This window comes from Cellulomonas sp. P5_E12 (assembly GCF_054049315.1).
The window spans coordinates 1-113357 of record NZ_JBFUMP010000009.1 but is presented as its reverse complement, the minus strand read 5'-3'; the positions used below and the strand labels follow the sequence as shown (position 1 = coordinate 113357).

Here is a 113357-nt window from a genome sequence, read left to right as displayed (position 1 = left end):
CGGAGTCGCTCGACATCCCGGCGGCGGCCACGGCGTCGTGCACGACCTTGCGCTCGAACGGGTTCATCGCATCGAGTGCGACGGCCTTACCGGACTCACGGACGCGCGCGATCGCCTCGTTGGCGACCGTCACCAGCTCGGCCCGACGACCGGCGCGGTAACCGGCGACATCGAGCATCAGGCGGCTGCGCTCGCCGGTCTTGGCCTGGACGGCCAGGCGGGTCAGCTCCTGGAGCGCGTCCAGGACCTCCCCGTCGGGGCCGGCCAGCCGCGTCAGCGACCTGTCGGCCGGGTCCTCGGAGACGATCTCCACGGCGGCGCGTCCGTGGTCGATGTCGATGTCGATGTCGCCGTCGAGGTCGGCGATGTCGAGCAGCTCCTCGAGGTAGTCAGCGGCGATCTCGCCCTCTTCCTCGAGGCGCTTGGTGCTGACCGTCTCGACGGGGGCGTCAGGCTGGGTCGAAGTCATGGAGTCTCTCCTGATCAACGTCGCGCGTCTGCGCTACTTCTTTGGCTTGGTGGGGGCGCCAGGCGCCTTGGTGGTCGGCCCGTCGGGGTCGTCGTCGGTCGACCTCACGGGCTTGTCGGTGACGTCATCGGCGACGACACGGGGCTTGTTGCGGTCCTTACGCTTCGGCTGCTGCCGCTGGCCGCGCGGCTTCTCCTCGATGAGCAGAGTCGGCGTCGACGGTGCGTCTTCGATGGACGGAGCATGCGCGGACGCCTTGCGAGCCTTCCGCTCCTTCATGGCGAGCTCGGCCTGTGAGCCGGGCGCCGGCATCCGGCGGATCGTGTAGAACTGCTGGCCCATCGACCACAGGTTGGTGGTGGTCCAGTAGATGAGGACGCCGATGGGGAAGTTGACGCCGGAGAAGGCGAAGATCAGCGGCAGGACGTAGAGCAGCACCTTCTGCTGCTGAGCCATCGGGCCCTGGAGCGCCGCCGGCGGCATGTTCTTCATGGTGAGCTGGCGCTGCGTGAGGAACGTCGTCGCGGACATGGCAACGATCAGGACGGCACTGACCACGCGGATGTGCCAGTTGTCGCCGGCCTGCATGAACGTCCCGGACAGCGGGGCGCCGAAGATCGTGGCGTTCTCGGCCGATGCCGCGAGCTCGGCCGTCATCGGCCCGATCGGCGGGTAGGCACCGGACGCGACCTGGGGGAGCTCGATGAGCACCCGGAACAGCGCGAAGAAGATGGGGGACTGCAGCAGGATCGGGAGGCACGAGGCGAACGGGTTGGTGCCGTTCTCCCGGTAGAGCGCCATCGTCTCGCGCTGCAGGGCCTCCCGGGATGCCGGGTCGGTCTTCCCCTTGTACTTCTTCTGGATCGCCTGCATCTGCGGCGCGATGAGCTGCATACCGCGCGACGCCTTGATCTGGCGGAAGAACAACGGGATCAGCGCGATCCGGATGACGATCACGAGCCCCACGATGGAGAGCCCCCAGGCAGCGCCACTGTTGGGGTCGAGCCCGATCGCAGAGAGGAGCGCGTGGAACTGGACCATGATCCAGGCCACGACGACCATGATGGGTTTGAGCAGACCGTCGAACCACGACATGTGGCAGAACTCCTCGTTGGGGTCAGTGCGTGGCAGCAGCCACGTGGGAATGACGGTGAGCGGACCGCGCAGGTGGAACGTCGTCCACGCCACCCAGGTTCCACGGGTTGCAGCGAAGCAGCCGCCAGACCGCGAGCCTCGTGCCACGAATGGCTCCGTGGCGCTGCACGGCGATCACCGCGTACTGCGAGCAGGACGGGTAGAACTTGCAGGTGGGGGGCGTCATCGGGGAGATGAACCGCTGGTAGCCCCGGAGCAGCAGCAGGAGCAGCGTCGCCGGAGAACGCACCACGGCACGGACCACCGAAGGGAAACTCATGGGATGACTACGCCTCGGTCCGACGTCGTGCTCGACGCGCGGCCGTCTCGAGCGCCGCGTCCAGGTCGGCGCCCAGGAGCGCGAACGGTCGGTCGGCCGACGTCGGAAGAGCCCGGATCACGATGCCTGCATCGGACGGGAGACCCGAGATGCGAGCTCGCACGAGCTCCCGCAGCCGGCGCTTGACCAGGTTCCGTGTCACCGCGGTGCCTACCGCCTTGGACACGACAAGACCGACCACCGGCCCGGAGGGCGAGTGATCGGTCCGTGTCGTCAGATGCACCACGAGGGTGTCCCGTCCGCCGCGCGCACCTCTGCGCACCGCCTGCTCGAAGTCGGCAGCGCGGCGCATGCGATGCGCAGCGGACAGCACCGACGGTGGCGTCAGGCCGAGAGCTCCGAGCGGCCCTTGCGGCGACGTGCCGCCAGGATCGCCCGGCCGGCGCGCGTACGCATGCGCAGGCGGAAGCCGTGGGTCTTGGCCCGGCGCCGGTTGTTCGGCTGGAAGGTGCGCTTGGTCACGAGAGTCTCCAACTACATCGGGTGGGCCTCGCATGTGCCGCGCGACCAGGTTCAGGCTGCCGAGATCGACTACTCCGGGACACACAGTCATGCGTGCGGCGTCAGGGCGCGCCAGGAAGAGCCATCGATAAGGCTGCAATACCGTACTTCCCGCCGTAGTGGCCGGTCAAATGCGCGCGACTCGCCGCACCGATCGTGCCACAGCACACCCCGTCGGGCACCTAGGACGTCACCCGTCCGAGCCCTCGCCCGGCCAACGGTCTGCTACTAGCATCAAGGGTCGTCACGGGGGCCGACGGCCTGTGGACCACGACGTGGTGGACAGACCCAGGACACGACGAACCCGCCCCGAAGACGGACCGCGCGTACGCCGTCCTCACCGTGCCGTGGAAGCTCCTGACACCGATCTGGTCATCTGCTCACAGGTGTGGACAACTGTGTGGACAACACAGTCTCGTGCGAGACTCGACCACCCACGCGAACGAACAACCGAGGTAGCACGTGTCACAGGACGAAGAGCTCTCCCGGGTCTGGGGGCACGTGGTGTCGACCCTCGAGTCGAGCCCCGACATCACGCCACGGCAGATCGCGTTCGTCCGCCTGGCCCGTCCGCTCGGACTCCTCGACGGCACGCTCCTGCTGGCGGTCGGCAACGACCTCACCAAGGACTACCTGGAGTCTCGCGTCCGCGGCGAGGTGACCGTCGCCCTGAGTGCGGCCCTCGACCGGGAGGCCCGGTTCGCCATCACCGTCGACCCCGAGCTGGCCGAGGACGCGCCGCCGGCGCTGCGGGTGGTCGGCACGGAGCAGCGGCACGAGCCGTACAGCCCGTCGCGCGACGAGCGCGAGGCGGACGAGGCCGACGCCCGACGCGAGGCCCGCCCGGACCTGTCGCTGGTGTCCGACGACGACGAGACCGACCACGACTCCCGCCGGGGCGGTCGATACAACGGGCGTGGCGACGACCGCCCGTCGTCAGCGAGCACCAACCGACGCCAGCCGGCCGAGCCGGCGCGCCTCAACCCGAAGTACCTCTTCGAGACGTTCGTCATCGGGAGCTCGAACCGCTTCGCGCACGCCGCGGCCGTCGCGGTCGCCGAGGCGCCGGCCAAGGCCTACAACCCGTTGTTCATCTACGGCGACTCAGGCTTGGGCAAGACGCACCTGCTGCACGCGATCGGCCACTACGCGCAGAACCTCTACCCGAGCGTGCGTGTGCGCTACGTGAACTCCGAGGAGTTCACCAACGACTTCATCAACTCGATCAGCGAGGGCAAGGCGGGCGCGTTCCAGCGCCGCTACCGCGAGGTCGACGTGCTCCTCATCGACGACATCCAGTTCCTGCAGGGCAAGGAACAGACGATGGAGGAGTTCTTCCACACGTTCAACACCCTGCACAACGCGAACAAGCAGGTCGTGATCACGTCCGACCTGCCGCCCAAGCAGCTGAACGGCTTCGAGGACCGGATGCGCTCCCGCTTCGAGTGGGGCCTCATCACCGACGTCCAGCCGCCGGACCTCGAGACGCGCATCGCGATCCTGCGCAAGAAGGCCGGCAGCGAGCGGCTGCAGGCGCCGCCGGACGTGCTCGAGTACATCGCCTCGAAGATCTCGACGAACATCCGTGAGCTCGAGGGTGCACTCATCCGCGTGACGGCGTTCGCGAACCTCAACCGGCAGCAGGTCGACCTCTCCCTCGCGGAGATCGTGCTCAAGGACCTGATCACCGACGACCAGACCACCGAGATCACCGCGACCCAGGTGATCGGCCAGACGGCTGCCTACTTCGGTCTGAGCATCGACGACCTGTGCGGTTCGAGCCGCTCGCGGGTGCTGGTCACAGCTCGCCAGATCGCGATGTACCTCTGCCGCGAGCTCACCGACCTGTCGCTGCCGAAGATCGGCCAGGCGTTCGGTGGCCGCGACCACACGACGGTCATGCACGCGAACCGCAAGATCCGCGAGCTCATGGCCGAGCGCCGGTCGATCTACAACCAGGTCACCGAGCTCACCAACCGGATCAAGCAGCAGAACCGGGGCTGACGAACGCCCGGTTCTGCCTGGTTCGACCGACCGCTTCCCCATAGTTATCCACAGCTGTCCACAGGTACCTGGGGATGCTTGTGATGGGATTCACCCGTTCGGCGCATCAGGTGGCCCATGCACTCATCGCGCGGCTCTGACCTGCACCGATACCGGAAACGGGGCAGACCGGCGCGTTCTGCTCGTTCACAAACGGGCATTCGGGGCGTCCCGCCATGAGACAACTCTCACCGGCGAAACGATCCGAAGGCCTTGACCGCAACCTTCACCCTGCGGATGAGACATGCATGGGACGAATCTCCACACCTGTGCGTACACCTGTGGACGACGGTGGACGACCCCCACGTGTCATGTGGACGGCAGGACCGGTCGTGGTGGACGCGGAATCGACGAACCACAGCTCTCCACGCCCGTCCACGGGCTGTCCGATCTGGCCCACAGGCGGCGTGCACAGCAAGAACGTTTCCTGACCTGCACGGACGTTCACGATCCACACAGTGCACAGGACCGATGACGACGACGACACTTCTCTCTGTCATGGATCCACACACCGCCAAAGCACTGTGGCGCCTCACGAACGACACGGTTGTGGTTGTCATCCGCATGCCCGTACCGAGCGTCGGACCACTCGCGTAGTGTTCGCCTGACGCCTGTCCGACCGGACCTCCTCACAACCTGTGACGGCACGCCGGCAGGCCCGCACGACGAGAGGTTTGAGGCATGAGGTTCCGGGTCGACCGCGACGTTCTCGCGGACGCCGTCACATGGACGGCGCGCAGCCTGCCCACACGGCCGCCAGTCCCCGTCCTGGCGGGTGTGCGCCTCGAGGCCGACACCACGGGCACCGTGCAGCTCTCGAGCTTCGACTACGAGGTCTCCGCCCGGTCGCAGATCMCGGCGGACGTCAGCGAGGCCGGCTCCGTGCTCGTCTCGGGACGTCTGCTCGCCGAGATCTCCCGTGCGCTGCCGGACAAGCCCGTCGACGTGGTGCTCGAGGGCACCAAGGTCGTCGTCACCTGCGGGGCCAGCCGCTTCACGCTGCTGACCATGCCGGTCGAGGACTACCCGAACCTTCCGGTGATGCCGCCCACCACCGGCACCGTCGACGGTGACGAGCTCACGCACGCGGTCGCCCAGGTCTCCGTCGCCGCCAGCCGCGACGACACGTTGCCGCTGCTCACGGGCGTGCGGGTCGAGATCGAGGGCGAGAAGGTCACTCTCCTGGCCACGGACCGCTACCGGCTCGCGCTGCGCGAGCTCACGTGGAAGCCGTCGTCGCCGGACATCTCCACCGTCGCGCTGGTCCGGGCACGCACGCTGTCGGACGCCGCGAAGTCCCTCGGCAGCGCCGGGTCGGTCACCGTCGCGCTGTCCACGGGCTCCGGTGTCGACATGATCGGCTTCGAGGCCGCCGGCCGCCAGACCACCAGCCTGCTCGTCGACGGCGACTACCCGGCCGTCCGCCGTCTGTTCCCGGACGAGACGCCGATCCACGCCGTCGTCGGTACGCACGCCCTGGCGGACGCCGCCAAGCGCGTGGCGCTGGTCGCCGAGCGGAACACCCCCATCCGCCTGTCGTTCAGCGAGGGCCAGGTGGTTCTCGATGCCGGTCAGGGCGACGACGCGCAGGCCTCCGAGGCGCTCGAGGCGACGCTGGTCGGCGACGACATCTCGGTCGCGTTCAACCCACAGTTCCTCCTGGACGGCCTGGGCGCCCTGAGCACCACGTTCGTGCGCCTCTCGTTCACGCACCCCAACAAGCCCGTGGAGTTCACGGGCCAGGAGTCCCTGGACGGCGAGGACAACCCCGAGTACCGCTACCTGCTGGTGCCCATCCGTTTCGCCAGCTGACGGCTGACCGGCGCACGACGCTCTGCTGCGGCAGAGTGAGCGGGACACGCAGGACGCGAACTCAAGAAGAGGCAGACGGCATGCACATCGGTCTGGTGGGTCTGGGCAAGATGGGCGGGAACATGCGGCAGCGCATCCGCGCCGCCGGCATCGACGTCACGGGGTACGACCGCAGTCCCGACGTCACCGACGTGCCGTCGTTGGCCGCCATGGTCGAGGCGCTCCCGGCCGGCGAGCGCGTGGTCTGGGTGATGGTGCCGTCCGGCAAGATCACCGATGCCGTCATCACGGAGCTGTCCGACCTGCTCACGGCCGGCGACGTGGTTATCGACGGCGGGAACTCGTACTACCAGGACGACCTGCCGCACGCGGAGCTCTTGGCGTCGCGCGGCATCGGGTTCCTCGACGCCGGCGTCTCGGGCGGGGTGTGGGGCCTGGCCAACGGGTACGGGCTCATGGTCGGCGGCGACGCCGAGACCGTCGCCAAGGTCATGCCGGTGTTCGATGCGCTGCGGCCGGAGGGCCCGCGCAACGAGGGATTCGTGCACGCGGGGACCGTCGGCGCGGGGCACTTCGCGAAGATGGTGCACAACGGGATCGAGTACGGCCTGATGCAGGCGTACGCCGAGGGCTACGAGCTCCTCGCGGCGAAGGACCTGGTCACGGACGTGCACGGCACCATGCGCGCGTGGCAGCGCGGGACGGTCGTGCGCTCCTGGCTGCTCGAGCTGCTGGTCAAGGCCCTCGAGCAGGACCCGGGCCTGGGCGCGATCGACGACTGGGTGGAGGACTCCGGCGAGGGCAGGTGGACTGTCGACGAGGCGATCGACCTCTCGGTGCCGGCCCCGGTGATCTCGGCCTCGCTGTTCGCGCGCTTCGCCTCGCGCCAGGAGGAGTCGCCCGCCATGAAGGCCGTCGCCGCGCTCCGTCAGCAGTTCGGCGGCCACGCGGTCAAGCCCGCCGGGACCACGGGGCCCGTCACGGGTACGCCGCCGGCACAGTCGGTCTAGCCGGGACCCGATGTACGTCGCGCACCTCTCCCTGACCGACTTCCGCTCGTACGCCCAGGTCGAGCTCCCGCTCGAGCCGGGCATCACGGCGCTCGTCGGACCGAACGGGCAGGGCAAGACGAACCTCGTCGAGGCGCTCGGGTACGTCGCGACGCTGGGCAGCCACCGGGTGCCGACGGATGCCGCGCTCGTGCGCGCGGGGACGACGAGGGCGGTCGTCCGGGCGAAGGTCGTCCGTGAGCTCGAGCCGGGACAGCCGCGGTCGTCGCTGGTCGAGATCGAGGTCACCCCCGGCAAGGCGAACCGTGCGCGCGTGAACGGCGGTTCGCCGACGCGGGCGCGGGACGTCCTCGGCATCCTGCGGACCGTGCTGTTCGCGCCCGAGGACCTCTCGCTGGTCAAGGGAGATCCGGACGGGCGCCGGAGGTTCCTCGACGACCTGCTGGTCCAGCTCACCCCCCGGGTCTCCGGCGTGATCGCGGACTACGACCGGGTCCTGCGCCAGCGGTCGGCCCTGCTGAAGTCGGCCGGCGCCGCGCGGCGCGGGGGCGGAGCCGACCTGCGCACACTCGACGTCTGGGACACCAAGCTCGCGCAGACCGGGGCGCAGATCGTTGTCGCGCGTCGGAACCTGGTCAGGTCGCTCGCACCGCACGTCGATCGCGCGTATGAGCAGGTCAGCGCGGGGCAGGGCGCCGCGATCGTCACCTACAAGGCCTCCCTCGACGCGGTGCTGGAGACCGACGACGAGACGGCTTCGGTCGAGCTGGTGGAGGCGCAGCTCCTCGAGGCGATGGGGCGACTGCGCACCAAGGAGATCGAGCGCGGCGTCAGCCTGGTCGGTCCGCATCGGGACGACCTGGTGCTGACCCTCGGCGGGCTCCCGGCCAAGGGGTACGCGAGCCACGGCGAGTCGTGGTCGTTCGCGCTCGCGCTGCGCCTCGCGTCCTACGAGCTCCTCACGCACGGCGACGAGGGCGACGACGGGTGGGGTGGCGGCGACTGGGGACCCGACGGCGAGCCCGTGCTGATCCTCGACGACGTGTTCGCCGAGCTCGACGCCCGCCGCAGGGACCGGCTGGCCGAGCTGGTGGCCCCGGCGCGACAGGTCCTCATCACGGCGGCGGTCGCCGACGATGTGCCGGCACCCCTGGCCGGTGCGCGCGTCGACGTCATGGGTGGCGAGGTGGCTCGTGTCCTCTGAGGACGGCCTCTTCCCCCCGACCAAGGCACCGGACGGCACGCCGCTGCGGGACCTGGTCGAGCTGACGCCTCCGCGGCAGGTAGCGCTCGGCGCGCTGGGCCGGGCGAAGGTCGCAGCCGCGCAGCGGGGCTTCCGACCCGGAGACCCGGCGCGCCGCAAGCCGCTGCTCCAGGTCCAGATGGGCACGGCCGGCCCGGGCGCGCGCGACCCCCAGCTCATTGGGTCCACGGTCGGCGGGCTGCTCGACCAGCTGGGCGGTACCTCGGACCAGGTGGCCGGCGTGCTCAAGCACCGGTGGTCCGAGCTGGTCGGGCCGCAGGTGGCCGAGCACTGCGAGTACGTCTCGTTCGAGGGGGGCTCCCTGACGCTCCGGGCGAGCTCGACGTCGTGGGCGACACAGCTGAAGTTCCTCGCGCCGGCGATGCTGGGCCGGTTCGCGGCCGACCTGGGTGAGGGGATCGTGCTGGAGATCACCGTGCTCAACCCGGGCGGCCCGCGGTTCAAGACGGGCCCGAAGCGCGTCGCCGGGCGGGGCGAGCGCGACACGTTCCGCTGAGCGGGCGGAGCCGCACGAACACCCCGCGCCGACGCCTGTGTGAAAAGACGGTCCAGGCCGCTCCACCAGGTAGACTGTAAAGGTCATTCCTGGCGCATCTGTGCCTGGAACTCCAGCGTCATGGAGTGATCCGATCCGGTGAAGTTCGGTCGGGCCCCTCCGTCGCGTGTGAGAGCTTGAGGAGCACCACCGCCCGTGACCGAGCAGAGCACCCCCCCGTCCAGCACGTTGAAGAGCGGCAACGGCGGGTACGACGCCAGTGCGATCACGGTTCTCGAGGGGCTCGAGGCGGTGCGCAAGCGCCCCGGCATGTACATCGGCTCCACCGGCGAGCGCGGCCTGCACCACCTGGTGTCCGAGGTGGTCGACAACTCGGTGGACGAGGCCCTGGCCGGCTACTGCGACCACGTCGAGGTCACGCTGCTCGCGGACGGCGGCGTCCGCGTCGTCGACAACGGCCGCGGCATCCCGGTCGCCATCCACCCGACCGAGGGCCGACCGACCGTCGAGGTCGTCATGACGATCCTGCACGCGGGCGGCAAGTTCGGCGGCGCCGGCTACGCGGTCTCCGGCGGCCTGCACGGCGTCGGCATCTCCGTCGTGAACGCGCTGTCCACCCGGGTGGAGACCGTCGTCAAGCGCGACGGCTACACGTGGCAGCAGAACTTCTCCGACGGCGGCAAGCCGCTGGGCGAGCTGCAGAAGGGCGACCCGACGGACGAGACCGGCACGTCGCAGACGTTCTGGGCCGACCCCGCCATCTTCGAGACCACCGACTACGACTTCGAGACGCTGCGCGCGCGGTTCCAGCAGTACGCGTTCCTCAACAAGGGTCTGCAGATCTCGCTCACCGACGAGCGCCCGGCCCACCTCGACACCGGCGACGAGGTCGCCGGTGAGGAGGAGAAGGAGGAGGGCGCTCCGGCCCCCTCCCGGAACGTCACCTACAAGTACGACGACGGCCTGGTCGACTACGTGAAGCACCTCAACAGCGCCAAGAAGGTGGAGGTCGTCCACCCGGACATCATCGACTTCGAGTCCGAGGACACCGAGCGCCGGATCGCCGTCGAGATCGCCCTGCAGTGGACCAACGCGTACTCCGAGTCCGTGCACACGTACGCCAACACGATCTCCACCACCGAGGGCGGCACGCACGAGGAAGGCTTCCGTGCGGCGATGACCTCGCTGATCAACCGCTACGCGCGCGACAAGGGCATCCTCAAGGAGAAGGACGAGAACCTCACGGGCGACGACATCCGCGAGGGCCTCACGGCCGTCATCTCCATCAAGCTGGGCGAGCCGCAGTTCGAGGGCCAGACCAAGACGAAGCTCGGCAACACCGAGGCGAAGACCTTCGTGCAGCGCGTGGTCAACGACCAGCTCGGCGACTGGCTGGAGTCGCACCCGACCGAGGCGCGCGACGTGATCCGCAAGTCGATCCAGGCCGCCGCCGCGCGCATGGCGGCGCGCAAGGCCCGCGAGGCCACCCGTCGTAAGGGCCTGCTCGAGTCCGGCGGCATGCCCGGCAAGCTCCGCGACTGCCAGTCGAACCGCGCCGAGGAGTGCGAGGTCTTCATCGTCGAGGGCGACTCGGCCGGCGGTTCGGCGGTCCGTGGCCGCAACCCGCGGACGCAGGCGATCCTCCCGATCCGCGGGAAGATCCTCAACGTCGAGCGGGCGCGGCTGGACCGGGCGCTGGGCAACCAGGAGGTCCAGGCGCTGATCACGGCCTTCGGCACGGGCATCGGCGAGGACTTCGACCTGTCCAAGCTGCGGTACCACAAGATCGTGATCATGGCCGACGCCGACGTCGACGGTCAGCACATCCGGACCCTGCTGCTCACGCTCCTGTTCCGGTACATGCCGAACCTCATCACGCACGGGCACGTGTACCTCGCCCAGCCGCCGCTGTACCGCATCAAGTGGGCGAACGCGGAGCACGACTACGTGTACACCGACCGCGAGCGGGACGCCGTGATCGCCGACGGGCAGGCCGGCGGCAAGCGGCTGCCCAAGGAGAACTCGGTCCAGCGCTACAAGGGTCTGGGCGAGATGGACTACCAGGAGCTGTGGGAGACGACCATGTCGCCCGAGCACCGCACGCTGCTGCAGGTCACGCTCGACGAGGCCGCGGCGGCCGACGAGATCTTCTCGGTCCTCATGGGTGAGGACGTCGAGTCCCGTCGCTCGTTCATCCAGCGCAACGCGAAGGACGTGCGGTTCCTCGATATCTAGTCGGGAACGTCGCACGGGCCACTGCTAGCAACTGACGTAAGGAACCACGTTGAGCGAGACCACCGGCAACGAGATCGAGCACGGCCGCATCGACCAGATCGACCTGCAGCTCGAGATGCAGCGCTCGTACCTGGACTACGCCATGTCCGTCATCGTCGGCCGCGCCCTGCCGGACGTCCGCGACGGCCTCAAGCCGGTGCACCGCCGCGTGCTCTACGCGATGTACGACGGCGGCTACCGCCCGGACCGTCAGTTCTCGAAGTGCTCGCGCGTCGTCGGCGACGTCATGGGCAAGTACCACCCGCACGGTGACACCGCGATCTACGACGCCCTCGTGCGCCTCGTGCAGGACTGGTCGCTGCGGTACCCGTTGGTGGCCGGCCAGGGGAACTTCGGCTCCCCGGGCGACGACCCGGCGGCCGCCCCGCGGTACACCGAGTGCAAGATGGCGCCGCTGTCCATGGAGATGGTCCGGGACATCGACAAGGACACCGTCGACTTCCAGGACAACTACGACGGCCGCACGCAGGAGCCCACGGTCCTGCCCTCGAGGTTCCCGAACCTGCTGGTGAACGGCTCGTCCGGCATCGCCGTCGGCATGGCCACCAACATCCCGCCGCACAACCTGCGCGAGGTCGCCGAGGGCGTGCAGTGGCACCTCGACCACCCCGAGGCGTCGAGCGAGGAGCTGCTCGCGGCGCTCCTGGTGCGGATCAAGGGGCCCGACTTCCCCACGGGCGCCACGATCCTGGGCCACAAGGGCATCGAGGAGGCGTACCGGACCGGTCGCGGCTCGATCACGATGCGCGCGATCGTCGAGGTCGAAGAGATCCAGGGCCGCATCTGCCTGGTGGTCACCGAGCTCCCGTACCAGGTGAACCCCGACACCCTCGCCAAGAAGATCGCCGACCTGGTCAAGGAGAACAGGGTCACGGGCATCGCGGACATCCGCGACGAGACGAGCGGTCGCGCCGGACAGCGCCTGGTGATCGTGCTCAAGCGCGACGCCGTCGCCAAGGTCGTGCTCAACAACCTCTACAAGCACACGCAGCTGCAGGACACGTTCGGCGCGAACATGCTCGCGCTCGTCGACGACGTCCCCCGCACGCTGAGCATCGACGCGTTCGTGCGCCACTGGGTCACCCACCAGCTCGACGTCGTCGTCCGCCGGACCCGGTACAAGCTGCGCGAGGCCGAGGCGGAGATCCACATCTACCGCGGATACCTCAAGGCGCTCGACGCGCTCGACGAGGTCATCGCGCTCATCCGGCGCTCCCCCGACTCCGACGAGGCGCGCACGGGCCTCATGGAGATGCTCGACATCGACGAGGTCCAGGCCAACGCCATCCTCAACCTGCAGCTGCGCCGGCTCGCGGCCCTGCAGCGTCAGCAGATCCTCGAGAACTACGCCAAGCTCGAGGCCGAGATCCTCGAGTACCAGGCGATCCTCGACTCCGAGCAGCGCCAGCGGGACATCGTGTCCGACGAGCTCGGCGAGATCGTCGCGAAGTACGGCGACGAGCGACGCACGACGATCCTGCCGTTCGACGGCGAGGTCAGCGTCGAGGACCTCATCGCCGAGGAGGAGATGGTCGTCACCATCACCCGCGGCGGGTACGCCAAGCGGACGCGCTCGGACAACTACCGGGCGCAGCGCCGCGGCGGCAAGGGCGTGCGTGGCGCGCAGCTGCGCGAGGACGACCTGGTCGACCACTTCTTCGTGACGACGACCCACCACTGGCTGCTCTTCTTCACCAACCTCGGACGCGTCTACCGCGCCAAGGCGTACGAGCTGCCCGAGGGCGGGCGCGACGCCAAGGGTCAGCACGTGGCGAACCTGCTGGCCTTCCAGCCGGGCGAGAAGATCGCCCAGGTGCTCGACATCCGCGACTACACCAAGGCCGAGTACCTGGTCCTGGCCACGCAGCGCGGCCTGGTCAAGAAGACGCGCCTGACGGACTACGACTCCAACCGGTCGGGCGGCGTCATCGCGATCAACCTGCGCGAGGACGACGAGGGCCTGCCGGACGAGCTGGTCTCGGCGAGGCTCGTCGACTCCGACCAGGACCTCATCCTGGTGTCGCGCAAGGGGCAGTCGGTGCGGTTCACCGCCTCCGACGAGTCGCTGCGACCCATGGGGCGGGCCACGTCCGGCGTGACCGGCATGAAGTTCCGAGCCGACGACGAGCTGCTGGCCATGGACGTCGTGCGCGAGGACGCGTTCCTGTTCACCGTCACGGAGGGCGGCATCGCCAAGCGGACCGCGCTCACGGTGGAGAACTACCGCCAGCAGGGTCGCGGTGGTCTGGGTATCAAGGTGGCCAACCTGCCCGAGGCGAACGGCGACCTCGTCGGGGCGCTCGTTGTCGACCCCGACGACGAGGTCCTGGTCATCATGGAGCGCGGCAAGATCGTGCGTTCGGCCACGTCGGAGGTCAACGCGACCGGTCGCACGACGCAGGGCGTCATCTTCGCCAAGCCCGACAACGGGGACCGGATCATCGCGGTCGCGCGCAACACTGAGCGACACCTGGCCGACGAGGCAGGTACCGTGGGCGCTGAGAATGGCCAGGTTTCCGACGGATCGGACGCCACGGACGGCTCAGCGGACGTCGCCCGTGACGCCGAGGCGCCTGCCGACAACGCCGTGACCGACGACCTTCCCGCGGAGGACGCATGACCGATTCCACGCCCCCCTCGATCCCTCCACGCAAACGCCCGACGACGCCGACGACCGCAGGTCGCACCACGACGTCCACGCCACGCAAGGGATCTACCTCGGCGTGGAGCGAGCCCGACACCGACGACGCGGCGACCAAGGTGCCCGGCCTGAACGGCACCAACGGGACGACCGCTTTCACGGTGCCGGCCAGCGTCATGCCGCCGACGGTGAGCCCCACGCGGACGTCGACGCGGCCCGAGGCGCGCCCGGAATCGACCAGCCGGCCTGCGGCCGAGCGTCCGGCGAGCAACGGTTCTGCGGCGCCAGCAGCCGCCGGCGCGGCCGCCACCGCGATATCTCCACAGGATCGTGACACCACCACCGCCACGGTCGACGACGAGCAGGACCCGCCGTCCCCGATGATGGTCGCAGTGGACACCGCCACGGTCTGGCTCAAGAAGGCCGGTGTCGCCACGACCACCGCGTTCGCCGCGGCTACTCGACCCCGGCCACCCAAGGAACCGACCATGACGACCACTCCGGCAACCGCCCCGGCGGCGACGCCGAGCGCCCCGCCTCGGACGGCGACCTCGACCGAGAACCTCACCGGTGCGCGGCCGAGCACGGGTCGCATCCCGACGGTCGGCCAGCACGGCGCCCCGCGCCGCGTCAGGCTCGCGATCTCACGCGTCGACCCGTGGTCGGTCATGAAGCTGTCGTTCCTGCTGTCGGTCGCCATCGGCGTGATGCTCGTCGTCGCGGCGGCGGTGGTCTGGTTCACGCTCAACGGGCTCCAGGTGTTCACCAAAGCCGACAACCTCGTCACGCAGATCACGGGCACGGAGAGCGGGATCGACATCCTGCAGTACGTCGAGTTCTCCCGGATCATCTCCGGCGCGACGCTCATCGCGGTGATCGACGTCTTCCTGCTGACGGCCCTCTCGACCATCGGTGCGTTCCTCTACAACATCGTGGCGGCGCTCGTCGGCGGCGTGCACGTGACCATGACGGACGAGTGACGACTGCCACTCGGTAGCCGGTTTGGGTGCCACCCCTGCCCTGGGGTAGTCTCATCCGGCGCCACTGCGGCGCACGCAACGGCAGTGCACGGGCCTATAGCTCAGACGGTTAGAGCGCTTCCCTGATAAGGAAGAGGTCACAGGTTCAAGTCCTGTTAGGCCCACTCCCGACCCGTGGGGGAACCGATGAAGAAGCTCCTGCTCCTGGTGGCCCTGGCCGCCCTCGGATTCGTCGTGTGGCAGAAGTACGCGCAGGATCGCGACGAGCGAGACCTGTGGGCCGAGGTCACCGACACCTTCGAGTAAGACCACAGGTCCTGCTCACGGGGCCATGGCGCAATTGGTAGCGCACCTGCTTTGCAAGCAGGGGGTTAGGGGTTCGAGTCCCCTTGGCTCCACCACGCACACGACTGCCCCCGCCGAKGCMTCGGCGGGGGCAGTCGTGTTTCAGCGCGGTACCCACCCGATCGCCGTGGCGAGCGGCTCAGATGCCGAGCTGCTCCCGCACCGCCTCCACACCGACGAGGGTCACGGCTGGCCGAAGCTCCGCCGGGCGGGCGTCCCAGGCGGCCCGGTCGAGGACGTAGCGGTTGCTGAGCGCAGGCTTTCCCTCGCGCGCGACGACGTCGACGCCGTTGGGCACATAGCCGATGCGCCGGGTGACGCCCTTCGAGGGCCCGTTGTCGTCGAAGGCGGCCGTGGTTGCGCGCCGGCCATCGAAGCCATCGAACAGCAGGTGCAGGATCATCAGCCGCATCCGGGTACCGAGTCCCTGGCCGTGGTGTCGCAAGCCCAGCCAGGACCCCGTCTCGGCCTCGCGCGTGACGAGGAAGTCCTTCGCGATGAGCGCTTGCGTGCCGACGACCTCGCCGGCCCGGACGACCGCGAGCTCGAGCGACCAGCTGTCCGCGGCCACGGAGGCGCGCCGGGTCCACAGGTAGGTCAGGACGCTGCGCGCCACCTCCGTCGGGGTGCCACGCGTCCACGGGACGGTGAACGGCATGGCCTCCGGGGGGTGGATCCCGTCCGCGGCAAGGCGTGCCAGTGCGACCAGGTGCTCGTCGTCGAGGAACCGCAGCTCCAGGTCACCGCTGCGCACACGCAGCCCCGCCAGCGGCCAGAGGTCCACGAGGTCGGTGGTCATCGGTGCAGGTTGCCGTCGTGGGGCATGGCGGTCAACATCAATCCTGCCGCGCGTGTCGGCCCGGTCGTCTAGGTTGGTCCGCTGTGACCGCTCCTCCCGTCATCGCCGCCCAGGGCCTCACCAAGCGCTTCGGCGACTTCACCGCCGTCGACGGCATCGACTTCGAGGTGCCTCCGGGTGAGTCATTCGGGCTCCTGGGACCCAACGGCGCGGGCAAGTCCACGACCATGCGGATGATCGGCGCGGTCTCGTCACGGACGGCCGGCGAGCTGCGGGTCCTCGGCCTCGACCCGGACACGCACGGGCCCGAGATCCGGTCGCTGCTTGGTGTGGTGCCGCAGGAGGACAACCTCGACACCGAGCTGCGCGTGCGCGACAACCTCATCGTCTACGGCCGCTACTTCGGCATCCCCCGCTCGGTGTGCGCGTCGCGGGCGGACGAGCTGCTCGGGTTCGCGCAGCTCGAGGAGAAGCGCAACGCCAAGGTCGACGACCTGTCGGGCGGCATGAAGCGCCGGCTCACCATCGCCAGGGCGCTCATCAACGAGCCGCGCATCCTCATGCTCGACGAGCCGACGACGGGACTCGACCCGCAGGCGCGACACGTCCTGTGGGACCGGCTGTTCCGGCTCAAGGAGCGCGGCACCACGCTGGTGCTCACCACGCACTACATGGACGAGGCCGAGCAGCTGTGCGACCGACTGGTGGTCGTCGACAAGGGCCGGATCATGGCCGAGGGCAGCCCCTCGAGCCTGATCCGGCAGTACTCGACGCGCGAGGTGGTGGAGCTACGCTTCGGGTCCGACCGCAACGCCGACGCCGCCGTGCGCATGGCCGGCCTGGTGGAGCGGATCGAGGTGCTGCCGGACCGCGTGCTGCTGTACGCCGAGGACGGCGAGGCGGTGCTCGAGCGCGTCACCGACCTCGGCCTGCACCCCACGACCTCATTGGTCCGGCGCTCCAGCCTCGAGGACGTGTTCCTGCGGCTCACGGGGCGGAGCCTGATCGAATGACGACCACCCTGTCCGACGCCGCCGTCGCTGCGGCGGCCCGACCGCGCCGGTTCGGCGCCTGGTACGTCGCGGAGCACCAGCTGCGCGGCATGAAGGCGTACGGCTGGACGATCGTCGTGGGGTCCGTCGGCAACCCGCTGCTGTACCTGCTCGGCATCGGCCTGGGCCTGGCGACGTTCCTCGACCAGTCGGTGGCGTCCGGCGCCGACGGGCCCGTGAGCTACGTGTGGTTCGTCGCCCCCGCGCTCCTGGCGACCGCCGGTGTGACCGTCGCGATGGACGAGTTCACGTTCGTCATCATGGCCGGGTTCAAGTGGCGCCGGATCTTCTGGGGCATGAACGCCTCGCCGATCGCACCGCCGCAGATCATGGCCGGCCTCGTGCTGTCCGTGGTGCTGCGCATGCTCTTCACGACGACGATCTACTACCTGCTCATCGTCGCGTTCGGCGCCGTCGGCAACCCGGTCAGGGGCGCGCTGATGCCGCTGGTCGGCGTCCTGGCCGGGCTGGCGTTCGGGCTGCCCCTCATGGCGTTCTCCGCGAGCCTGACGGAGGACAAGGGCCAGTTCGCGCTGGTTCAGCGCTTCGTCTTCACGCCGCTGTTCCTGTTCTCCGGGACGTTCTACCCCCTGGCCACCCTGCCGGTCTGGCTGCAGTGGGTCGGGTGGATCTCCCCGTTGTGGCACGCGAGCGAGATCGGCCGGACCCTGTCGTACGGCTCGCCGCCCGGGGCGTGGCCCGTCGGCTGGCACCTCGCCATCCTGCTGGTCATGGCCGCCGTCGGGTGGGTGCTGGCGCGCCGCGCCTTCGTCAGGAGGCTGCGAGGATGACCGCCACCACCGCTGCTGCCCCCTCACGCAGCACCGCCGTGAGCGCCCTCTACGCCCGCAACGCGCGGTCGGTCGTGGCCCGCGGGCTCAAGGCGACCAAGAGCTCCAGCGGCATCGTGGTGCTGTCCGGGTTCTTCGAGCCGGTCTTCTTCCTGTTCGCCATGGGCGTCGGGCTCGGCTCGTACATCGGGGACGTCGAGCTGCCGACCGGGGGCTCCGTCTCGTACGCGGCGTTCATCGCGCCGGCGCTGCTCGCGGTGTCCGCCATGAACGGCGCGGTGTACGACTCCACGTGGAACGTGTTCTTCAAGATGCACTTCGGCAAGCTCTACGACGCGATGCTGGCGACGTCGCTCGGTCCGCTGGACGTGGCGTTCGGCGAGATCTCTTACGCGCTGCTCCGCGGCGGCGTCTACGCCCTCGGGTTCCTCACGGTCATGCAGGTCATGGGACTCAACCTCGCGTGGTCCGCGGCGCTCGCCATCCCCGCGGTGCTGCTCGTGGCGTTCGGGTTCGCCAGCGTCGGCATGGCCGTCACCAGCTACATGAAGACCTTCCAGCAGATGGACTGGATCAACTTCGTGATGCTCCCGATGTTCCTGTTCTCGGCCACCTTCTACCCCATCACCGTGTACCCGGGGTGGTTGCAGGGGGTCATCAAGGCGTTGCCGCTGTGGCACGCGGTGGAGCTGGTTCGCGGGCTGACCCTCGGGGTGCTCGACGGCTCGATGCTGGTGCACGTCGCCTACTTCGTCGTCATGATCGGGCTCGGTCTGACGTTCACCACGGTCAGGCTGCGTGCCCTGTTCCTCGACTGACTCCGACCACATATTGAGACACGCGTCCCGTGTAGGATTGGGCAAGTGATCGGGATCATCGACTATCGCACCGGGAATTCGCAGAGCATTTCCTATGCGCTCGAGCACCTCGGTGTCCCGCACGCGCTCGTGGCCAAGCCGAGCGAGTGCGACGAGGTCGACAGGTACATCCTTCCCGGCGTCGGGGCCGCCGGCGTGACCATGGAGTCGCTGGCCCAGGAGGGCTGGATCGACCACCTGAACGAGAAGGTCCGGGGCGATGGCCAGGCCTTTCTCGGTGTCTGCGTGGGTCTGCAGGTGCTGTTCGAGCACTCGGCCGAGGGGGACGTCGAGTGTCTCGGCTGGCTGCCCGGGAGCGTCCACGAGTTCGACCGCGCCGAGGTCCGCGTTCCGCACATGGGTTGGAACAATGTCGACGTGCGCGGTGACCACCCGTTCTCGAGGTCATTCACGCCGGGTGGGTTCTACTATTTCGTGAATTCCTTTTATGCCCGGCCGACGGACGATTCCACCCTGGTCGGCGTGACCACCTACGGCCAGGAGTTCGCCGCGGCGGTCGCGCACAAGAACATCATGGCGACGCAGTTCCACACCGAGAAGAGCGCGCGCGCCGGCCTGCAGGTGCTCAAGTCGTTCTGCGACCTCGACCTCACAGACCTGAAGGATCTCGATGCTCGCTAACCGGCTCATCGCCTGTTTCGACGTGAAGGACGGCCGGGTCACCAAGGCCCAGCAGTTCCAGGACAACATCGACGTGGGGGACCCGGCCGAGCTGGCCGACCGGCTGTACCACGAGGACGTCGACGAGATCGTCATCTACGACATCATGGCCAGCGCCCAGAAGCGCCAGATCGACCTCGACATGGTCCGCAGGGCCGCGCACCGGACCTTCGTGCCGCTGACGGTCGGGGGCGGCATCCGGCACCTCGAGGACATGCACGCCGTGCTGCGCGCCGGTGCGGAGAAGATCAGCATCGACTCCATGGCCGTGCGCAAGCCGGAGATCATCACGCAGGGTTCGGTCGAGTTCGGCCGGCAGTGCATCGTGCTGAGCATGCAGGTCAAGCGCGTGGACAAGACCGCGACGATCCCCAGCGGCTACGAGATCGCCATCGACGGCGCGCGGACCTACACCGGCATGGACGCGGTCGAGTGGGCGAAGCGCGGGCAGGACCTGGGCGCCGGCGAGATCGTCGTCAACAGCATCGACCGCGACGGCACGGGCGCGGGGTACGACCTGGACATCACCGGCATGATCACCGAGGCCGTTCAGCTGCCCGTCATCGCGTCCGGCGGCGCCGGTCTGGTCAGCCACGTGAGCCAGGCCTTCGCCATCGGGGCCACCGGCGCCATCGTCAGCTCGATGCTCTACTCGCCGCGCGTCGAGCACACGCTCTCCGTCGGGGAGATGAAGGCGCAGCTCGGGGAGCTGGGCGAGCGCGTCCGCCCGGTGCACAGCGCGGACTGAACACCCGTCGCCGGCAGCACCGGTCGGGCAGCATGAGCACGTGATCCTCGTCCCGAACGTCGGCCACCACGACTCACCCTCCCTTCGCCGCCAGTACGAGGGATCGTGGCTGGAGATCAGCCCCGAGCGCGTCCGCTGGGTCGCGCCGCCCGCGTCCCCCGATGCCCGAGGCGGTTTCGACATCCCCGTCGGAGGCGGGCCGGGGCAGGCGCGGGCGATCACCCACGTGCAGGCCGCGTTCCCGGCCCGCGGCACCGAGGGCGTCGTCGACCGGTACGCCGTGACGGACGCCGGCGGCGCCGTCCTCGGCTCGTTCCCGTCGGGGCAGGGGGTGAGCGGATCCGCGCTGCCCGAGCACCAGGCGGGCTGGTATCCGATGACGGCGGTGCGGGCCGCAGCCGGGGAGGCCGGTCTGACCTGGGCCGAGCGGGACTTCACCGGCGACACGGCCGGACTCGAGCACGAGTTCCCCGGGGTCCTGCCGCACGTGCGGGCGCTGACCATGGTCGCCTGGTCCCGGTCGCTCGCCTACGCCCTCGGCGGTGTCGTCCTGCTCGCCCTGCCATGGATCACGGCCTCCGGCGACGGGGGAACGTCGCCCGTGCTCCGCGTGGTCACCGCGGTGCTCGGCGTGATCACCCTCGCGGCCGGCATCGGGAACACGCCGCCGATGATGCGCCGGCTCGCGCGTCGGGCGGCCTCCCGGGGATGACGAGGGCGCCGCACCGGGTGGTGCGGCGCCCTCGTGGTCGCGATCAGGAGACCGTGCAGGCCACCCCGTTGACCGTGAAGGCCGTCGGGGCGGTGTTCGTGCCCGTGTGGGACCCGTTGAACCCGATGTCGGTGCTGGCGCCCGGGGCCAGCGTGGCGTTCCACCCCAGCCCCGTGGCCGTGACCGCGCTGCCGGTCTGCGACCACGTCGCGCTCCAGCCCTGGGTCACCTGCTGGCCCGGCGGGAACGTGAACCCGAGCGTCCAGGTCACGGGTGCCGTCGAGGTGTTGGTGATCTTGACGCTCCCCGTGAAGCCCACGTTCCAGCTGTTGGCGGAGTACGTCACCGCGCAGCTGCTCGTGGTCGACGTCGGGAGCGTCGTGAACGTCACCGGAGCGCTCGCCGTCGACACGTTGCCGGCAGCGTCCTTGGCTCGCACCGCGTAGGTGTACGCGGTGCCCGCCGTCAGGCCGGTGAGCGTGGTCGACGCCGATGTCGGCGAGGCCACCAGGGTCGAGGTGGTGCCCTGGACCCGGTACACGTCGTAGCCGGCCAGCCCGCTGCCGCCGGCGTCGGTGGACGCCGCCCAGGTGAGAGCGGCGCCCGTCTGCGTGACGGCCGTCGCGGCCGGGGTGCCGGGGACGGTCGGTGCGGTGGTGTCGGCCGCGGCCGTCGTGGTGAAGGCCACCGACGCCGACGTCGTCGACACGTCACCTGCCGAGTCCTTGGCCCGGACGGCGTAGGTGTAGGCGGTGCCGGCCGTGAGTCCGGTGAGCGCGTACGTCGTCCCGGTGGCCGTCCCGACGACCGTGGACGTCGGGCCGTTGATCCGCAGCACGTCGTACCCGGCCACCGCGTACGTGCCGGCGGTCGAGGCGGTCCACGTGAGCGTCGCGCCGGACGAGGTGATGGCGGAGGCGACGGGCGTCCCGGGCTTGCCCGGTGCCACGACGTCGACGGGCGGCGTCGAGGTGGTGAACGTCCCGGTGGCCGAGGCCGCCGACACGTTCCCCGCGACGTCCTTGGCCCTCACCGCGAACGAGTACGCGGTGCTCGGCGTGAGGCCGGAGAGCACCGTCGTCGCCGTGGTGGTCGAGGCGACGAGCGTCGAGGTGGTGCCCTGGACCCGGTAGACGTCGTAGCCCGCGAGGCCGCTGCCCGCGTCGGTGGACGCCGCCCAGCTCAGCGACGCGCCCGTCGAGGCGATCCCGGAGGCCGTCGGGGTGCCCGGGACGGTCGGCGCGGTCGTGTCGGTGACCGTGCCGGTGGGCTCGGTGCCCCAGATGAGCTTGCCGCCGTCGTAGAGCGTGATCGCCTTGGTCTTGGCGAGCGCGGTGGTGTTCAGGCCGGCGAACGAGGCGTCGTTGGCGGCGTTCCACGTGGAACCACCGGTGATCCGGAACTGGATCTCACGCCGGTGCTGGGACTGGCCACCCGGGTAGATGTTCTGCCCGATGCAGCTGATCTCGGCGTAGTAGAGCGACCCGCCCGCGCTGACCGGCTTGGTGGTCTGCGGGTCGCACTCGCTGTAGTTGGCGGACACCGCGAGGTTGGTCGCCGAGTCGCCGGCGTCGAGGGTGAACCAGTAGCGCAGGGTGCCGTTCTTGAGCGCGCGCGCCGGGAACGCTGACTGGTTGCGGATCATGGCCTTGATCTCGGTGAACGTGCCGCCGGCCGGCTGGTTGAGCATGGCCTCGACGAAGATCTCGTCGCCGTCGGGCTGCTCGGCCACGGGGAAGCTGGCCAGCGCGGTACCGCCGTACTCCTGCGTGAGACGCGCCAGCGCGCTGGAGAAGCCCGCGTTGTAGTCGGTGGCCACCTCGTTGGAGGTGTAGTCCGAGCGGCTGTCCGTGTAGGCGTCGTTGGCCGAGCTCGGCCCCCCGACGAGCGCGCCATAGAGCACGTGCCTCGTCGCGACGGGCGACGTGATCGAGTCGAGCCACGAGCCGTGCGCCGTCCGGTGGTGCGGGCTCTGCGGCGGGTTGACGCCGAAGCCGACGACGAAGCTGGACTTGCGGGGGTTGTCGCCGAGCGCGTAGTTGATCTGCCGGACGCCGAAGTCGTGGTACCTGGCCTTGCGTGTGGCGTCGGTGAGCCAGTCGGAGTAGACGAGCGCGACGAACGAGGTGTTGGCGGCGTACCGCAGCGACCCCCACGAGTCCAGGACGGCCTGGCCGCCCGGCGAGTACGGCACGCGCTGGCCGTTGACGCCCACCGTCCAGTAGTCCAGCCAGCGGTTGGCGTCGTCGACGTACTGCTGCTTGCCCGTCTCCATGGCGAGCAGCGCGTACATCGCGTACGTCTTGTCGTCCCACGCGACGGTCCACTTGTAGGAGTGGGTGGTCGTCTGGTTCTCGACGCTCAGCTTGAGGTACTCGGTCTCGGCCTTCGCCAGGTAGGTGGCGTCACCCGTCGCCTTGTAGAGCCAGTAGGCGCCCCAGACCAGCTCGTCCTGGTAGCCCGACCACGACTTGTAGTACGCCGAGGCGGCCGTGACGCAGTCGGAGTACGCGCCGCGGTAGGTGTCTGCGAACGAGTAGAGCTGCTTGGCGTGCGTGAGCAGCTTCGCCGAGTACGTCGGGTCGTCGGTCTTGAAGACGATCGACGACGACGCCAGCGCGGCAGCGGTCTCCCCGGCGACGTCGGACCCGGGGCAGCTCGCGCTGACCTTGTACGACGGTCGGGCCATCGTCATCACCTCGGCGGGACCCCACCACTTGTGGTCCGCCTCGCCGTCGCCCACCTGCACGTAGAGCTCGTTCGGTGCGGTGTGGGCCTTGACGAAGTAGTCGTCGACCCAGCGCAGGTTGTCCTTGACCTCGTCCAGCTGGCCGGCCTTGGTGTAGCCCTGCGGTGACGCGATGGCACCCCACGCGAGCATCGTCGTGCTGAACGCCATCGGCAGCCCGAACTTCACGTGGTCGCCCGCGTCGTACCAGCCGCCGGTGAGGTCCTTGCCGACGTCGGCGCCGTCGGTCATCGCGGAGTCGCCGCGCCACGAGACCGGGTTGTCCGCCGGCAGGTCGCCGGAGCGCTGGGCCTCGTAGAAGAACATCGACTTCTCCAGGGCCTCGGCGTAGTTGTACGTCGGGTCCGCGGCGCTCGCGGCGCCGGCCAGCGGAGCGACGAGCAGTCCGACGGCTGCGATGAGCACCGCGGGAACAGTGCTGCACGCGATCGCGACGCGACCGCGGGTTCTGGGGCGGTGCATGGGGTCCTCTTCCACGGCGCTGGAGGCGTTGGGGTCGGCGGACGGCCCCGGCGTCGCGTCGCTGCGGCCCCGGAACGACGCGCCTCGCGCATCGTGCAGAGCGTCTCCCGGGAGGGTCAACGGCCAAAACGTTTCGGACAGCGCGCGACCCCCGGCTCCGCGAGGGATCCGGGGGTCGCGCGGTGCGCAGAGCGCGGGCTGCTCGGGTCAGAAGGCGGGCGTGCCACCCTCGGCCGGCGGCTCGGTCGGCGGGACAGTCGGCGTCTCCGGCGCATCGTCCGCCGGCTTCGTCGTCCGACGCGCGGTCGCCTTCTTCGCTGCCTCGGTCGCCTCGCTGACCTTGTCCTTCGCGGCCTCGGTGGCGCCTGCGACCTTCTCGGTGAGGTCGTCCTTGACGTCCGACACCTTCTCGGTCAGCGACTCCGTGGCCGCACTGACCTTCTCGGCCGCCTTGCGCGTGGCGTCGCGACCCTTGGCGACGGCGCTGCCGGCGGCCTCCCCGACCGCGTCCGCGGCGTCGGCGACCCGGGTGTGGGTCGTCCCGGCATCCGTCGGCTCCCACGGCTCGGCCCACGGGTCGACGCTCGAGCGCGACCGCGTCCAGGCGGCTGCGGCCGCGCCGAGGCCGATGAGGGCCGCGAGCAGCCAGAAGACCTTGGCGCCCGTGTGCTTCTTCTTGCCCGAGGCCTCGGCGGCCGCCGCGGCGATCGACGCGGCGGAACCCTTGCCCTTGACGGCCGCGGCGTCGGCGGCCTTCTCGACGGCCGCCCCGGCCTTGACCGCCGCCTCGTTCATGGCGGCGACCAGCCTGGGCAGGAAGTCGTCGACGATCTTGTCGTGCGCGGTGTCGATGGCCGGCGAGACCTTGTCCGCGGCCGTCTCGACCTTGGGAGCGGCGGCCTTCACGCTCTCCTTGTACAGGTGCTCCACCCGCGGGAGGAGCCAGTCGATGAAGGCCTCGACCTTCGGGGTGGTCCAGTCCTTCGCGGTCGACGCCGCGTCCCCGGCCTTGGCGGCGGCGTCCTTCAGGGTCTCGGCCGCTGACCCCGCACCGTCCTTCGCCGTCTTGGCGGCGTCAGCGAGGGTGGCGCCCAGGTCGGCCGCCTGGTCCTTCAGCTTCTCCGTGTCGACGTCGATCTTCGGGCTCTTCGTGAACGGCATCTCGGCTCCCGGCTCGTTCGGCTGCACTTGCCTCCCACTCTGCCACCGCGAGAGCGGCAGCGCAGGATGGTCTTTGTGCAGAACAGAGCCCGTGGCCTGCACAACCGCACATTCACGGGTGTGCCCCAGGGTCGCGTGCGAGACTTCTCGCATGTTTGCGACCCTGCACACGACCGCCGGAGACATCCGGATCGAGCTCTACCCCAACCACGCGCCCCGCACGGTGCAGAACTTCACGGGACTGGCCACAGGAACGACGCCGTGGACCGACCCGACGACGGGCGAGGAGCGCACGGACCCGCTGTACAACGGCGTGGTCTTCCACCGCGTGATCTCCGGCTTCATGATCCAGGGCGGTGACCCCCTGGGCACCGGCCGCGGCGGCCCGGGCTACACGTTCGACGACGAGATCCACCCCGAGCTGTCGTTCAACGAGCCCTACCTGCTGGCCATGGCCAACGCCGGCAAGCGCCTCGACCCGACCACCGGCAAGGTGGGCGGCACCAACGGCTCGCAGTTCTTCATCTCGGTGGCACCCACCGAGTGGCTCAACGGCAAGCACACGATCTTCGGCAAGGTCGCCGACGACGAGAGCCGCGCCATCGTCGACGCCATCGAGAGCACGCGAGTCCGCCCGGGTGACCGCCCGGTCGAGGACATCGTCATCAACTCGATCACCATCGAGGACTGAGACCGACCATCAGCTCGCCAGTAGACGGAGTGCCGGGCGCGCCGGTCGCGCCGCCGGTCTGCCCTCGCCACCCCGACCGGGTGTCGTACGTGCGGTGCCAGCGGTGCGGCCGGCCCACCTGCCCCGAGTGCCAGCGCCAGGCCGCCGTCGGCATCCACTGCGTCGACTGCGTGGCGGAGGCTGCGCGGACGCTGCCGACCACGCGGACCGTTCTCGGCGGCGTTCGCCATGTCGGCCGGCCGGTGGTCACCCTCACGCTCATCGGCCTCTGCGTCGCCAGCTTCATCCTGCAGCTGGTGCTGCCCTCGTGGACCGCCCGGTGGCTCTTCTCCCCGGCGCTCGGGTTCTACGAGCCGTGGCGGTTCGTCACGGCCGCGTTCCTGCACTCGCCCGGCCAGTACCTGCACATCGTCTTCAACATGGTCGCCCTCTGGTACGTCGGGCCTACGCTCGAGAACACCCTCGGCCGCGCGCGGTACATCACCCTCTACCTGATGTCCGCGGTCGGCGGCTCGGTCGGCTCCGTGCTGCTCGCGGACGCGACCCACAGCTGGACCACCGGCAGCGTCGGCGCGTCCGGCGCGGTGTTCGGCCTGTTCGGCGCGATCCTCGTCGTCAGCATGCGGCTGGGCGGTGACGTCCGCGGCATCCTCGTGCTCATCGGCATCAACCTGGCGCTCGGCTTCGTCATGGCCAACATCGCGTGGCAGGCGCACGTCGGCGGTCTGGTCACCGGCGGGCTCCTCGCGGCGGCCTACGCCTACGCCCCGCCCGACCGCCGCCGACTCGTCGCGGTCGTCGCACCGGTCGTGCTCGGTGCGCTGCTGCTGGTCCCCACGGTGCTCGTCTACGCGTCGGCCGGCTTCGTCCGCTGACTGGGCTCTCAGGCCCTCCCACAGCACGATTGTCGGCCCCGCACGATCTCCACATGGTTACTCACACCTGTGGAACTACACCGCTGTAGTTATCCACAGACTTGTGCACCGCTGGGGACAACGCCGACGTTTCCGCAGGTCAGCTGCGGTGCTTGTGGATAGCCGGGGGCGGCCCCGGGTGGGGGTGACGGTGGGGACGGCGTCCGGACGAGCCGGACGGGGACAGACGAAGGCGCCGCCCGCGTGTGCGGACGGCGCCCAGGTCGGACAGCTGAAGGTCAGCGCCAGCGGGTCGTCATGCCGAAGCCGGCGATGATGAGGACGAACCCGATGAGCAGGTTCCACTGCTCGATGCCCGGGATCGGGTACTCCGAGCGCGTGAGGTACGTGACGACGATCCAGATCAGTCCGAGGATCATCAGCCCGAGCATCACGGGCAGGAACCAAGGCGGGTTGACCTTGGGCCCCGAAGACTTGGCGGGCGGCGGTGTGTACGTCGCCTTCTTGCGCGACTTCGACTCAGGCACGTCCGGTGCTCCTGTCCTGCGGCTGTGCGACCCGAGGGCCGCGGGGGACCACGCGGGTGACGTCGTGGCCGGGGGGCTGTCGATCGTGAGGCGTCGGGCCCGCTTCGTCACGGACGCGTCGCATCGTGACCTAGCGTAGTGCCCGCCCGTACTCAGGCATCCCACCCCGAGGAGCCGTTCGTGACCGACCACCCGCACCGCGTGCACCGTGCGCGTCGCGTGGTCGCCCGCGGCACGTTGTCGGTCGCGCTGGTGCTGGCCCTCTCCGGTGCGCTCTTCGCCGCCAACGCCAAGTTCGCGCGCGCGACCGGCGAGCGGCACCCGCAGGACCTGCGGGAGCTGGCGCAGGTCGAGACGAAGCGCGTCGCGCAGCTGTCCACCGAGGTGGACGCGCTGCGCTCGGACGTCGACGGGCTCACCGCGATCGAGAACGAGGCCGCGGGGACGCAGGTGGGCGAGCCGAGCGTGGGGTACCTGGTGGAGGGCGGGCTCGTCCCCGTCTCCGGCCCGGGCCTCACGGTCGAGCTCGACGACGCCCCGGCGGACTCCCCGCGGCGCGAGACAGTGAGCCCCGACGTGCTCGTGGTGCACCAGCAGGACATCCAGGCGGTGATGAACGCGCTGTGGGCGGGTGGGGCCGAGGCGATGGAGCTCATGGACCAGCGGGTGATCTCCACGAGCGCGGTCCGGTGCGTGGGGAACGTGCTGCGGCTGCACGGCCGGCTGTACTCGCCGCCGTACGTGGTCCGCGCGATCGGCAACCCCGCCGACCTCCGCAAGGCGCTCACGTCGTCGCCGCCCGTCCAGTCCTACCTGCGGGACGCCGCCGACGTCGGGCTCGGCTGGTCCGTGACCGACGCGCAGGAGCCGCTCGACCTGCCCGCGTACTCGGGGACCACCGAGCTGTCGTCCGCCACCGTGCCCGACGGTGTCGAGATCCTGCCCGGGCTGGAGGCGGCCGAGGCCGAGCAGCGCGAGCGTGCGGAGACCTCGTCCGACCCGACCCCCGGACGCACCCGGTGAGCGGCGAGACGACGACCGAGCCCGCGCCGACCGGCCGGCGAGCGGGCCGCCGGCAGCAGCGCAGCGGGCGGGTGCGCCACGTCGTCTACACGACCATCGGTGTGATCGGCGAGATCCTCATCACCCTCGGCGTGCTGCTCTTCGCGTTCCTCGTCTGGCAGCTGTGGTGGACGGATGTCGTCGGCAACCGCGCGCAGGCGGAGATCGTGCGCGAGCTGCCGTTCGAGCCGGTGCCCACCGCGACTGCCACGGCGTCCGCGGATGCGCCCGCGGGGCCGGTCATCGCGCCGCCGCGCCACGACGACCCCCCGGTGATGGCCGAGCCGCCGCACGCGACGACGTTCGCGACGATCCAGGTGCCGCGGTGGGACGGCGAGCCCGAGCGGCCCATCAGCCAGGGGACGGACCGGGCGACCGTGCTCGACGTGCTCGGAATCGGTCACTACGAGGGGACGGCGATGCCGGGCGGCGTCGGCAACTTCGCGATGGCCGGTCACCGGACCACGTTCGCCAAGCCGTTCAACCGCGTCGCCGAGCTCCAGGTGGGCGACCCGCTGGTGATCCGCACCACCGACAACATCTGGTACGTCTATCGCGTGACCTCGACGGAGATCGTCGCCCCGACCGACGTCGACGTCATCGCCCCCGTGCCGGGCGACCCGGGCGCGACCCCCACCGAGCGGATGATCACGCTCACCACGTGCCACCCGATGTTCTCGGCGAAGGAGCGGTTCATCGTCCACGGCGTGCTCGACTACTGGGCGCCGACGGCGGACGGCATTCCGGCCGAGCTGGTCGGTGGCGCATGATGGGCACCCTCGAACGACGCGGAGTGAGCTAGATGTACGGATGGTTGTGGCGCCACACCCCCGGCCCGGTCGCCGTGCGCGTGCTGATCCTCGCGGTCGCGGCGCTCGCGGTCCTGGCGGTCTGCTTCGTATGGGTGTTCCCGGCTGTCTCGCCGTACATGCCTTTCAACCAGACGACTGTGGGGGAATGACGTGACGAAGATCCTCGTGATCGACAACTACGACTCGTTCGTCTACACGATCGTCGGCTACCTCAACCAGCTGGGCGCGGAGACGGTCGTCGTGCGCAACGACGCCGTGCCGCCCGTCGAGGAGCGCACCGGGTTCGACGGCGTGCTCGTCTCGCCCGGCCCGGGCACGCCGGCCGACGCCGGCCAGAGCATGCAGGTCATCCGCGACTGCGCCGCCGCGGGGCTCCCGATGCTCGGCGTGTGCCTCGGTCACCAGGCGCTCGGTGAGGTGTTCGGCGGCACCGTCACCCACGCGCCCGAGCTCATGCACGGCAAGACCAGCCAGGTGGAGCACAAGGGCGAGGGCGTGCTGGCGGGGCTGCCGGACCCGTTCACAGCGACGCGGTACCACTCGCTGGCGGTGGTCAACGGGACGATCTCGGACGAGCTCGAGGTCACCGCAACCGCTCACGGCATCATCATGGGGCTGCAGCACGTGTCGCTCCCGCTGCACGGCGTGCAGTTCCACCCCGAGTCGGTGCTCACCGAGGGCGGCCACCGCCTGCTCGCCAACTGGCTCGAGATCTGCGGTGACGACCAGGCCGTCGCGCGCTCGGTGGGGCTGCACCCGCTCGTCCGGCTCTGAGCCAACGACGAAGGGGCCGTCCCGATCTCGGGACGGCCCCTTCGTCGTTCCTGCTACGGCGTCGGCGTCGGCGTCGGGTTCGCTGCCTTGCCGGGCGGGCCCTTCGAGACGTGGAGGTCGATCTGCTGGTCCAGCGGGACCTCGTCGCCGGCCGTCGGGTCCGTGCGGATCACGTTCCCGAGCGGCTGGTCGGACTGCTCGTCGATCCGGTTGAAGTTCTGCAGGCCCAGACCCTGCAGCTCGGCGACGGCCTGGTCATAGGGCTTGCCCACCAGGTCGTTAGGGATGGTCGCGGTGGTCGGCGCGACGGCGATCGACAGGTTGATCGCCCGCCCCTGCTTGACCAGCGTGCCGGGGGCGACGTCCTGGGCGACGACCGTGTCGGGCGTCTGGTCGGACTCGACCGGGCTCGTGTTCGCCTGGAGCTTCGCGTCGTTGAGGATCTGCGTCGCCTCGGCCTTCGTCTTGCCGGTGACGTCGGGCACCTGCACGTTGCCCGTGGAGACGAAGAGCGTGATCTGCGCGCCCGCGGGCACCGCCTGACCAGCGGGCGGGTCGGTCTTGGTGACCTGGCCCTGCGGGAAGGCGGGGTTGTCGTCGTCCTGCCGGTTGGCCGAGACCTGCAGGCCCTGGGCCGACAGGATGTCGACGGCCTCCTGCTCGGTCTTCCCGGCGACGTCCGGGACGGCGAGGCTCGAGGGTCCGGTCGAGATGTAGACCTTGACGTCGGACTTCAGCTCGACGGGGGTGCCCTCCGCCGGGTCCGACCGCGTGACCTGCTCGGCCGGGACGGTGTCGGAGGGTTCCTCGGCGCGGACGAACACCAGGTCGAGGTCGTCGAGCGTGGTCTCGGCCTGCTCGGCGGTCATGCCGGCCAGCGAGGGCACGTCGACCGTCGTCGGCTTGTCGTTCTTCTGCCCGTTGGCGACGAGCAGCGCGACGATGCCGGCGACGGCGAGGACGGCGATCGCGATGAGCAGCGGCAGCAGCCACGGCCGGCGGTTGCCCTCGTCCTCGTCGTCGATGCCGGCGGGGGGGACGGCCGCCCCGGTCGACGCCCACGGGCTGGTCGCGGGCGCCATGGTCTGGGTTGTCGCGACGGGCGGGGCCATGAGCTGCGTGGCGTCGGTGGCCGGGGTCGCGACGAGTGCGGCGGCGGCCAGGGCCCCGACGGCGGGCGCACCGACCGCACCGCCGCGGACGGCGGCCTCGAGGTCGGAGCGGAACTCGGCGGCCGTCGAGTAGCGGGAGTCACGCTCCTTGGCCAGGGCCTTGAGCGTGATCCGGTCGAGGGTGTCCGGCACGTCCGAGGCGAAGGTGCTGGGCACCGGCGCGGCCTCGCGGACGTGCTGGTACGCCACCGCGACGGGCGAGTCGCCGGTGAACGGCGGGCGACCGGTGAGCAGCTCGAACAGCAGGCAGCCGGTCGAGTACAGGTCGGAGCGGGCGTCGACGGTCTCGCCGCGCGCCTGCTCGGGCGACAGGTACTGCGCGGTGCCGATGACGGCCTGCGTCTGGGTCATGGTCGCGGCCGAGTCGGCCACCGCGCGGGCGATGCCGAAGTCCATGACCTTGACCGCGCCCGTCGGCGTGAGCATGACGTTCGCGGGCTTGATGTCGCGGTGCACGATCCCCGCGTGGTGCGAGTACTCCAGCGCCGACAGCACGCCGGCGGTGATCTCCACGGCCTCCTCGATGGGCACCGCGGCGCCGTCGCGCAGGATGTCCCGCACCGTGTGGCCCTCGACGTACTCCATGACGATGAACGGCACGTGCGCGACGACGCCGGTGGGCTCCGTGAAGACGTCCTCGCCGGTGTCGTAGACGGAGACGATCGCCGGGTGGTTGAGCGCGGCGGCCGACTGGGCCTCCCGACGGAACCGGTTCTGGAAGCTCGGGTCGCGCGCGAGGTCCGAGCGCAGGATCTTGATGGCCACCGTGCGACCGAGCCGGGTGTCGTGGCCGATGTGCACCTCGGCCATGCCACCACGGCCGATGAGCTCGCCGACCTCGTACCGTCCGGCGAGGATGCGGGATCCGTCGTCCACCACTAGGCGTCCTTTGCTTCCGTCGATGCCGGGTCCGCGGCGAGCGCTGTGGACCCGTTCTCGGTGATCATCCCATCGAGGGTGACGCCACGAGAGTAATGGGAGGCCGTGGCCGAGAGCCGGGTCTGGCCATCGGGCGGGCCGTCCGCCTTGGTCAGCTGCGCCGCGAGAGCGGCGCCGAGCAGGCCGACGAGCAGCAGCAGGAGGGCGAGCAAGGGCCAGGTCAGCCGGCCGGTGCGGCCGAGCCGGGTGCCGGAGGTCGGGGTGCTCTTGCGGACCGCCGCGCGGGTCGTCGGCTCCTGGGCGCGCCGGGTGCGGCGCGGCGGGTAGGACGGCGGCGGGGCGGCGGCAGTCGGCGGGGCCGACGCGACGGCGGTGGCGAACGTGTCCGGCGTCCGCTCCTGCGTGGCGACGAACACGGGGACGCCCGACGGTGGGGTGCGGGGCACGAGCCGGTCGAGCAGCTGCGCGAGCTCCTCGCCCGACGCGGGCCGGGCGCTGGGCTCCTTGGAGAGCAGCCGGGTGACCAGCGCGGCGAGCTGCCTGTCGACGCTCGCCGGCAGCGGTGGCACCGGGTTGTTCACGTGCGCCACGGCGATGTCGACCGCCGTCGGCCCGGTGAAGGGACGGTGCCCGACGAGCGCCTCGAAGGCGATGATCCCCAGCGAGTACAGGTCGGACAGGGGGGTGGCGGGCTTGCCCACGGCCTGTTCCGGCGAGAGGTACTGGGCGGTGCCCATGACCATGCCGGTCGCGGTCATGTTCACCTGGTTGCGGGCGAGCGAGACGCCGAAGTCGGTGATCTTCACGCGGCCGCCGCGGCCCAGCAGGATGTTGCCGGGCTTGACGTCGCGGTGCACGACGCCGGCCAGGTGCGCGGCGTGCAGCGCCCGGGACGTCTGCGCGAGGATCGGGAGCAGGCGTCGGGTCGGCAGCACCGGCTCGCGCTCGAGCAGGTCGGACAGGGGCTCGCCGACGACGAGCTCCATCACCAGGAAGCCGGAGCCCTCCTGCTCGCCGTAGTCGAACAGCTGCGCGATGTTGGGGTGCGACAGCGACGCCGAGTTGCGGGCCTCGGTGCGGAACCGCTCGAGGAAGCCGCGGTCGCCCGCGAACTCCGAGCGCAGCACCTTGACGGCGACCGGCCGGGCGAGGGCGTCGTCGTACCCCTCCCACACCTCGCCCATGCCGCCGACGGCGATCTGCCGGACCAGCCGGTAGCGCTCGCCGAGCAGGACCCCGGATGCCGTCTTCACGAGCCCAGCACCGCCTCGATGACGGCCTTGGCGATGGGGGCCGCGACCTTGCCGCCCGTGGCCTCGTTGCCCACGTTGCCGCCGTGCTCGACCAGCACCGCGACCGCCACGCGGGGGGCGTCGGCGGGCGCGAAGGCGGTGAACCACGCGTGCGGCGGCTGTCCGTCGGCCGTCTGCGCCGTTCCCGTCTTGCCGGCTACCTGCACGCCAGGGATCTGCGCGGCCGTGCCGGACCCGTCGTTGACGACGCCGATCATCATGTCCCGCAGAGACGCGGCCGTGCCGGGCGACATCGCGGTGGAGTACAGCGTGGGCTCGGTCTCGGAGACCTTGTGCAGGTCGGCCGAGCGGACGGTCTGGACGACGTACGGCGTCATCAGCTCACCGCCGTTGGCGATCGCCGAGGCGACCATCGCCATCTGCATCGGCGTCGCCTGGACGTCGCGCTGCCCGATCGCCGACTGGGCGGTGACCGGCGCGTTCATGTCGTCGGGGAACACGCTCTCGACAACCTTCATCGGGATGGTGAGACCGGGGTCGTTGAAGCCGAACCGCTCAGCCTGGGCCTGGAGGGCATCGGCGCCGACGTCCATGCCCAGCTGGGCGAACGCGGTGTTGCAGGAGACGCGCAGCGCGTCGGCCAGGGTGATCGGGTCGCTGCCGCACCCGCCGCCCCCGAAGTTGCCGATGGTCGCGGTGGTCTGCGGGAGCGCGAGCTCGACCGGTGCCGGCAGGGTGCTCTCGGGCGTGTACTGCCCGCTCTCGAGCGCGGCCGCGGCCGTGACCAGCTTGAACGTCGACCCCGGGGGGTAGCGCTCGAGGGTCGCGTTGCTGCGCAGCGGGTTGCCCGGGGCGGACGCGAGCTGGTTGTACGCCGCGCCGGCGGCCTTGGTGTCGTGCGACGCCAGCACGTTCGGGTCGAAGCCCGGCGTCGAGACGAGCGCGAGGATCTTCCCGGTCGACGGCTCGAGCGCGACGACGGCGCCCTGCTGCCCGGCGAGCCCGTCGAGGGCGGCCTGCTGGGCGGCCGGGTTGAGGGTCGTCTCGACCGCGGCGCCCTCGGGCTGACGGCCGGTGAGCAGGTCCCGGATGCGCGAGAAGAACAGCCGGTCGCCGCGTCCCGTGAGCTCGTCGTTGGCCGCGTTCTCCAGCTGGGTGCGCCCGTTCACCACGGAGTAGAAGCCGGTCATCGCCGAGTAGAGCTCGCCGTTGGTGTACGACCGCTGGTAGCCGTAGGAGTCCTCGACCTTGGTGGACTGGGCGATCGCCTCGCCCGCGACGACGATCGGGCCGCGGGCGTTGCCGAACTCCCGGTAGAGCGTGCGGACGTTGCGGCTGTCGTTGTTGAGCGTGTCCGCCTGGAAGTACTGGATCCAGGTGGCTCCCGCCATGAGGCCGACGAACATGACCAGGACGACCGTCGCCAGCCGGCGCAGGGGTGTGTTCACCGGACACCGCCGATGATCTCGGTCGGCTGGTCGTCGTCCCCGCTGCCGCCCACGACCACGGGCGTGCCCGCGATCGGCGTGAGCACCGGCTTCATCGAGGGTGCCGGTCGCCGTGCCTCGTCGGAGATGCGCAGCAGCAGCGCCACGATCACCCAGTTGGCCACCAGGGACGAGCCGCCGTAGGCGAGGAACGGGGTGGTCAGGCCGGTGAGCGGGATGAGCCGCGTGACGCCGCCGACGACGACGAACGTCTGGAGCGCGACGATGAACGCGAGGCCGCCGGCGAGCAGCTTGCCGAACCCGTCGCGCACCCCGATCGCCGTGCGCATGCCGCGCTCGGTGAGGATGGCGTAGAAGAGCAGGATCGCCAAGAGGCCGGTCAGGCCGAGCTCCTCGCCCAGGGACGCGACGATGAAGTCCGACTCCGCGAAGGGCACGAGGTCGGGCCGCCCCTGGCCCCACCCGGTGCCGAACAGCCCGCCGCTGGCCATGCCGAACAGTCCGCGCACCAGCTGCCCGGAGCCGCCGGGGCTCTGGTCGAAGACCGCCGGGTCGAACGCGTGCAGCCAGGCGTCGAAACGGGCTCCGACGTGCGAGAACGCGCTCGCGGCCAGGACGGCGCCGACGACGAACAGGAGCAGGCCGATGACGACCCAGCTCAGCCGTTCGGTGGCGAGGTAGAGCATGGCGACGAAGAGTCCGAAGAACAGCAGCGAGGTGCCGAGGTCCCGCTCGAGCACGAGGACGGCGACCGACGCACCCCAGACGATGAGGATGGGACCGAGGTCGCGCGGGCGCGGCAGCTGCAGGCCCAGCACCTTGGGGCCGGCGAGCGCGAGGGTGTCGCGGTGGGTCACCAGGTACCCCGCGAAGAAGATGGCGAACGCGATCTTGGCGAACTCCGCCGGCTGGAATCCGACCCCGCCGATGCGCACCCAGATGCGCGCGCCGTTGATCAGCACCCCGAGGCCCGGGACCAGCGGCAGCATGACGAGCACGAGACCGGCGACCATCGCGGTGTACGTGTAGCGCCGCAGCGTCCGGTGGTCGCGGAGCAGGACGATGACGAGCGCCGCGAGCACCACGGAGACCGCGGTCCACACCAGCTGGCGCTGGGCGAACGTGTCGTCACGGCCGCGCGCGGTGTACGCGAAGTCGATGCGGTAGATCATCGCGAGGCCGATGCCGTTGAGCGCGACGGTGATCGGGAGGATCACCGGGTCCGCGAACGGGGCGCGCCAGCGCAGCACCAGGTGCACCCCGACGGCCAGCGCGGTGAGCCCCAGGCCGTACCCGATCACGTCGGGCGGGATCTCGTCGGAGGTGCCGATGCCGGCCAGGGCGTACGACGAGATGCCGATGGCCAGGGCGAGCACCAGCAAGCCGAGCTCGACGCCCCGACCGGCCCGCACCTGGTGCGGCTGGACGGTGGCCATCACGCGCGGCTCACGGCGTGGCCGTCCCGGACGGGGTCGGGCTGGGGCTGGGGCTCACGGTGGGAGACGGAGTCGGGTCAGCCGTGTCCACGTCGAGCATGGCCACCAGGTTGCGGGCGTCCTCGAGCGAGTCCGCGTGGATCGTCTGCTCGACGCGCACCTGGAGGTAGCCCGAGGAGAGGTCCTCCACGTCGGTGCCCGTCCGCTCGACCACCGACGACAGCGGGATCGAGCCGATGGTCTGCGGCAGGCCGCGGAAGATGACGACCTCGCCGTCGTCGACGCCCACGTAGTACTGCGTCTGCGTCCACGCGTACGCGATCGCGGCTCCACCGATCACGACGACGGCGACGGCCACCCACGCCACCACCGTGCGCCACCGGCGCCGGGTCGGGGGGTTCTCGTCGTCGTCGTGCTCCGTCGGTGCCGGTCTGGTGTCGGTGCCGTCGTCCTGCGCGGGCTCGTTCGCCGTGCGCGTCAGGCTCGCGGCACGCGCCGCGGGACCGTCCGCCGCCGACGTGGGGTCGTTGCGGGTCAGCGCCGCGGCGCCGACCACCGTCGCGGTCGTCGTCGGGCCTGCCCCGTCGGCGACGGAGTCGAGCTCGATCACGTCGGCCAGGACCACGGTGATGTTGTCGCCGCCCCCGGCCCGCAGCGCGAGCTGGACGAGGCGGTCCGCGCAGGCGTCGACGTCGTCGATCGTCGCCATGGTCTCTTCGATGGTGTCCGCGCTGACGAAGCCGGACAGGCCGTCGGAGCACAGCAGCCAGCGGTCGCCGGGCCGCGCCTCGCGGACCGACAGGTCGGGCGTGACCTCCGGGTCGAAGTCGCCGAGGACGCGCATGACCACCGACCGCTGCGGGTGGTGCTCGGCCTCCTCCGGCGTGATCCGGCCGATGTCCACCAGGTGCTGCACGAACGTGTGGTCGGTGGTGACCTGCGTGAGCACGCTGTCGCGCATGAGGTAGCCGCGCGAGTCGCCGAGGTGCACCATCGCGAGCTTGTTGCCGGCGCGCAGGATGGCCAGCACGGTCGTGCCCATGCCGGTGAGCTCGGGGTCGGCGTCGCTGCGGGCGATGATCTCGTCCCGCGCGTCGGCCAGCGCCGTCTCCAGCTGGTCCAGCGCGTCGTCCGGGCCGTGCGACTCTCCATCCAGGGGCGCGAAGCTCGCGACGGCGACCGAGGAGGCGACGTCGCCCCCGGCGTGGCCGCCCATGCCGTCCGCGACCATGAGCAGGTGCGGCCCGGCGTACGCCGAGTCCTGGTTGTTGGAGCGCACGAGTCCGACGTCGGACCGCGCCGCATACCTGAGTGCGACGGTCACCGGTTACCTCTGCAGCTCGAGAACGCTCTGGCCCACGCGGACGGGTGTACCCGTCGGGACGGGAGTCGGAGCCTCGACGCGCTGGTCCGCCACGAATGTCCCGTTCGTCGATCCGAGGTCCTCGACGAACCACTGGCCACCCTGCGGGAAGATCCGGGCGTGCCGCGACGAGGAGTAGTCGTCGTCCAGCACCAGCGTGCAGCCCGGCGCACGGCCGATGAGCACCGCCGACGAGGCCAGCGGCACGATCGTGCCGCGCAGCGGACCCTCGGTGACGACGAGCCTGCTCGGGCCGGACCCGCTGCGCGCGGAGCGGGGGGTGCGGACCGGGGGTGCCTCGGGGGCTTCGGTGGCCGTGGCGGCTGCCGCAGCGGCCGGCACCGGTGCCTTGCGGCGTCGGCGGTCGGTGATCCGCGTGCCGTACAGGTCGCGCCGCAGCACACCGATGGCGAAGAGCACGAGCACCCACAGCAGGGCCAGGTAACCCAGCCGAAGCAGGGTGATCGTCAGCTCACTCATGTGCCGGCGTCACTCGTCCAGGTCCGGCTCGCCGCCTGTCCAGAACAGGATCCGGGTGCGCCCGATGGTCAGCGTGTTGCCGTCCAGCAGGGTCGCCGCCGGCACCTGGTGGCCTTCGACGAAGAGTCCGTTGGTGGAGCCCATGTCCGTGGCGACGACCCCGTCGGCCGTCACGCGGATCTCGAGGTGCCGCCGGGAGACGCCGGGGTCGTCGACGATGATGTCCGCCTCCGACCCGCGCCCGATGACCGTCACCGGACCCGTGAGGATGTAGCGCTGCCCGTCGATGTCGACCAGGGGGTGCCGGGCGCTGGGCGCCGAGCTGGCCGACGCCGGAGCCACCGCACCGCGCACCGTGGCGCTGTGCACCCGGAACCGCGCGGCCTCGAGCTCGCTGTCCTCGCTGAACGACACCGTGACCGGCCCGACGAACGCGTACCGCTGGCTGGCGGCGTAGTCCGTGACGTTGTTGGCGAACTCGTCGGCCAACGCCTCGGCACCCCACGACTCCACCTGGTCGTAGTCGGCGGTCGCGAGCTCGATCGTGAACTCGTTGGGGACGACGGTCCGGTCCCGCCCGACGACGGCGGCCCGGTCGTCCACCTCGCGGCGCAGTGCGCTGGAGAGGTCGAGCGGCTTGAGCTCGCTCTTGAAGGCCTTGGCGATGGCGTTGTTGACCACGCGTTCGACGCCGTTCTCGAACCTGTCGAGGATGCCCACTGCCACCTCCCCCGTCCCTCTCGCGCGTCCACCTGCACGTAGCGTGCCGACGATCCGCCCTGATCGTATCCGGGACCCACCGGTACGGGCCGGGATGCCGGGTGATGTGTGCGCGCCGCCGCCCGGCCCCGCGTCACGGCGGTCCGGAGGGCCTCCCCAATCGTGCTAATGTTCTGCGGCGCGCGCGAGTGGCGGAACGGCAGACGCGCTGGCTTCAGGTGCCAGTGTCCGAAAGGGCGTGGGGGTTCAAATCCCCCCTCGCGCACAGATCGAACGGCTCGGATCCCTCGGGATCCGGGCCGTTCGTCGTTGTCGGGGTTGCTCGCGCAGGAGCTCCGCGGAGCCAGCCGGTCAGGCGCGACGGAACAGGTCGGCCTGGAAGCGGTAGGCGTCGCCGCGATAGTTGTTGGAGCCGGCCAGGACCGGTGTGCCGTCGGACATGTACGCGACCTCGTCGCCGACCAGGACCGGCGCGCCGACGCTCATGCCCAGCAGCCGGGCGAGCTCGGCGTCCGCGACCGCGGCCGTCAGCGTGTAGGCGCTGCGGTGGATCTCGATGCCGGCCACGGCGCGCAGCGTCTCGTAGAGCGAGGCGTCCTCGAGGTCCGCGGTGGCCATGCCGGCGGCGCGATGCTCGGGGAGCACGACGACGTCGTAGCAGACCGGCGTGCCGTCCATGCCGCGCAGCCGGGAGATCTCGATGACCGGCGCGGCCGGTGCGATCCGGAGCTTCTGGGCCTCGTCCATGGTCGCGGGCCGGACCGCGCGGTGCATGACGCGAGCCGTGGGACGCAGGCCGCGGGCGCGCGCCATCTCCGTGAAGGACTGCAGCGTGCTCGGGGGCTCACCGATCACCGGCCGTGGCACGAACCAGCCGCGCTGCGCCGAGCGCTGCAGCAGGCCCTCGCTCTCGAGCCGACCGAGGGCAAGGCGCAGGGTGGCGCGGCTGACGCCGAGCTCCACGGCCAGGTCGCGCTCGCCGGGCAGGCGGGATCCAGCGGCGTAGCGGCCGACGGTGAGGCCATGGACGAGGCGCTCGTAGGCCTGGTCGGAGGCGGTGGCAGTGGTCACGGCGGAAAACATACCAGTTCTTCACGCTGGGCATGCCAGATGGGCCAACTGGTCTTGACTGGACTAACTGGTCCATTCTCGTCTAGTGTCCGTACAGCGGGCCACGAGGGAGTGAGCGCCCCCGCTCACAGAGACCGGCCCTGAACACGACGGAGTGATCAATGAGCTTGCATCGAGCACGAGTGGCGACCTTCGCCGCGATCGCGACCGCTGTCGCGCTGGGCATGACGGGGTGCGCCCCGGGCGGCTCCACCGCGACGAACGACGAGTCGACCGCGGCGGTCTCGACCGACGTCGCCTCCGCTGGTGACGTGACCATCAAGCTGACGGACTTCTGGGGCTCGGCCGAGGGCGACTGGATCGACCAGTCGATCGCCGGCTTCGAGAAGAAGTACCCGAACGTCACGATCGACCGCACGACCGAGGACTGGGGTCAGCTCAACTCGACGCTGAACCTCCAGCTCCAGGACGAGAACGGCCCCGACATCGCGACCGCGAACAACGGCTGGCAGTCGCTGGGCACGCTCGCCAAGGGCGGGCTGGTGCTCAACCTCGACTCGTACGCCGACGCCTACGACTGGGACACCACGGTTCCCACGACGATCGCCCGGCAGAACAAGTTCACGAAGGACTTCGCCACCATGGGTGACGGTTCCTGGTTCTCGACGCCGATGGCACGCACGTCGCTGATCGGCCTGTACTACAACGCCGACAAGCTCAAGGAGCTCGGGCTCGAGGTCCCGACGTCGCTCGAGGACGTCGAGGCGGCGGCGACCGCCGCCAAGGCCGCCGGCGAGGTGCCGTTCGAGTACGGGAGCCTCGACGGCTCGACCTCGGTGCTGCTGGGCGTCCAGGCGCTGCTCGCCGACAAGGACAAGCTCAACGACTACATCTACGACGACCCGTCGGTGAAGGCGTCCGACGTCGGAATGACCGAGGCTGTCGAGACCGTCAAGAAGTGGGCCGACGCGGGCTGGTTCCCCCAGGACTTCGAGGGCATCGACTACCAGACGGCCGTCGCCGACTTCGTCGGTGGCCAGGGTCTCTTCCGCTGGGAGTACACCGGGTCGCTGGGCCTCTCGGCCGAGCAGCAGGCGCACTTCGGCTACGTGCAGCTGCCCCAGCAGGGTGCCGACACCGCGGTCGGCGTCGGTGCCGCCCCGGGTGCCATGGTGATCTCGTCGAAGTCCAAGAACCCGGACGTCGCGGCCGCGTTCCTCGACTACCTGATGTCGCCCGAGACCGGTCAGGTCGCTGCGGACCTCGGTCTCGTGCCGGCGCTGTCGCCGGACGTCAAGGTCCCCGCGGACTCGCTCAGCCTCACCGGTGAGTCCGCCGGCGCCGCGACGCTCGACACCGACGACGGCTACGTGCCCTACTTCGACTGGTCCAGCCCGACCATGCTCGACACCATCAGCCAGAACATCCAGCTCGTCTACGCCGGGAAGATGACCGCGGAGGAGTTCACCGCGGCCGTCGACGCCGACCGCGACGCATTCCTGGCTTCGCAGGGCTGATCGTGTCGGTCCCCGCGCGTCCCATCATCGACCCCGCGGTCGGTTCGCCGGCCACGGCACGCGACGGCCGCGCGACCCGCCCCGCACCGGTCCGGCGCCGCTCCCCGCGGCGCCGGGCCCGGTGGGTCGGCCTCGCTTTCGCCGCGCTCCCGCTCGGGGTGTACGCACTCGTCGTGCTCGTCCCGCTCGCGCAGTCCGTGCAGTACTCGTTCTACAAGTGGGACGGCGTCAGCACCCCGACCTGGGTCGGGATCCAGAACTACGTCACGTTCGTGACCGACCCGGTCCTGCGCTCGACGCTCGGGCACGTGGTGGTGCTCATCGGCTTCTTCGCGGTGCTTCCCATCGTCCTCGGACTGTTCTCCGCGGCGCTGCTCACCCGGGCGAAGCAGCCCGGCATGGCCGTGTACCGGTGGATCTTCTTCCTGCCGCAGGTGCTGACGACGGTCGTCGTCGCCCTCGTCTTCAAGCGGATCTACGCGCCGGACGGTCCGCTCAACCAGGCACTGCGCGCCGTGGGGCTCGACGCCCTCACCCGGACATGGCTCGGCGACTTCATGTGGGCCCTGCCCGCGCTGGGGCTCATCGGCACCTGGGTGACCTTCGGTTTCTGCATGGTGCTGTTCATCTCCGGCACCTCCGCAATCGCCCCCGAGCTCTATGAGGCGGCGCGGATGGACGGCGCCGGTGCGATCCGCGAGTTCTTCGCGGTCACCCTGCCGGGCCTGCGCGGGCAGATCGCCGTCGCGCTCACGCTGACCATCACGGCGGCGCTCAGAACCTTCGACCTCGTCTGGGTCACCACGCACGGAGGCCCGGGGACATCGACCCTGACGCCGGCCGTCGCCTTGTACAAGGCCGCGTTCCAGAACCCGCAGGTCGGGCTCGCGGCGGCGATCGGTGTCGTCATGGCTGTTCTGTGCCTGGCTGTCGCCATCGTCATCACCCGCGTCGCTGAGAGGGACTGACCGTGATCTCGAAGACGGAACGCACCGTCAACTACGTCGTCCTGAGCGCCATGGCCCTGGTCGTGCTGTTCCCCGTCGTGACGTTCATCCTCGCGGCGCTCAGCCCGGACCGTTCGGGCAAGGCCGTCCCGCTCTCGCAGCTCCAGCTGGGCAACTTCGCCACGGCGTGGGAGAACGCGGGCTTCGCCCGCGCCATGACCGTCTCGATGATCATCGCCGTCTGCGTCGTCGCAGGTCAGGTGCTGCTCGCGCTGCTCGGCGGGTACGCGTTCGGAGTGCTGGGCGTGGCGGGCGGCAAGGTCCTGTTCCCGCTCATCCTGCTCGGCATGATGATCTCGCTCGAGGCGATCATCGTCCCGCTGTACTACCAGTTCAGGACGCTGCACCTCACCAACTCGATCCCCGGGATCATCCTGATCCACCTGGGGATGGGCGTGCCGTTCGGCATCTTCTGGATGCGCGCCGCGTTCCGGGCGCTCCCACGCGCCATGTTCGAGTCCGCCGAGATCGACGGGGCCGGCCCGCTCCGGATGCTCCGGTCGATGGCGGCCCCGATGGCCAAGCCGGCGATCTACACGCTGATCCTGCTCAGCTTCATGTGGACCTGGAACGACTACTTCCTGTCGTTGGTGTTCCTGCACGGCGCGAACCAGACGGCCACCGTGGCCCTGGGCGTGTTCCAGGGGAAGTACGTCACGGAGATCAACCTCATGGCCGCCGGCGGCCTGATCGTCGCCGCGCCCGTGCTGATCCTCTACGTGATCTTCCAGCGCAAGTTCATCTCCGGAATGCTCGCGGGCGCGATCAAGGAGTGAGCCGCACCCGCCCTTCCGTCCCCACCCAGCACCTCCCAGGGGGAGTCGTGTCTCTACATCCCATCGTCCTCTCGGACGCGGACGCCGTCGGCGACGCCGTCGCCGACCTGGTCCTCGAGCGCATGGCCGCGTCCAGCGGCCCCCAGTTCCTCCTCGGCTGCCCCGGCGGCCGCACCGGGAGCCCTACCTACCGGGCGCTGGCCGACCGCGCGGAGCAGGGCGCGGACCTGTCGCGGCTCGTCGTCGTGATGATGGACGAGTACGTCGTGCCCGGTGACGACGGTGCGCTGCACCGCGTGGACCCGGAGCTGCCGCACTCGTGCCTCGGGTTCGCGCAGCGGCAGATCCTCGGCCCGATCGCCGCCGCCTGCGAGCGGGCGGGCACCGTACCTCCCACGGAGATCTGGATGCCGGACCCGGCCGACCCCGCGCGCTACGACGCGCGGATCGAGGCCGCCGGCGGCATCGACGTGTTCCTGCTCGCCACCGGCGCTTCCGACGGGCACATCGCGTTCAACCAGCCAGGCACGCCCCGGGACGCACGCGCTCACGTCACGCCGCTCGGCGAGGCGACCCGCCGCGACAACATGTCGACGTTCCCCGACTTCGAGCGGCTCGACATGGTGCCGACGCACGGCGTGACCGTGGGCGTCGACACCATCGCCGCCGGCTCGCGGGCGGTGGTGATGATCGTGTGCGGTGAGCACAAGCGCGACGCCTACGCCCGGATCGCCGCCGCCGACGCGTACGAGCCGGACTGGCCGGCCACGATCGCGGTGGAGTGCGAGAACCCCACATTCATCGCCGACCTCGCCGCCGCAGGCCGGTAGCCGTCCGGACGCCGGACACGAACTCCGCACGTACCCACAAGAAGAAGGAACTCATCACCATGGCAGGCATCAAGCTCGTGTACATCGGCGGCGGGTCGTCTCGCGGCGCGGGGACCATGGCGTCCTTCCTGTCGCACGGCGAGAAGTTCGACGGGTCCGAGGTCGTCATCCAGGACGTCAACCCGGACCGCCTGCGTGCCGTCGAGACGATCGCGACGAAGATTGCCAAGGCTGAGGGCCTCGACATCACCATCTCGTCGACGACGGACCGACGCGCCGCCCTGACGGACGCGGACGCGGTCCTCGCGAGCTTCCGTCCCGGCGACTTCGCCGCCCGCGCGCTGGACGAGCGGATCCCGCTCAAGCACGGCGTGATCGGCCAGGAGACCCAGGGGCCGGGCGGGTTCTTCATGTCCCTGCGCTCGATCCACATCTACGAGGACATCATCAAGGACCTCGACGCCGTGGCCCCGAACGCGGTGATCTTCAACTACACGAACCCCGTCAACATCGTGTCCCAGGCGGTCACGCGGTTCACCGACCGCACCATCTGGTCGATGTGCGAGGGCCCGATCGTGTTCCCGAAGACGGTGCTGCGCGCCGCGGGCCTCGACGCCGAGAAGGCCGACATCGTCATGGCGGGCGTCAACCACAACTGCTGGTCCACGGAGCACACGTACGAGGGCCAGGACCTCATGCCGCTGCTCGACGCCGCGTGGGAGGCCCGCAAGGACGACCCGACGCTCGACATCCACTCCAAGCGGATGCTGCAGCTGGCCGTGACGATGCGCTCGGTGCCGGCCGACTACTTCCAGTACTACTACTTCCGCGAGGAGGTCCTGCGCGAGCTGCAGGGCAAGCGCACCACCCGCGCGGAGGACCTGCTCGCCGCGCTGCCCGGCTACTGGGACCACTACGAGGAGCAGTCGCGCGTCGAGGTGCCGGACCTCGACCCGAAGCGCTCGCGCGGCGGCATCCACGAGCTCGAGCTCGCGATCGACGTGATGAGCGCCTACTACAACGACGCGCCCGCTCGCCTGCCCGTGAACCTGCCGAACACGGGCGGCGCACTGCCCGGGTTCGACGACGACGTCGTCGTCGAGATGTGGTGCGACGTCGACGGCAAGGGCGTCACGCCGGTGCCGCAGAAGCCGTTGCCGCACGCGGTGCGCGGGCTGGTGCAGGAGCTCGCCGAGTTCCAGTACCTCGCGGCCGAGGCGGCATGGCGGGGCACGCGTGCGGACGGCATCCGCGCGCTGGCCGCGAACCCGATGGTGCCGACGTTGCGGGTCGCCGAGGAGCTCTACGACGAGATGGCCTACGCGCACCGCGCCTACCTGCCGGAGCGTCTGCTCAAGTGACCACCGCCGACCACGCGCGCCGACCGGTCCATCTYGCGGTCGACGCCGGCAACTCCAAGACGGTCGCCCTCGTCGTCGACGGCGAGGGAACCGTGCTGGGCCGGGGTCGCGGAGGACGCGGCGACATCTACGGCGCGGACAGCATCCCCGAGGCGCTGGACGCGGTGTTCACCGCGGTCGACGCGGCGCTGGCGGACGCCCGGGCCGTGGCGGCGGACGTCGTGTCGGCGGCGTTCCGGCTGGCCGGGGTCGACTACCCCGAGGACGCGGTGCTCTGGGACGGGCACCTGCGCGAGCGGTTCGGCGACATGGGTCGGTGGAGCATCAAGAACGACGGGTTCGCGTCGCTCCGGCTGCTCGACGGGTCCGGCGTCGCGGTGTCGATCTGCGTGGGCACCGGTCCGGCGGTCGCCGCGCGGTCGAAGGACGGGCGCGAGGAGTGCTCCGGCTTCTTCGTGTTCGACGATCTCGGCGGCGGCGGGCTCGGCAACGCCGCGCTCGCTGCGGTGGTCCGTGCCTGGATGGGCATCGGGCCGGCGACGTCGCTGACGGCGGCGATGACCGAGCTCTACGGCGTCCCGGACGGCTGGGAGCTGCGGCACACGTTCACGCGTCGGCTCGGCGCCCGGCCCGTGAGCGACCTCTGGAAGGCATCGAGGGTCGTGCTCGCCGCGGCCGAAGCCGGCGACGACGTCGCGCTCGGCATCGTCCGGCAGCAGGCGCAGGCGCTCGTCCGGTACGCGCAGTGGTGCGCCCGGCGCGTCGGCGTCGACCTTGCGTCCGGCGAGCTGCCCGTCCTGCTCAACGGCTCCGTGGCGACGTCCGAGCACCCGGCGATGCGCGACGCGCTCACCGCGGAGCTCGCCCGCGTCGCGCCCGCGGCACGGGTCGTCGTCGCCACAGCGTCCCCGCTGTGCGGAGTCGTGCTCGACGCCCTCGCCGAGGGCGGGGTCGCCATCGGCCCGGACCTTGTCGCGCGTGTCCGGGACGACCACCCCGACGACTTCCTCATGACCTGACGGCCCGAGGCCGCCCGCGCCAGCCCCGCACCCGACTCACCCCCAGACCCGAGGAAGCACCATGAACCCCGCTCCGTTCGACGTCGACGCCGTGCTCGCCGCCCTCACTCTCGAGGAGAAGGCCGGCCTGCTGTCCGGGCACGACGACTGGTACACCGAGACCATCGACCGCCCCGCCGACGGTGTCGAGGTGCCGGCGATCGAGGTGGGCGACGGTCCGCACGGGCTGCGCAAGGAGACCGGCGTCGACATGGTGTGGGTGCCCGCGACCGGCTTCCCGACCGCGTCCGCGATGGGCGCGTCGTGGGACCGTGACCTGGTGCGACGGGTCGCACGGGCGATCGGCGAGGAGGCCCGCGCGGAGGGCGTGCAGGTCGTGCTCGGCCCGGGCGTGAACATGAAGCGCTCGCCGCTGTGCGGCCGCAACTTCGAGTACTTCTCGGAGGACCCGCTGCTGTCCGGCGAGCTCGGGTCGGCCTACGTCGAGGGCGTCCAGTCGGTGGGCGTCGGCACGTCGCTCAAGCACTTCGCGGCGAACAACCAGGAGATCGAGCGCACCCGCATCTCGGTCGAGGCCGACGAGCGGACGCTGCGCGAGATCTACCTGCCTGCGTTCGAGCGGGTCGTGAAGAACGCCGACCCGTGGTCGGTCATGTGCTCGTACAACCGCCTGCACGGCGTGCACGCCTCCGAGAACCGCTGGCTGCTCACCGAGGTGCTGCGGGACGAGTGGGGCTACGACGGCCTCGTGGTCTCCGACTGGAACGCGGTCCACCACCGCGTGAAGGCGCTGGTCGCAGGCCTCGACCTCGAGATGCCGGGCACGGGCGGCGTCACCGACGCCGAGGTCGTGGCCGCCGTCCGGTCCGGCGAGCTCGACGAAGGGGTCGTCGACGAGGCCGCCCGCCGCGTCCTGCGGCTCGTCGCCCGCGCCTATCCGGGCGCGAACCTGGTGAACGGGCCGATCATGGACCTCGGCGTGGCACCGGGCGACCGGCTCACCGCGGAGCAGCTCGCCCACCTGCGCGCCGACCAGCACCACGAGCTGGCCCGCGAGGCCGCCGCGGGGTGCGTGACGTTGCTCCGCAACGAGCCGCGGACGGCCGGGGGCGGCGCCGCGCTGCCCCTGTCCGTCGAGCGTGGCGGGCGGATCGCGGTCGTCGGGGCGTTCGCGGAGCACGCCCGGATCCAGGGCGGCGGGTCCTCGGGCGTCGACCCGACCCGCGTCGACCACGCGCTCGACCTGTTCCGGGCCGAGCTCGGCGACCGCGTCGACTACGCCCCCGGGTACGTGCACACGCCCAAGAACGCCTACCAGKACGACATCCGCGCCTACCTCGACGCGCACGGCTCGACGTTCGTCGACGACGGCACCGGACCCGCGCGCCGGTCGGCCGCGCTCGCGGAGGCGCTGCGCCTCGCCGCGGCCGCCGAGCGCGTGGCCGCCGGGCCGCTCTCGGAGGAGGCCGTGCGGCTCGCCGACGAGGCCGTTGCCGTGGCGGCGCACGCGGAGGTGATCGTCGTGTTCGTCGGGCTGCCGCTGGCGTTCGAGCAGGAGGCCGACGACCGCACGACGCTCGCTCTGCCGAACGACCACGTGGCACTGCTCGGCCGGCTCGCCGACCTCCGGGAGCGCACAGGGGCGGCCCTCGTCGTGGTCCTCTCCAGCGGTGCGCCCGTGACCATGGACCCCTGGCACGACCGCGTCGACGCGATCGTCGAGGCGTGGCTCCCGGGCCAGGCCGGTGCCGGCGCCGTCGTCGACGTCCTGCTCGGGCGCGTGAACCCGTCCGGCAAGGTGCCCGAGACGTTCCCCCTCGCGCTGGAAGACTCGCCCGGCTACGTCACCTGGACCGGCGAGCGCGGGACCGTGCTCTACGGCGAGGGCGTGTTCATCGGCTACCGCTGGTACGACGCGCTGCGCCGGGCCGTCCGCTACCCGTTCGGCCACGGGCTGTCCTACACCACGTTCGCCTACTCGGACCTGCAGGTGGAGATCACCGACGCCGAGGCCGGCACTGTCTCCGTGTCCTGCACCGTGACGAACACGGGGACGACCGCCGGCCGCGAGGTCGTGCAGCTCTACGTCGGCGATCCCGACGCCGCCGTCCGTCGGCCCGTGCGCGAGCTGCGGGGCTTCGAGAAGGTCGCGCTCGCGCCGGGCGAGATCGCGCGCGTGGCGTTCACCCTGACCAACCGCGACTTCGCGTACTGGGACGTCGCGGCGGACCGCGGGGACGGCCGGTTCGGCGCGTGGCGTCGCGAGGGTGGCGCGTTCGAGATCGACGTCGGCGCGTCGTCTCGGGACATCCGGCTGCGCGCGAGTGTCGAGCTGCTGGACGACCCGGACGTCGCTCCGCTCGTGCCGGACGCCGACCTGCTCGGTCTGGCGTCGTCCCGGTTCACGCAGGGCTACCGGGCGTAGGCCCGGCCCGGGCGTGCCGTTCGTCGTGGTGACCGAGGATCATCGAGGGTGATGGACGAGAAGACCGACGTCAAGAAGAGCCTCGACGCCTACCAGGCGCGACGCGGCCGGTTCCGGCTCCTGGACGTGCCGGACCTGCAGTACCTGATGGTCGACGGACGGGGTGACCCCAACACGTCGCCGGCGTTCGTCGAGGCGGTCGAGACGCTCTATCCCGTGGCCTACACCGTGAAGTTCGCGAGCAAGCGCGAGCTCGGGCGCGACTACGTCGTGCCGCCCCTCGAGGGGCTGTGGTGGGCCGACGACATGGAGGCATTCACCTCGGCGCGGGACAAGTCGCGGTGGGACTGGACGCTGATGGTGCTGGTCCCGGACTGGATCGGCCCGGAGATGGTCACGGACGCGATCGAGCGCGTCGGCGCCAAGGAGCGCCCGGCTCGGCTGGGCGACCTCCGCCTGGCGACCCTGTCCGAGGGGCGGTGCGTGCAGACGCTGCACGTCGGCTCGTTCGACGACGAGGCCGCCGTGCTCGCCCGCATGCACCACGAGTTCATCCCCGAGAACGGGTTGCGGATGGTCGGCACCCATCACGAGATCTACCTGAGCGACGTCCGCCGGGTCGCCCCCGAGAAGCGTCGGACGATCCTGCGGCAGCCGGTCGCGCCTCGCTAGCGTCGGACAAACCCGCAGGTGCTGGGTCCTTTTCAGCGGCGTTCCGGATAGATACCTTCGGCCCCAGGCAGTTCCGCGCTCCGGCGCCGGCAGCCGCGGCGTCGAGTGTCGCCGGACTGAGTGAGCCGAGAGGGCGTGGCATGACCGCACCGAAGAAGGTCGTCCGTCCGGCGAGCGTGATCGGCGTCGTGCTGACGATGCTCCTGCTGGCATCATGCGACGCGATCGACCGGCCGGACATCACGCCGACCGCGACCGTCACGGTGCCAGCGCTTCCGACGCCGACCTTCACGCGTCCGGCGCGGCCGACCCCCACGCCCACCGTCACCATCCCGTCGCTCCCCACCCCCACGGTCACGCTGCCGGTCGTCCCCGAACCGTCGGAGCCGCCGGCCCCCACGCCGGAGCCGACGATCACCGAGGAGCCCGCGCCGGTGCCGACGAGCGAGCCGAGCGAGACGGCCGTCGCCCCGGAGCCCGCACCGACGACGCCCGCACCGGAGCCGACGCCCACCCCGACGCCGACCCCTACGCCCACCCCGACGCCCACGCCGACCCCGACAGCGACGGTCACTCCGTCTCCGTCCMCGTCGGCCGACGACGCCGTCGAGGCCGACGAGGGTGGGACGCCGGCATGGGTCTGGTGGCTGCTCGCCCTCCTCGTCATCGGCGCCGGGGTCGGGGTGCCCCTGATCGTCCGGGCCCGCCGCCAGGCGTCTGACGGATAGCCTGGCCGAGTCACATCGACGCTGAGAGCTGAGGGATCCGATGGCCAACGTCGCCCTGCGGTGCACCAACCCGGCCTGCTCCGCGGAGGGCCGGGTCCAGACCGGGAAGACCTGCGCGGTCTGCGGCAAGGCGACCACCTGGACGGTCCTGCGCGTCCCACCGGCAGGCTCTGCCCAGGTGATCGGCCCGATCTACACGATGCCGATGCCTCCCAAGAACGCCCCCGCCGCGGTCGGGCGGCAGACCCGGACCTGCCCGAACGAGAGCTGCCCCCGCTACCACGTGGCTGAGGACGATCCCTACTGCGGTGCCTGCGGGACGGCGACCGTCCCGGCCGAGACGCGGTAGCGGAGGCGCACGAGGCCACGTGATCAGCGCTGCCGAGCTGTCCGCCGTCCCGCTCTTCGCCGACCTCACGTCCGACCAGCTCACCTTCCTCGCCCGGGCGGTCGAGGACATCGCGCTGCTGCCCGGTGAGTACGCGGTCCACGAGGGCGACGAGCGCGCGCTGTTCGTCGTGGTCGAAGGGCGGGTCGACCTGACCAAGGAGGTCAACGGGGCAGAGCGGGTGATCGGCCCGCGCGGCCCGGGCGAGCTGTACGGCGAGGTGCCAGTGATGCTCAGCATGGCCATGCCGGCCAGCTGCGTGGCGGTCGAGCCGTCGCGGGTGCTCAAGGTGGACGTCGGGACGTTCTTCACGCTCGCGGCCATGGCCCCGCAGGTGGTCGCGACCGTGGGCGCGCTGGCCCAGGGCCGGATGGAGGGGCTCAAGGAGCTCGCGTCCGAGAAGCCCACGCCCGACATGGTGGTCTTCGGTCCGCTGGTCGATCCGCGCGTGCACGAGGTGCGGACCTTCCTGCATCGGAACCGCATCTCGTTCGACACGGTGAACACGCCCGACGCGGCCGTCGTGGTCGAGCTCGCGAACGGCAGCAGGCTGGTGGAGCCGACCATGCGCGAGGTCGCGCTCGCGGGCGGGCTCGCGGTGGCCCCGGCGCGCGACGAGTACGACGTCGTCATCGTCGGCGGCGGACCGACCGGGCTCACGGCGGCGGTGAACGGCGCGGCCGAGGGGCTGCGCACGCTGCTCGTCGAGAAGTTCGCGCCGGGCGGCCAGGCGGGCACCTCGACCCGGATCGAGAACTACACGGGGTTCCCCTTCGGGGTCTCCGGCGACGAGCTCGCCAGCAAGGCCCTGCGGCAGGCGAAGCGGCTCGGCGCAGAGATCGTGGTGACCCGGCAGGTCGAGTCCCTCGATCCCGGGACGCGTTCGCTGACGCTCGACGGTGGCGCCCGGATCGGGGCCCAGGTGGTCCTGCTGACGTCCGGGGTCGAGTGGCGGCACGTCGAGCTCGAGGCCGTCGACCGCTTCGTCGGCAAGGGCGTGTACTACGGAGCAGCCCGCAGCGACGCGGGTCTCGCGCACGGCCAGGACGTCGTCATCATCGGCGCCGGGAACTCCGCTGGCCAGGCCGCCCTGTTCTTCTCCCGCCACGCGCGCAGCGTGACGATGGTCGTGCGCGGCGAGTCGCTGGCCGCGAGCATGTCCCAGTACCTGATCGAGCAGCTCGGCTCGAACGGGCGAATCACCGTCCAGACCCGCTCCGAGGTGGTGGCGCTGCACGGGCAGGACGACCTCGAGCAGATCGAGGTCGTCGACCGGCGCACCGGCGCGGTCGTCACGCGGCACGTCGAGGTCCTGTTCGTGATGATCGGCGCCGACGCCGTCACCGCCTGGCTTCCGCAGCAGGTGGCCCGCGACGACCACGGCTACGTGCTGACCGGTCCGGCCGCCCGGGCGTCCGGCGGGTGGGCGCAGGACCGGGAGCCTTTCGCCCTCGAGACCACGGTGCCGGGCGTCTTCGCCGCGGGCGACGTGCGGTCCGGCTCCGTCAAGCGCGTGGCCGCCGGGGTGGGCGAAGGGGGCATGGCGATCGCCTTCGTGCACCAGTTCCTGGCGTTCTGACCGCTAGTCTCCTTGGGCAGCTGCCGGTGGTGCGAAGGATGCAGGAGGACGCCGTGGTCGAGAACGGTCAGCAGGGTGTGCTCGTCTTCCCGGCGCTCGATCCCGCCGCCGGCGGGGTGGAGGCGGCTCGCTGGGACGTGGCGACCGGTCTGCTCACGCCGGCCGCCAGGTCGTGGCGCCACAAGCCCGTCGTCGTCGACGGTCGCGCGCGGGTCGACGTCTCGGGCCGCAAGAACGGCGTCGACCTCGTGGTCGAGCGGGCGAACGGGTGGCGCTCTGCCGCGGTGCCGCTGCTCGAGGTGACGGGCAACGCGGCGGTGGGCCAGTCGATCGAGCTCCTCCGCGCGCTGATCACCGAGGTGGACCGCCGCCGACCGTCCGGTGCCGACCAGGCGCTCGCCCTGCTCCAGGCGCAGGTCCGCTACCTGCAGAACGACGGCGGTCCCGTACAGTCCTCACCGCTCGCCGCCAAGGTCGCCGGCGGCCTCGAGCGGATCGCCAAGCTCGGCCTGCAGTAGACGTCGTCGGACGAGAGGATCCCTGCATGAGCGTCACCGTGGACATCGCCGCACTCGACACCGCCGCCGGCGAGCTCGAGTCCGCCGCCGCCGGCCTGCAGGCCGCCGACGTGGCAGGACCGTTCGGCCCGATCGCCGATGCCCTGCCGGGCACGCAGACGGCCGAGGCCGCCGTCTGGGTCTCCACGCGGGTAGGTGCGGCCGTCCAGGTCATGGGCGACCGGGTGCGGGGGATGTCGGCGAGCGCCCGCGGGACCGCCGAGTCCTACCGGCGCACCGACGCCGGCGTGCAGCGACGGTTCGGGGCGATGGGTCAGGCCCGGTGACGACCACCCTCACGATCGACGCCGTCCGCGCCTGGCGGCCCGAGGCGCTGGCCGAGGCGGCGATCGGCGTCGGCAAGGCGCACGAGGCCGTCGACGCCGAGGTCAAGGCCGCGAAGGCGGCGGTCTCCAGGCTCACCGCGGTCTGGCACGGCACCGCCGCGGATGCCGCCGCGGACCGGATGGCCAAGGAGGCGACGACGGGCTTCGCGCTCGCGGACGCGCTCGAGCACGCGCGCGCCGCGCTCCAGACCGGCTCCTCCGACCTCGGCGCAGCACGCAGCGCGCTGCTGTCCACCGTGGCGTCCGTCCAGGGCGAGGGCTTCACCGTTGCCCCGAACGGCGCGGTCACCCCGCGGACCCTTCCGCCGGTGATGACGGAGCCGGGCGACCCCAACGGCGCGGCGGCGGCGCGCGACGCCGAGCAGCGCAAGCTGAACAGCGCCGCGCAGGACCACGCCGCGCAGATCGGCACGGCGCTGGCCGTCGTCGCGGTCGCCGACCAGCACGTGGCCGAGAGCCTGGCCAAGGTCGACGTCCCGCAGACGCTCGAGTCCGCCGTGCAGGCCTACCTGCAGCGGGCCCTGGACAGCCACGACCTCCTGGGCTCGCTCGGTAGCGTCGGGGCCGGCGGCGTGGCGCTCGCGATGATGATCAAGAAGGGCATCGGGACGGCGACGAAGGGCAGCGCCTACCTGGCGTTCCTCAAGGCGTCGTTCGCGCCGATCACCGACTACGGCACGATGGTGAAGAACTTCGCCAAGGCCGACGAGATGCTCGACATCTTCTCGAACGGCGCCACCAACGGCGGCATCCTCCGGTTCGTCGTCGGGGCCAAGGCAGCGACCGCCGTCGGCAAGGTGTTCCTTCCGCTCACGGTCCTGACCGGTGGCATCGACGCGGTCACCGGCGGTGGCTACGAGGGCGGCCGGGGCTGGGCCACGCGGGGGTTCGGCGCGGCCGGCGCACTCGGCGCGGGGGCGCTGCTGGCGTCCGGCGCGGGGCTCATCGCGCTGGGCCCGGTCGGCCTCGGCATCGCGGGCGCGGCCGTGCTCGCGTACGGCGCGTGGAGCCTGGGCAACCTCGTGTACGACAACCGCGAGGCGATCGGCGACTTCTTCCAGTCGGTGGGCGGGCACATCGCCGACGGCGCCTCGGCGGCTTGGAACGCGACGACCGGTGCCGTCTCGGACGCCACGGAGTGGGCCGGCGACCGGCTGGAGGACGCCGGGGACGCCGTCGCCGACGTGGGCAAGGGCGCGCTGCACGTGGTGTCGCTGGGCTTCCTGTGACCCCCTCCGTCCGACAACTCCCCGAGAGCGAGCGCATGACCGACCCGACGACCGTTCCCGTGGCCGTGCTGACCGACGAGGAGCTGGCGATCCTGGCGGGCGACGGTGGTCTCGTCGTGACGCCGTTCGCCGAAGGCTTCGACGCCGCCGAGCGTGAGGTCGCCCTGCGCACCGCCTACCGCGGGCTCGTCGCGCGCGGCATCGTCGACCCGCCCACCCCGCAGGCCCGCGTGGACGCGATCGGCGAGCCCGGGGTCGAGCTCCAGGTGCGGCAGGACGTGCTCTCCATCGTCACGCTGCGCGCCGCGGCCTCGGCGGTCGTCGCGGTGGCGCGCACGAGCGTCGCCCACCAGGACTTCTGGTACGCCCACGTCGTCGAGGAGGTCGCGCTGCTCGAGGAGGTCGGCCTGGACGGCATGCACCGGTTCGCGCTGGCGACGGCCGACGAGCTCCCGGCGCTGGTTGTCGGCGCCGTCGTGCACCCGGAGACCGGCGACGGGTCGGGCGAGCCGATCGAGCTGGACCCGGGTGCGACCGAGCCGCCGCTCGAGATCGCCGAGCGTCTCGGCACCGCGCTGCTGCGCTCCGACGTCGTGATCCGCTGGGCCGGCGACGACCACGCGCCGCTGCTCGGCCTGTTCACCGGTCCGTCGGGCGCGTGGGTGGTCGAGGCGCACGAGGGTTCCGGTGACGCGCTCGTCGCCACGCCCAGCACGCGCGAGGCGCTCGAGTCCCGGCTGCGCGGGGACGTGGCGCTGGTGGTCGCGAGGGCTCGGGCGACGCGATGACCGGGACGGTGCGGATCCCGCGGCTGACCTCGCGCTCGGCAATGGTCTGGCTGGGGTCGACGGTCGTCGTGACCCTCGCAGTCGTGGCATACCTGGCGGTCACGCAGCCGCAGAACCGGTGGGCGGCCGCGGTCGTGCTGGTGCTGCTCGCGCTCGGGGTCGCGTTCGCCGTCTCGGACACCCGCTCGCTCGACGTCACCGAGGGCGCGGTCGAGAGCTCGCGGCTCTGGTTCCTGCGTCGCCGGGTGGCCCTCGGGCCGACGACGAACGTCCGGCTGGTGACCAACCGCGCCGGCGGCCTGCTGCTCGCCGCGCAGCCGCGGGGCGGGCGGGCTGTCTTCGTCCAGGTCCTGCTCCTGAGCGACTACGTCGAGCGGTCGCTGCCGGCGGAGCTGCTCCGGCTGCTCGCCGACGCGGTCGTCTCTCACGAGGCCGCGGGCGGCACGCGTGTCGCCGCTGACCTGCGGGCCCAGGCGGACCACGTCGCCGCGGGTGGTTCCGCGCGGACCTCGCCGCTGGCCGCGCGCGTGACCCGCGGCGCGCTGAACGCCGGGAAGATCGGCGGCGCGGGCGGGGCGGCGGGACACCTCTAGGCAGCGCGTCGTCCCACCGTCTGTCAGTGGTCGCGTGCACCCTGGTCGCATGATCACTCTCTCGTGCTCGTGCGGCTCGACCGGCACCACCCGTCGCCACCCCATGCGCGGCCTGTCCGCCGACGAGCGTGCCGCGCTGATCCGGGACGCCTTCTCGGTGAGCGGTGGCTTCCTGGCCCTCGAGGTCGACGCCTCCTGGCACCCCGGGTCCGACGCCCCCACGGAGGCGTGCGTCGTGCTCGCGGACCTGGACTCGCTGGACGCCTCAGCGGGCCTCGACGCCGACGGTGCCTCCGCGATCCGCAGGCTGCTCGAGGTGGGGCACGTGCGCGGCCAGGCCCTCCCCGCGCCGGTCGAGGTCGGACCGGTGCGCTTCCGCGTCGGCCCCGCCGACGAGTTCGGGCCCGCCATCTCGTACGTCGTCACCGACGGCACCGAGACCCTGCTCGAGGCCACCGTGCCGGTCCCGCACCCCGACCTCCTGCCGGCGCTGGTCGCCGCCCACCGCGCCTACGGGCGCGAGGGCCTCGCGCGGGTCGACGTGCTCGCCGCGCGGCTCGGGCTCGCGGCGGCGATCGCCCAGCTCGACGAGCGGAGCCGGTCGGCCGTCGCCTAGGGCGTCACCAGGAGCGCGCTCGCGCCACTGCTGTCTCGAACTCGTCGTCGTCGAAGACCGGGTAGTCCGGGTCCTCGGGGTCGAGCCGGGCGAGGCCTTCCTGCAGGGCGGCGAGCTGCTCGGGGTGGGCCGACCAGTGGGACTCGGGGACGCGGAGGACGGCCAGGAGCAGGTCGCCGGGATAGAAGTCGCCCTCGAGCAGCGGCCGGTAGCGCAGCATCCCCACGGCGAGCGGGACCAGCGTCTCCCGGGCGACGTCCTGGGCGATGAGCACGCGCAGGTCGTCGATGCCGAGCGCGGTGAGCGGCACGGTGCGCAGAGCGTGCACGCGTCGGACCAGGCTGCTCGCGTCCTCGGGCGCAGGCCCCCACGCCGGCGGGTCGACCTCGTCGAGCGTGCGCGCGCCGAGGGCGACGATCTCCGGGGGCACCTCGGTCATCGGACGTCCTCTCTCACGGGCGGGGCACGAAGTTGCGGGAGTAGTCCAGCAGGCGGCTGGCCTCGGAGAGCTCGGACTGCGCGTCGGCCTTCGCGCCCTCCGACAGTCGCGAGTCGCCCAGCATGCGCTTGAGCTGCTCGATCCGGTTGACCAGCCCACGCTGGGCGTCGCGCACCTCACCGACGTGGTCCCACGGCTGACCGCCGGACTTCGTCGCGACGACCTCGCCGTCGAGCTCGCGTCGCGCCGCGTCCAGGTCGCGATCGGTCAGGTGCTCCTTGAGCCGGTCGGTCTTGGTGCCCGACTGCCCCTGCGAGCCGGGCGACGGCTCTTCTGCCCGGGACTCCAGCGGCTCCACACGGTTCTCGTTGGCGGCGTGGTTCGCCAGCGACAGGGCACCCGCGCCGGCAGCAGTAGCGCCGGCCGCCAGTCCCGCCGCAGAGACGATGTTCAGGGGCACGCCCGCGATGGCTCCGACGCCGGTCGCGTCGAGCGCCAGGCCGCCGCCCTCTCCGACGCCGCTGATGCCCATGAGCAGCAGGCCGCCCAGCATCATCGCGGTGTCGCCGGGGTTGTGGATCACCGCGTTGCCGTACGACGCCAGCCCGTTGACCACCCCGATGCCGATGTCCTCGACGCCGTGCAGCACCCACTCGCCGGCGTCGCCGAGCGCGGAGCCGACCTTGTCCCAGAAGCCGGGCTCCTCGGGCGCACGGTCGCGTGCCGTGGACACTGTCCGCTCGGCGCTGTCGCCGGCGTCCCGCAGCTGGTCGCGGGCTCGTTCCAGAAGCTCGCGCGCGGCGGTGCGCGTGGCGTCGCCGGGGTCGTGGAAGGCAGGGACGGGCGTGGGCGTGCCGCCCGATCGGGCGACGCGGTTGTAGTCGTCGACGCGCGCGTTGTGCTCGTTCGTCGCGGTCGTCGTCTGCTGCTCGCCCTTCGCGTACTGCCGGATCGCCTCGACGGCCTGGTCCTGGGCCCACGACAACGTCGACGCGTACCGGTCGAGGGCGTCCGCCGCCTCGTGGAACGAGTCGCCGCCCTCGAGCCACTTCTTCGGCTGGGCGCGGTAGGTGTCGTGGAACCGGTCGGCGGCCTCACCGCTCCAGCCGTCGCCCGTGCTGATCCGGCGCAGGCCCTCGCCGGCCTCGATCAGCGAGTCGCCGTACGCGCGCAGCTTCCACACCAGGTCCGCCAGCTCGGCCACCGAACCGGGGACGAGCGCGACCGGGTCGGTGGTCTGACCGAGCTCCAGTGGCCCCGCCATCAGGCGCCCGGGTCCGCGCCGGTGGAGCTGCCGATGACGCCGCCAAAGTTCGCCGCCTCGGCCTCGTCCGTGCCGCTGTACGCCCGCACGGTGTCGACGAGCTGGCCGACGACCGCGTTGACGTCCTTCTCGAGGTTCTCGACGCCGATGTTCCAGCGCCGGCAGAACTCACCGAGCCGGTCCGCGAGCCCGTCGTGCCCGACCGACGACCCCGCCGGCTGGAGGTCCGCGACCTTCGTCGTCGCCATCTGGTCCATCGTGTCGAGGATCGCCTGCGTCGCGTTGCTCAGTGCGGTCAGGTCGACCGAGAATCCGCTCACCCGTCCCCCTTGCCGCGGACTGCCTGGTTCGTCCGGCACGCTACCGGCTTCGCGCGGTCCGCACGCGGCGGGCGGGGAATGCAGTCGGTCGTGACTGGGCCACGTCGATGGGTTCACGGCGCGCGGAAGGTACTGCGCACGCGCCGGAGAGCGGCTATCTAGGGCTGGCGTCGCGCAGGTGTGTGGCTGGCTGCCGACGCCCTCTCTGGGACTTCGGCCCTCCGCGGCGGCCGTTCGGGTCCGCCATGCTGGAAAAGGCGCGAGGGGCGCCGGACGGACATCGCACTCGGAGGTTCAGCATGGGCACGGCGCACGACGCGCTCCTTGACGTCGGTCTGGTCAACTCCTGGCACCTGGTCACCAAGGCCAAGGCCGCGGGTGTGGGTGCCGGCGTCTACCTCGCCCATCGCACCAAGGCGACCGCCCGCGACTGGCGAGCGCCGGGCTGGACCGTCGCGGACGTCTCGCACGTGTCGAAGGCCCGACGATTCCCCGTCGAGGACGCCGCGGACCAGGACGAGATGCTCCACGACGCGATCATGTGGGCGAACGCCGAGTACGGCACGACGGTGTGGGCGACGATCCCGGGGCTCCCGGGCGACCTCTTCCCGGCCGAGGTCGCGCAGTGGGCGGCGGAGCGTGTCGGCGTCCATTCGACCGCGGCGGCGTGAGCTCGACTCACTGCTGGGGCGCGTGCCGGTCCAGGAACCGGTAGACCTCGGTCGTGTCCACGCCGGGGAACACCCCCACGGGGAGCGCCGCGAGCATGGACGCGTGCGGGCGGGCGCTCGGCCATGACTTGTCCGACCAGCGCTCGGCGAGGTCGGTCGGGGGCTGCCGGCAGCACATCGGGTCCGGGCACTTCGACGCCGCCCTCTCGGTGGTCTCGCGGCCGCGGAACCAGCGCACGTGCGCGAACGGCACCCCCACGGACACCGAGAACGCGCCCTGCGACGACGGCTGCACGCGGGACGTGCACCAGTACGTGCCCGACGACGTGTCGGTGTACTGGTAGTACGGAGTGAACCGGTCGGGCAGCGTGAACACCACGCGGGCGGTCCACTGCCGGCAGACCGGCTGGCCCTCGATGGCGCCCAGCGCGTCCGCGGGGAACTTCACGCCGTCGTTCTCGTAGGCCTTGTGCAGCGTGCCGCCCTCGTGGACCTTCATGAAGTGCACGGGGATGCCGAGGTGGCGTGTCGCCAGGTTGGTGAACCGGTGCGCGGCCGTCTCGTAGGGCACCGCGAAGGCGTCGCGAAGGTCCTCCACGGACAGCCGGCGCTCGGCCTTCGCCTCCTGCAGGAACGGCACGGCGCCGTCCTCGGGGAGCATCAGCGCCGCGGCCAGGTAGTTCGCCTCGACGCGCTGGCGCAGGAAGTCGCCGTAGTCCTTGGGCTCGGCGTGGCCCAGCACGTGGCTGGCGATGGCCTGCAGCAGCGGTGAGCGGGCGTCGCTGGTGCCGGGGTTGCCCTGCGGCAGGTAGATGCGGCCGTTCGCCAGGTCGGTAACCGACCGGGTGGAGTGCGGCAGGTCCGGCACGTAGTGCAGCGCGAAGCCCAGGTGCGCGGCGATGTCAGCCGTGGCCCGCTGCGACAGGGGGCCGCCGGGGTGGTCGATCGCGGCGAGCAGGCGGCGGGCGTGGTCCTCGAGCTCCGGGAAGTAGTTGTCCTGCGCGCGCATGCGTATCCGCAGCTCGGCGTTGGCGCGCCGGGCCTCCTCGGGCGTCGCCGCGTTCTCGGTGAGCAGGCGTTGGATCTCGGCCTGCAGGCGGACCAGCGCCTCGAGGGCGTCGGCGGGCAGGGAGCGGCCGACCTTCACGGGCGAGACGCCCAGCGACGCGAAGAGCGGGCCGCGCTGCGCCCGCTCGAGCTCGACCTCCAGGGCCGCCCGCCGCGTCGGCGGCTCGGTGCGCAGCAGCTCCGACAGCGGGACGTCGAGCGCCTCCGCCACCTGCGCCAGCAGCGAGAGCTTGGGCTCGCGGTGACCGTTCTCCAGCATCGAGACCTGCGAGGGCGCGCGACCGATGGCCTGGCCCAGGTCGTCGAGGGTCATGTTCCGGCCCGTGCGCAGGTGCCGGATCCGTCGTCCCAGCACCAGCGTGTCGAGGCCGCCGTTGGCCGTCGTCGTCATGCCGTCCACCATCGCCTGGCGCTCACGCTTCTGTCCAGGAGAAGGAATGCCGATCTTCTGCGCGCTTCGTCGGGGAAGAACCGCCGTGCGACGAGGAAAGTCGAGGTCAGGCCGGAGGGCCGAGAAGAACGCCCCGATGACGGAGGACACCATGAGCACCACCAGGCACGGCGACCAGACGCAGACCGCGGCCGAGCTCGCGGCGAGCTGGGACCTCGACCCGCGCTGGGCAGGCGTCCGCCGCTCCCACACGGCCGAGGACGTCGTCGCCCTCCGCGGATCCGTCCGCGAGGAGAGCACGCTCGCCCGCAGGGGGGCCGAGCGGCTCTGGGAGCTGCTGCACTCCCGCACGCTCCTGCCGGCGCTGGGGGCGCTGACCGGCAACCAGGCCGTCCAGCAGGTGCGTGCCGGGCTCGAGGCCATCTACCTGTCGGGCTGGCAGGTGGCCGCCGACGCCAACCTCTCGGGCCAGACCTACCCGGACCAGTCGCTGTACCCGGCGAACTCCGTGCCGTCCGTCGTGCGCCGAATCAACAACGCGCTAATGCGCGCCGACCAGATCGAGTTCGCCGAGAACGGCCGTCGGACTCGGGAGTGGCTTGCGCCGATCATCGCCGACGCCGAGGCCGGCTTCGGCGGCCCGCTCAACGCCTACGAGCTCATGCACTCGATGATCTCCGCAGGTGCGGCGGGCGTGCACTGGGAAGACCAGCTCGCGGCCGAGAAGAAGTGCGGTCACCTGGGCGGCAAGGTGCTGGTGCCGACGTCGCAGCACGTGCGGACCCTGTCCGCGGCGCGGCTCGCTGCCGACGTCGCGGGGGTGCCGACGGTCGTCGTCGCCCGCACCGACGCCCTCGGTGCTGACCTGCTGACGTCCGGCGTCGACCCCCGCGACGAGCCGTTCCTCACGGGCGAGCGCACGGCCGAGGGCTACTACCGCGTGCGCCCCGGCCTCGACCCGGTCGTGGCGCGCGCCGAGGCGTACGCGCCGCACTCGGACCTGATCTGGGTGGAGACGTCGACGCCGGACGCCGCGCTGGCGATCGAGTTCGCCGAGCGGATCCACGACCGCTTCCCGGGCAAGCTCCTGGCGTACAACTGCTCGCCGTCGTTCCACTGGCGCTCGCAGCTGGACGACCGGCAGATCGCGCGCTTCCAGCGGGAGCTGGCCGGTCACGGGTACGTCTTCCAGTTCATCACCCTGGCCGGGTTCCACGCCCTCAACCACTCGATGTTCTCGCTCGCCCGCGGCTACGCCGAGCGCGGCATGAGCGCGTACGTGGAGCTGCAGGAGGCCGAGATCGCCTCCGAGGCCGACGGCTACACCGCCACGCGCCACCAGCGCGAGGTCGGCACCGGCTACTTCGACCGGGTCGCCACCGCGATCAGCCCCGCGAGCGCCACCCTCGCGCTCGCCGGCTCGACGGAAACCGCCCAGTTCACCCACTGACCGCCGCCGGCGCCGACGGCGCCACGTCGCGCCGATGGCCCCCGATCCACCGGGCGCCGTCGCGCGCACCGGGCGCCGTCGACGATCCGGCCGACACCAACACCCAGGAGCACCGCCATGACCATCACCCTGCCCCCGCCCATGATCCGGCCCGGTCTGCAGCAGAAAGGACCCACCGTCGCCGGGTCCGACCAGATCCTCACGTCCCAGGCGATCGACTTCCTCACCGACCTGCACGTCCGGTTCTCGGGCCGACGTCACGACCTCCTGCTGGGCCGCCAGCACCGCCGGACCCGGATCAGCAACGGCGCCGACCCCGACTTCCTCCCGCTGACCGCGGGCATCCGGGCCGACCCCGGCTGGCGCGTGGCCGGCCCCGGCCCGGGCCTGGAGGACCGCCGCGTCGAGATCACCGGCCCCACCGACCGCAAGATGACGATCAACGCGCTGAACAGCGGCGCCAAGGTCTGGCTCGCGGACATGGAGGACGCCACCAGTCCGACCTGGGCCAACGTCATCGGCGGCCAGCACTCGCTGTTCGACGCCATCCGCGGGCAGATCGACTTCACGTCGCCCGAGGGCAAGGAGTACCGCGTCGGGGCGACCAGGCCGACGATCGTGTTCCGGCCCCGCGGCTGGCACCTGACCGAGAAGCACCTCGAGTTCACGGACCGCGCGGGGCAGGTCTGCGCGGCGTCGGCAAGCCTGGTCGACGCCGGGCTCTACCTGTTCCACAACGCGCAGGCCCTCATCGACTCCGGCCGCGGCCCCTACCTCTACCTGCCGAAGCTCGAGGGGCACCTGGAGGCGCGGCTGTGGGACGAGGTCTTCCGGTTCACCGAGACGTACCTGGGCCTGCGCTACGGCACGATCCGCGCGACGGTCCTCATCGAGACCATCACGGCCGCCTTCGAGATGGAGGAGATCCTCTACGAGCTGCGCGACCACTGCGCGGGACTCAACGCCGGTCGCTGGGACTACATCTTCAGCGTCATCAAGAACTTCCGCGCTCGCGGACCGCGCTTCGTCCTGCCCGACCGGGGCAGCGTGACCATGACCGTCCCGTTCATGAAGGCGTACACCGAGCTGCTCGTGGCCACCTGCCACAAGCGGGGCGCGCAGGCCATCGGCGGCATGAGCGCGTTCATTCCCGACCGCCGCGACCCGGAGGTCACAGCCACAGCTCTCGACCAGGTGCGTACGGACAAGCAGAGGGAGGCGGGCCAGGGGTACGACGGCACCTGGGTGGCGCACCCCGACCTCGTCCCGGTGGCGCGCGCGGTGTTCGACGAGGCCCTGGGCGACCGGATCGACCAGCGTGACCGACTCCGGTCGGAGGTGCACGTCACCGCCGCGGACCTGCTGGACATCCCGTCTGCCGGGGGCGGCGAGCCCGGGGCGGTCACCGACGGCGGGCTGCGCGGCAACGTGTCGGTGGGCGTCCGGTACCTCGAGGCGTGGCTGCGGGGCATCGGCGCGGTCGCCATCGACCACCTCATGGAGGACGCCGCGACGGCCGAGATCTCGCGGTCGCAGGTGTGGCAGTGGGTGCACCAGGAGGTGGTCACGGCCGAGGGCACGCGGATCGACGCCGCGCGGGTCGAGCAGGTGCTGAAGGAGGTCCTGGCCGAGGTGCCGCGGGCGGTCGGCGACCGCTACGACGACGCGGCAGACCTGTTCCGGCAGGTCGCACTCGCGGAGGACTTCCCGACGTTCCTCACGGTGCCGGCGTACACACAGTTCCTCGTCGCGCACGAGTGACGGGTGCGGCCCCGGGTCCATCAGGCCCGGGGCCGTCCCGTATCAGCTCCGCCGCCGCAGGCTCCTGCTTGGTGAACCACTTCCCACCAAGGAGCCCGCCATGGACGACCTCGCCCGGTTCATCGTGCTGCGCCCGCCGAACCTGCCCGACGGCGACGAGGTGCAGGTGCTCGCACCCGCATCGATCGACGTCGGACAGGGACCACGACAGGCTCGGCAGCAAGCCCTCGACGTCCTGGGATCCGACGGGGCGGTCCGCCGCGTCGACGGTCTGCAGGCCGGGTCGGTCGCGGTCGCGGTGCAGCTGGCGCTGTCGTCGCGAAGCCTCAGCCTCGCGGAGCTGGACGAGCTCGTGACGGCCGCCACCGGCCGGGGCGTGGACCAGCTCGTCGCCGACGCGTCGTTCAGCGCCGAGGAGTCCGCCGTGGCCGACACCCTGGTGGCGACCAAGCTCGTCTCGGGGTGGGCCGACGTCGACGCCGCCGGCCTGGCCGCGGCCGCTCAGGGCTACGACGCGCTGCGTCGGGCCGCGGACGGTGCGGACCCCGTCGTGCTGCGCCCGCTGCAGATGCCCGACGGACGGCGACGCGACCCGGAGAACGGCGGCGACGACGACAAGGGCGACGACGGCAAAGGCGACGACCAGGGTCCGACGAAGCCCGACACCGATGACGACCTGAAGCGCGCGGCGGAGCAGGAGCAGCGGTTCGCCGCGGCCCTGCAGGCGCTGCGCGGTATCCGGGCGGGCTCGTTCGCCTCCGAGGAGCGGACCGAGCCGCCGACGCCGCTGCGGCCCGCCGCGCGCGCTGACCGGGACTTCGGCGAGGACGTGGCGACGGCCCCGACGCACTCCGTGCAGGCCATCGGCACGCCGTGGCTGCTGCACGCCGACGCGGTGGGGTCCCTGCCCCGCGACGTGCGCAGCACGCTCGAGGAGGCGGGACTCGACCCCGCCGCGGTGCCGCTGCCTGCGCTCATGGAGCAGGTGGAGACGCTCCGGCTCGACCGGGCGACCGCGGTGCAGTCCCTGACGACGAAGGACGAGGCGCACGCGCTGATCCGGGTCGGCTCCAGCTGGCTGAGCGCCGCGCAGGACGCCGACTGGGTGGGCAACCCCTCGACCGGGATGCCGACCGGGCACGGCACGGTCAAGTCCGTCGGCGTCGGGGACCTGTTGCTGATCAAGCAGCACGTCCTGCGCTACGAGGGCGGCGAGCTCGCGCACGTCGAGAACGTGCTGCGCTCGGAGCACATGTCGCGGGAGACCCGGCGCCTGGACCGCACCGAGACCACCATCCTCACCGAGACCGAGCACACCAAGGAGGACGAGCGCGACACCCAGACGACCGACCGGTTCTCCCTGAAGCGCGAGACGTCCTCGACCCTCAAGGAGGAGACGGAGTTCAAGGCCGGCGTGGCGGTGACGGCCAAGTACGGCCCGTTCGTCGAGGTCAAGGCCAACGCCGACTTCGGGACCAAGAGCTCGAGCGAGGAGACCGCGAAGCAGGCCACGGAGTTCAGCAAGGACGTGGTGTCGCGGGCGGCCAGCAAGGTGATCGACCGCGTGCTGGAGCGGCGGACGACGACCACGTTGACGGAGTTCGAGGAGAAGTACAGCCACGGGTTCGACAACACCCTGGGCGCCGGCAACATCAGCGGCGTCTACCAGTGGGTCGACAAGGTGCTCCAGGCGCAGGTCTACAACTACGGCAAGCGCATGCTCTTCGACATCACCGTCCCCGAGCCGGCCACCTCCTTCATCCTCACGCAGAGCGCGCCCAAGGACGGCACCGCGCCGCAGCCGCCGGTCCCGTTCGCGCTGACGTCGGACCAGGTCACGGCGACCAACTACGCCCTCTGGGCGCACCGCTACGACGTCGGTGGGCTGGAGGCACCGCCGCCGCCGTTCACGACCGTCACCAAGGCCCTCGACGGCATCTTCGCCGAGGGGGACCACGAGAGCTCCAAGTCGGGCGAGCTGGTCGTCGCCGAGGGGTACCAGGCGAAGTACGCGCTGTTCCAGCGGGACATGGCCTTCTACGACGACCACGCCTGGCGCGTGATGATCGGCAGCAACTGGGTCGACGCGTTCTCCGGCACCGGTTACGTCGACATGGCGTCCGAGGTCGGCTCGGTCGCGTTCGCGTACCACGCACGCCAGGTGCGGGCCATCGCCGCGACGATCGAGATCTTCTGCGAGCGCACCGACCGCGCGATGAAGTCCTGGCAGCTGAAGACGCACGCGGCGCTGACGCAGGGCTTCCTGGCCAAGCAGCAGCAGTACGAGAGCAAGCTGGCCGAGGCGGCCGCGCAGGCGGGCGTCGTGATCAGCGGGCGGAACCCGTTGTGGAACCAGCGCCTCGTCACGACCGAGCTGCGCAAGCAGGGCCTCACCGTGCTGACGGCGCAGCAGTTCGAGGCGTTCGGCGCGCTCGAGACCTCGCCCCAGGGCTACGCACAGCTCAACCTCGCGCGCACCGAGCAGCAGATGCCGTACGTCCGCTTCTTCGAGCAGGCCTTCGAGTGGGAGCACCTCGTCTACTTCTTCTACCCGTACTTCTGGGGGTGGAAGCCCGCATGGAAGCAGCGGATGCTGCTCGACGACATCGACCCGCAGTTCTCCGACTTCCTGCGTGCCGGCGCGGCGCGGCTCGTGATCCCCGTGCGGCCCGGGTTCGAGGCCGCCGTGGCGCACTACCTCGAGACCGGAGAGATCTGGAACGGGGGGCCGGCGCCGTCGGTGAACGACGAGACGTACGTGCCCATCGTCAAGGAGATCCAGGAGTCGCAGGGTGCTCCCGGCGACGAGGTGCCCGTCGGTGAGCCGTGGCTGGTGCGCCTGCCCACGACGCTGGTCAAGCTGCGCCAGGACGACGAGCTGCCGTCGTGGCACAAGGTCGGCGAGGACTGGCAGCCGGTCGAGTAGGTGCTGACGATGAAGCAGTACGTCCTCGTTGCGGGAGTGGACTACGAGTTCAAGGGCGTCGACTTCCGCGTCATCGCCAACAGCCGACGGACCTGGTTGGAGAAGCAGAACAAGTCGAAGGACGATCTGCGCTTCACGACCATGGACGTGCGCACCGGAGAGATCGAGATACGCACGGTCACGTTCCCCGGCGGCAAGCGGGTCGAGTCGGTCAGTTCGATGAAGGTGTTCACCCCGGTGACGCGGGCGAGCTTCGCGACCAGCGGGGGTCACACGCGGTTCAAGCCGAACCAGCCGGGCGTCATGGGCATCACCGACGTCTACCTCAAGGTCATCACCATCGGCACCATCAGCCCGGGCACGCTGATGGAGCTCTCGATCTTCAGCCACGGCTGGATGGGCGGCCCGATCCTGGTCAACAGCTCGGACGACCGGATGCGGGAGATCAGCATCCCGATGCCGTTCGGGGACCCGATCGTCATGCAGGTCCCCGTCGCCGCCACCAGCCGCGACCCCGACGACAAGGACGGCCGGGCCCGGCTCGACTTCCAGCCGCCGACGATGGACGCCGCCGACCTGGCCAGCTTCCGCAAGGCGTTCCACACCGACGGCTTCAGCTGGTTGTGGGGGTGTTCCTTCCCGCGGGTCATCCACCACTCGATGTGGGCGATGGAGCGAGCGAAGGGCTACGCGTCCTCCGGCGTGGCCGAAGACACGGTGCTCACGCTGGACGCCGTCACGCCGGACGACGTGGCCTCGTTCGAGGACACGTTGCTGCCGCTGCTGGGCCGGTTCCCCTCGCGCAACACGATCACGCTCAAGTTCGGCTTCCTGCGCTGGTCGTTCTGCAAGGAGAACCAGGGCAGCTACGCCGCGGCACTGGCCGCCGGGTCCGACCGTCCGGTGCGCGCCGCTCTGCTCGGCACGTACGCGGAGTACGACACCGGTGGCGACATGCTCATGAACGTGCCCGCGTCGTTCGTCGGCCACTTCGCGTTCTACAAGAACTACCTCGGGCTGGTGCAGGACCCGGAAGGCCGTCGCTACGGCGTCTACCGGCCCGCCCTGGTGTGTGCGGCGCCGCCGACACCCTGACCGCCTGCGTCGCGCTCAGGTCTCGAACAGGCAGAACGGGTGCCCGGCGGGGTCGAGGAGCACCCGGACCTCCTCCTGCGGCTGGAACCCGGCGAGCGTGGCGCCCGTGTCCAGCGCGTGCGCGACGCCCCTGGTCAGGTCGTTCACCCAGATGTCGAGGTGCTCCATCATCTGCTGGTGGTCGGTCGTCGCGGGCCAGACCGGCGGCTCGTAGAGCGGGTCGGAGCTGAACGCGACGCCCGTCCCGCCGGCCGGCGGCCGCAGCAGCACCCAGCCGGGCTCCTCGCCCATGACGCGCCAGCCGAGCAGGCGGCGGTAGAAGTCGGCCAACGCGTTGGCGTCGCGGGCCTCGAGGACCGTCGTCGACAAGGCCCAGTCGAGGCCGGCGTGCCGGGTGCTCGGCTCACGGACGGCCGGCCCGCCGAAGGTCGTCAGCGGCGACGGGTGACCCGGCTCGTAGAGGCCGAGCCAGCCGCCGCTGGGCAACGGGATCCGGGTGACGACGCCCCACGCGGCGGTCCGCGGCGGCTCGAGCGGCCGGACGCCCTTCGTCGCGAGGTCCGCCAGCGTCGAGTCGAGGTCGTCGCACATGAGGTGCAGCGTCGCGCCATCGGCACTGTCGCCGGGGTGCACCCCGAGCTCGGCCGGCGGGAGCGCGAAGATGAGCCAGCCGTCGCCCGAGACCGCATCCTCGACCGACGGCCAGCCGAGCACGTCCCGCAGGAACGCCCGGTCGGCGGCCGGGTCGGCGCTGGCGAGCAGCACGTGCACCGCGGAGATCACCCGTCCAGCGTCGACCGGTGTTCCCGCGTTCGCCACCGGGAAAACCCCTTGGCGTCCCCGCGACCCGGACGTACGGTCGTCGGACACGGGAAGGAGGTGGTCCAGGACATGTTCTATTCCAGGACGCGTGAGGTGACTGTCCGCTAGTCGCCCGAAAGTACTCGGACGGATTGCCCAGACGATCCGCCCGCAGGCCCACCCGGACCGGCGAGCGAATCCATGGCAGTCACCGCAGCCCGTGGGAGCCGCGACCTCGTCCTTCGCGGCGGGGCCTCCTCGGAGGTCTGGCCCACGGGCTGTTGCCTGCCCATCTCGTGGCAGGGTGGAGCCGTGTCCCTCAAGAACCCCGCTCAGATCAACCAGATGCGTCCCGCCGGCAAGTTCGTCGCGGGCGTGCTGTCGTCCTTGCGTGACGTCGCCCGCGAGGGGATGACCCTCAAGCAGCTGGACACCCACGCGCACCAGATGATCGACGCGGCCGGCGCGCACTCGGTCTACCTGGGCTACCACCCGTCGTTTGGCGCCATGCCCTACCCGGGTGTGCTGTGCACCTCCGTCAACGACGCCGCGCTGCACGGACTCCCGTCCGACTACGTGCTGGCCGATGGCGACGTGCTGAGCATCGACTTCGCCGCGCAGCTGCAGGGCTGGGTGGCCGACTCCGCGCTGACGTTCCAGATCGGCACGCAGGACCCGGCGGTCACCCGGCTGATCGAGACCACCGAGCGGGCTCTCGACGCCGGCATCAAGGCCGCCCGGGCCGGCGCGCGGATGGGCGACATCTCGTCGGCCATCGGCACCATCGGGCGCGCGGGCGGGTACGGGATCAACGCGGACTTCGGCGGGCACGGTGTAGGCCGGACCATGCACGAGGATCCGCACGTGCCCAACCTCGGGCGCCCCGGCACGGGCCTCAAGCTCAAGGCCGGCCTCGTCATCGCCATCGAGCCGTGGTTCATGGCCGGTGGCGACGAGTACACGATCGACCCGGACGGCTGGACCATCCGCACCGGCGACGGTTCGCTGGCCGCCCACGCCGAGCACACGGTCGCGATCACCGCCGACGGCCCGCTGGTCCTCACGGCCCGCGACTGACGCACGCGCAACGCCGAGCACATGTAGCCCCAGACCCCCATCTGTTCGGACGTCCGCAGATTCGAGCGCCCCGACGACCGAACGTGCGGACGTTCGGCATCCACGCCCCGGACGTCCGCAGATCCGTGCGTCCCCGCGACCGGATGTGCGGACGTTGCAGTCCTGTCGTGTTCTTGACGGCGGACTTAGATTGGCCGGGTCCGGCAACGCCGTCGGATCCGGCACGAAAGAGGGCTCTGATGTCCGCGCTCGTCGATACCGTCCCGCTCATCGGCCACGTCGTCGGGGGTCAGGTGACCACCCCGGACGGGGCCCGGACCCAGGACGTGCTCAACCCCGCGACCGGTGAGGTGTCCGGTCGGCTGCTGCTGGCCGAGCAGGCCGACGTCGATGCCGTCGTGGCGGGAGCCGTCGCCGCCGCGGAGAGCTGGGGGCAGGAGCCCATCGGCAAGCGCGCCGGGGTGCTGTTCGCGTTCCGGGAGCAGCTGGTCGCGCACACCGACGAGCTCGCCGCGCTGATCACCGCGGAGCACGGCAAGGTCATCGCCGACTCCCTGGGCGAGGTCGGCCGCGGGCTCGAGGTGGTCGAGTTCGCGTGCGGCATCCCGTCGCTGCTCAAGGGCGAGTACACCGACCAGGCGGCGACGGGCGTCGACGTCTTCTCGTTCCGCGAGCCGCTGGGTGTCGTCGCGGGCATCACGCCCTTCAACTTCCCCCCCATGGTGCCGCTGTGGATGGCGCCGATGGCCATCGCGACCGGCAACGCGTTCGTGCTCAAGCCGTCCGAGCGGGACCCGTCGTCGTCGCTGCTGCTGGCGCGGCTGTGGAAGGCCGCCGGCCTGCCCGACGGCGTCTTCTCGGTGCTGCAGGGCGACAAGGTCGCGGTCGACGGACTGTTGACGCACCCCGACATCGCCGCGGTGTCGTTCGTCGGCTCCACCCGCGTCGCGCAGCACGTGCACGCGACTGCGACCGCGCACGGCAAGCGGGTCCAGGCCCTCGGGGGCGCCAAGAACCACGCGGTCGTGCTGGCCGACGCCGACCTCGACCTCGCCGCGACGCACCTGACCGGTGCCGCGTTCGGCGCAGCGGGCGAGCGGTGCATGGCCATCTCGGTCGCGGTCGTCGTCGACGAGGTGGCCGACGCCCTGCTCGAGCGCCTCACGGCGGCGGCGCAGAAGGTCCGCGTGGCACCGGGCAACGACCCCGACTCCGACATGGGCCCGGTCATCACGAAGGCCTCGCAGCTGCGCATCGAGGAGATCGTCACCGACGCGGTGGACAGCGGTGCGTCGGCGCTCGTCGACGGCCGCGGGCACGTGGTCGCCGGGCACGAGGGCGGCTTCTTCGTCGGCCCCACGGTCCTCGACGGCGTCACCACAGACATGCGCGCGTACGTCGAGGAGATCTTCGGGCCGGTCCTCGTCGTGCTCCGCGTCGCCGACCTGGCCGAGGCCATCGCCGTGGTCAACGCCAACCCGTACGGCAACGGGACGGCACTCTTCACGTCGTCCGGCGACGCGGCCCGCACGTTCCAGCGGGCCGTGAGGGTCGGCATGATCGGCATCAACGTGCCCATCCCGGTGCCCGTGGGCTGGCACTCGTTCGGCGGCTGGAAGGACTCGCTGTTCGGCGAGAGCCACATCTACGGCCCCGAGGCGGTGCGCTTCTACACGCGGGCCAAGGTGGTCACCAGCCGCTGGCCGAGCAGCCCGGCGACGGCCCGCTTCCACTTCGGCCGCACCACCTCCCACTGACCGCCGACGTCCGCACTCGATGGGGTCAGAACCCTCTCGAGTGCGGACGTTGCGGCTTCTAGAGGGAGCGCTGGTACGTGCGCATCGCGCGGACCGACCACCACGCGACCAGCGCGGCGAGCGCCAGCAGGAGAGCGCTGCGGGTGGCCACCACCGACCAGTCCACCGAGTCGGACATCGCGGTGCGGGCGATCTCCGTCGCCCACGTCAGCGGGTTGTAGCGCGCCGCGGTCTGCACCCACTCGGGAAGCAGCGCGGCGGGCATGAGGGCGGTCGAGACGAAGGTCGCCGGCAGCACGATGATGGTCGAGATGCCGATGAGCGCGGTCTGGTCGCGCGCCAGCAGCGCGACCGCCGCCGACAACGAGCAGAACGCGGCCGCGAGCAGCAGCGACGCCCCGATGGCGAGGGCCACGCCGCCGACGCCGCCGGCGTACTGCGCCCCCGCAAGGGCGCCGATGCCGATCACGCAGATGCCCTGGACGACGCAGATGAGCAGCTGCTGCACCAGCTGCCCGGCCACCAGCGACGACCGCGAGACCGGCGACGTGAGCATCCGGTCCATGACGCCGCTGTTGATGTCGTCGATGAACCCGGTACCCGCCCAGGCGCCCGAGTACAGGACGGTCATCATGAGGATGCCCGGGACCAGGAACGTCATGTAGTCCTCGCCCCCGAAGCCGGGCACCGAGCCGACCGACGAGAACACGTTCCCGAACAGCACCAGCCAGATGACCGGCTGGATGATCGCGACCCCGAGGCCCCACGGCTGGCGGAGCGAGTCGACGGTCCAGCGTCGCGTGACCTCGGCGGTCTGGGTTGCCCACGAGGCGCGGGTCGGAGCCGTGACCGGACGGGAGAGGGTGAGCGTGCTCATCGGGCGGCCTCCTTCGAGGCGACGTCGGCCGAGGTCCACGAGCGGCCGGCGTGCCGCAGGTAGACGTCGTCGAGGGTGGGACGGGAGACGGCGACGGCTCCGTGCCGCACGCCGGCCGCCTGGAGGGCGGCGATGACGGTGCCGACGACGGCCGGTCCGTCGGTGGTCCGCGCGACGAGCCGGCCCGTGGGTCCCTCGACGTGCACGACGACGTCGCGCAGCGCGGTGATGGACGCGACCGCCGACCGCACGGACGACTCCGCCGGCTCGACCAGGTCCACCGTGAGCGTGTCCCCCTCGAGCGTCGCCTTGAGCGACTCGGGCGACCCCTCGGCGACCACCCGGCCGCGGTCGACGATGGTGAGCCCGTCGGCCAGGCGGTCGGCCTCCTCGAGGTAGTGCGTGGTCAGGACGACGGTGAGCGAGTCCTCGCCGGCAAGCCGACGGATCTCCTCCCACATCGCGGCGCGCGCCTCCGGGTCGAGGCCCGTGGTCGGCTCGTCGAGGAACAGGACCTGCGGGGTGCCGACGAGGCCGAGCGCGACGTCGAGCTTGCGCCGCGTGCCGCCGGACAGCTTGCCGGCGCCACGGTCGGCGGCCTCCGCGAGCCCGAACCGGTCCACCAGCGCGGCGGCCCGGTCGGTGGAGGCGGCGCGCGACAGCCCGCGCAGCCGCGCGGCCATCACGAGGTTCTCGCGAGGGCTGAGCAGCGGGTCGGCGCCGGTGCCCTGCGACACGTAGCCGATGCGGCGGCGGACGGCGTCGGAGTCGCGCACGACGTCGTGACCGGCCACGCGGGCCGTGCCGGACGTGGCGCGCGCGAGGGTGGTGAGCACCTTCGTCGTCGTCGACTTGCCGGCGCCGTTGGGTCCGAGCAACCCGTGCACGGTGCCGCCGGGGATGCTGAGCGTGAGGCCGTCGAGGGCCTGGACGTCGGGTCGGCCGCGGCCGCCCGGGTACGTCTTGACGAGGTCGAGTGCTTCGACCACGGGTGGTGTCGTCGGCATGGTGCCGCCTTCTCGGTCGTGCCGTCCGGAGACGGCGGTGGGTCCGACCGAGCTGCCACCTATGCTGATTCGTGCGGCGGATCGCACAGGTGCCCTCACGGGTCCCGGTCGGTTCGTGGTGGCCGGCCCGGGTGTTCCAGCACCCGGGTCGGCCTTTTTACGGCGTGCTCAGATAGGGGCCGAGCACCTCCGCCAGATCGTCGGGGTCGAGACCGCCGTGCGCTGCGGCGCGGGCGTGCAGGTCGCGCCAGGGATCGACGCCTTCGAACGAGCCGTCCGCGATGCTCGTCGCCAGCGTGGCGACGAAGGCCAGCTCGGCACGGACGATCGCGAGCTCGTACTCGCCCTCGAGGCTGAAGATCGCGGGCAGTCCCATGGCCCGGGCCTCGGCCAGCGTCGCCTCCAATCCCGCGACCTGCCGGTCGAGCGACGCCTGGCGCAGACGGAGCAGGCGGACGACGTCGTCGGGGCCCAGCAGCGGCAGGAACGACAGGGCGGCCTCGAACTGCGGGAACTCCTTGACGGGGGTCCGGACGAGGTCGGTGAGCCAGTCGATGGCCTCCGTGGCGCCGGCGTCGGTGATCCGGTAGACGGTGCGGGTCGGGCGGTTGCCGTCGCGCTCGGTCGACGCCGCCTCGATGAGGCCGTGCTTCACCAGCGAGTCGACCACCGAGTACAGCGACCCGAAGTTGAGCCTCACCGACTCGTCCTTGCGCCGCTCGCGCAGGGTCATCGACATCTCGTACGGGTGCATCGGGCGTTCCCACAGGAGCGCGAGCACGGCGAGGGCCAGCGGGTTGCTGCGGCTGCGCGCTGCCATGGCTCCTCCTCCTGGGTCCGACTCCGAATGTTCGAACCAGAATATATCTCGACTATTACGCGTTTGCCAAGCAGAACGGCCCGCGTCCTCCGAGAGGACGCGGGCCGTGTGCGGACGGGCTGGTCAGGCGACGCGGACGACGACCTTGCCCCGGACGTGACCGGTCTGGCTGGCCTCGTGGGCGGCGGCGGCGTCGGCGAGCTCGAACACCTCGGCCACGTCGACCGTGACCGTCCCGGCCTCGATCAGGTCGGTGAGGGCGTCGAGGTCCTCGGTGCTGGGGCGCACCCAGACGTAGTGGCCGCCCAGCTCGTCGCGCGCGGCGGCGTCGACCACCGACGCGACGGCGCCGCCGTCGGCCAGGAGAGCCTTGGTCGTCTCGACGAGGTCGTCGCCGCCGAAGTCCAGCACCACGTCGATGCCGTCGGGCGCCAGGGCGCGGACCCGCTCGACCAGGCCGTCGCCGTAGGCGACCGGCTCGGCGCCCAGGCCGCGCAGGTGATCGTGGTTGCGCTCGGAGGCTGTGCCGATGACCCGGGCGCCGAGCGACCGGGCGATCTGGACGGCGAACGCCCCGACGCCGCCGGCCGCGGCGTGCACGAGGACGGTCTGGCCCTCGTGGACGCCCGCACGCCGGATGGCCTGGTACGCGGTGAGGCCGGCGAGCGGGACCGCCGCCGCCTCCTCGAAGCTCAGGTTCGCCGGCTTGCGAGCGAGGGTCCGGACCGGTGCCGCGACGTACTCGGCGAACGTGCCGCCCTGCACCCAGTCGCGGCGGACGTAGCCGTAGACCTCGTCGCCGACGCTCAGCTCGGGAGTGTCCAGGCCGACGCGCTCGACCACGCCGGCGACGTCCCAGCCGGGGACCGCCGGGAACGTGACGTCCATGATCGCGTCGAGGTAACCCGCGCGGACCTTCCAGTCCACGGGGTTGACGGACGCGGCACGGACGCGCACCAGGACGCTGTCCGGACCGACCTTGGGGGTCGGCAGGTCGGTGACGTCGAGGACGTCGGGCCCGCCGTAGCGGGAGTAGGTGATGGCTCGCATGCTCCGCACAACCGGGTCAGCGCGGCGGGTGTTTCGTGATCTCCGTCCCAATCGTCATCCACCCGCCTCTCAGCGTTCACCCAGGTGCCCGAATTCGGACACAGGTCCAGGCCACCCTCGATCGACACCGACCGAAGGGGACCTCGATGCTGCACGCCCGCCCGTCCCGTCGCGCCGTCGCGACGCTGACCTGCACCGCCGTGCTCTGCGCGGGCCTGGGGGCGACCGCCGCCGCGGCCAACCCCAAGCAGCGGCCCGTGCCCGTGTGGACGTCCCCGTCGGCGAACGAGACGTTCCACCGGCTCGCCACCTACCCCGTCTACCTCAACCGCCCGGCGCGAGCGGCGGCGGCGGACCCGACGGTCGCGGAGATCTCCGCGGTCAGCGAGGACGGCAAGACGTTCATCCACACCGACGCGCTCGCGGGCCGGATCGGCTTCGTCGACATCACCGACCCCGGCACGCCGACCGGCATCGGCACGCTCGACCTCGAGGCGGACCTCGGTGTCGGGGCGCACGCCGAGCCGACGTCCGTCGCAGTGGTGGGCGGCTACGTGCTCGTCGTCGTCGACACGTCGGAGAGCTTCACGGCACCCAGCGGCGTGCTCGCCGTCGTCGACCTGGCCACCCACGCGCTGGTGCGCACGATCGACCTGGGCGGCCAGCCCGACTCCATCGCGCTCACGCCCGACCACGCCCACGCGGCGATCGCCATCGAGAACCAGCGGGACGAGGAGGCCAAGCCCGCCGGCGGCAAGAAGGGCGACCTGCCGCAGCTTCCCGCCGGGTTCCTCCAGCTGGTGGACCTGCCCGGCACCGACCCGGCTGCGTGGAGCACCCGCGAGGTGCCGTTCACCGCGGCCGACGGGACGGCGCTGCCGTCCTTCGTCGAGGCCGGCCTGGACACCCCGCAGGACCCCGAGCCCGAGTACGTGGCCGTGGACCCGACAGGCTCGACGGTCGCCGTGACCCTGCAGGAGAACAACGGGGTCGCGCTCGTCGACGTGGCCACCGGTGACGTCGGCCGCGTGTTCAGCACCGGGCGCGTCGCCCTGACCGGCATCGACAGCGCGCAGGACGGCGTGATCAACCAGACCGGCTCGATCCCGCTGACCCCGCGTGAGCCCGACGCCGTGGCGTGGCTGGACGAGACGCACCTGGCGACCGCGAACGAGGGCGACTGGAAGGGGGGCACGCGCGGCTGGACCGTCTTCGACACCGAGGGCGCGGTCGTCTGGGACGCGGGCGCCGAGCTCGAGCGGCTCGCCGTCAGCACCGGGCTGCACAACGAGTCGCGCGCCGGCAAGAAGGGCGTCGAGATCGAGGGCCTCGCGGTCGCGACGCTCGGCGGCCAGCGGTACGCGTTCGTCGGCTCCGAGCGGTCGAACTTCGTCGCGGTCTACGACGTCGACGACGCCGCCCACCCGCGGTTCGTCCAGGTGCTCGCGACGACCAACGGCCCCGAGGGCATCCTCCCGGTGCCGTCCCGCGACCTGCTGCTGGTGTCCAGCGAGACGGACGACGCGAGCGTGCTGGTCCGCTCGTCGGTCAGCGTCTTCGGCCGCGGCAAGGCGTACGCGAAGCGGGCCGGCACGCCGGAGTTCCCGAGCGTGGTCTCGGCCGACGACGCCGCGGGCAACCCGATCGGCTGGGGCGCGCTCGGTGCGCTGAGCGCCGACCCGGCGGACGGCGACCACCTGTGGACCGCGACCGACGCGGCCTACAGCACCGCGCACATTCTTCGGCTGGACGTGTCTCGCACGCCGGCCGTCATCGATCGTGACGTCGCCGTGACGCAGGGGGGCACGGCGGCGTCGCTGGACATCGAGGGCCTCTCGGCTCGACGCCAGGGCGGGTTCTGGCTCGGCTCCGAGGGGGCGACCGGCGCCGCGAACGCGCTGGTCAGGACGGACGCTGACGGCGCGGTGCAGCAGACGGTGCCGCTGCCGGCCGACGTCTCGGCCGGGCTGACCAAGTGGGGCATCGAGGGCGTGGCCGTCGCTGAGGACACCAGCGGCGAGCACGTCTGGGTCGCACTGCAGCGCGGCCTGACCACCGACCCGGGCGGGCTCGCGGGTATCGCGCGGATCGGGCGGTACGACGTGTCGACGGGCGCGTGGGCCTGGTTCGCCTACCCGCTGGGCACCACGACGACGGCCGGTGACTGGATCGGCCTGTCGGAGATCACGGTCGTCGACCGCGACACGCTCGCGGTGATCGAGCGGGACAAGCTCAACGGGCCCGACGCGTTGGTCAAGGCCGTGTACGCCGTCCAGATCCCCGCCACGGACCCGGCACCGGGCACGGTCGGCACGCTCACCAAGACCCTGGTCCGCGACGTCGTCCCGGACCTGCGGGCGACCGACGGCTGGACGCAGGAGAAGCTCGAGGGCCTCACCATCGGCGGCGACGGGCAGGTCTACGCCGTGACCGACAACGACGGGCTCAAGGACGCGACGGGCGAGACCGTGCTCCTGCGGCTCGGCGACGCGTCGAAGGTGTTCAAGGCGCAGCTGGCGAACGGCCACGGCAACGGCAACGGTGGCGGCAAGCCCGGCGCGAGCTAGCCGCGCGCGATCTGACAGGCGGCACGGGGCAGGCGATCATGACGGGGTGTCGAACCCCTACTCCGTCATGGTCGTCTGCACCGGCAACATCTGCCGCTCCCCGATGGCCGAGATCGTGCTGCGCGAGCGGTTCGCCGCCGCGGGCCTGGCCGACCGGGTGGTCGTCGACTCCACGGGCATCAGCGACGAGGAGCACGGCAACCCGGTCGACCGCCGCGCCCGCGCCGTGCTGGAGCGGCACGGCTACCCCACCGGCGACGGTCACCGGGCCCGGCAGGTCGAGCCCGCTCACCAGCGCGACCTGGTCCTGGCGATGACGAACGCGCACGCCCGCGCGCTGCGCCGGCTGGGCGCCGAGCCCGTCCTGTTCCGCACCTTCGACCCGGACGCCGTCGGCGACCTCGACGTCGCGGACCCCTGGTACGGCGGCCCGCGCGACTTCGAGGACTGCCTCGCACAGATCGAGTCGGCCGCCGACGGCATCGTCGAGCACGTCCGCAACGATCTGGGGAATGCGCGGCGCTCGCAGAATGGTTGACCGAGGCATGTCCCTCAACGAGATCCCGCTCACCACGCTGCACGGCGACGCCACGACGTTCGGTGAGTACGCGGACAAGGTCAAGCTCGTCGTCAACGTCGCCTCGCGGTGCGGCCTTGCCCCGCAGTACGCGAAGCTCGAGGAGCTCCAGAAGACCTACGGGGAGCGCGGGTTCACCGTCCTCGGCTTCCCCAGCAACCAGTTCCTGCAGGAGCTCGGCTCCGAGGAGGCCATCGCCGAGTACTGCTCGACCACGTGGGGCGTGACGTTCCCGATGTTCGAGAGACCAAGGTCAACGGCCGCCACCAGCACCCGCTCTACGCCGAGCTCACCAAGGCGCCGGACGCCTCGGGCAAGGCCGGTCGCATCACGTGGAACTTCGAGAAGTTCGTCGTCACGCCGGACGGCTCTGTGCACCGGTTCCGCCCGACCACCGAGCCGGACGCCACGGAGATCGTCGAGCTGATCGAGACGTCGCTGCCCGCCTAGAGCCAGCGGTTGCGGCGGAACGCCCGGTAGAGCGCGAGGCACACGACGCCGATGCCGGCCAGCACCACCCAGAAGCCGAACCGGGTGTGCAGGGCGGGGATGTTGTCGAAGTTCATGCCGTAGAGCCCGGTGATCGCGGTGGGCACCAACGCGATCGCGGCCCACGCCGAGATCTTGCGCATGTCGGAGTTCTGCTGCACCGTCACGCGGTTCTGCTCGACGGTCACCTGGGCGAGGTCGGCCTGCATGACCCCGGTGAGCAGGGCGTCCGCGGCCTCGATGAGCTCCGCGGCGCGCAGGACGTGGTCCTGGACGTCGCGGAAGTACGGCCGGGAGTACGCGGGGATGCAGGGCACCTCCTCCTCGGCCAGCCGGGTCAACGGCGGGACCAGCGGCACGACGGCCCGGCGGAACTGCTGGAGCTCGCGCTTGAGCTTGTAGATGCGCTCGGCGTGGTCGCTGCCGGGGTCGTCGCCGAACACCTGGTCCTCGATCTCGTCGAGGTCCTCGTCGATCGCCGCGGTGACGTCGAGGTACTGGTCGACCGTCCGGTCCAGGATCCCGTGCAGCACCGCCGGCGGTCCGTGCTGGAGCATCTCGGGGTCGGCCTCGAGCGCGGCACGGACCAGAGCGGGGATCGTCGTGTCGCCGTGCCGCACGACGATGACGTACCGCTCGCCCAGGAAGATCGCCAGCTCGCTGACCTCGACCACCTCGACGTGGTCGACGTAGTGGACCGGCTTGACGACGGCGAACGTGACGCCGCCGTACCGCTCGAGCTTGGGCCGCTGGTGGGACAGGATCGCGTCCTCGATGGCGAGCTCGGGCAGGTCGAAGCCCTCGGCGAGCAGGTCGAACTCCTCGGCCGTCGGGGAGTTCAGCCCGATCCAGACGAAGCCGTCCTCCTTCTCGGCCTCCCGCAGCGCGAGGCGCACGTCGTCGATCCGGTGGCGTCGCCGGCCGGCGGAGTAGAGGGCGCAGTCCACGATCACGAGTCGAAGGCTAGACCGGGCGGCGTTGCGTGCAGCGCGACAGACTGGCAGCACCGTCGACGCACGCCGACGGCACCCGCGGAAAGACCCTCGGAGGCTGGCGTGAAGTTCGAGATCTACAAGGACAAGGCGGGCGAGTTCCGGTTCCGGATCGTCGCCACCAACGGCAACGTCCTCGCGAGCAGCGAGGGCTACTCGGCGAAGGCGTCCGCGCAGGGCGCCATCGACCGCATCAGGTCCGACGCATCGGGGGCGGCGGTCGTCGACAACAGCTGATCGGCGTGCGGACGGGCCCGGCGCGGCCGCCGGGTCCGTACGCCACGATGGCCCCATGAAGGTCGCCGCGAGAGCCCACGTCCCGCCGTTCGCCGTGATGGAGATCCTGGCTGCGGCCAACGCTCGCAAGGCCGCCGGCGAGCACGTGCTCAACCTCTGCGCAGGCGAACCGTCCACCGGGGCGTCCGAGGTGGTCCGGCAGCGCGCCATCGACCTGCTCACGGCCGGGGACCTGGGCTACACGGAGTCGATGGGCGCCCCGCCCATGCGGGCGGCGATCGCCCAGCACTACCGCGACTGGTACTCGGTCGAGGTCGATCCCCGCCGCGTCGCCGTGACCACCGGCTCGTCCGGCGGCTTCCTGCTCGCGTTCCTCGCGGCGTTCGACGTCGGCGACCGCGTCGCGCTCGCGGTCCCGGGCTACCCGGCGTACGCCAACATCCTGTCCGCGCTCGGCTGCGAGGTCGTGGTGGTCCCGTGCGGCCCGGAGACCCGGTACCAGCCGACCGTCGCGCAGCTCGAGGCGCTGGACCCGCCGGTCGAGGGTCTGGTGATCGCCAGCCCGGCCAACCCGACCGGCACGATGATCGACGCGACCGAGCTGGCCGCGATCGCCGGCTGGTGCGGCGACCACGGCGTCCGGCTGGTCAGCGACGAGATCTACCACGGCATCACGTACGGCTCGGAGGCGACGGCGACCGCCGCCCACTACCTCGACCGCGGCGCCGTCGTCGTGAACTCGTTCTCCAAGTACTGGGCGATGACCGGCTGGCGGCTCGGCTGGCTGGTGCTGCCGCAGGACCTGGTGGCGCCGGTCGGCGCCCTCGCCGGGAACGTGGCGCTCTGCCCGCCCGCGCTCGCCCAGCACGCCGGCGTCGCCGCGTTCAGCCCCGAGGGCTACGCGGCCGCCCGCGCGAACGTCGAGCGCTACGCCGCGGCCCGGGAGCTCCTGCTCGCGCGCCTGCCCGAGCTCGGCTGGTCGCGCATCGCGCCGGCCGACGGCGCGTTCTACCTGTACGCCGACGTCTCCGCGAGCGGCCTGGACTCGATCACGTGGTGCGCGCGGCTACTCGACGAGGCCGGCGTGGCACTGACGCCCGGCACCGACTTCGATCCCGTCGACGGGCACCGCTGGGTCCGGCTGTCGTTCGCGTCGTCGGTCGACGTGGTGCGCGAGGCGGTGGACCGGATCATCGCCTGGCAGCGGAACCTGCAGGCGCCCGCCGCGACGTAGGTTGGTGCCCGTGCCGATGCCCGCCCTGGTCCCTCTCGGGCCGCCCCTGACCCCCGCGCAGGTCGCGCGCGGGTCACGGCACCTGCTCCTCGACGAGATCGGGGTCGACGGCCAGCGCCGCCTGCGCAACGCCCGGGTGCTCGTCGTCGGCGCCGGCGGCCTCGGCGCGCCGGTCCTGCAGTACCTCGCCGCCGCGGGTGTCGGGACGATCGGGATCGTCGACGACGACGTGGTCGACGTCAGCAACCTGCAGCGCCAGGTGATCCACCGGACCGCCGACGTGGGTCGCGCGAAGGTGGACAGCGCGCGCGACGCGATCGAGGCGCTGGACCCCGACATCCGCGTCGTGGTCCACCTCACCCGCCTGACCAGCGAGAACGTCGAGGCGATCCTGCGCGGGTACGACGTCGTCGTCGACGGCACCGACAACTTCCCCACCCGCTACCTGGTCAACGACGCGTGCGTGCGGCTGGGCATGCCCGAGGTGTGGGGCTCGGTCCTGCGGTTCGACGCGCAGACGACCGTGTTCTGGGCGCAGCACGGCCCGCAGCTGCGCGACCTGTTCCCGTACCCCCCGGCCGCCGACGAGGTCCCGTCCTGCGCCGAGGCCGGCGTGCTCGGCGCGCTGTGCGGCCAGGTCGGCTCGGTCATGGCCACGGAGGTGGTCAAGCTCGTCACCGGCACGGGCGAGACCCTGCTGGGCCGCGTGCTCGTCGTCGACGCCCTGCGCGGCCGGTGGACCGAGGTCCCCCTGGTCGCCACCGCCCGGCCCGCTGTCTCCCTGGAACCCCCCGACGAACCCGAGGTGCCCGCCATGTCCGACGTCCCTGTCATCACCGCCCCCGAGCTGGTGCAGCGCCTGGCCGCCCGCGAGGCCGGCACCGACGAGTTCCTGCTCATCGACGTGCGCGAGCCGTCGGAGTACGCGGAGGCCTCGATCCCCGGGGCCGTGCTGGTGCCGCTGGGCACGGTGTTCGACGGGTCGGCGCTGGCCGACCTGCCGCACGACGTCGAGATCGTCGTGCAGTGCCAGGTGGGCGGCCGCTCGCTGACGGCCGCGCGGATCCTGCAGAACGCCGGGTTCGAGGCGTCCAACCTCGAGGGCGGCATCCTCGCCTGGATGGCTGTCCGCTGACGGTGCGCAGCCTCGACGACCACCGCTCGGCCGCGCTCGCGCTCGCCGTCCCGCTCCCCCCGGTCGAGGTGCCCCTCGACGACGCCGACGGGCTGGTGCTCTCCGACGACCTGCGCACCGACGAGCCCCTGCCCCGGTGGGACAACTCGGCGATGGACGGGTATGCGGTCCGGCACGTCGACGTCGCGGACGTCCCCGTCACGCTCCGGGTGGTGGCCGACCTGCCGGCGGGCTCGCCCGACGAGCCGGTGGTCAGCGCCGGGACGGCGGCCCGGATCATGACCGGGGCGCCGGTGCCGCCCGGCGCGGACACCATCGTCCCCGTCGAGCTGACCGACGCCGGGACGGTGACCGTGCTGGTGCGGGACGCACCCGACGCCGGGGTGCACCTGCGACGGGCCGGCGAGGACGCGGTGCCGGGCGACGTCGTGGTGGCGGCCGGCACGCTGCTGGGCCCCGCCGCGATCGCCGCCGTCGCGTCCCTGGGGCACCCGACCGTCCGGGTGCACCGCCGACCCCGCGTCGCCGTGATCTCCACCGGCGACGAGCTGGTCACGCCGGGCAACCCGCTGCACCGCGGCCAGCTCCCCGACTCGAACTCGTGGCTGCTCGCCGCCGCGGTCCGCGAGGCCGGCGGTGTCGCGCTGCGTCTGGGACCCGTGCCGGACGACGTCACCACGTTGCGGACGCTCCTGCAGAGCCTGGACGAGGACCCCTCGGTCGATGCGATCGTCACGTCGGGCGGGGTCAGCGTCGGCGCGTACGACGTGGTCAAGGCCGCGCTCGCCGACGAGCCGTCGGTCGAGTTCGTCGCCGTCGCGGTCCAGCCCGGCAAGCCCCAGGGCCTGGGACGCCTCCCGGGCGGCACCCCGATCTTCACGCTCCCCGGCAACCCGGTGAGCTCGTTCGCGTCGTTCGAGGTGTTCGTCCGACCCGTGCTGCTCCGGATGCGCGGGCTGGCTCGCGTCGAGCGGACCACGGAGATCGCGATCGCCGACGAGGGCTGGACCACCCCGCCCGGCCGGGCGCAGCTCATGCCCGTGCGCTGGGTGGCCCCCGACCGCGTCGCGCGCGCCACCGCAGGCGGTTCCGGTTCGCACCTGGTCGCGCGCCTGGTCCTGGCCGAGGGGCTCGCCGTGATCCCCGCCGAGATCGACCGGGTCGCCGCCGGCGACCGCGTCACCGTCCTGAGGGTGATCCGATGACCGAGCAGTCCGAGAAGTTCACGCACCTCGACTCCGCGGGACACGCCCGCATGGTCGACGTCACCGCCAAGCAGCCGACGGTGCGGTCGGCCACCGCGACCGGTCGGGTGCTCTGCGGGCCCGACGTGGTCGCGGCGCTGCGCGACGGCGCGGTGCCGAAGGGCGACGTGCTGGCCGTCGCACGCATCGCGGGCATCGCCGCCGCCAAGCGGACCCCCGAGCTGCTGCCGCTCGCGCACGTCATCGGCGTGCACGGCGTCGTCGTCGACCTCGAGATCACCGACGACGGCGTCTCCGTCACCGCGACCGTCCGCACCGCCGACCGCACGGGCGTGGAGATGGAGGCGCTCACCGCGGTGTCGGTCGCGGCGCTCGCGGTCGTCGACATGGTCAAGGGCCTCGACAAGTCCGTGCGGATCACCGACGTGCAGCTCGAGGCGAAGTCGGGCGGGCGCTCGGGCGACTGGCGGCGCGAGGCGTGACCTCCACCGCCGTCCCGTTCGACGCGGTCGTCCTCGCCGGCGGACGCGGCCGCCGCCTCGGCGGCTCGAACAAGCCCGAGGTGCGCGTCGGCGGTCGCGCGCTCCTCGACCACGCGCTCGCGGCGGTCGCGGCAGCAGAACGGGTCGTCGTCGTCGGACCCCCGGCCCTCGCCCGGCCCGGGATCCCGACCGTGCTCKAGGACCCGCCCGACGGCGGTCCCGTGGCGGGCCTGGCCGCCGGGCTGGCGTTCCTCGACGCCGACGGCCTGGTCGCGGTCCTGGCCTGCGACGTCCCGCGTGCCGGCTCGGTGCTCCCGGCGTTGCTCGCCGCAGCGTCGGCCGACGGCGTCGACGGTGCCCGGCTGGTCAGCGCCGACGGCCGGCCGCAGCACCTCGTCGCCGTCTACCGTGCCGACGCCCTCGGGCGCGCGCTCGCAGCGCTACAGGCGGCCCACGGAGCGGCGATGCACCGGCTCGTCGACGGGCTGCGCCTGGTCGACGTCCCGGACCCGTCCGATGCTGCGGCCGACGCGGACACCTGGGCGGACGTCGAGCGCCTCGACGCGGAGCTCGGTGACAGGATCGGACCATGACCGACGACCCCCGCCGCGCCCCGGGCGCAGACCTGCCGGAGTGGATCGACCAGATCACCACCGCGCTCGGCGTCGAGCGTGAGCTCGTCGACATCGACCGCCTGCTCGAGGTCGCGTCCGACGTCGCGCACCAGGTGGCCCGGCCGGCCGTGCCGGTGACGATGTTCGTCGCCGGCCTGGCGGCGGCGAGCTCCAACCCGTCCGACGTCCTGGCCTGGATCGAGGCCCGCGCGCAGGCGTGGACCGCCGAGCCGTGATCACCGTCCGCTACTTCGCCGCCGCCGCGGAGGCCGCCGGGGTCGACACCGAGCAGCTGTCGGCGGGGTCGGCCGCGCAGGTCAGGGCCGCGATGGTCGCCGCGCACGGTCCGGCGCTGGACCGGGTGCTCGGCCGGTGCGCGCTGCTCGCGGACGGGACGAGGGTGGAGGGCGACGACCTGGTCGCCGCCGGAGCGACCCTCGACGTCCTGCCGCCCTTCGCGGGCGGCTGACCCCTCAGCCGCCGATCGCGCTCATCGGGCGGTCGGGCTGCAGGAAGCGCGGGTCGTCGATGTCGTGCCCGGCCTTCTTGCCCGCCAGGCACCGGCGGTACGCGTCGGCGATCGCGGCGTCCACATCGGCCGGCGCCGGTGCGGGGCGAGCGGGGGCTGTCGTACCGATCCGCACCGCCTGCCCCGGGCCGACACCGATCGCCGACCCGTCGACCGCAGGGGCTTCCCCGCGCAGCAGATCCCGCACGTTGGTCTCGGTCTGCGAGAACAGGCACGCCCGCAGCTGGCCGTCGGCCGTGAGCCGCAGCCGGTCGCAGGCGCCGCAGAACGGCGCGGTGACCGACGCGATGACGCCGACGGTCGCGGGCCCGCCGTCGACGTACCAGAGCTCGGCCGGCGCGGACCCGCGGCCGGGCACCTCGGTCAGGTCGAACGCGGCGGTGAGCCGCGAAAGGATCTCCGCCTGCGTGACCATCTCAGCCCGGTCCCAGGTGTGCCCGGCGTCGAGCGGCATCTGCTCGATGAACCGCATCTGGTAGCCGCGGTCGACGGCGAACCGGGTCAGCTCGACCACCTCGTCGTCATTCACCCCGCGCATCGCGACCGCGTTGATCTTCACGGGGTGCAGGCCGGCGGCGTCGGCGGCCGCGACCCCGGCCAGGGTCTCCACGAGCTTGTCCCGGCGGGTCAGCTCCAGGAACTTCGCGCGGTCCAGGGTGTCGAGGCTGATGTTGACCCGCGACAGCCCGGCGTCCTTGAGCTCGGAGGCGAGCCCGGGCAGCCGGAGCGCGTTCGTCGTGAGCGACACCTCGGGGCTGCCCGACGGGCCGGTCAGCGCGGTGAGCCGACGGACGACGTCGACGATGTCCACGCGCAGCAGCGGCTCGCCGCCGGTCAGCCGGATCTCCTCGATGCCCAGCTCCACGCCCACGCGGGCGACGTGCACGATCTCGTCGGTGCTGAGCATAGTCGAGCGGGCCAGCCACGGGACGCCGTCAGCGGGCATGCAGTAGGTGCAGCGCAGGGAGCACCGGTCGGTCAGCGAGATCCGCAGGTCGCGGTGCACGCGCCCGAACCGGTCGACCAGCTGCTCGCCCGTCACAGCCCCACCCAGACGTGTGACCCGTCGGCGAGACGCTCGCGCTTCCACACCGGCAGCTCGGCCTTGACGGTCTCGACGAGGGCGCGGCACACGTCGAACGCCTCGGCCCGGTGCGCGGTGGAGACGGCGGCGACGATCGCCGCCTCACCCACCGCCAGGTGCCCGACCCGGTGGCTCACCGCGATGCCGAGGACGCCGTCGGTGAGGGCCGCCGCGGCGAGGCGCTCGAGCACGGCCTGCGCGGTGGGGTGCGCGGTGTAGTCGAGCCCGACCACCCGGCCCTCGACGGACGGGTCGTGGTCCCGCACCAGCCCGACGAACGTGGCGACGGCCCCGGCGCGCGGGTCGCTCACGTGTTCCACGTGAAACTGCAGGTCGAGCGCATGATCGACGACGCGGGCGATCACGAGTGGTCCCCGCCCGCCAGCTGGTCGAGAAGGTGGTCGACGAGCGGCAGGAGCACGTCGAGCCCCTCGGCCACGCCGGACGGCGAGCCGGGAAGGTTCACGACGAGCGCGCCGTTCTCTGTCACGCCCGCGAGGCCGCGCGAGAGGACCGCTGTCGGGACCGTCTTCGCACCCTCGCGCCGCAGGAGCTCCGCGATGCCGGGGAGGTGCCGGTCCAGCACCGGGCGCGTGCCCTCGGGGGTCTGGTCCCGCGGTCCGACGCCGGTGCCGCCGGACGTCACGACGACCCGGGCACCGGCGTGCAGGGCCGCCCGCAGCGCCCGCTCCACCGAGAGCTCGCCGTCGGGCACCACCGCCACGTCGGAGACGGCGAAGCCCGCGCTGAACAGCTTCTCGACGGCGACGGGACCGGACAGGTCCTCGCGCTCCCCGGCAGCCGACCGGTCGGACACGACGACGACCGCGGCCAGCGGGGGCGTGGACGTCTGCACCCGGCCAATCTACGCATGCGCCGGGCGCACGGACGGCGCGACTGCTCCCTGGACATCGCCGGGTACTCTGAGCCCACAACTTCACACGCTGCTCGAACCGCGGCGGGAGAGCTCCCGCAGAACGTGCGGGGCGCCGAAGGAGCAATCCTCCCCKGGAATCTCTCAGGCCCCTGTACCGCCACGGCGAGGCAACTCTGGAAAGCGGACCGATGCGCTCACGCGACGAGGTCCCACCGACGGTGCAAGCCGGCGCGCCCCGACAGGCGGACCGGCAAAACTCTCAGGTCGCACGTAGCCACTCGTGCGGATGACAGAGCGGGGAGCCCACCCACCGTCCCGGCATGTCCGGACGACCCCTGCGGAGCAGCTCGTGACCGATCTCAGCTCGTTGGCCACCGCCGTCGTGAACGGCGTCCCGGCGGTCCACCTGGACCCCTCCCACGACTCCGTCGCCTTCACCAGCGTCGAGCACACGCCGGCGGCGGAGGTCTTCGCGGACCGGCACATCGGCCCCCGCGGCGGCGAGACGGCGCACATGCTGTCGGTCGTCGGCTACGGCTCCCTGGACGAGCTCGTCGACGCCGCCGTCCCGGCGAGCATCCGCACGGACCGCCCCCTGGACCTGCCGGCCGCGCGCTCCGAGGAGGAGGTCCTCGCCGCGCTGCGCACGATCGCCGGCAAGAACCGGGTGATGACGCAGATGATCGGCCAGGGCTACTCCGACACGATCACGCCCGCGGTGATCCGCCGGAACGTGCTCGAGTCGCCCGCCTGGTACACCGCGTACACGCCGTACCAGCCGGAGATCTCACAGGGCCGGCTCGAGGCCCTCCTCAACTTCCAGACCATGGTCACCGACCTCACGGGCCTCGACCTGGCCAACGCCTCGCTCCTCGACGAAGCTACGGCGGTCGCCGAGGCCGTGGCGCTCATGTGGCGCGCGGCCCGCGGCAAGCCCGGCACCGTCGTGCTCGACGCCGACCTGTTCGGGCAGTCGCTGGCCGTCACGCTCGGCCGCGCCGAGGCGATCGGCCTCCCGGTCGTGGTCGCCGACCTCACCGACGGGCTGCCCGAGGTCGAGGGTGACCTCATCGGCGTCGTCGTCCAGCAGGTCGGCGCGTCGGGCCGGGTCCGCGACCTGCGCCCCGTCGTCGCGGCCGCCAAGGAGCGCGGGGGCCTGGTGACGGTCGCCGCGGACCTGCTCGCCCTGACGCTGCTCACCTCCCCCGGGGAGCTCGGCGCGGACGTGTCGGTCGGCTCGGCCCAGCGCTTCGGCGTCCCGCTGTTCGGCGGCGGACCGCACGCCGCGTTCATGGCGGTGCGCACAGGCCTCGAGCGCATGCTGCCCGGCCGCCTGGTGGGCGTCTCCATCGACGCCGACGGCGCACGCGCCTACCGGCTCGCCCTGCAGACTCGCGAGCAGCACATCCGCCGCGAGAAGGCGACGAGCAACATCTGCACGGCGCAGGCGCTCCTGGCCATCGTCGCCTCGATGTACGCGGTCTACCACGGGCCCGACGGCCTCCGAGCGATCGCCTCGACGGTGCACGCGCGCGCGGCCGGCCTGGCGGAGCTGCTCACGGGCGTCGGCGTGACCGTCGAGCACGACACGTTCTTCGACACTGTCCGCACGGTCGTCCCCGGCAAGGCCCGCGAGGTCGTCGCCCAGGCGGCACAGGCCGGCGTGAACCTGTGGGCGCCCGACGACGACCACGTGCAGATCGCCACCGACGAGCGCACGAGCGACGACCACCTGCTCCGCATCGTGCTCGCGTTCGCCGCGGCGGGAACCATGACGCTCGAGGCCGAGGACGGCACCTACGCGTTCGGGTTCCTCGGGACCGATGGTTCCGACGCCCTGCCCGCAGAGTTCCGCCGGACCAGCGCCTACCTGACGCACCCGGTCTTCCACCTGCACCGCTCCGAGACCGCGATGCTGCGCTACCTGCGCCGCCTGTCGGACAAGGACCTGGCGCTGGACCGCACGATGATCCCGCTGGGCTCGTGCACCATGAAGCTCAACGCGACGGCGGAGATGGAGCCCATCTCCTGGCCCGAGTTCGCCACCATCCACCCGTACGCGCCCACCGACCAGACGGAGGGCTACGCCGAGCTGGTCACGGAGCTGCAGGACTGGCTGGCGGAGATCACCGGCTACGCCGCCGTGTCGGTGCAGCCGAACGCGGGCTCGCAGGGCGAGCTGGCCGGCCTGCTGGCCATCCACGGCTACCACGCGAGCCGCGGGGACACGCGGGACGTGTGCCTGATCCCCGCCTCGGCGCACGGCACCAACGCGGCGTCGGCGGCGCTCGCGGGCATGCGCGTCGTGGTCGTCGCGACGGCCGGCGACGGCTCGATCGACCTGGACGACCTGCGCGCCAAGCTGGCGAAGCACGGCCCCGAGGTCGCCGCGATCATGATCACGTACCCCTCGACGCACGGCGTCTACGAGGAGGGCGTGCGCACGGTCTGCGAGCTTGTGCACGAGGCCGGCGGCCAGGTGTACATCGACGGCGCGAACCTCAACGCCCTCGTCGGGCTGGCCCGGCCGGGCGAGCTAGGCGGCGACGTGAGCCACCTCAACCTGCACAAGACGTTCTGCATCCCGCACGGCGGGGGCGGTCCCGGCGTCGGTCCGGTCGCGGTCGCGGCACACCTCGCCCCGTTCCTTCCCGGTGACCCGACGCCGGCGTCGGCAGCCGAGAACACCGTGGCCCCGGTCAGCGCGGCGCCGTGGGGCTCGGCCGGCATCCTGCCGATCTCCTGGGCCTACGTCGCGCTCATGGGTCCCGACGGCCTCAAGACGGCCACCGAGACCGCGGTCCTCGCGGCGAACTACCTGGCCACGCGCCTGTCGGGCCACTTCCCGGTCCTCTACACGGGCCCGAACGGGCTCGTCGCGCACGAGTGCATCCTCGACCTGCGCGACATCACCAAGGACACCGGGGTGACCGCCGAGGACGTGGCCAAGCGCCTCATGGACTACGGCTTCCACGCGCCGACCCTGTCGTTCCCGGTGGCCGGCACGCTCATGGTCGAGCCGACCGAGTCGGAGGACCTGGCCGAGCTCGACCGGTTCGTCGACGCCCTGGTCGCCATCCGCGGCGAGATCGACGCCGTCGAGGCGGGCCGCTGGCCCGTCGCCGACTCCCCGCTGCGCCACGCGCCGCACACCGCCGCGGCTCTCAGCGCCGACGTGTGGGACCACGCCTACCCCCGCGAGCTCGCCGCCTTCCCGGTGGCCGCGCTGCGCGAGGGCAAGTACTGGCCGCCGGTCCGCCGGATCGACGGCGCGCACGGCGACCGCAACCTGGTCTGCTCCTGCCCGCCCATCGAGGCGTACGCCGAATGAAGGACGACGACACCGTGGACACGTTGAGCCCCCTGCACGACGAGCACGTCGCCCTGGGCGCCGCCCTCACCAGCTTCGCCGGCTGGCAGATGCCCCTGCGCTACACGTCCGACATCGCCGAGCACACCGCGGTCCGCACGGCCGCAGGGCTGTTCGACCTGTCGCACATGGGCGAGATCGCGATCAGCGGCCCCGACGCCGGCGCGTTCCTCGACTACGCGCTCGTCGGCAACCTCTCGGCCCTGCGGGTGCTGGGTGCGCGCTACACGATGATCTGCGCGGAGGACGGCGGCGTCGTCGACGACCTGATCGTCTATCGCGACACCGAGTCCACGTTCATGGTCGTCGCCAACGCGTCGAACCACGCCACGGTGCTCGCGGCGTTCGCGGAGCGGACCGACGGGTTCGACGTCGTCGTCGAGGACCGCTCCCCGCAGACCGCCCTGATCGCCGTGCAGGGCCCCCGTGCGCTGGAGATCCTCCGCGCCACCGAGGGGCTGGCCGAGGCCGGGCACGACGCCGAGGCGCTGAAGTACTACGCGGCGATCCCGATGACGTTCGAGGGCAAGCCGGTCTTCGTCGCGCGCACCGGCTACACGGGCGAGGACGGGTTCGAGTTCTTCCTCGACGCCGCGCTGGCCCCCGCCCTCTGGCAGGCGTTCCTGGCCGCCGGAGAGCCGTTCGGGCTGGTCCCCGCCGGGCTGTCGGCGCGCGACAGCCTCCGGCTCGAGGCCGGCATGCCGCTGTACGGCAACGAGCTCGACCGCACGACCACCCCGCACGACGCCGGCCTCGGCCGCGTGGTGAAGCTGGACAAGGTCGACGACGACGGCGAGCCGCTCCCGTTCGTCGGCCGCGCGGCCCTGGAAGCGCGCGCGCAGTCGGAGCCCGCGCGTGTGCTCGTCGGGCTGGAAGGCCTCGGCCGCCGTGCCGCCCGGCACGGCTACCCGGTCAAGGGCTCGGCCGCGGCGGACGCCCCCAAGGTCGGTACCGTCACCTCCGGAGCACCGTCGCCGACCCTCGGGCACCCGGTGGCGATGGCGTACGTGACCCCCGAGGTCAGCGCCCCCGGCACCGAGCTGGCGGTCGACGTGCGAGGGCGCGGCGAGCTCGTCCGCGTCGTGCCCCTTCCCTTCTACCGCCGACCCCGGTAGACCAAGCCCTAGAGAATTCGACAGGAGCCAGACACATGACGGAGCTGCCCACCCACCTCCACTACACGGTCGAGCACGAATGGCTGGATGACGGCGCCCCCGCGACCGTCGGCATCACCGGGATCGCGGCTGACGCGCTCGGCGACATCGTCTATCTGGAGCTCCCCGCCGTCGGCGAGGAGATCGTCGCCGGCGCGGTCGTCGGCGAGATCGAGTCGACCAAGTCCGTGTCCGAGCTGTACTCGCCGGTGTCGGGCACGGTCGTCGAGATCAATCAGGGTGCCGTCGACGATCCGTCGGTGGTCAACTCAGACCCGTACGGGGCCGGCTGGCTCCTGAAGGTCGACGTGGCATCGACGGGTCCGCTGCTCTCCGCCGAGGAGTACACGGCGCAGAACGCGGGCTGAGCCCGGTCGTCACAAATTTGTAGCCTCGAGGAACCGATCAGCCGTCTGGGTGAAAACCCGCCGGTGCTCACACGATCGGCGTATCAACGAAGCGGTGCGACGTTCATTGTGGGTGGCAGGTGCGATCGGCGCATGGCGGGGGGAACCCGCGCATGACGAGATTGCTGGAAGTGGCGTCATGGCTCACGACCAGCCCTCTCTCATCCGGTACGCAGCCATAGCGTGGCGACCCGGACCCCCCGGGTCAGCAGCACACCGGAGGACATCATGAGCATGGTGGAGACGAGCAGGTCGGTCGGTCTCTCGAACGACGCACTGACGCGCCGCGAGCGGGTCGTGCTGGCCGAGCTTGCCGAGGACGTCACACTCGAGGAGATCGCCACGCGTCTCTTCGTGACCCGTAACACCGTCAAGTCGCAGGTCCGCAGTGTCTACCGCAAGATCGGCGTGTCCACGCGGTCCGAGGCCGTCGCCTGGGCCGTCGAGCACGGCATCCGCTGACAGAGGTTCAGCAGGACTCCTCGGCTCAAGACACCGGGCCGACCCAGGGGTGCCACGTCCGCGCAACGCGGGCCTGGCAGACTCCACGCATGACCCCACCCTCCGTGCTCGTCGTTGCCGCCGCGATCGTCGACGACCTGGACGACCCCCGCGAGCTGTTGGCCGCTCGCCGCGCCGTGCCGGCGAGGCTCGCGGGCCGCTGGGAGTTCCCGGGCGGCAAGGTCGACGGCGACGAGGCGCCGGAGGACGCTCTGCACCGCGAGATCCGCGAAGAGCTCGGTGTGCGGATCGGGCTGGGAGACGAGCTCCTCGGTCCCGACGACGGGATGTGGCGGCTGTCCGACGAGTACGTGATGCGGATCTGGCTGGCCGAGATCGTCGACGGGACGGCCGAGCCCCTCGTCGAGCACGACGAGCTGCGGTGGCTGCATGGTCACCAGTGGCTCGACGTCCCGTGGCTCGACGCGGACGTGCGCATCGTCGAGGCTCTGACGGCGCGCTACGTCAGGTCGGGCCGGGGCGCGTGAGGCCCACGGCCTCAGCTCACCAACGGTGGTTCGAGTTCGTCATGCAGAGCTGACTGGTACCCCGGCAATAGCTGCACTCCCCCGACCAGCGCTTGCGGCCGGCGCCGTCGCACCGTTCGCAGAACTGCACGGCCGCGCTGCACTCGTCGCACTTCGTCACGTCGGTCTCCCCCTACGTCGTCGTCGACATCGGCCTCGCGGCCTTGTGTACGGGATCGGCACGCGCGTGGGGGGAACATGAGCCCCGATGACGGTCAGATGGGCACGAATCGATGTCAGTCGGCCAGGGCGAGGGCCATCCGTCCCACCGCGTCGGTGAGCGTGGAGATCGATGCCGCCAGGTTGAGCCGCACGTGCCCCGCGCCCCCGTCGCCGAACGTTGGCCCGGAGGTGACGGCGAGGCGCCCACGGCGGAGGCAGAGCTCGGCCGGGTCGGCACCAGCGCGGACGGCGGCGAACGCGCGCAGGTCGATCCACGCCAGGTATGTCGCCTCGGGCGGCGACCAGACGGCGTCGGGCATCTGGTCGGCAAGCAGCCCATCGAGGAGCCGCTGGTTGTGCGCCAGCCCGTCGAGCACCTGGTCCAGCCACGGCCCGCACTCGCGGTAGGCCACCGTCTCGGCGAGCGTGCCGACGTGCATGACGCCGTCGCCGACGACGTACGACATCCGGGCCAGGTCCGCGGCGGCCTCCGGACCGGGGACCAGCACCGCCGCGCGCAGACCCGCGAGGTTGAACGCCTTCGAGGCGGAGTGCACCGCGATGGCGTCGGGGATCTCGGTGGTCGTCGGCACGAACGTCTGCCTGCTGGGCACCAGCGGCGCATGGATCTCGTCGGCGACGACCCGGACGCCGTGGTGCGCGGCCAGCTCGCCCACCGACCGCAGCTCGGCGGCGGTGTGCAGGCTGCCGGTCGGGTTGTGCGGGTGGCAGAGCAGGTACCCCGGACGGGCGCTGTGCGCGCGGGCGCGGGCGAACGCCTGGTCGAGCACGTCCAGGTCCAGGCGGCCGTCGGGGCCGAGCGGGGCGGGGACGACGAGGTGGCCGGCGTGCTCGAGGAACGCGCGGAACGGTGGGTAGACGGGCGGGTTGATGACCACGGCGCTCCCGTGGTCGGTGACCAGCCGGAGCGCCTCGACCACGCCCACCATGACGTCGGACGCCAGGCGCGACCCGGCGACGTCCACCTCCCAGCCCCACCGTTCCGCGGCGAACTCGGCCATCGCCTCGGCGAAGGCGTGGCCGTGCGGGTAGCCGGTGTCGCCGGACCGCATGGCGTCGCTGACCGCGCGGATCACCGGCTCGGGCTGGGGGACGTCCATCTCGGCGACGAAGAGCGGCAGCACGTCCGGCGGGTAGGACCGCCACTTCGCGCTGGTGCGGCGGCGGAGCTGGTCGAGGGGGACGGTGTCGAAGATCGTCACCGGACGACCCTAGGACGCGCGACGGCCCCGGACACCTGAGAGAGGAGCCCGGGGCCGATCGTGCTGGGACCTGTGGATCAGAGGGTGGCGCGCACTGCCCGGGTCGCCGCGAGGATGTGCTCCAGCGACGGGGCGACCTCCTCGTAGCGGCGGGTCTTCAGGCCGCAGTCCGGGTTGACCCAGAGCTGGTCGACCGCGATGGCCTTGACCGCCTCGGTGAGCAGCTCCTCGACCTCGGCCTCGCTGGGCACGCGGGGCGAGTGGATGTCGTAGACGCCCGGGCCGATGCCGCGTGGGTAGCCGGCCGCCGAGATGTCGCCGAGGATCTCCATCTTCGAGCGGGCTGCCTCGATCGACGTCACGTCCGCGTCGAGGCCGTCGATCGCGCCGATGATCTCGCCGAACTCCGAGTAGCACAGGTGCGTGTGGATCTGCGTGTCGGGGCGGACGCCGGCCGTGGACAGCCGGAAGGAGCGGACCGACCAGTCGAGGTACGCGGGGTGGTCCTCGACCCGCAGGGGCAGCAGCTCGCGCAGCGCGGGCTCGTCCACCTGGATGACGGCGATGCCGGCGGCCTCGAGGTCGGCGATCTCGTCGCGCAGGGCCAGGCCGACCTGGTTGGCGGTGTCGCCGAGCGGCTGGTCGTCGCGGACGAACGACCACGCGAGGATGGTGACCGGACCCGTGAGCATGCCCTTGACCGGCTTCTCGGTCAGCGACTGCGTGTAGGACGACCACTCGACCGTGATCGGCTTCGGCCGCGACACGTCGCCCCACAGGATGGAGGGACGGGTGCAGCGCGAGCCGTACGACTGGACCCAGCCGTTCTGCGTGACGGCGAACCCGTCGAGGTTCTCCGCGAAGTACTGGACCATGTCGTTGCGCTCGGGCTCGCCGTGCACCAGCACGTCGAAGCCGATCCTCTCCTGCAGCTCGACGACCCGGCGGATCTCCGCCTTCATCTCGTCGTCGTACTGCTCCTCGGTCAGCTCGCCCTTGCCGAACGCGGCGCGGGCCGTGCGGATCTCGGTGGTCTGCGGGAACGAGCCGATGGACGTCGTCGGCAGCGGCGGAAGGTTGAGCCGGGCCGCCTGGGCGGCCTTGCGCTCGTCGAAGGAGCCGCGGCTGAACGCGGCCTCGTCGAGCGCGGCCACGCGGTCGCGGACGGCCGGGTTGACGACGCCGGGAGCCGTGCGGCGCGAGGTCGCCGCATCGGTCGCGGCGAGCAGCTGCTCGTGGATGGCCTCGCGACCCTCGGTCAGGCCCTCGGCCAGGGTGACGACCTCGACGACCTTCTCGTCGGCGAACGCGAGCCAGGTCTTCAGCGTGGCGTCGAGCTTCGGCTCGTCCTCGAGCGTGTGCGGGACGTGGAACAGCGACGTCGAGGTGCCGACCGTGACCGCGGCGGCGCCGAGACCCTCGAGCTGCTCGAGGATCTGCAGCTTCGCGTCCAGGTCCGCACGCCAGATGTTGTGGCCGTCGATCACGCCGGCGACCAGCGTCTTGCTCTCCAGGCCCGGGACCTTCTCCGTGGGCGCGTGGCCGCGGACCAAGTCGATGCCGATGGCCTCGACGTCCGTGGCGGCGAGCACGGGGAACGCCGCGCCGAGGTCGCCGTAGGGCGCCGCGACGAGGATGGCCGGGCGGTCCGGGCGGGCCAGGTCGGTGGCGAGCGCGCGGTACGCCTCGATGACGGAGGCGAGCAGCTGCTCGGCGGGCACGGCGATCGAGTCGGAGACCAGGGCGGGCTCTTCGAGCTGTACCCAGGTGGCACCGGCGGCGGCGAGGTCCGTCAGCAGCTCGGCGTAGACGGGCAGCAGGTCGGCCAGGCGGTCGATCGGCGCGAAGCCCTGGGGCGCGTCCTCGGTGGCCTTGGCCAGCGCGAGGTAGGTGACAGGGCCGACGATGACCGGACGCGTGAGCACGCCGTCCGCCAGCGCCTCCGTGAACTCGCGCACGGGGCGGTTGCTCGCGTAGCGGAAGACCGTCTCCGGGCCGATCTCGGGGACCAGGTAGTGGTAGTTGGTGTCGAACCACTTGGTCATCTCGAGCGGCAGGTCGTCGCCGCGGCCGCGGGCCACGGTCGAGTACCCCGCCAGGTCGAGGGCGCCGTCGGCGCCGACGACGTCCGCGAAGCGGGCCGGCACGGCACCCACCACGGCGGTCGCGTCGAGCACGTGGTCGTAGAAGGAGAACGCGCTCGGGATCGCCGGCACGTCGGTGGCCAGGCCCAGCTCGGCCAGGCGCGTGCGGGTGCGCTTGCGCAGGCCGGCGGCGGTCGCCTCGACCTCGTCGGCGCTGGTGCGGCCGGCCCAGAACGCCTCGAGGGCCTTCTTGAGCTCGCGGCGCGGGCCGATGCGGGGGTAGCCGAGCACGGAGCTCGCGGGGAAGTTCGGGCGGGTCTCGCTCATTGTTCAGTCCCTCGGGGGTCGGGCGGGTGCCGTGTCCTGCGGCCATCCGGCCAGGTCGGGAGCTGTCCGAGCTCCGCCGTCGAGGTGTGCACCCTCGAGCAGGTCAAGTGCGGCATGGTGCTGGTTGAACGTGTACAGGTGGACGCCGGGTGCTCCGCCGTCCAGGACGCCGTTGACCAGGTCGACGCTCGCGCGGATCCCCCGGCGGTGGCGGTCGAGCTCGTCGTCGGCCGAGCCCAGCAGGTCCAGGAGCCTGCCCGGCACCGGGACGCCGGTCAGCTCCTGCACCCGCAGCAGGCGGGCCGGGTCCGTGGTCGGGATGATGCCCGGGATGATCGGGATGGTCACGCCGGCCTCGCGGGCCTCCGCCACGATACCCAGGTAGTCGTCCGCGTCGAAGAACACCTGCGTGATCGCGAAGTCGGCGCCGGCCTGCTGCTTGGCCAGGAGCGAGGCGACGTCCTGGGCGCGTGTGCCGCCGGTGGCGTGGTTGCCACGGGGGAACGCCGCGACCGCGACGGACAGCGGTCGCACCCGCGCCCGGACCGCCTGCGACGGGCTGTCCGCGCAGCGCTGGGCCTCGATGTCTCGCAGCAGCTCGACCAGCTCGCCGGCCGTCTGCAGACCGTCGGGGTGCGCCTCCCAGTCGCTCTGCTCGGTGGGCGGGTCGCCGCGCAGCGCGAGGAACGACCGCAGGCCCTCGTCGAGGAACTCTCCGACGATCTCCGTGATCTCCGCGCGGGACGTACCGACGCAGGTCAGGTGGGCGATCGGGTTGAGCGTCGTCTCGCGCAGCAGCCGGCGGACCAGCGCACGCGTGGTGACACGGGTCTTGCCCGACGCGCCGTACGTGACGGAGACGAAGTCCGGGTGGACGGACTCGAGCGCCCGGATGGTGGCCCACAGGCGCGGCGCCGCATCGGGGTTGCGCGGCGGGAAGAGCTCGAACGAGATGGTGGGGCGGTCGTTCGCGGTCTGCGGGCGGGTCGCCGGCGCAGCGTGCAGCCCGGGGGTGCGCGGTTCCACGGCGGCCGCGCTCACGGCGCGACCGGTCCGGTGGTCGGCACCGGTGCGGTGCGGGGACACGTGGTCTGCGGGGACATCGCTCACTCCATCGTCCCTGGCGGAAGCACCCACACCCTCGGCGGGGAGGGGGGTTGCTGCGGCGTCGTCGAGCCAGGTCTCTCGGCCGCTCTGGATGGTAGGCGCGATGGTAGACCGGCGATCACATGCTGGGCAACCTTGCTCGACCTATGAGACGTGGGTGTCCGGGGTTGGCCGTCCGGGCCGGAACGGCGGGAGCGCGGGTGGCCGGGGCGGGACCGCGTCAGTGCTGGCGGCGAGGGAACAGGGTCCCCGGCTGCATGCGACTGCGCTGCGACGGCACGTCGAACCACGAGTTCGGTGAGCCCGCGGGGACGGACAGCAGCCCGTCCTGCACGGCCGCGAGGATGCGAGCGTCGGGGACAACGTTGTCCGCGAGAGCCTCCGCCGCCGCGCGCTCGGCATCGCGCCGTGCGTCGTCGTCGGGCATCTCCGTCATGGCCCGCACTGTAGTCCGCGTCACACCCGGTTCCGAGACCCGCATGGCAGCGTCACCCGGCAGGAGTAGTGCTCACCCCGACGGGTGACGGGGCGTGGCCGACGGGCACGTGGCGAGGTGGTCGTCGACGACTCCGCAGGCCTGCATGGCGGCGTACGCAGTGACGGGACCGACGAACCGGAAGCCGAGCGACTTGAGCTGGGTGGCGAGCGCACGGGACTCGGTCGTCTGCGCCGGGACGTCGGCCCAGGTCACGGGCCGGACGTGGGTGGTCCGGTCKGGCGCGTGCGACCACAGGACCTCGTCCAGGGTGCCCCCCGCGGCGTGCAGCTCACGTAGTGCGCGCCCGTTGGCGATGGTCGCCTCGATCTTGGCGCGGTTGCGCACGATGCCCGCGTCGGCCATGAGTCGCGCGACGTCGTCGTCGCCGAACCCCGCGACGACCTCCGGGTCGAACCCGGCGAACGCCGCGCGGAAGGCCGGCCGCTTACGCAGCACCGTGATCCAGGCGAGGCCGGACTGGAAGCCCTCGAGCGCGAACCGCTCGAAGAGCGCGTGCTCACCGTGGACGGGCACCCCCCACTCCTCGTCGTGGTACCGCTCGTAGAGGGGGTTGCCGTCGCCGAAGCAGCGGCCGGTGCGCGGGACGTCGGGCGAGGTCATGCGTCGAGTCTGCCCGCGACCGCCGACACAGACGCGGCGCCACTGTGCATGCCGGGGTCTGTGGGCGGCTCAGGACGCCGGGCTCGCGAGCGCGATGAGGCGCTCGATGCCGTCGAGGATGAGGACGGTCCCGAAGTCGAGGCTGTCGCCGTCGTCGGCTCGGTCGTCCGGACCGAACGAGAACGCGCCCTCGTCGACCGCCCTGAGCAGCGCGGGGTGCGCGGACGGCGACGCCAGGACGCCGAGGAGGGCGCCCAGGTCGGGGGACTCGTCGGCGCCGTCCGCCGCACCCACGGCCGCCGTGCGCCTGCTGTCGGTCAGCTCCTCGGTCACGCGCAGCTGGTCCAGGGCGTGCGTGGCCAGCAGGCCGATCGCGCCGACCTTCTGCCGCTCGGACAGGGGCGTGTCCTCGAGGGCGGAGAGCATCCCCTCCATCCACGCGAGCCGTCCGGGCCCCACCGCGTGCAGCACGGTGGTCGTGCGCGCCAGCCACGGGTGCGCGCGCAGGATCGGCTGCTGGATGGCGAGGATCAGCTCGAGCCGCTCGCGCCAACCGCCCACGTCCGGCCCGAGGACGGGCGGGCGCCCGGCGGCGCGGTCGGACATGAGGGCCAGCACCTCGTCCTTGGAGGACACGTACCGGTACAGCGACATCGTCGTGAAGCCGAGGGACTCGGCCAGCCGGGCCATGGAGACGGCGTCGATGCCCTCGGCGTCCGCCAGCGCGATCCCCGCATCGGCGATCTGCTCGAGCGTCAGGCTGGGGCGCGGACCCGGCCGGCCCTCGACCGGCGTGCGCCACAGCACGGCGATGCCGGGGGGCAGCTCGACGGGTGGACCCTGGGATCCCGCGACCCGCACGGCCTGCCTCCGCGCCTTCTCGGCCGCGCGTGCCGCCTTCTGCTGGGCCAGGGCTGCCGCGCGCTGGGCCTTCTCGGCCTCGCGGAGCTGCCGCGCGGCCTCCTTGACCGCCTGCTGCGCCTCGCGCTCGCGCTCGTTGCGCAGCCGCTCGGCCTCCTTGGCCAGGTCCTGCTCGGCCCTCAGGCGCTCGCGCACGAGCCGTTCGGCGTCCTTGCGGGAGCGCTCGGCCTCCTTCTGCGCGGCGCGCTCGGCGTCGCGGTCGGCCTTCTCCAGCTCGCGGCGCAGCCGGTCCGCCTCCTTGGCCTCGGCGCGCTCGGCCTTCTCGCGGTCGCGGCGCAGCGCCTCGGCCGCACGCGTCTCGTCGTCGTTGTCCACGACACCTCCTTGACGGTCGATCCTACAAGTGTGTATGAAGTACACACACAGTTTACGACATACACAGAAGGCGAGATCGCGATGACCGCTCCTGTTGTCGTCGCCCGGGGGCTGCGCAAGTCCTACGGCGACCTGACCGTGCTCGACGGCGTCGACCTCGACGTCGCTCGGGGCGAGGTGCTCGCGCTCCTCGGCCCCAACGGCGCCGGCAAGACCACGACCGTGCGCATCCTGTCCACGCTGCTGCGGCCCGATGGCGGCACGGCGCACGTCGTCGGCAAGGACGTGGTCCGGCAGGCCGAGCAGGTGCGGGCGGCGATCAGCCTCACCGGCCAGTTCGCGGCGGTCGACGACCTGCTCACGGGCGTCGAGAACATGCACCTCATGGCGAAGCTCGCGCACCTGGGCCGCTCGGAGGTGCGCACCCGCAGCGCGGAGCTGCTCGAGCTCTTCGACCTGACCGACGCCGGCAAGCGGGTGGTCAAGACCTACTCCGGCGGCATGCGGCGGCGGCTCGACCTCGCGGTCGGCCTCCTGGCCAGGCCGCAGGTCGTGTTCCTCGACGAGCCGACGACGGGCCTCGACCCGCGCAGCCGCAACGACCTGTGGGACGTCATCCGTGAGGTCGTCGCCGAGGGCACCACCGTGCTGCTCACGACGCAGTACCTCGAGGAGGCCGACCAGCTGGCCGACCGGATCGCCGTCATGGACCGCGGTCGCGTGATCGCGGACGGCACGGCGCGCGAGCTCAAGCGGGCCGTCGGCTCGGCGCACGTCGAGCTCCACCTCAAGGACGGGTCGGAGGAGCGCATCCTCACCGACGGCTCCGTGCCGGACGTGCGCCGGATCCTCGCCGGCATCGAGGACCGCGGCGTCACCGTCGACACCTGGGAGGTCCGCTCCCCCACGCTCGACGACGTCTTCCTCACCCTGACGGGCCAGCCCACCGCGCCCGAGACCACCACGCCCGCCCTCGTCGCCTCCCGGGAGTACTGATGACCACGCTCACCGCACCCACAGCGGTGCCCGCCCTCGGCTGGACGTGGCACGACACGTCCGCGCTCATCGGCCGGTGCCTGCGCCGGTCCCTGCGCCAGATGGACACCGTGCTGATGGCGGTGATCCTGCCGCTGGCCCTGCTGCTGATGTTCGTCTATGTGTTCGGCGGCGCCATCGACACCGGCGGCGCCTACGTCGACTGGGTGGTGCCGGGCATCATCCTGCTCACGGCCGGGTACGGCTCCGCCAACACCGCCGTGGAGGTCGCCAGCGACATGACCGGCGGCATCATCGACCGGTTCCGTTCCCTGCCCATACGGCCCACCGGCGTGCTCACCGGGCACGTGGTCGCGAGCATGGTGCGCAACGCGGTCTCCACCGCTCTCGTGATCGGCGTGGCCTTCCTCATCGGCTTCGACGCCGCGGCGTCGCCCCTGGACTGGGCGGCGGCCATCGGGCTCATCGCGCTCTTCGTCCTCGCGCTCACCTGGGTGGCGGTCGCCATCGGGGTGGTCGCGTCCGGGCCGGAGGCTGCGTCCGGGTTCACCTTCGCGATCCTGTTCCTGCCCTACGTGTCGAGCGCGTTCGTGCCGCCGGAGTCGATGCCGTCGGTGCTGGAGACGATCGCGACCTACAACCCGATCACGCCCGTGACCGACACCCTGCGCGGGCTCCTGCTCGGGCTGCCGGTCGGCGACTCGTGGGTGGCGGCCGTGGCCTGGTGCGTCGGGATCTACGTCGTGGCGCGCATCGCGGCGGGGGCGCTGTTCCGCCGCACGTCCTGAGGGCCTCCGGAGTGCGGTAGACCAGTGGCATGACGAGCCCGTTCCCGCCCACCGGTGCCTCCGAGCCGTCGGGGGAGCCGCCGCACCGGCGCCGGGGCTGGATCATCGCGCTGGCCGTCCTCCTCGCCGCGGCGGTCGGCGTCATCGTGTACCTGCTGGTGACGGGGGACGACGACGGCGCGGAGCCGGTCGCGTCGTCGACCACCTCGCAGTCCTCGTCCCCGTCGCCGGAACCGTCGCAGGAGCCGTCGGAGGAACCGTCCACGGCGGCGGCGGGCTGCGCCCCGAACGACGAGACGGCACCGGCCGGCGCCGACGTCGTCACCGTCATCGACGTCGACGGTGACGGGCGACCCGACCAGGCCTGGCTCAGCGGCGGCGCCGGGCGCACGTTCGGCATCACCACGGCGTCGGGCGCGACGTTCTCGGCGACGATCGACTCCGCCTCGCCCGTCCCCGCCTCCGCGATCGTCAACCGCGTGCAGGCCGACCAGATCCCGATCGCGTTGGTCGACCTCAGCCGGGAGGCCCTGGTCTACTCGCTCGCCGGCTGCGCCGTGACCCCGGTGGCCAACGAGCAGGGTGAGCCGTACAGGTTCGACCGGGGCTTCGCGGGGACCGGGACCGGTGTCGGGTGCTCGACCGATGCCGGCTCGCTCCGGCTCGCGGGCCTCAACGCGGTGGCCGACACCGCCGGCACCTACACGGTGACCCGGACCTTCGTGGACCTGGACGCCGACGGCCGGCACGCGACCAACGCGGCGCCGGAGCAGGTGGCCCTTGGCGCCGGCGCCGACGAACCCGTGGTGACGACCGCGCAGGAGGTCAGCTGCGGCGAGCTGGTGGCCGGGACCGACGACGGGCCCGTGGAGCCTCAGTAGGCGGCGAGCGCCTTCTTGATGCGGGTGGTCGACACCGGGACGGGCGTGCCCAGCTGCTGGGCGAACAGGCTGACGCGCAACTCCTCGAGCATCCAGCGCAGCTCCCGGAGCTCCGCGTCGCGCGGGTGCTTGGCGACGACGTCGTCGTAGAGCGCCTCGACGTCCTGCACCTGCCACGCCAGGTCGGCGTCGCGCTGCGGGTTCTCGGCGGCCTTGACCAGCCGGTGGCGTGCGGCCCGCAGGTACCGGGCCAGGTGCGGCAGGCGTGCGGCGCCGACCTCGCTGACGAAGCCGGCGTGCACGAGGCGGGCGGCCTGGGCGCGCAGGTCTTGAGCGGTGGCCAGCAGGGCGAGACTGGAGCGATCGCGGATCTCGGCGTCCAGCTCGCGCCAGGCCGTGAGCACCGCGACGAGGTCGGTGACCACGGCGAACACGGTGTCCTCGAGCCGGTTCCGGACGCCTGCGCGCAGCGCGGCGTACGCGTCGACCGTGCGCACGGTGTCCGCCAGCGCGGTGAAAAGCGACTCGATCGCCGCGAGCTGCACGTCCGTGACCAGGGCTTCTGTGCTGGGGTACGGGCTCGCGGCGAGCGTGAGGGCCTGCGTGCCGGTCCACCGGGTCGTGATCCGGCCGGGGGTCAGGCCGACGTCGAGCAGGAGCAACCGGCGCAGGCCCCGGCGGGCCGCCTCCGACCTGGCGGACTCGTCGGCCAGCGCGCGCACGGCGACCGACCCCTTCTCCTCGACCAGGGACGGGAAGGCCCGGACCTTGCCCACCTCGACGACCTCCGGGAGCTCGGGCAGGTCGGCGGGCCAGGTGGTGAGCCCGGTGCGCACGACGTCGACGCTCGGTGCTGGCGGGGTGGGCGGGCTCGCCGGCACCGCCGGCGCGGTCTGGCTCGCTCCCGCCGCCCGGGCCTCCTCCATCGCGGCCCGCACCGCCGTGCGGACGGCGTCGTCGACGGCCTTCTGCGTGCGGTCCGCGAGCCGGCGCTGCAGGACGAGCAGGTCCTTGCCCTCGTCGACCACTCCCCCGCGGTCGCCGACCACGCGGAACGTCATCCTCAGGTGCGGCGGCAGCCGATCGTCGTCGAACGCGTCGTCGGGGACGTCCACGTCCCGGAGCTCGCGGACGGCCCGCCGGAACACGTCGCGGAACGAGGGCGCGGCGTCCCCCGCCCGGACCGTGTCCTCCCAGTCGGCCGTGTGCTGCGCGATCCAGGCGGCGACGCCGCGAGCCACGTCGGGCGCCGGGACCAGCTGGACGCGCACGGGCTTGGGCAGCGCGCGGATGGTGGCGGTGATCAGCTCCTCGCGCAGACCCGGCACCATCCAGCCGAAGCCGTCCGGCGTGAGCCGGGCGAGCGTCGACAGAGGGATGTGTACAGTCACGCCGTCGGCTTCCGTACCAGGCTCGAACTGGTAGGTCAGGGGGAGCCGCAGGTCTCCCTGCGGCCAGCGCGACGGGAACGCGCCCTCGTCGATCGCGCCGGCCTCTCCCACCAGCAGCTCGCGCGTGAACGTGAGCAGGTCGGGGTTCTCGCGCCGGGCGGTCTTCCACCACTGGTCGAAGTGCCGGCTCGAGACGACGTCGTCCGGGACGCGCTCGTCGTAGAACGCGAAGAGGGTGTCGTCGTCCACCACGAGGTCACGCCGCCGCGCGCGCGCCTCGAGGCCCTCGGCCTCGGCCAGCAGGCGCCGGTTCTCGTGGAAGAACGCGTGGTGGGTGGTCCACTCGCCCTGCACCAGCGCGTGCCGGACGAACAGCTCGCGGGCGTGCTCGGGGTCGACCTTGGCGTACAGCACGCGGCGCTGGTTGACGATGGGCACGCCGTACAGCAGGACCTTCTCGAACGCCGTCGCCGCGCCCTGGCGGGTCGACCAGGCCGGCTCCGAGTACGTGCGCTTCACCAGGTGGGCGCCGACCTCCTCGGCCCACTCCGGCTGGATGCGCGCGACGTCGCGGCCCCACAGGCGGCTGGTCTCCACCAGCTCGGCGGCCATGACCCAGGCCGGGGGATTCCGGGCGAGGCCCGACCCCGGGAAGATCGCGAACCGCGCGCCGCGGGCGCCGAGGTACTCGTTGCGGCCGCGCCGGTCGGGCCGGCCCGGGGTCTTGCCCCGCGTCGAGACATCCGTCGCCTCCTGCATGCCGATCTGCGAGAGCAGCCCGGCCAGGATCGCGACGTGGATCCGGTCGCCGTCCCACTCGAGCCGGAGCCCCTCGGTCTCGGGCGTCTGCTTCGGCGCGTTCACCACGATGCCCAGGGGCTTGGCCAGCTCGCGCAGCTGCGTGACCACGTCCTGCCACTCGCGGATGCGCAGGTAGTTCAGGTGCTCGGCCCGGCACAGCCGGCGGAACGCCGACCCCGACAGGTCGCGCTGCTGGTCCCGCAGGTAGTGCCACAGGTTGAGGTAGGTGAGCAGGTCAGAGGTGGGATCGGCGAACCGCGCGTGCGAGAGGTCGGCCTTCTCGCGGTCCTCCACCGGCCGCTCGCGCGGGTCCTGGATCGACAAGGCGGCGGCGATGATCATGACCTCGCGCGCCACCGACCGTCGGCCGCCCTCGACGATCATCCGCGCCAGCCGGGGGTCCATCGGCAGCTGCGCGAGCGCGCGACCCGTCTCGGTCAGCCTGCCGTCGCCCAGCGCCCCCAGCTCGGTCAGCAGCTGGACCCCGTCGCGCACCGCGCGGGTGTCCGGCGGGTCGACGAACGGGAAGTCACCGATGTCCTCGGGCGTCGTGGCGACGCCGACCGCGATCATCTGCAGAATCACCGACGCGAGCGATGTACGGAGGATCTCCGGCTCGGTGTACAGAGGCCGCGCGTCGAAGTCGTCCTGCGAGTAGAGCCGGATCGCGATGCCGTCGGCCACGCGCCCGCACCGCCCGGACCGCTGGTTGGCCGACGCCTGCGAGATGGGCTCGATGGGCAGCCGCTGGACCTTGGTGGCCTTGGAGTACCGCGAGATGCGCGCCGTGCCGGGGTCGATGACGTACCGGATGCCCGGGACCGTCAGGGAGGTCTCGGCGACGTTGGTCGACAGGACGACCCGGCGGTTCTGGTGCCGCTCGAACACCCGGTGCTGCTCGGCGGCGGACAGCCGGCTGTAGAGGGGGAGCAGCTCGACGGCCCCCGGGGTGCGGGGATCGGAGACGCGCGGGCCGAGCGAGCCGCGCAGGGCGTCCTCGGCGTCGCGGATCTCGCGCTCGCCCGACAGGAACACCAGGATGTCGCCCGGCCCCTCCGCACAGAGCTCGTCGACCGCCTCGCAGATCGCGGTCATCGGGTCGCGGTCCTCGGCGCCGCGCTTCTTCGTCGGCGCCGCACCTTCCTCGACGTCCGGCGACAGCGGTCGGTAGCGGATCTCCACCGGATAGGTGCGGCCGGTGACCTCGACGACGGGCGCCGCCACCCCGTCGGCGTCGGCGAAGTGCCGCGCGAACCGGTCGGAGTCGATCGTGGCCGACGTGATGACGATCTTGAGGTCCGGCCGCTGGGGGAGCAGCCGGGTGAGGTATCCGAGGATGAAGTCGATGTTCAGGGACCGCTCGTGCGCCTCGTCGATGATGAGCGTGTCGTAGGCCCACAGCATCGGGTCGCGCTGGATCTGCGCGAGCAGGATGCCGTCGGTCATCACCTTGACCAGCGTCGACTCGCTCGACTCGTCGGTGAACCGCACCTGGTAGCCGACGACCCCGCCGAGCGGCTGGTCGCCCACGAGCTCTTCGTTGATCCGCTCCGCGACGCTGCGGGCGGCGATCCGGCGGGGCTGCGTGTGACCGATCTGCCCGGCGCGCCCACGGCCCAGCTCGAGGGCGATCTTGGGGATCTGCGTCGTCTTGCCGGAGCCGGTCTCGCCGGCCACGACCACGACCTGGTGGTCGCGCAGGGCGTCGGAGATCTCCGTGCGGCGGGCGCTGACCGGCAGCTGCTCGGGGTAGGTGATCGGTGGGAGGTCGACCGCCTGGCGCACCTCGGCGGCGCGCGCACGCCGGGCGGTGGTACGGGCCTCGTCGTCGCGGGTGCTGGCGCGGGCCGAGGGCCGGCGTCCTCCCCGGCCCCGGCGCGGGCCCCTGCGGGGTCGCCCGTCTCCGGACCCGGACGGGTCGGCGGGGGCGGGGGACGGCGTGCTCACGACGGCCCAGTCTCCCAGGTCGTCGCCGGGAACCGCTCCCTCATTCGTCGTGGGCGAACGCGAGCACGTCCGTCGGAGCGCCAGCATGCCGCCGGGCGCGCCCGTCCCTACAGTGACCGGATGAGCGAAGCAGCCGCACAGAGCGAGGGGGAGCGGCGCGCCATCGCCGGCCTCGAGGCTTCCGGGATCCCGTTCGAGGTCACCCGGCACGGGCCGGTCCGGTCGCTGGCCGAGGCGGCCGAGGCACGCGGTATCGATCCCGCGGGCATCGTGAAGACCATCGTGGTGCGCCGCGGGGACGACGACTTCCTGTTCGTGCTGGTGCCCGGCGACCGGACGATCTCGTGGCCCAAGCTGCGCGCACTGCTCGGCGTGACCCGATTGTCGATGCCTGACGCGGACACCGCCAAGGACGTCACGGGCTACGTGCGGGGGACCATCACGCCGTTCGGCTCTCTGGTGGAGTGGCCGGTGGTCGCCGACTCCCGCGTACCGACGCGGAGGGTCTCGATCGGCGCCGGCGCGCACGGGGTCGCGGCGAACGTCGACGGCGCGGAGCTGGTCAAGGCGCTGGGCGCGACCGTCTCCGACGTCACGGATCCCGAGGGCTGAGCGCTACTTCACGACGAACGTCGTCGGCCGGACCGTGAGGATCACGCGCTTGGAGGCGTCGGTGATCTCGTAGTCCTCGCCGTACCGCTCCTGCAGCGACTTGTAGAAGCTGGCCACCTCGTCGTCCGGCACCGTGGACTCGACGACGCCGCGCACCTCGAGCGCCCGGTAGCCGTTCTCCGGGTCGTGGATCGACAGTGCGACGCGGGGCTCCGCCTGGAGGTTCTTGAACTTCTGCCGCGTCGACGTGTGCGTGAAGCGCAGCACCTCGCCGTCCCAGACGAACCACATGACGCTGCTGTGCGGGGACCCGTCGGGCGCGACCGTCGCCAGGTGCCCGAAGAGGGGGCGTTCGAGCAGGTCGGCGTGGGTGGCTGGGAGCTCTCTGGTGGCCATGGGCCGAGGCTAACCGCAGTCCCGACGGGAACCGCGAGCCGTCCGCGACCGTTCCACATCTCGGATGGCGCGCCCCGACAAGACGGGTAGCGTCATCCCGCCGGAAAGCAGCCCCGCGTCGACCCGGGGGCGAGAACTGAGGAGCAATGGACCTGATCGAGCACTCGGCCGCGGCCGGGACCATCCGGGTCGACGCCCAGGAGAGCCGCACCGTGATCGCCCTCGTCGGGGAGATCGACGCCGCGCTGCGCGACGAGGCCAGCGCCTGCATGGGCCTCGCGCTGGTGACCGGTAACCCGGTGGTCGTCGACTCCACGCAGGCCACGTTCATCGACTCGTCGGGCATCGCGTTCGTCCTGCAGCTGCACCTCGCGGCGTCCGAGGCCGGCATCCCGGTCACGCTGCTGGACCCGCACCGCGTCCTGCGGGACGTCCTCGACATGGTCGGCCTGTCCGGCGAGCTGCCCTCCGCCGTCTGACCGACACCTTGAGGGGCGCTTGCCCTCACCGTGGAGTGGGGGGCTCCGTCGAGGCGTCGGCCCACGTCTCGCCCATCCACGTCCACTCAGTGCCGTCGACCTGAACCGTGTGCCCGAGGTACGCGCCGGCGACCTGGAACGTCGGAGGCTCCGTGATGACGTCGCCCCACCGGGTGCCGAGCCAGATCCAGTCGACGCCGTCGTGCGGCTCGACCTGCCCGTAGTACCTGCCTTTGAACGGCGGCGGCTGCGGTGTCATCGCTTGAGCTCCATCCTGGTTGCCGTGTGGTCTGGCATGCGAGCGGGCCGTCAGCGGTCTTCGACCGCGGGTGTGCCCGTGCCCGTGGGTAGTGCGGGAGAGGCGCTGGTTGTGGAGGCTGGTGTGTAGGTGATGGTGATCTCGTCGGGTTCGGCCGAGTCGACGACGGCAACGCTGCTGATCACCGTGAACTGCCGAACCTCGCACCCGAGCTCGGCCGGGAACGTCTGCACGGCATAAGGGTCCGCCTCGGTGCCGGCGCCCCCGAGCAGGACGATCGGGACCACCCCTGGAGCCGTCTCGCACGCCTGAAGGTCGAGCGCCTCCCACAGCGCGTCCCCCGCAGCACCGTCGAGACGGGTCATGGTCGTGGCCGTCGCCGACGCAGAGCCGCCAGCCGAATCGTCGTCGTCACTGGCCGCCGGAGAGGACAGGACGAGCTGGAACCCGATGCCGCCGCCCGCCACCAGGATCAGCCCGAGGACCGCCCACGCCTTCAGCCCTGTCACCTTCTCGCTCAGCGCCGCATGCCGGCCCCGCTCGAGCAGCGTCAGCCGGGTCTCCTCGGCACCTGCCAGCGTCAGCTTCTCCAGAGGCAGGGCGACGTCGGCGATCTCTGCGCGCTGCGTCACGTAGAGGGCGACCTGCGGCACGGTCGGGGCCTTCTCGGCACCGCCCAGGAGCTTGATCCGCAGATCCAAGTCCCGCACCCGCGCCTCGTCGTGCGCGACCGTCCTGCGCGCACCCGTGAGGTGCGTCTGGAACTGTTCGACGGTCTCGATGGTGCCGCTGCCCGTCGGGAAGAACTCCTGCGGGGTCTTCTGGATCTGCTTTCGCAGCGACTCCGGCAGGTTCCACAACGTGACCGGTCGGGGGATCAAAAAGTACGCGGCGCACGCGATGAGCGTCCCGATCCCCAGCAGGCCGAGCGCCCCGAGCACCCACGCCAGGTAGAGCTGCGACCTGTCATCCGTCCAGTCCAGCGTGGTCTTTGCCACGACGGGCCCGGCGCCGAAGACGAGGGCCCCGACGGCGGCAAGCGCACCGATCACCCACTTCGCGGCCGCCTGGGTCTGCTCGCTGTAGGCGGCGAACTCCGCGCTGACCGACGGCTTCGCCGCCGTCGGTCCCGGCTTCGGGGCCGGCTCCGCGGCAGCCACTTCGACACGGATCGTGGGCGGCGCGCTCGTGTGTGGGCCCGCGTCAGGGGGGTTCGGGGAGGCATCGGTGCCGGCGTCTTGTGAGCCGGGTCTTTCGTCCGAGTCTGACTCGTCGGCCATGCGGTCCCCTGCCCCGTGCGGTCGCCTGCTTGACGTTCTCGCTGCCGGGCGCCCCCGTCAAGGGTGTGGCCACCTCGCGGCCGTCCTGGAGCCCGACGCCGTCTGGCCGACACCCCCGTCCGGTCGGCCGGTGTGTCGGTGGGCTGGTTTACGTTCGCGGCATGCGGTTGTTGCACACGTCGGACTGGCACCTGGGCCGGACGCTGCACGGGGTCGATCTGCTCGACCACCAGGCGGCGTACCTCGAGCACCTGGTCGACGTCGTGCGCGCCGAGAACGTCGACGCGGTGGTCGTCGCGGGAGACGTCTACGACCGCGCCATCCCGCCCGTCGAGGCCGTGACGCTGCTGTCCGAGACCCTGTCGAGGCTGGCCGAGCACACCACCGTGGTCGTCACGTCCGGCAACCACGACTCCGCGACGCGGCTGGGCTTCGGCTCGGCCCTCATGCGGGACCGGGTCCGGTTGCGCACCCGGGTCGCGGGCCTGGCGGAGCCGGTGGTGCTCGCCGACGACGAGGGCGACGTGCTGGTCTACGGCGTCCCGTACCTCGACCCCGACTTCGCCCGCGTCGAGCTGGCCGACGGCCCCGAGCTCCTGGCCCGCTCGCACGAGGCGGTCGCCGCTGCGGCGATGCGGCGCATCCGCGCGGACATCGAGACGCGCGCCGGGTCGACCCGGCCCCGCACGGTCGTCGCCGCGCACGCGTTCGTCATCGGAGGTGCCCCGACGGAGTCCGAGCGGGACATCCGGGTCGGTGGCGTGGACCAGGTGCCGGCCGGGGTGTTCACCGGCGCGGACTATGTCGCGCTCGGTCACCTGCACGGCCCGCAGGGTCTCGCCGGACCGACGGGCACGGCGCTGCGCTACAGCGGCTCGCCGCTGGCGTACTCCTTCTCCGAGCAGCACCACGCGAAGTCGACCGTCCTGGTGGACCTGTCCGGCGGCGAGGTCCGCACGTCGCTGATCCCCGCGCCGGTCCCGCGCCGGCTCGCCGACGTGACGGGCACGCTGGAGGAGCTCCTGGGTGCGGCGGGGGAGAAGCACGCGGACGACTGGGCGCGGGTGACCGTCACCGACGCGCACCGTCCCCTGGACCTCTACCGCCGCGTCAAGCAGCGCTTCCCCCACGCCCTCGTTGTCCAGCACCGGGCCGCGGAGCCTGCCGGGACCTCCCGCGCCGCCGTGATCACCGCGGCCCACGACCCGCTCGACGTGACAGCCGACTTCCTGGCGCACGTCACGGGCCACCGGCCGACGCCCGCCGAGGTCGACGTGCTGCGGCGGGCCTACGAGGACGTCGCGGCGATCGAGCGGAGCGCCTGATGCACCTGCGCTCGCTCACGGTGCAGGCGATCGGCCCCTTCGCCGGTCGGCACACCGTCGACTTCGACGCGCTCGGCGAGGCCGGGCTGTTCCTGCTCGAGGGCCCCACCGGCTCGGGCAAGTCGACGCTCATCRACGCCATCGTGTTCGCGCTGTACGGCAAGGTCGCGTCGAGCGAGGCCTCCGAGGACCGGCTGCGGTCGGCGTACGCGCCGGACGACGTCGAGAGCGTGGTCGACCTCGTGTTCGAGGTGCCGTCGGGGATCTACCGGGTTCGCCGCACGCCCGCTTACCAGCGCGCCAAGCGGCGCGGGGTCGGCACCACCACGGCGAACGCCGGCGTGAAGGCGTGGCGCCTGCCCGCCGGGGTCGAACTCGACCCAACCACCCTCGATGCCGTCGGTGTGCCGCTGGGCAACCGGCTGGACGAGATCGGCGCCGAGATCCAGCAGGCCGTCGGGCTCGACCGCGCGCAGTTCGTGCAGACGATCGTGCTGCCGCAGGGCGAGTTCGCGCACTTCCTGCGCGCCAAGCCTGAGGAGCGGCGCGGCCTGCTGCAGAAGATCTTCGGCACCGAGGTGTACGAGCGCCTGCAGCAGCGGCTGGCGGAGATGCGCCGCGAGAGCGACCGGGCGAGCGAGGCGGCCCGGGCCGCGCTCACGTCGGGGACCTCGCAGCTGGTCGGGGCCGCGCGGCTCGACGCCGAGGAGGCCGCCGAGCTCCGGGCTGCCGTCGACGCCGCCGTGCTCCGCAACGACGACCTCGTGGCGGCCGTGCGGGCCGCGGTGATGGCGCGGACCGACGAGCTCGACGACCGCGCGTCTCACGCGCGGGCTGCCGCCGTGGAGGCCGACGCGGCCCGGCAGGCGGCACGCGCGCACCTCGACGAGGCGACGGCCACGCACGCGCTGCTCCGCCGGCGGGACGCGCTGCGCGCCGAGCGGGCGGAGCTCGAGGAGTCCGCCGACCTCAACGCCGAGGCGATCCTCCAGCTGACCGCAGCGCGGGCGGCGCAGGCGGTCCGACCCCTGCTGGTCGGCGCGCAGCGCGCACGTACGGCGCTCGACGCCGCCCGCAAGAGCGTGACCGCCGCGCTCGACGCCGCGCCGGCCGACCTGGCGACGCCCCCGCCCGCGACCGATCTGCGCGCCCATGTGCAGGCAGAGGGCCGCGCTGCGGTCGAGCTGTCCGCGGCGCTCGGTCGGCTGGTCGACGTCGAGGCGGGTCTGGAGTCCCGCCGCCGCGCGGCCCGCCAGGCGCGGCACGCCATCGACGACCTGGTCGCCGCGATCGACGCCGACGACCAGTGGCTGGCCGCACGACCGACGGGGCGGACCGCCCTCCTCACCGAGCTCGACGCCGCCCGCGACCTTGCGGCGTCCCGGGGCGACCGGGACGCTGCGCTCGCCGCCGCCGTCGACCTGCTCACCGCTCACACGGACCTGGCCGCCGCGGAGCGCTCGCTCACGGGGGCCGTCGACGCCCGGACCGCTGCGGGTGCCGCCGCGACGTGGGCCCTGGACGCCGAGCGAGACCTTCGCGCGGCGCGGATCGCGGGGCTGGCGGGCGAGATCGCCGCCGGGCTCGGTGACGGCGACGCGTGCCCGGTGTGCGGCTCCGTCGAGCACCCCGCGAAGGCCGTCCTCGGGGCGGACCACGTGTCGGCCGACCAGGTCGAGCGCGCGGAGGCCGAGCGGGCACGTACCGAGGGACGGCTGCAGACTGCCGCCGACCGGGCGAGCGTGCTGGGGGAGCGCRTCGACGCGCTCCGCGCCCGGGTCGGCACGGTGACCGCCGAGACCGCCGCGGAGCTGGCCGGCGTGGCCCGGGCGGCGGTCGCGGAGGCTCGGACGGCCGAGGCGGACGTCGCCC

At 71.9% G+C, this 113357-nt stretch carries 107 protein-coding genes, 3 tRNA genes, 1 pseudogene and 2 riboswitches (1 of these 113 running past the window's edge); of the genes and pseudogenes, 71 read left to right on the top strand and 40 right to left on the bottom strand.

Annotated elements, in window-relative coordinates; translation table 11 throughout:
- The 5 genes in view from ACXJKA_RS09910 to rpmH are tightly spaced (at most 33 nt apart) and all read right to left on the bottom strand, a layout consistent with a single transcriptional unit that may run on beyond the window.
- On the bottom strand, nt 1-469 hold the 5' portion of the coding sequence (locus ACXJKA_RS09910; protein WP_456825026.1) for a Jag family protein. 44 nt of this gene lie to the left of the window's left edge; the window shows 469 of its 513 coding nt (coding positions 1-469); its start codon is at nt 467-469; the stop codon falls past the left edge of the window.
- Nucleotides 470-502: 33 nt separating this feature from the next.
- Nucleotides 503-1564, bottom strand: coding sequence for a membrane protein insertase YidC (gene yidC / locus ACXJKA_RS09905; protein ID WP_456825025.1), 1062 nt, complete (start codon nt 1562-1564; stop codon nt 503-505).
- Nucleotides 1565-1586: 22 nt separating this feature from the next.
- Nucleotides 1587-1883, bottom strand: coding sequence for a membrane protein insertion efficiency factor YidD (yidD, locus tag ACXJKA_RS09900; protein ID WP_456825024.1), 297 nt, complete (start codon nt 1881-1883; stop codon nt 1587-1589).
- A gap of 7 nt (nt 1884-1890) precedes the next feature.
- Nucleotides 1891-2256, bottom strand: a complete 366-nt coding sequence (rnpA, locus tag ACXJKA_RS09895) for a ribonuclease P protein component (RefSeq protein WP_456825023.1) — start codon at nt 2254-2256, stop codon at nt 1891-1893.
- Between the two features lie 11 nt (nt 2257-2267).
- Entirely contained in the window at nt 2268-2405 is a 138-nt protein-coding gene (gene rpmH, locus ACXJKA_RS09890; RefSeq protein ID WP_159808264.1) for a 50S ribosomal protein L34, read from the bottom strand.
- A 501-nt stretch (nt 2406-2906) separates the two neighbouring features.
- Here rpmH and dnaA point away from each other — a divergent pair.
- The 11 genes from dnaA (at nt 2907) to ACXJKA_RS09835 (ending at nt 15386) form a co-directional block, all read left to right on the top strand.
- The gene (gene dnaA / locus ACXJKA_RS09885; RefSeq protein ID WP_456825022.1) at nt 2907-4448 is read left to right on the top strand and encodes a chromosomal replication initiator protein DnaA; all 1542 of its coding nucleotides are present in this window, start codon (nt 2907-2909) and stop codon (nt 4446-4448) included.
- A gap of 720 nt (nt 4449-5168) precedes the next feature.
- Nucleotides 5169-6299 (top strand): DNA polymerase III subunit beta, encoded by a 1131-nt coding sequence (gene dnaN, locus ACXJKA_RS09880; RefSeq protein ID WP_456825021.1) that lies wholly within the window; start codon nt 5169-5171, stop codon nt 6297-6299.
- 35 nt (nt 6300-6334) lie between these two features.
- Nucleotides 6335-7309, top strand: a complete 975-nt coding sequence (gnd, locus tag ACXJKA_RS09875) for a phosphogluconate dehydrogenase (NAD(+)-dependent, decarboxylating) (RefSeq protein WP_456825020.1) — start codon at nt 6335-6337, stop codon at nt 7307-7309.
- A 10-nt stretch (nt 7310-7319) separates the two neighbouring features.
- Nucleotides 7320-8513 carry a DNA replication/repair protein RecF gene (recF, locus tag ACXJKA_RS09870; RefSeq protein WP_456825019.1) on the top strand — a complete coding sequence of 398 codons (1194 nt, stop codon included), beginning with the start codon at nt 7320-7322 and terminating at the stop codon, nt 8511-8513.
- The gene (locus tag ACXJKA_RS09865) at nt 8503-9069 is read left to right on the top strand and encodes a DUF721 domain-containing protein (protein WP_456825018.1); all 567 of its coding nucleotides are present in this window, start codon (nt 8503-8505) and stop codon (nt 9067-9069) included. The genes recF and ACXJKA_RS09865 overlap by 11 nt, the downstream gene beginning before the upstream one ends.
- 195 nt (nt 9070-9264) lie before the next feature.
- Complete coding sequence (gyrB, locus tag ACXJKA_RS09860) at nt 9265-11304, top strand: DNA topoisomerase (ATP-hydrolyzing) subunit B (RefSeq protein WP_456825017.1); 2040 nt, start codon at nt 9265-9267, stop codon at nt 11302-11304.
- Nucleotides 11305-11353: 49 nt separating this feature from the next.
- On the top strand, nt 11354-13984 hold the full coding sequence (gyrA, locus tag ACXJKA_RS09855; protein ID WP_456825016.1) for a DNA gyrase subunit A: 2631 nt from the start codon (nt 11354-11356) through the stop codon (nt 13982-13984).
- On the top strand, nt 13981-14985 hold the full coding sequence (locus ACXJKA_RS09850) for a DUF3566 domain-containing protein (RefSeq protein WP_456825015.1): 1005 nt from the start codon (nt 13981-13983) through the stop codon (nt 14983-14985). The genes gyrA and ACXJKA_RS09850 overlap by 4 nt, the downstream gene beginning before the upstream one ends.
- A 90-nt stretch (nt 14986-15075) precedes the next feature.
- A tRNA-Ile gene (locus ACXJKA_RS09845) sits at nt 15076-15149 on the top strand.
- Nucleotides 15150-15171: 22 nt separating this feature from the next.
- Complete coding sequence (locus ACXJKA_RS09840) at nt 15172-15291, top strand: DLW-39 family protein (RefSeq protein WP_456825014.1); 120 nt, start codon at nt 15172-15174, stop codon at nt 15289-15291.
- A 19-nt stretch (nt 15292-15310) separates the two neighbouring features.
- Nucleotides 15311-15386, top strand: a tRNA-Ala gene (locus ACXJKA_RS09835).
- 83 nt (nt 15387-15469) lie between these two features.
- On the opposite strand, the gene ACXJKA_RS09830 is transcribed toward ACXJKA_RS09835, so the two are convergent.
- Entirely contained in the window at nt 15470-16129 is a 660-nt protein-coding gene (locus tag ACXJKA_RS09830) for a GNAT family N-acetyltransferase (protein WP_456825013.1), read from the bottom strand.
- A gap of 83 nt (nt 16130-16212) precedes the next feature.
- Between ACXJKA_RS09830 and ACXJKA_RS09825 the strand changes: the two genes are divergently transcribed.
- The 6 genes from ACXJKA_RS09825 to ACXJKA_RS09800 are packed head-to-tail and all read left to right on the top strand — an operon-like array spanning nt 16213 to nt 20970.
- The gene (locus tag ACXJKA_RS09825; RefSeq protein WP_456825012.1) at nt 16213-17142 is read left to right on the top strand and encodes an ABC transporter ATP-binding protein; all 930 of its coding nucleotides are present in this window, start codon (nt 16213-16215) and stop codon (nt 17140-17142) included.
- Nucleotides 17139-17972 (top strand): ABC transporter permease, encoded by an 834-nt coding sequence (locus ACXJKA_RS09820; protein WP_456825011.1) that lies wholly within the window; start codon nt 17139-17141, stop codon nt 17970-17972. The genes ACXJKA_RS09825 and ACXJKA_RS09820 overlap by 4 nt, the downstream gene beginning before the upstream one ends.
- Entirely contained in the window at nt 17969-18790 is an 822-nt protein-coding gene (locus ACXJKA_RS09815) for an ABC transporter permease (RefSeq protein ID WP_456825010.1), read from the top strand. The genes ACXJKA_RS09820 and ACXJKA_RS09815 overlap by 4 nt, the downstream gene beginning before the upstream one ends.
- 45 nt (nt 18791-18835) lie before the next feature.
- A complete protein-coding gene (gene hisH, locus ACXJKA_RS09810; RefSeq protein ID WP_456825009.1) occupies nt 18836-19471 on the top strand; it encodes an imidazole glycerol phosphate synthase subunit HisH in 636 nt (211 codons plus the stop codon).
- On the top strand, nt 19461-20258 hold the full coding sequence (gene hisF / locus ACXJKA_RS09805; RefSeq protein ID WP_456825008.1) for an imidazole glycerol phosphate synthase subunit HisF: 798 nt from the start codon (nt 19461-19463) through the stop codon (nt 20256-20258). The genes hisH and hisF overlap by 11 nt, the downstream gene beginning before the upstream one ends.
- 40 nt (nt 20259-20298) lie before the next feature.
- Nucleotides 20299-20970, top strand: coding sequence for a hypothetical protein (locus ACXJKA_RS09800; RefSeq protein ID WP_456825007.1), 672 nt, complete (start codon nt 20299-20301; stop codon nt 20968-20970).
- Between the two features lie 43 nt (nt 20971-21013).
- On the opposite strand, the gene ACXJKA_RS09795 is transcribed toward ACXJKA_RS09800, so the two are convergent.
- Nucleotides 21014-24181 (bottom strand): glycoside hydrolase family 9 protein, encoded by a 3168-nt coding sequence (locus ACXJKA_RS09795; protein WP_456825006.1) that lies wholly within the window; start codon nt 24179-24181, stop codon nt 21014-21016.
- Nucleotides 24182-24388: 207 nt separating this feature from the next.
- Nucleotides 24389-25342, bottom strand: coding sequence for a hypothetical protein (locus ACXJKA_RS09790; RefSeq protein WP_456825005.1), 954 nt, complete (start codon nt 25340-25342; stop codon nt 24389-24391).
- Nucleotides 25343-25493: 151 nt separating this feature from the next.
- Between ACXJKA_RS09790 and ACXJKA_RS09785 the strand changes: the two genes are divergently transcribed.
- Together ACXJKA_RS09785 and ACXJKA_RS09780 are read left to right on the top strand one after the other, a co-directional pair.
- A complete protein-coding gene (locus tag ACXJKA_RS09785; protein WP_456825004.1) occupies nt 25494-26033 on the top strand; it encodes a peptidylprolyl isomerase in 540 nt (179 codons plus the stop codon).
- Nucleotides 26034-26113: 80 nt separating this feature from the next.
- On the top strand, nt 26114-26908 hold the full coding sequence (locus ACXJKA_RS09780; RefSeq protein WP_456825003.1) for a rhomboid family intramembrane serine protease: 795 nt from the start codon (nt 26114-26116) through the stop codon (nt 26906-26908).
- A gap of 278 nt (nt 26909-27186) precedes the next feature.
- Here the strand turns inward: ACXJKA_RS09780 and ACXJKA_RS09775 are convergent, their stop codons facing one another.
- On the bottom strand, nt 27187-27435 hold the full coding sequence (locus tag ACXJKA_RS09775; protein ID WP_456825002.1) for a cell division protein CrgA: 249 nt from the start codon (nt 27433-27435) through the stop codon (nt 27187-27189).
- A 180-nt stretch (nt 27436-27615) separates the two neighbouring features.
- On the opposite strand from ACXJKA_RS09775, the gene ACXJKA_RS09770 reads away from it, so the two are divergent.
- The 4 genes from ACXJKA_RS09770 to ACXJKA_RS09755 are packed head-to-tail and all read left to right on the top strand — an operon-like array spanning nt 27616 to nt 30083.
- Nucleotides 27616-28458: a DUF881 domain-containing protein gene (locus tag ACXJKA_RS09770; RefSeq protein WP_456825001.1), complete on the top strand. Its 843-nt coding sequence runs from the start codon at nt 27616-27618 to the stop codon at nt 28456-28458.
- Nucleotides 28455-29267 carry a class E sortase gene (locus ACXJKA_RS09765; protein ID WP_456825000.1) on the top strand — a complete coding sequence of 271 codons (813 nt, stop codon included), beginning with the start codon at nt 28455-28457 and terminating at the stop codon, nt 29265-29267. Before ACXJKA_RS09770 ends, ACXJKA_RS09765 begins: the two co-directional genes overlap by 4 nt.
- 32 nt (nt 29268-29299) lie before the next feature.
- Nucleotides 29300-29458, top strand: a complete 159-nt coding sequence (locus ACXJKA_RS09760; RefSeq protein WP_456824999.1) for a hypothetical protein — start codon at nt 29300-29302, stop codon at nt 29456-29458.
- 1 nt (nt 29459) lies between these two features.
- Entirely contained in the window at nt 29460-30083 is a 624-nt protein-coding gene (locus ACXJKA_RS09755; protein WP_456824998.1) for an aminodeoxychorismate/anthranilate synthase component II, read from the top strand.
- 53 nt (nt 30084-30136) lie between these two features.
- Here the strand turns inward: ACXJKA_RS09755 and pknB are convergent, their stop codons facing one another.
- The 7 genes from pknB to ACXJKA_RS09720 are packed head-to-tail and all read right to left on the bottom strand — an operon-like array spanning nt 30137 to nt 38834.
- Nucleotides 30137-32134: a Stk1 family PASTA domain-containing Ser/Thr kinase gene (gene pknB, locus ACXJKA_RS09750; protein WP_456824997.1), complete on the bottom strand. Its 1998-nt coding sequence runs from the start codon at nt 32132-32134 to the stop codon at nt 30137-30139.
- On the bottom strand, nt 32134-33387 hold the full coding sequence (locus ACXJKA_RS09745) for a serine/threonine-protein kinase (RefSeq protein WP_456824996.1): 1254 nt from the start codon (nt 33385-33387) through the stop codon (nt 32134-32136). Before ACXJKA_RS09745 ends, pknB begins: the two co-directional genes overlap by 1 nt.
- On the bottom strand, nt 33384-34835 hold the full coding sequence (locus ACXJKA_RS09740; protein ID WP_456824995.1) for a peptidoglycan D,D-transpeptidase FtsI family protein: 1452 nt from the start codon (nt 34833-34835) through the stop codon (nt 33384-33386). The genes ACXJKA_RS09745 and ACXJKA_RS09740 overlap by 4 nt, the downstream gene beginning before the upstream one ends.
- Entirely contained in the window at nt 34832-36271 is a 1440-nt protein-coding gene (locus ACXJKA_RS09735; protein WP_456824994.1) for an FtsW/RodA/SpoVE family cell cycle protein, read from the bottom strand. Before ACXJKA_RS09735 ends, ACXJKA_RS09740 begins: the two co-directional genes overlap by 4 nt.
- 10 nt (nt 36272-36281) lie before the next feature.
- Nucleotides 36282-37595 (bottom strand): Stp1/IreP family PP2C-type Ser/Thr phosphatase, encoded by a 1314-nt coding sequence (locus tag ACXJKA_RS09730; RefSeq protein ID WP_456824993.1) that lies wholly within the window; start codon nt 37593-37595, stop codon nt 36282-36284.
- Nucleotides 37596-37598: 3 nt separating this feature from the next.
- Nucleotides 37599-38114, bottom strand: coding sequence for an FHA domain-containing protein FhaB/FipA (locus ACXJKA_RS09725; RefSeq protein ID WP_456824992.1), 516 nt, complete (start codon nt 38112-38114; stop codon nt 37599-37601).
- A 9-nt stretch (nt 38115-38123) separates the two neighbouring features.
- Entirely contained in the window at nt 38124-38834 is a 711-nt protein-coding gene (locus tag ACXJKA_RS09720; protein ID WP_456825060.1) for an FhaA domain-containing protein, read from the bottom strand.
- A gap of 182 nt (nt 38835-39016) precedes the next feature.
- Between ACXJKA_RS09720 and ACXJKA_RS09715 the strand changes: the two genes are divergently transcribed.
- A tRNA-Leu gene (locus ACXJKA_RS09715) sits at nt 39017-39099 on the top strand.
- A gap of 86 nt (nt 39100-39185) precedes the next feature.
- On the opposite strand, the gene ACXJKA_RS09710 is transcribed toward ACXJKA_RS09715, so the two are convergent.
- Nucleotides 39186-39905, bottom strand: coding sequence for a GntR family transcriptional regulator (locus ACXJKA_RS09710; RefSeq protein WP_456824991.1), 720 nt, complete (start codon nt 39903-39905; stop codon nt 39186-39188).
- 161 nt (nt 39906-40066) lie between these two features.
- Here ACXJKA_RS09710 and ACXJKA_RS09705 point away from each other — a divergent pair, with 161 nt between their 5' ends.
- The 17 genes from ACXJKA_RS09705 to ACXJKA_RS09625 all read left to right on the top strand — a co-directional run bounded on the left by ACXJKA_RS09705 (nt 40067) and on the right by ACXJKA_RS09625 (nt 56337).
- Nucleotides 40067-41422, top strand: a complete 1356-nt coding sequence (locus ACXJKA_RS09705; RefSeq protein ID WP_456824990.1) for an ABC transporter substrate-binding protein — start codon at nt 40067-40069, stop codon at nt 41420-41422.
- 2 nt (nt 41423-41424) lie between these two features.
- Nucleotides 41425-42390, top strand: coding sequence for a carbohydrate ABC transporter permease (locus ACXJKA_RS09700; RefSeq protein ID WP_456824989.1), 966 nt, complete (start codon nt 41425-41427; stop codon nt 42388-42390).
- Nucleotides 42391-42392: 2 nt separating this feature from the next.
- On the top strand, nt 42393-43205 hold the full coding sequence (locus ACXJKA_RS09695) for a carbohydrate ABC transporter permease (RefSeq protein WP_456824988.1): 813 nt from the start codon (nt 42393-42395) through the stop codon (nt 43203-43205).
- A gap of 47 nt (nt 43206-43252) precedes the next feature.
- On the top strand, nt 43253-44035 hold the full coding sequence (locus ACXJKA_RS09690) for a 6-phosphogluconolactonase (protein WP_456824987.1): 783 nt from the start codon (nt 43253-43255) through the stop codon (nt 44033-44035).
- A gap of 59 nt (nt 44036-44094) precedes the next feature.
- Entirely contained in the window at nt 44095-45396 is a 1302-nt protein-coding gene (locus tag ACXJKA_RS09685) for a family 4 glycosyl hydrolase (RefSeq protein ID WP_456824986.1), read from the top strand.
- Nucleotides 45393-46415, top strand: coding sequence for a BadF/BadG/BcrA/BcrD ATPase family protein (locus ACXJKA_RS09680; protein WP_456824985.1), 1023 nt, complete (start codon nt 45393-45395; stop codon nt 46413-46415). The genes ACXJKA_RS09685 and ACXJKA_RS09680 overlap by 4 nt, the downstream gene beginning before the upstream one ends.
- A 61-nt stretch (nt 46416-46476) precedes the next feature.
- Complete coding sequence (locus ACXJKA_RS09675; protein WP_456824984.1) at nt 46477-48840, top strand: beta-glucosidase; 2364 nt, start codon at nt 46477-46479, stop codon at nt 48838-48840.
- 51 nt (nt 48841-48891) lie between these two features.
- Complete coding sequence (locus tag ACXJKA_RS09670) at nt 48892-49512, top strand: GyrI-like domain-containing protein (RefSeq protein ID WP_456824983.1); 621 nt, start codon at nt 48892-48894, stop codon at nt 49510-49512.
- A gap of 140 nt (nt 49513-49652) precedes the next feature.
- Nucleotides 49653-50240 (top strand): hypothetical protein, encoded by a 588-nt coding sequence (locus tag ACXJKA_RS09665; RefSeq protein WP_456824982.1) that lies wholly within the window; start codon nt 49653-49655, stop codon nt 50238-50240.
- 40 nt (nt 50241-50280) lie between these two features.
- On the top strand, nt 50281-50589 hold the full coding sequence (locus ACXJKA_RS09660; RefSeq protein ID WP_456824981.1) for a hypothetical protein: 309 nt from the start codon (nt 50281-50283) through the stop codon (nt 50587-50589).
- Between the two features lie 19 nt (nt 50590-50608).
- The gene (locus tag ACXJKA_RS09655) at nt 50609-52207 is read left to right on the top strand and encodes an FAD-dependent oxidoreductase (RefSeq protein WP_456824980.1); all 1599 of its coding nucleotides are present in this window, start codon (nt 50609-50611) and stop codon (nt 52205-52207) included.
- A 38-nt stretch (nt 52208-52245) separates the two neighbouring features.
- Nucleotides 52246-52725 (top strand): hypothetical protein, encoded by a 480-nt coding sequence (locus ACXJKA_RS09650; RefSeq protein ID WP_456824979.1) that lies wholly within the window; start codon nt 52246-52248, stop codon nt 52723-52725.
- 26 nt (nt 52726-52751) lie between these two features.
- Complete coding sequence (locus ACXJKA_RS09645) at nt 52752-53051, top strand: hypothetical protein (protein WP_456824978.1); 300 nt, start codon at nt 52752-52754, stop codon at nt 53049-53051.
- Nucleotides 53048-54340: a hypothetical protein gene (locus tag ACXJKA_RS09640; RefSeq protein WP_456824977.1), complete on the top strand. Its 1293-nt coding sequence runs from the start codon at nt 53048-53050 to the stop codon at nt 54338-54340. The genes ACXJKA_RS09645 and ACXJKA_RS09640 overlap by 4 nt, the downstream gene beginning before the upstream one ends.
- A 35-nt stretch (nt 54341-54375) precedes the next feature.
- Nucleotides 54376-55128, top strand: a complete 753-nt coding sequence (locus ACXJKA_RS09635; RefSeq protein ID WP_456824976.1) for a hypothetical protein — start codon at nt 54376-54378, stop codon at nt 55126-55128.
- Nucleotides 55125-55721: a hypothetical protein gene (locus tag ACXJKA_RS09630; protein WP_456824975.1), complete on the top strand. Its 597-nt coding sequence runs from the start codon at nt 55125-55127 to the stop codon at nt 55719-55721. Before ACXJKA_RS09635 ends, ACXJKA_RS09630 begins: the two co-directional genes overlap by 4 nt.
- A gap of 49 nt (nt 55722-55770) precedes the next feature.
- Nucleotides 55771-56337, top strand: a complete 567-nt coding sequence (locus tag ACXJKA_RS09625) for a hypothetical protein (RefSeq protein ID WP_456824974.1) — start codon at nt 55771-55773, stop codon at nt 56335-56337.
- A gap of 4 nt (nt 56338-56341) precedes the next feature.
- Here the strand turns inward: ACXJKA_RS09625 and ACXJKA_RS09620 are convergent, their stop codons facing one another.
- The 3 genes from ACXJKA_RS09620 to ACXJKA_RS09610 are packed head-to-tail and all read right to left on the bottom strand — an operon-like array spanning nt 56342 to nt 58360.
- On the bottom strand, nt 56342-56776 hold the full coding sequence (locus tag ACXJKA_RS09620) for a contact-dependent growth inhibition system immunity protein (RefSeq protein ID WP_456824973.1): 435 nt from the start codon (nt 56774-56776) through the stop codon (nt 56342-56344).
- A 13-nt stretch (nt 56777-56789) separates the two neighbouring features.
- A complete protein-coding gene (locus ACXJKA_RS09615; protein WP_456824972.1) occupies nt 56790-58040 on the bottom strand; it encodes a putative T7SS-secreted protein in 1251 nt (416 codons plus the stop codon).
- Nucleotides 58040-58360, bottom strand: coding sequence for a hypothetical protein (locus tag ACXJKA_RS09610; RefSeq protein WP_456824971.1), 321 nt, complete (start codon nt 58358-58360; stop codon nt 58040-58042). Before ACXJKA_RS09610 ends, ACXJKA_RS09615 begins: the two co-directional genes overlap by 1 nt.
- A gap of 299 nt (nt 58361-58659) precedes the next feature.
- On the opposite strand from ACXJKA_RS09610, the gene ACXJKA_RS09605 reads away from it, so the two are divergent.
- Nucleotides 58660-59031, top strand: coding sequence for a hypothetical protein (locus ACXJKA_RS09605; RefSeq protein ID WP_456824970.1), 372 nt, complete (start codon nt 58660-58662; stop codon nt 59029-59031).
- Nucleotides 59032-59038: 7 nt separating this feature from the next.
- On the opposite strand, the gene ACXJKA_RS09600 is transcribed toward ACXJKA_RS09605, so the two are convergent.
- Nucleotides 59039-60502, bottom strand: a complete 1464-nt coding sequence (locus ACXJKA_RS09600; RefSeq protein WP_456825059.1) for a helix-turn-helix domain-containing protein — start codon at nt 60500-60502, stop codon at nt 59039-59041.
- Nucleotides 60503-60641: 139 nt separating this feature from the next.
- Here ACXJKA_RS09600 and aceA point away from each other — a divergent pair, with 139 nt between their 5' ends.
- The 4 genes from aceA to ACXJKA_RS09580 all read left to right on the top strand — a co-directional run bounded on the left by aceA (nt 60642) and on the right by ACXJKA_RS09580 (nt 67722).
- On the top strand, nt 60642-61940 hold the full coding sequence (gene aceA / locus ACXJKA_RS09595) for an isocitrate lyase (RefSeq protein WP_456824969.1): 1299 nt from the start codon (nt 60642-60644) through the stop codon (nt 61938-61940).
- 117 nt (nt 61941-62057) lie between these two features.
- A complete protein-coding gene (aceB, locus tag ACXJKA_RS09590) occupies nt 62058-63701 on the top strand; it encodes a malate synthase A (RefSeq protein WP_456824968.1) in 1644 nt (547 codons plus the stop codon).
- A gap of 100 nt (nt 63702-63801) precedes the next feature.
- The gene (locus tag ACXJKA_RS09585) at nt 63802-66627 is read left to right on the top strand and encodes a hypothetical protein (RefSeq protein WP_456824967.1); all 2826 of its coding nucleotides are present in this window, start codon (nt 63802-63804) and stop codon (nt 66625-66627) included.
- Between the two features lie 9 nt (nt 66628-66636).
- Nucleotides 66637-67722, top strand: a complete 1086-nt coding sequence (locus tag ACXJKA_RS09580; protein ID WP_456824966.1) for a hypothetical protein — start codon at nt 66637-66639, stop codon at nt 67720-67722.
- Nucleotides 67723-67737: 15 nt separating this feature from the next.
- On the opposite strand, the gene ACXJKA_RS09575 is transcribed toward ACXJKA_RS09580, so the two are convergent.
- Entirely contained in the window at nt 67738-68505 is a 768-nt protein-coding gene (locus tag ACXJKA_RS09575) for a VOC family protein (RefSeq protein WP_456824965.1), read from the bottom strand.
- Between the two features lie 330 nt (nt 68506-68835).
- Here ACXJKA_RS09575 and map point away from each other — a divergent pair, with 330 nt between their 5' ends.
- Complete coding sequence (gene map / locus ACXJKA_RS09570; RefSeq protein ID WP_456824964.1) at nt 68836-69600, top strand: type I methionyl aminopeptidase; 765 nt, start codon at nt 68836-68838, stop codon at nt 69598-69600.
- A gap of 239 nt (nt 69601-69839) precedes the next feature.
- Nucleotides 69840-71357 (top strand): CoA-acylating methylmalonate-semialdehyde dehydrogenase, encoded by a 1518-nt coding sequence (locus ACXJKA_RS09565; RefSeq protein WP_456824963.1) that lies wholly within the window; start codon nt 69840-69842, stop codon nt 71355-71357.
- 58 nt (nt 71358-71415) lie between these two features.
- On the opposite strand, the gene ACXJKA_RS09560 is transcribed toward ACXJKA_RS09565, so the two are convergent.
- The 4 genes from ACXJKA_RS09560 to ACXJKA_RS09545 all read right to left on the bottom strand — a co-directional run bounded on the left by ACXJKA_RS09560 (nt 71416) and on the right by ACXJKA_RS09545 (nt 75111).
- Nucleotides 71416-72234 carry an ABC transporter permease gene (locus ACXJKA_RS09560; protein WP_456824962.1) on the bottom strand — a complete coding sequence of 273 codons (819 nt, stop codon included), beginning with the start codon at nt 72232-72234 and terminating at the stop codon, nt 71416-71418.
- Nucleotides 72231-73241 carry an ABC transporter ATP-binding protein gene (locus ACXJKA_RS09555; RefSeq protein ID WP_456824961.1) on the bottom strand — a complete coding sequence of 337 codons (1011 nt, stop codon included), beginning with the start codon at nt 73239-73241 and terminating at the stop codon, nt 72231-72233. Before ACXJKA_RS09555 ends, ACXJKA_RS09560 begins: the two co-directional genes overlap by 4 nt.
- A 157-nt stretch (nt 73242-73398) precedes the next feature.
- The gene (locus tag ACXJKA_RS09550; protein ID WP_456824960.1) at nt 73399-74061 is read right to left on the bottom strand and encodes a PadR family transcriptional regulator; all 663 of its coding nucleotides are present in this window, start codon (nt 74059-74061) and stop codon (nt 73399-73401) included.
- 123 nt (nt 74062-74184) lie between these two features.
- Complete coding sequence (locus ACXJKA_RS09545; RefSeq protein WP_456824959.1) at nt 74185-75111, bottom strand: NADP-dependent oxidoreductase; 927 nt, start codon at nt 75109-75111, stop codon at nt 74185-74187.
- A gap of 146 nt (nt 75112-75257) precedes the next feature.
- Between ACXJKA_RS09545 and ACXJKA_RS09540 the strand changes: the two genes are divergently transcribed.
- From ACXJKA_RS09540 to ACXJKA_RS09530, 3 genes and pseudogenes are all read left to right on the top strand, one after another.
- A complete protein-coding gene (locus ACXJKA_RS09540) occupies nt 75258-77678 on the top strand; it encodes an esterase-like activity of phytase family protein (protein WP_456824958.1) in 2421 nt (806 codons plus the stop codon).
- A gap of 67 nt (nt 77679-77745) precedes the next feature.
- Entirely contained in the window at nt 77746-78216 is a 471-nt protein-coding gene (locus ACXJKA_RS09535; protein ID WP_456825058.1) for a low molecular weight protein-tyrosine-phosphatase, read from the top strand.
- A gap of 7 nt (nt 78217-78223) precedes the next feature.
- A pseudogene (locus ACXJKA_RS09530) lies at nt 78224-78705 on the top strand (glutathione peroxidase).
- Here ACXJKA_RS09530 and ACXJKA_RS09525 read toward each other — a convergent pair.
- Entirely contained in the window at nt 78702-79697 is a 996-nt protein-coding gene (locus ACXJKA_RS09525) for a magnesium and cobalt transport protein CorA (protein WP_456824957.1), read from the bottom strand. The pseudogene ACXJKA_RS09530 and the gene ACXJKA_RS09525 overlap by 4 nt on opposite strands.
- 102 nt (nt 79698-79799) lie before the next feature.
- On the opposite strand from ACXJKA_RS09525, the gene ACXJKA_RS09520 reads away from it, so the two are divergent.
- From ACXJKA_RS09520 to ACXJKA_RS09485, 8 genes are read left to right on the top strand one after another with little or no spacing between them, the layout of a single operon-like run.
- Nucleotides 79800-79973 carry a YegP family protein gene (locus ACXJKA_RS09520; RefSeq protein WP_456824956.1) on the top strand — a complete coding sequence of 58 codons (174 nt, stop codon included), beginning with the start codon at nt 79800-79802 and terminating at the stop codon, nt 79971-79973.
- Nucleotides 79974-80028: 55 nt separating this feature from the next.
- A complete protein-coding gene (locus ACXJKA_RS09515; protein WP_456824955.1) occupies nt 80029-81207 on the top strand; it encodes a pyridoxal phosphate-dependent aminotransferase in 1179 nt (392 codons plus the stop codon).
- Nucleotides 81208-81223: 16 nt separating this feature from the next.
- Nucleotides 81224-82342 carry a molybdopterin-synthase adenylyltransferase MoeB gene (gene moeB / locus ACXJKA_RS09510; protein WP_456825057.1) on the top strand — a complete coding sequence of 373 codons (1119 nt, stop codon included), beginning with the start codon at nt 81224-81226 and terminating at the stop codon, nt 82340-82342.
- A 2-nt stretch (nt 82343-82344) separates the two neighbouring features.
- Nucleotides 82345-83547: a molybdopterin molybdotransferase MoeA gene (locus ACXJKA_RS09505; protein WP_456824954.1), complete on the top strand. Its 1203-nt coding sequence runs from the start codon at nt 82345-82347 to the stop codon at nt 83545-83547.
- Nucleotides 83544-84029: a cyclic pyranopterin monophosphate synthase MoaC gene (moaC, locus tag ACXJKA_RS09500; RefSeq protein ID WP_456824953.1), complete on the top strand. Its 486-nt coding sequence runs from the start codon at nt 83544-83546 to the stop codon at nt 84027-84029. Before ACXJKA_RS09505 ends, moaC begins: the two co-directional genes overlap by 4 nt.
- Nucleotides 84026-84622, top strand: a complete 597-nt coding sequence (gene mobA / locus ACXJKA_RS09495) for a molybdenum cofactor guanylyltransferase (protein WP_456824952.1) — start codon at nt 84026-84028, stop codon at nt 84620-84622. The genes moaC and mobA overlap by 4 nt, the downstream gene beginning before the upstream one ends.
- The gene (locus tag ACXJKA_RS09490) at nt 84619-84879 is read left to right on the top strand and encodes a DUF6457 domain-containing protein (RefSeq protein ID WP_456824951.1); all 261 of its coding nucleotides are present in this window, start codon (nt 84619-84621) and stop codon (nt 84877-84879) included. Before mobA ends, ACXJKA_RS09490 begins: the two co-directional genes overlap by 4 nt.
- Entirely contained in the window at nt 84876-85112 is a 237-nt protein-coding gene (locus ACXJKA_RS09485) for a MoaD/ThiS family protein (RefSeq protein WP_456824950.1), read from the top strand. Before ACXJKA_RS09490 ends, ACXJKA_RS09485 begins: the two co-directional genes overlap by 4 nt.
- A gap of 4 nt (nt 85113-85116) precedes the next feature.
- Here the strand turns inward: ACXJKA_RS09485 and moaA are convergent, their stop codons facing one another.
- From moaA to ACXJKA_RS09470, 3 genes are read right to left on the bottom strand one after another with little or no spacing between them, the layout of a single operon-like run.
- Nucleotides 85117-86214, bottom strand: coding sequence for a GTP 3',8-cyclase MoaA (gene moaA, locus ACXJKA_RS09480; RefSeq protein WP_456824949.1), 1098 nt, complete (start codon nt 86212-86214; stop codon nt 85117-85119).
- Nucleotides 86211-86567: a molybdenum cofactor biosynthesis protein MoaE gene (locus ACXJKA_RS09475; protein ID WP_456824948.1), complete on the bottom strand. Its 357-nt coding sequence runs from the start codon at nt 86565-86567 to the stop codon at nt 86211-86213. The genes moaA and ACXJKA_RS09475 overlap by 4 nt, the downstream gene beginning before the upstream one ends.
- Before the next feature lie 50 nt (nt 86568-86617).
- On the bottom strand, nt 86618-87112 hold the full coding sequence (locus tag ACXJKA_RS09470; protein WP_456824947.1) for a MogA/MoaB family molybdenum cofactor biosynthesis protein: 495 nt from the start codon (nt 87110-87112) through the stop codon (nt 86618-86620).
- 93 nt (nt 87113-87205) lie between these two features.
- A riboswitch (glycine riboswitch) is annotated at nt 87206-87300 on the top strand.
- 239 nt (nt 87301-87539) lie between these two features.
- Between ACXJKA_RS09470 and gcvP the strand changes: the two genes are divergently transcribed.
- From gcvP to ACXJKA_RS09445, 5 genes are all read left to right on the top strand, one after another.
- Nucleotides 87540-90464 carry an aminomethyl-transferring glycine dehydrogenase gene (gene gcvP / locus ACXJKA_RS09465; protein WP_456825056.1) on the top strand — a complete coding sequence of 975 codons (2925 nt, stop codon included), beginning with the start codon at nt 87540-87542 and terminating at the stop codon, nt 90462-90464.
- Nucleotides 90461-91618 (top strand): glycine cleavage system aminomethyltransferase GcvT, encoded by a 1158-nt coding sequence (gene gcvT, locus ACXJKA_RS09460; protein WP_456824946.1) that lies wholly within the window; start codon nt 90461-90463, stop codon nt 91616-91618. Before gcvP ends, gcvT begins: the two co-directional genes overlap by 4 nt.
- 35 nt (nt 91619-91653) lie before the next feature.
- A complete protein-coding gene (gcvH, locus tag ACXJKA_RS09455; RefSeq protein ID WP_456824945.1) occupies nt 91654-92025 on the top strand; it encodes a glycine cleavage system protein GcvH in 372 nt (123 codons plus the stop codon).
- Nucleotides 92026-92292: 267 nt separating this feature from the next.
- Nucleotides 92293-92526, top strand: a complete 234-nt coding sequence (locus ACXJKA_RS09450) for a LuxR C-terminal-related transcriptional regulator (protein WP_456824944.1) — start codon at nt 92293-92295, stop codon at nt 92524-92526.
- Nucleotides 92527-92615: 89 nt separating this feature from the next.
- Nucleotides 92616-93053, top strand: coding sequence for a (deoxy)nucleoside triphosphate pyrophosphohydrolase (locus ACXJKA_RS09445; protein WP_456824943.1), 438 nt, complete (start codon nt 92616-92618; stop codon nt 93051-93053).
- A gap of 275 nt (nt 93054-93328) precedes the next feature.
- On the opposite strand, the gene ACXJKA_RS09440 is transcribed toward ACXJKA_RS09445, so the two are convergent.
- The 6 genes from ACXJKA_RS09440 to ACXJKA_RS09415 all read right to left on the bottom strand — a co-directional run bounded on the left by ACXJKA_RS09440 (nt 93329) and on the right by ACXJKA_RS09415 (nt 100330).
- On the bottom strand, nt 93329-94477 hold the full coding sequence (locus ACXJKA_RS09440; protein ID WP_456824942.1) for a MalY/PatB family protein: 1149 nt from the start codon (nt 94475-94477) through the stop codon (nt 93329-93331).
- 77 nt (nt 94478-94554) lie between these two features.
- A complete protein-coding gene (gene metE / locus ACXJKA_RS09435; protein ID WP_456824941.1) occupies nt 94555-96888 on the bottom strand; it encodes a 5-methyltetrahydropteroyltriglutamate--homocysteine S-methyltransferase in 2334 nt (777 codons plus the stop codon).
- 3 nt (nt 96889-96891) lie between these two features.
- The gene (locus ACXJKA_RS09430) at nt 96892-97929 is read right to left on the bottom strand and encodes a methylenetetrahydrofolate reductase (RefSeq protein ID WP_456825055.1); all 1038 of its coding nucleotides are present in this window, start codon (nt 97927-97929) and stop codon (nt 96892-96894) included.
- A gap of 67 nt (nt 97930-97996) precedes the next feature.
- Nucleotides 97997-98093, bottom strand: a riboswitch (SAM riboswitch).
- 122 nt (nt 98094-98215) lie between these two features.
- A complete protein-coding gene (locus ACXJKA_RS09425; protein ID WP_456824940.1) occupies nt 98216-98431 on the bottom strand; it encodes a hypothetical protein in 216 nt (71 codons plus the stop codon).
- 72 nt (nt 98432-98503) lie between these two features.
- Nucleotides 98504-99094, bottom strand: a complete 591-nt coding sequence (locus ACXJKA_RS09420; RefSeq protein WP_456824939.1) for a DNA-3-methyladenine glycosylase I — start codon at nt 99092-99094, stop codon at nt 98504-98506.
- A 69-nt stretch (nt 99095-99163) separates the two neighbouring features.
- Nucleotides 99164-100330, bottom strand: a complete 1167-nt coding sequence (locus tag ACXJKA_RS09415) for a TetR/AcrR family transcriptional regulator C-terminal domain-containing protein (RefSeq protein ID WP_456824938.1) — start codon at nt 100328-100330, stop codon at nt 99164-99166.
- Between the two features lie 81 nt (nt 100331-100411).
- Between ACXJKA_RS09415 and ACXJKA_RS09410 the strand changes: the two genes are divergently transcribed.
- From ACXJKA_RS09410 to ACXJKA_RS09400, 3 genes are read left to right on the top strand one after another with little or no spacing between them, the layout of a single operon-like run.
- Entirely contained in the window at nt 100412-101326 is a 915-nt protein-coding gene (locus ACXJKA_RS09410; protein ID WP_456824937.1) for an ATP-binding cassette domain-containing protein, read from the top strand.
- Nucleotides 101326-102114 carry an ABC transporter permease gene (locus ACXJKA_RS09405; RefSeq protein WP_456824936.1) on the top strand — a complete coding sequence of 263 codons (789 nt, stop codon included), beginning with the start codon at nt 101326-101328 and terminating at the stop codon, nt 102112-102114. Before ACXJKA_RS09410 ends, ACXJKA_RS09405 begins: the two co-directional genes overlap by 1 nt.
- A 29-nt stretch (nt 102115-102143) precedes the next feature.
- Complete coding sequence (locus tag ACXJKA_RS09400; RefSeq protein ID WP_456824935.1) at nt 102144-102995, top strand: hypothetical protein; 852 nt, start codon at nt 102144-102146, stop codon at nt 102993-102995.
- Here ACXJKA_RS09400 and hrpA read toward each other — a convergent pair.
- Complete coding sequence (gene hrpA / locus ACXJKA_RS09395) at nt 102989-107134, bottom strand: ATP-dependent RNA helicase HrpA (RefSeq protein ID WP_456824934.1); 4146 nt, start codon at nt 107132-107134, stop codon at nt 102989-102991. The genes ACXJKA_RS09400 and hrpA overlap by 7 nt on opposite strands.
- A 120-nt stretch (nt 107135-107254) precedes the next feature.
- Here hrpA and ACXJKA_RS09390 point away from each other — a divergent pair, with 120 nt between their 5' ends.
- Nucleotides 107255-107746, top strand: coding sequence for an aminoacyl-tRNA deacylase (locus ACXJKA_RS09390; protein ID WP_456824933.1), 492 nt, complete (start codon nt 107255-107257; stop codon nt 107744-107746).
- A gap of 3 nt (nt 107747-107749) precedes the next feature.
- Here the strand turns inward: ACXJKA_RS09390 and ACXJKA_RS09385 are convergent, their stop codons facing one another.
- Nucleotides 107750-108142 (bottom strand): PPOX class F420-dependent oxidoreductase, encoded by a 393-nt coding sequence (locus ACXJKA_RS09385; RefSeq protein ID WP_456824932.1) that lies wholly within the window; start codon nt 108140-108142, stop codon nt 107750-107752.
- A 146-nt stretch (nt 108143-108288) separates the two neighbouring features.
- Here ACXJKA_RS09385 and ACXJKA_RS09380 point away from each other — a divergent pair, with 146 nt between their 5' ends.
- Entirely contained in the window at nt 108289-108621 is a 333-nt protein-coding gene (locus ACXJKA_RS09380; protein ID WP_456824931.1) for an STAS domain-containing protein, read from the top strand.
- Nucleotides 108622-108646: 25 nt separating this feature from the next.
- Here ACXJKA_RS09380 and ACXJKA_RS09375 read toward each other — a convergent pair whose 3' ends face one another.
- Both ACXJKA_RS09375 and ACXJKA_RS09370 read right to left on the bottom strand, forming a co-directional pair.
- The gene (locus ACXJKA_RS09375; protein WP_456824930.1) at nt 108647-108880 is read right to left on the bottom strand and encodes a hypothetical protein; all 234 of its coding nucleotides are present in this window, start codon (nt 108878-108880) and stop codon (nt 108647-108649) included.
- A gap of 50 nt (nt 108881-108930) precedes the next feature.
- Nucleotides 108931-110040 carry a hypothetical protein gene (locus tag ACXJKA_RS09370; RefSeq protein WP_456824929.1) on the bottom strand — a complete coding sequence of 370 codons (1110 nt, stop codon included), beginning with the start codon at nt 110038-110040 and terminating at the stop codon, nt 108931-108933.
- 281 nt (nt 110041-110321) lie between these two features.
- On the opposite strand from ACXJKA_RS09370, the gene ACXJKA_RS09365 reads away from it, so the two are divergent.
- Nucleotides 110322-111485 carry an exonuclease SbcCD subunit D gene (locus ACXJKA_RS09365; RefSeq protein ID WP_456824928.1) on the top strand — a complete coding sequence of 388 codons (1164 nt, stop codon included), beginning with the start codon at nt 110322-110324 and terminating at the stop codon, nt 111483-111485.
- Nucleotides 111485-113357 (top strand): AAA family ATPase (locus tag ACXJKA_RS09360; RefSeq protein WP_456824927.1); only part of this gene is annotated, 1873 nt, incomplete at its 3' end. The genes ACXJKA_RS09365 and ACXJKA_RS09360, both read left to right, overlap by 1 nt.

What these genes read in the sequence shown, in the direction of transcription:
- ACXJKA_RS09840 (WP_456825014.1), top strand. Translation starts at nt 15,172, where the DNA reads ATGAAGAAGCTCCTGCTCCTGGTGGCCCTGGCCGCCCTCGGATTCGTC.
- ACXJKA_RS09795 (WP_456825006.1), bottom strand. Translation starts at nt 24,181, where the DNA reads ATGCACCGCCCCAGAACCCGCGGTCGCGTCGCGATCGCGTGCAGCACT.
- yidC (WP_456825025.1), bottom strand. Translation starts at nt 1,564, where the DNA reads ATGTCGTGGTTCGACGGTCTGCTCAAACCCATCATGGTCGTCGTGGCC.
- ACXJKA_RS09670 (WP_456824983.1), top strand. Translation starts at nt 48,892, where the DNA reads ATGGACGAGAAGACCGACGTCAAGAAGAGCCTCGACGCCTACCAGGCG.
- gcvH (WP_456824945.1), top strand. Translation starts at nt 91,654, where the DNA reads ATGACGGAGCTGCCCACCCACCTCCACTACACGGTCGAGCACGAATGG.
- ACXJKA_RS09625 (WP_456824974.1), top strand. Translation starts at nt 55,771, where the DNA reads ATGATCACTCTCTCGTGCTCGTGCGGCTCGACCGGCACCACCCGTCGC.
- ACXJKA_RS09760 (WP_456824999.1), top strand. Translation starts at nt 29,300, where the DNA reads ATGTACGGATGGTTGTGGCGCCACACCCCCGGCCCGGTCGCCGTGCGC.
- ACXJKA_RS09650 (WP_456824979.1), top strand. Translation starts at nt 52,246, where the DNA reads ATGCAGGAGGACGCCGTGGTCGAGAACGGTCAGCAGGGTGTGCTCGTC.
- ACXJKA_RS09365 (WP_456824928.1), top strand. Translation starts at nt 110,322, where the DNA reads ATGCGGTTGTTGCACACGTCGGACTGGCACCTGGGCCGGACGCTGCAC.
- ACXJKA_RS09615 (WP_456824972.1), bottom strand. Translation starts at nt 58,040, where the DNA reads ATGGCGGGGCCACTGGAGCTCGGTCAGACCACCGACCCGGTCGCGCTC.
- ACXJKA_RS09635 (WP_456824976.1), top strand. Translation starts at nt 54,376, where the DNA reads ATGACCGACCCGACGACCGTTCCCGTGGCCGTGCTGACCGACGAGGAG.
- ACXJKA_RS09645 (WP_456824978.1), top strand. Translation starts at nt 52,752, where the DNA reads ATGAGCGTCACCGTGGACATCGCCGCACTCGACACCGCCGCCGGCGAG.
- ACXJKA_RS09705 (WP_456824990.1), top strand. Translation starts at nt 40,067, where the DNA reads ATGAGCTTGCATCGAGCACGAGTGGCGACCTTCGCCGCGATCGCGACC.
- ACXJKA_RS09450 (WP_456824944.1), top strand. Translation starts at nt 92,293, where the DNA reads ATGAGCATGGTGGAGACGAGCAGGTCGGTCGGTCTCTCGAACGACGCA.
- ACXJKA_RS09380 (WP_456824931.1), top strand. Translation starts at nt 108,289, where the DNA reads ATGGACCTGATCGAGCACTCGGCCGCGGCCGGGACCATCCGGGTCGAC.
- ACXJKA_RS09535 (WP_456825058.1), top strand. Translation starts at nt 77,746, where the DNA reads ATGGTCGTCTGCACCGGCAACATCTGCCGCTCCCCGATGGCCGAGATC.
- ACXJKA_RS09785 (WP_456825004.1), top strand. Translation starts at nt 25,494, where the DNA reads ATGTTTGCGACCCTGCACACGACCGCCGGAGACATCCGGATCGAGCTC.
- recF (WP_456825019.1), top strand. Translation starts at nt 7,320, where the DNA reads ATGTACGTCGCGCACCTCTCCCTGACCGACTTCCGCTCGTACGCCCAG.
- ACXJKA_RS09545 (WP_456824959.1), bottom strand. Translation starts at nt 75,111, where the DNA reads ATGCGAGCCATCACCTACTCCCGCTACGGCGGGCCCGACGTCCTCGAC.
- hisF (WP_456825008.1), top strand. Translation starts at nt 19,461, where the DNA reads ATGCTCGCTAACCGGCTCATCGCCTGTTTCGACGTGAAGGACGGCCGG.
- ACXJKA_RS09555 (WP_456824961.1), bottom strand. Translation starts at nt 73,241, where the DNA reads ATGCCGACGACACCACCCGTGGTCGAAGCACTCGACCTCGTCAAGACG.
- ACXJKA_RS09605 (WP_456824970.1), top strand. Translation starts at nt 58,660, where the DNA reads ATGGGCACGGCGCACGACGCGCTCCTTGACGTCGGTCTGGTCAACTCC.
- ACXJKA_RS09400 (WP_456824935.1), top strand. Translation starts at nt 102,144, where the DNA reads ATGACGAGCCCGTTCCCGCCCACCGGTGCCTCCGAGCCGTCGGGGGAG.
- ACXJKA_RS09540 (WP_456824958.1), top strand. Translation starts at nt 75,258, where the DNA reads ATGCTGCACGCCCGCCCGTCCCGTCGCGCCGTCGCGACGCTGACCTGC.
- ACXJKA_RS09560 (WP_456824962.1), bottom strand. Translation starts at nt 72,234, where the DNA reads ATGAGCACGCTCACCCTCTCCCGTCCGGTCACGGCTCCGACCCGCGCC.
- metE (WP_456824941.1), bottom strand. Translation starts at nt 96,888, where the DNA reads ATGAGCGAGACCCGCCCGAACTTCCCCGCGAGCTCCGTGCTCGGCTAC.
- ACXJKA_RS09600 (WP_456825059.1), bottom strand. Translation starts at nt 60,502, where the DNA reads ATGGTGGACGGCATGACGACGACGGCCAACGGCGGCCTCGACACGCTG.
- ACXJKA_RS09790 (WP_456825005.1), bottom strand. Translation starts at nt 25,342, where the DNA reads ATGCCGTTCACGAAGAGCCCGAAGATCGACGTCGACACGGAGAAGCTG.
- ACXJKA_RS09425 (WP_456824940.1), bottom strand. Translation starts at nt 98,431, where the DNA reads ATGACGGAGATGCCCGACGACGACGCACGGCGCGATGCCGAGCGCGCG.
- ACXJKA_RS09820 (WP_456825011.1), top strand. Translation starts at nt 17,139, where the DNA reads ATGACGACCACCCTGTCCGACGCCGCCGTCGCTGCGGCGGCCCGACCG.
- gcvT (WP_456824946.1), top strand. Translation starts at nt 90,461, where the DNA reads ATGAAGGACGACGACACCGTGGACACGTTGAGCCCCCTGCACGACGAG.
- ACXJKA_RS09620 (WP_456824973.1), bottom strand. Translation starts at nt 56,776, where the DNA reads ATGACCGAGGTGCCCCCGGAGATCGTCGCCCTCGGCGCGCGCACGCTC.
- moaC (WP_456824953.1), top strand. Translation starts at nt 83,544, where the DNA reads ATGACCGAGCAGTCCGAGAAGTTCACGCACCTCGACTCCGCGGGACAC.
- ACXJKA_RS09815 (WP_456825010.1), top strand. Translation starts at nt 17,969, where the DNA reads ATGACCGCCACCACCGCTGCTGCCCCCTCACGCAGCACCGCCGTGAGC.
- ACXJKA_RS09550 (WP_456824960.1), bottom strand. Translation starts at nt 74,061, where the DNA reads ATGGCAGCGCGCAGCCGCAGCAACCCGCTGGCCCTCGCCGTGCTCGCG.
- ACXJKA_RS09390 (WP_456824933.1), top strand. Translation starts at nt 107,255, where the DNA reads ATGAGCGAAGCAGCCGCACAGAGCGAGGGGGAGCGGCGCGCCATCGCC.
- ACXJKA_RS09585 (WP_456824967.1), top strand. Translation starts at nt 63,802, where the DNA reads ATGGACGACCTCGCCCGGTTCATCGTGCTGCGCCCGCCGAACCTGCCC.
- yidD (WP_456825024.1), bottom strand. Translation starts at nt 1,883, where the DNA reads ATGAGTTTCCCTTCGGTGGTCCGTGCCGTGGTGCGTTCTCCGGCGACG.
- ACXJKA_RS09445 (WP_456824943.1), top strand. Translation starts at nt 92,616, where the DNA reads ATGACCCCACCCTCCGTGCTCGTCGTTGCCGCCGCGATCGTCGACGAC.
- ACXJKA_RS09735 (WP_456824994.1), bottom strand. Translation starts at nt 36,271, where the DNA reads ATGGCCACCGTCCAGCCGCACCAGGTGCGGGCCGGTCGGGGCGTCGAG.
- moeB (WP_456825057.1), top strand. Translation starts at nt 81,224, where the DNA reads ATGCCCGCCCTGGTCCCTCTCGGGCCGCCCCTGACCCCCGCGCAGGTC.
- ACXJKA_RS09410 (WP_456824937.1), top strand. Translation starts at nt 100,412, where the DNA reads ATGACCGCTCCTGTTGTCGTCGCCCGGGGGCTGCGCAAGTCCTACGGC.
- ACXJKA_RS09830 (WP_456825013.1), bottom strand. Translation starts at nt 16,129, where the DNA reads ATGACCACCGACCTCGTGGACCTCTGGCCGCTGGCGGGGCTGCGTGTG.
- ACXJKA_RS09630 (WP_456824975.1), top strand. Translation starts at nt 55,125, where the DNA reads ATGACCGGGACGGTGCGGATCCCGCGGCTGACCTCGCGCTCGGCAATG.
- ACXJKA_RS09385 (WP_456824932.1), bottom strand. Translation starts at nt 108,142, where the DNA reads ATGGCCACCAGAGAGCTCCCAGCCACCCACGCCGACCTGCTCGAACGC.
- ACXJKA_RS09725 (WP_456824992.1), bottom strand. Translation starts at nt 38,114, where the DNA reads ATGAGTGAGCTGACGATCACCCTGCTTCGGCTGGGTTACCTGGCCCTG.
- aceA (WP_456824969.1), top strand. Translation starts at nt 60,642, where the DNA reads ATGAGCACCACCAGGCACGGCGACCAGACGCAGACCGCGGCCGAGCTC.
- aceB (WP_456824968.1), top strand. Translation starts at nt 62,058, where the DNA reads ATGACCATCACCCTGCCCCCGCCCATGATCCGGCCCGGTCTGCAGCAG.
- ACXJKA_RS09850 (WP_456825015.1), top strand. Translation starts at nt 13,981, where the DNA reads ATGACCGATTCCACGCCCCCCTCGATCCCTCCACGCAAACGCCCGACG.
- ACXJKA_RS09490 (WP_456824951.1), top strand. Translation starts at nt 84,619, where the DNA reads ATGACCGACGACCCCCGCCGCGCCCCGGGCGCAGACCTGCCGGAGTGG.
- ACXJKA_RS09685 (WP_456824986.1), top strand. Translation starts at nt 44,095, where the DNA reads ATGGCAGGCATCAAGCTCGTGTACATCGGCGGCGGGTCGTCTCGCGGC.
- ACXJKA_RS09405 (WP_456824936.1), top strand. Translation starts at nt 101,326, where the DNA reads ATGACCACGCTCACCGCACCCACAGCGGTGCCCGCCCTCGGCTGGACG.
- ACXJKA_RS09375 (WP_456824930.1), bottom strand. Translation starts at nt 108,880, where the DNA reads ATGACACCGCAGCCGCCGCCGTTCAAAGGCAGGTACTACGGGCAGGTC.
- ACXJKA_RS09660 (WP_456824981.1), top strand. Translation starts at nt 50,281, where the DNA reads ATGGCCAACGTCGCCCTGCGGTGCACCAACCCGGCCTGCTCCGCGGAG.
- ACXJKA_RS09580 (WP_456824966.1), top strand. Translation starts at nt 66,637, where the DNA reads ATGAAGCAGTACGTCCTCGTTGCGGGAGTGGACTACGAGTTCAAGGGC.
- ACXJKA_RS09515 (WP_456824955.1), top strand. Translation starts at nt 80,029, where the DNA reads ATGAAGGTCGCCGCGAGAGCCCACGTCCCGCCGTTCGCCGTGATGGAG.
- ACXJKA_RS09565 (WP_456824963.1), top strand. Translation starts at nt 69,840, where the DNA reads ATGTCCGCGCTCGTCGATACCGTCCCGCTCATCGGCCACGTCGTCGGG.